Source organism: Pseudomonas sp. Leaf15, assembly GCF_001421425.1.
Taxonomy (GTDB): domain Bacteria; phylum Pseudomonadota; class Gammaproteobacteria; order Pseudomonadales; family Pseudomonadaceae; genus Aquipseudomonas; species Aquipseudomonas salomonii.
Genome location: NZ_LMKI01000001.1, coordinates 390396 through 504170 on the forward strand (window position 1 = coordinate 390396; position 113775 = coordinate 504170).

At 60.9% G+C, this 113775-nt stretch carries 104 protein-coding genes (2 of these 104 running past the window's edge); 55 read left to right on the forward strand and 49 right to left on the reverse strand.

Features of this window, described 5'->3' with window-relative positions; translation table 11 throughout:
* A protein-coding gene (locus tag ASE80_RS01955; protein ID WP_056857425.1) for a TonB-dependent receptor crosses the window boundary here: on the forward strand, window positions 1-118 show its 3' end. The gene continues 2441 nt to the left of window position 1, outside the view; 118 of the gene's 2559 nt are visible here — the last part of the coding sequence; its start codon lies off the left edge, out of view; it ends in the stop codon at window positions 116-118.
* A gap of 286 nt (window positions 119-404) precedes the next feature.
* Complete coding sequence (locus ASE80_RS01960; protein WP_056857426.1) at window positions 405-1304, forward strand: DMT family transporter; 900 nt, start codon at window positions 405-407, stop codon at window positions 1302-1304.
* Window positions 1305-1410: 106 nt separating this feature from the next.
* Here the strand turns inward: ASE80_RS01960 and ASE80_RS01965 are convergent, their stop codons facing one another.
* The 4 genes from ASE80_RS01965 to ASE80_RS01980 form a co-directional block, all read right to left on the reverse strand.
* Window positions 1411-2628 (reverse strand): class I SAM-dependent methyltransferase, encoded by a 1218-nt coding sequence (locus ASE80_RS01965; RefSeq protein ID WP_056857427.1) that lies wholly within the window; start codon window positions 2626-2628, stop codon window positions 1411-1413.
* A 265-nt stretch (window positions 2629-2893) separates the two neighbouring features.
* Window positions 2894-3511, reverse strand: a complete 618-nt coding sequence (locus tag ASE80_RS01970; protein WP_056857428.1) for a TPM domain-containing protein — start codon at window positions 3509-3511, stop codon at window positions 2894-2896.
* Between the two features lie 31 nt (window positions 3512-3542).
* Entirely contained in the window at window positions 3543-4274 is a 732-nt protein-coding gene (locus tag ASE80_RS31600) for a TPM domain-containing protein (protein WP_056857429.1), read from the reverse strand.
* An 18-nt stretch (window positions 4275-4292) separates the two neighbouring features.
* Window positions 4293-4904, reverse strand: a complete 612-nt coding sequence (locus ASE80_RS01980) for a LemA family protein (protein ID WP_056857430.1) — start codon at window positions 4902-4904, stop codon at window positions 4293-4295.
* Between the two features lie 241 nt (window positions 4905-5145).
* Here ASE80_RS01980 and bglX point away from each other — a divergent pair, with 241 nt between their 5' ends.
* Complete coding sequence (gene bglX, locus ASE80_RS01985; RefSeq protein ID WP_056857431.1) at window positions 5146-7437, forward strand: beta-glucosidase BglX; 2292 nt, start codon at window positions 5146-5148, stop codon at window positions 7435-7437.
* 113 nt (window positions 7438-7550) lie between these two features.
* Here the strand turns inward: bglX and ASE80_RS01990 are convergent, their stop codons facing one another.
* From ASE80_RS01990 to ASE80_RS02020, 7 genes are all read right to left on the reverse strand, one after another.
* Window positions 7551-8708, reverse strand: a complete 1158-nt coding sequence (locus ASE80_RS01990) for a phospholipase D-like domain-containing protein (protein ID WP_056857432.1) — start codon at window positions 8706-8708, stop codon at window positions 7551-7553.
* Window position 8709: 1 nt separating this feature from the next.
* A complete protein-coding gene (locus ASE80_RS01995) occupies window positions 8710-9291 on the reverse strand; it encodes a YceI family protein (protein ID WP_056857433.1) in 582 nt (193 codons plus the stop codon).
* Window positions 9292-9477: 186 nt separating this feature from the next.
* Window positions 9478-10236, reverse strand: a complete 759-nt coding sequence (locus tag ASE80_RS02000) for an IclR family transcriptional regulator (RefSeq protein WP_056857434.1) — start codon at window positions 10234-10236, stop codon at window positions 9478-9480.
* Window positions 10237-10300: 64 nt separating this feature from the next.
* The gene (locus ASE80_RS02005) at window positions 10301-11743 is read right to left on the reverse strand and encodes an amidase (RefSeq protein ID WP_056857435.1); all 1443 of its coding nucleotides are present in this window, start codon (window positions 11741-11743) and stop codon (window positions 10301-10303) included.
* Window positions 11740-13050 (reverse strand): citrate-proton symporter, encoded by a 1311-nt coding sequence (locus tag ASE80_RS02010; protein WP_056857436.1) that lies wholly within the window; start codon window positions 13048-13050, stop codon window positions 11740-11742. Before ASE80_RS02010 ends, ASE80_RS02005 begins: the two co-directional genes overlap by 4 nt.
* A gap of 59 nt (window positions 13051-13109) precedes the next feature.
* Window positions 13110-14285, reverse strand: coding sequence for a M20 aminoacylase family protein (locus ASE80_RS02015; protein WP_056857437.1), 1176 nt, complete (start codon window positions 14283-14285; stop codon window positions 13110-13112).
* A 236-nt stretch (window positions 14286-14521) separates the two neighbouring features.
* Window positions 14522-14893 (reverse strand): colicin E1 family microcin immunity protein, encoded by a 372-nt coding sequence (locus ASE80_RS02020; RefSeq protein WP_056857438.1) that lies wholly within the window; start codon window positions 14891-14893, stop codon window positions 14522-14524.
* Between the two features lie 544 nt (window positions 14894-15437).
* Here ASE80_RS02020 and ASE80_RS02025 point away from each other — a divergent pair.
* Window positions 15438-15728: a DUF3077 domain-containing protein gene (locus ASE80_RS02025; protein WP_056857439.1), complete on the forward strand. Its 291-nt coding sequence runs from the start codon at window positions 15438-15440 to the stop codon at window positions 15726-15728.
* A 385-nt stretch (window positions 15729-16113) separates the two neighbouring features.
* Here ASE80_RS02025 and ASE80_RS02030 read toward each other — a convergent pair whose 3' ends face one another.
* Complete coding sequence (locus ASE80_RS02030; RefSeq protein WP_056857440.1) at window positions 16114-16428, reverse strand: hypothetical protein; 315 nt, start codon at window positions 16426-16428, stop codon at window positions 16114-16116.
* On the reverse strand, window positions 16425-17507 hold the full coding sequence (locus ASE80_RS02035) for a serine hydrolase domain-containing protein (protein WP_056857441.1): 1083 nt from the start codon (window positions 17505-17507) through the stop codon (window positions 16425-16427). The genes ASE80_RS02030 and ASE80_RS02035 overlap by 4 nt, the downstream gene beginning before the upstream one ends.
* Window positions 17508-17692: 185 nt before the next feature.
* Here ASE80_RS02035 and olsB point away from each other — a divergent pair, with 185 nt between their 5' ends.
* Together olsB and ASE80_RS02045 are read left to right on the forward strand one after the other, a co-directional pair.
* Window positions 17693-18448, forward strand: a complete 756-nt coding sequence (olsB, locus tag ASE80_RS02040) for an L-ornithine N(alpha)-acyltransferase (protein ID WP_056857442.1) — start codon at window positions 17693-17695, stop codon at window positions 18446-18448.
* Window positions 18448-19239, forward strand: a complete 792-nt coding sequence (locus ASE80_RS02045; protein ID WP_056857443.1) for a lysophospholipid acyltransferase family protein — start codon at window positions 18448-18450, stop codon at window positions 19237-19239. The genes olsB and ASE80_RS02045 overlap by 1 nt, the downstream gene beginning before the upstream one ends.
* Before the next feature lie 114 nt (window positions 19240-19353).
* On the opposite strand, the gene ASE80_RS02050 is transcribed toward ASE80_RS02045, so the two are convergent.
* Window positions 19354-19938 carry an acyl carrier protein phosphodiesterase gene (locus ASE80_RS02050; protein ID WP_056857444.1) on the reverse strand — a complete coding sequence of 195 codons (585 nt, stop codon included), beginning with the start codon at window positions 19936-19938 and terminating at the stop codon, window positions 19354-19356.
* 154 nt (window positions 19939-20092) lie between these two features.
* Between ASE80_RS02050 and ASE80_RS02055 the strand changes: the two genes are divergently transcribed.
* Genes ASE80_RS02055 through ASE80_RS02065 form a run of 3 tightly spaced genes read left to right on the forward strand, consistent with a single transcriptional unit; the run spans window position 20093 to window position 22686 of the window.
* Complete coding sequence (locus ASE80_RS02055) at window positions 20093-20419, forward strand: ArsR/SmtB family transcription factor (protein WP_017137252.1); 327 nt, start codon at window positions 20093-20095, stop codon at window positions 20417-20419.
* 13 nt (window positions 20420-20432) lie between these two features.
* The gene (locus ASE80_RS02060; protein WP_056857445.1) at window positions 20433-21599 is read left to right on the forward strand and encodes an MFS transporter; all 1167 of its coding nucleotides are present in this window, start codon (window positions 20433-20435) and stop codon (window positions 21597-21599) included.
* A 31-nt stretch (window positions 21600-21630) separates the two neighbouring features.
* Window positions 21631-22686: an alkene reductase gene (locus ASE80_RS02065; protein WP_056857446.1), complete on the forward strand. Its 1056-nt coding sequence runs from the start codon at window positions 21631-21633 to the stop codon at window positions 22684-22686.
* Between the two features lie 358 nt (window positions 22687-23044).
* Here the strand turns inward: ASE80_RS02065 and ASE80_RS02070 are convergent, their stop codons facing one another.
* Window positions 23045-23677, reverse strand: a complete 633-nt coding sequence (locus tag ASE80_RS02070) for a TetR family transcriptional regulator (protein ID WP_056857447.1) — start codon at window positions 23675-23677, stop codon at window positions 23045-23047.
* 265 nt (window positions 23678-23942) lie between these two features.
* On the opposite strand from ASE80_RS02070, the gene ASE80_RS02075 reads away from it, so the two are divergent.
* The 7 genes from ASE80_RS02075 to ASE80_RS02105 all read left to right on the forward strand — a co-directional run bounded on the left by ASE80_RS02075 (window position 23943) and on the right by ASE80_RS02105 (window position 35643).
* A complete protein-coding gene (locus ASE80_RS02075; RefSeq protein WP_056857448.1) occupies window positions 23943-25097 on the forward strand; it encodes an efflux RND transporter periplasmic adaptor subunit in 1155 nt (384 codons plus the stop codon).
* 3 nt (window positions 25098-25100) lie between these two features.
* Entirely contained in the window at window positions 25101-28262 is a 3162-nt protein-coding gene (locus ASE80_RS02080) for an efflux RND transporter permease subunit (protein ID WP_056857449.1), read from the forward strand.
* Window positions 28259-29716, forward strand: coding sequence for an AdeC/AdeK/OprM family multidrug efflux complex outer membrane factor (gene adeC / locus ASE80_RS02085; protein ID WP_056857450.1), 1458 nt, complete (start codon window positions 28259-28261; stop codon window positions 29714-29716). Before ASE80_RS02080 ends, adeC begins: the two co-directional genes overlap by 4 nt.
* Before the next feature lie 163 nt (window positions 29717-29879).
* Window positions 29880-31577, forward strand: a complete 1698-nt coding sequence (locus tag ASE80_RS02090; protein ID WP_056857451.1) for a molecular chaperone HscC — start codon at window positions 29880-29882, stop codon at window positions 31575-31577.
* Window positions 31578-31588: 11 nt separating this feature from the next.
* Window positions 31589-33271: a J domain-containing protein gene (locus tag ASE80_RS02095; protein ID WP_056857452.1), complete on the forward strand. Its 1683-nt coding sequence runs from the start codon at window positions 31589-31591 to the stop codon at window positions 33269-33271.
* Window positions 33272-33421: 150 nt separating this feature from the next.
* Entirely contained in the window at window positions 33422-34672 is a 1251-nt protein-coding gene (locus ASE80_RS02100; protein WP_056857453.1) for an OprD family porin, read from the forward strand.
* 83 nt (window positions 34673-34755) lie between these two features.
* The gene (locus ASE80_RS02105) at window positions 34756-35643 is read left to right on the forward strand and encodes a polysaccharide deacetylase family protein (protein ID WP_056857454.1); all 888 of its coding nucleotides are present in this window, start codon (window positions 34756-34758) and stop codon (window positions 35641-35643) included.
* 117 nt (window positions 35644-35760) lie between these two features.
* Here ASE80_RS02105 and pcaC read toward each other — a convergent pair whose 3' ends face one another.
* From pcaC to pcaR, 11 genes are all read right to left on the reverse strand, one after another.
* On the reverse strand, window positions 35761-36159 hold the full coding sequence (pcaC, locus tag ASE80_RS02110) for a 4-carboxymuconolactone decarboxylase (RefSeq protein WP_056857455.1): 399 nt from the start codon (window positions 36157-36159) through the stop codon (window positions 35761-35763).
* 226 nt (window positions 36160-36385) lie between these two features.
* Complete coding sequence (pcaD, locus tag ASE80_RS02115) at window positions 36386-37177, reverse strand: 3-oxoadipate enol-lactonase (RefSeq protein ID WP_056857456.1); 792 nt, start codon at window positions 37175-37177, stop codon at window positions 36386-36388.
* 10 nt (window positions 37178-37187) lie between these two features.
* Complete coding sequence (locus ASE80_RS02120; protein WP_056857457.1) at window positions 37188-38552, reverse strand: 3-carboxy-cis,cis-muconate cycloisomerase; 1365 nt, start codon at window positions 38550-38552, stop codon at window positions 37188-37190.
* A 9-nt stretch (window positions 38553-38561) separates the two neighbouring features.
* Window positions 38562-39857, reverse strand: coding sequence for an MFS family transporter (locus tag ASE80_RS02125; RefSeq protein ID WP_056857458.1), 1296 nt, complete (start codon window positions 39855-39857; stop codon window positions 38562-38564).
* A 189-nt stretch (window positions 39858-40046) separates the two neighbouring features.
* A complete protein-coding gene (gene pcaG / locus ASE80_RS02130) occupies window positions 40047-40613 on the reverse strand; it encodes a protocatechuate 3,4-dioxygenase subunit alpha (RefSeq protein WP_056857459.1) in 567 nt (188 codons plus the stop codon).
* Window position 40614: 1 nt separating this feature from the next.
* Window positions 40615-41319, reverse strand: a complete 705-nt coding sequence (gene pcaH / locus ASE80_RS02135) for a protocatechuate 3,4-dioxygenase subunit beta (RefSeq protein ID WP_019817832.1) — start codon at window positions 41317-41319, stop codon at window positions 40615-40617.
* 17 nt (window positions 41320-41336) lie between these two features.
* Window positions 41337-42539 carry a 3-oxoadipyl-CoA thiolase gene (pcaF, locus tag ASE80_RS02140; protein WP_169985849.1) on the reverse strand — a complete coding sequence of 401 codons (1203 nt, stop codon included), beginning with the start codon at window positions 42537-42539 and terminating at the stop codon, window positions 41337-41339.
* Entirely contained in the window at window positions 42536-43315 is a 780-nt protein-coding gene (locus ASE80_RS02145; protein ID WP_056857461.1) for a CoA-transferase subunit beta, read from the reverse strand. Before ASE80_RS02145 ends, pcaF begins: the two co-directional genes overlap by 4 nt.
* Complete coding sequence (locus tag ASE80_RS02150) at window positions 43315-44172, reverse strand: CoA transferase subunit A (RefSeq protein WP_056857462.1); 858 nt, start codon at window positions 44170-44172, stop codon at window positions 43315-43317. Before ASE80_RS02150 ends, ASE80_RS02145 begins: the two co-directional genes overlap by 1 nt.
* A gap of 311 nt (window positions 44173-44483) precedes the next feature.
* On the reverse strand, window positions 44484-45824 hold the full coding sequence (locus ASE80_RS02155) for an MFS transporter (protein ID WP_056857463.1): 1341 nt from the start codon (window positions 45822-45824) through the stop codon (window positions 44484-44486).
* Between the two features lie 144 nt (window positions 45825-45968).
* The gene (pcaR, locus tag ASE80_RS02160) at window positions 45969-46811 is read right to left on the reverse strand and encodes a pca regulon transcriptional regulator PcaR (protein WP_017137228.1); all 843 of its coding nucleotides are present in this window, start codon (window positions 46809-46811) and stop codon (window positions 45969-45971) included.
* A gap of 503 nt (window positions 46812-47314) precedes the next feature.
* Here pcaR and ASE80_RS02165 point away from each other — a divergent pair.
* Together ASE80_RS02165 and ASE80_RS02170 are read left to right on the forward strand one after the other, a co-directional pair.
* A complete protein-coding gene (locus ASE80_RS02165) occupies window positions 47315-47515 on the forward strand; it encodes a hypothetical protein (RefSeq protein WP_003189295.1) in 201 nt (66 codons plus the stop codon).
* A gap of 334 nt (window positions 47516-47849) precedes the next feature.
* Window positions 47850-49325 carry an inorganic phosphate transporter gene (locus ASE80_RS02170; RefSeq protein WP_056857464.1) on the forward strand — a complete coding sequence of 492 codons (1476 nt, stop codon included), beginning with the start codon at window positions 47850-47852 and terminating at the stop codon, window positions 49323-49325.
* 201 nt (window positions 49326-49526) lie between these two features.
* Here the strand turns inward: ASE80_RS02170 and ccoM are convergent, their stop codons facing one another.
* From ccoM to ASE80_RS02180, 3 genes are all read right to left on the reverse strand, one after another.
* Window positions 49527-49643 (reverse strand): cytochrome c oxidase subunit CcoM, encoded by a 117-nt coding sequence (ccoM, locus tag ASE80_RS31635; protein WP_017137226.1) that lies wholly within the window; start codon window positions 49641-49643, stop codon window positions 49527-49529.
* Window positions 49644-49786: 143 nt separating this feature from the next.
* Window positions 49787-49948: a hypothetical protein gene (locus ASE80_RS31075; protein WP_099485822.1), complete on the reverse strand. Its 162-nt coding sequence runs from the start codon at window positions 49946-49948 to the stop codon at window positions 49787-49789.
* 101 nt (window positions 49949-50049) lie between these two features.
* Complete coding sequence (locus ASE80_RS02180) at window positions 50050-50535, reverse strand: lipocalin-like domain-containing protein (protein ID WP_082463547.1); 486 nt, start codon at window positions 50533-50535, stop codon at window positions 50050-50052.
* A gap of 158 nt (window positions 50536-50693) precedes the next feature.
* Between ASE80_RS02180 and ASE80_RS02185 the strand changes: the two genes are divergently transcribed.
* From ASE80_RS02185 to ASE80_RS02195, 3 genes are all read left to right on the forward strand, one after another.
* Window positions 50694-51566 (forward strand): LysR substrate-binding domain-containing protein, encoded by an 873-nt coding sequence (locus ASE80_RS02185; RefSeq protein WP_056857465.1) that lies wholly within the window; start codon window positions 50694-50696, stop codon window positions 51564-51566.
* Window positions 51567-51656: 90 nt separating this feature from the next.
* The gene (locus ASE80_RS02190) at window positions 51657-52127 is read left to right on the forward strand and encodes a RidA family protein (protein WP_056857466.1); all 471 of its coding nucleotides are present in this window, start codon (window positions 51657-51659) and stop codon (window positions 52125-52127) included.
* Window positions 52124-53305: an aminotransferase class V-fold PLP-dependent enzyme gene (locus ASE80_RS02195; RefSeq protein WP_056857467.1), complete on the forward strand. Its 1182-nt coding sequence runs from the start codon at window positions 52124-52126 to the stop codon at window positions 53303-53305. Before ASE80_RS02190 ends, ASE80_RS02195 begins: the two co-directional genes overlap by 4 nt.
* Here ASE80_RS02195 and ASE80_RS02200 read toward each other — a convergent pair.
* On the reverse strand, window positions 53302-53643 hold the full coding sequence (locus tag ASE80_RS02200; RefSeq protein WP_056857468.1) for a hypothetical protein: 342 nt from the start codon (window positions 53641-53643) through the stop codon (window positions 53302-53304). The two genes, ASE80_RS02195 and ASE80_RS02200, sit on opposite strands and share 4 nt — an antisense overlap.
* A gap of 217 nt (window positions 53644-53860) precedes the next feature.
* Between ASE80_RS02200 and rapA the strand changes: the two genes are divergently transcribed.
* Entirely contained in the window at window positions 53861-56707 is a 2847-nt protein-coding gene (gene rapA / locus ASE80_RS02205; RefSeq protein WP_056857469.1) for an RNA polymerase-associated protein RapA, read from the forward strand.
* 235 nt (window positions 56708-56942) lie between these two features.
* On the opposite strand, the gene ASE80_RS02210 is transcribed toward rapA, so the two are convergent.
* Window positions 56943-58289: a spinster family MFS transporter gene (locus tag ASE80_RS02210; RefSeq protein ID WP_056857470.1), complete on the reverse strand. Its 1347-nt coding sequence runs from the start codon at window positions 58287-58289 to the stop codon at window positions 56943-56945.
* 251 nt (window positions 58290-58540) lie between these two features.
* On the opposite strand from ASE80_RS02210, the gene ASE80_RS02220 reads away from it, so the two are divergent.
* Together ASE80_RS02220 and ASE80_RS02225 are read left to right on the forward strand one after the other, a co-directional pair.
* Window positions 58541-58906, forward strand: a complete 366-nt coding sequence (locus ASE80_RS02220; RefSeq protein ID WP_056857472.1) for a YkgJ family cysteine cluster protein — start codon at window positions 58541-58543, stop codon at window positions 58904-58906.
* Window positions 58907-59044: 138 nt separating this feature from the next.
* Window positions 59045-61309, forward strand: a complete 2265-nt coding sequence (locus ASE80_RS02225) for a putative bifunctional diguanylate cyclase/phosphodiesterase (RefSeq protein ID WP_056857473.1) — start codon at window positions 59045-59047, stop codon at window positions 61307-61309.
* A 224-nt stretch (window positions 61310-61533) separates the two neighbouring features.
* On the opposite strand, the gene ASE80_RS02230 is transcribed toward ASE80_RS02225, so the two are convergent.
* Window positions 61534-61854: a DUF2288 domain-containing protein gene (locus ASE80_RS02230; protein WP_056857474.1), complete on the reverse strand. Its 321-nt coding sequence runs from the start codon at window positions 61852-61854 to the stop codon at window positions 61534-61536.
* A 342-nt stretch (window positions 61855-62196) separates the two neighbouring features.
* Between ASE80_RS02230 and ASE80_RS02235 the strand changes: the two genes are divergently transcribed.
* The 5 genes from ASE80_RS02235 to ASE80_RS02255 all read left to right on the forward strand — a co-directional run bounded on the left by ASE80_RS02235 (window position 62197) and on the right by ASE80_RS02255 (window position 67194).
* Window positions 62197-63324 carry a branched-chain amino acid ABC transporter substrate-binding protein gene (locus ASE80_RS02235; RefSeq protein ID WP_056857475.1) on the forward strand — a complete coding sequence of 376 codons (1128 nt, stop codon included), beginning with the start codon at window positions 62197-62199 and terminating at the stop codon, window positions 63322-63324.
* A gap of 229 nt (window positions 63325-63553) precedes the next feature.
* Window positions 63554-64477 (forward strand): high-affinity branched-chain amino acid ABC transporter permease LivH, encoded by a 924-nt coding sequence (livH, locus tag ASE80_RS02240; protein ID WP_056857476.1) that lies wholly within the window; start codon window positions 63554-63556, stop codon window positions 64475-64477.
* Complete coding sequence (locus tag ASE80_RS02245; RefSeq protein ID WP_056857477.1) at window positions 64474-65727, forward strand: high-affinity branched-chain amino acid ABC transporter permease LivM; 1254 nt, start codon at window positions 64474-64476, stop codon at window positions 65725-65727. Before livH ends, ASE80_RS02245 begins: the two co-directional genes overlap by 4 nt.
* Window positions 65724-66491, forward strand: coding sequence for a high-affinity branched-chain amino acid ABC transporter ATP-binding protein LivG (gene livG, locus ASE80_RS02250; RefSeq protein ID WP_056857478.1), 768 nt, complete (start codon window positions 65724-65726; stop codon window positions 66489-66491). The genes ASE80_RS02245 and livG overlap by 4 nt, the downstream gene beginning before the upstream one ends.
* A 1-nt stretch (window position 66492) precedes the next feature.
* Window positions 66493-67194 (forward strand): ABC transporter ATP-binding protein, encoded by a 702-nt coding sequence (locus tag ASE80_RS02255; RefSeq protein ID WP_017137209.1) that lies wholly within the window; start codon window positions 66493-66495, stop codon window positions 67192-67194.
* A 49-nt stretch (window positions 67195-67243) separates the two neighbouring features.
* Here the strand turns inward: ASE80_RS02255 and ASE80_RS02260 are convergent, their stop codons facing one another.
* Genes ASE80_RS02260 through ASE80_RS02275 form a run of 4 tightly spaced genes read right to left on the reverse strand, consistent with a single transcriptional unit; the run spans window position 67244 to window position 71237 of the window.
* Window positions 67244-68542 carry an MFS transporter gene (locus tag ASE80_RS02260; RefSeq protein ID WP_310886717.1) on the reverse strand — a complete coding sequence of 433 codons (1299 nt, stop codon included), beginning with the start codon at window positions 68540-68542 and terminating at the stop codon, window positions 67244-67246.
* Between the two features lie 6 nt (window positions 68543-68548).
* The gene (locus tag ASE80_RS02265) at window positions 68549-69526 is read right to left on the reverse strand and encodes a hypothetical protein (protein ID WP_056857480.1); all 978 of its coding nucleotides are present in this window, start codon (window positions 69524-69526) and stop codon (window positions 68549-68551) included.
* 23 nt (window positions 69527-69549) lie between these two features.
* Window positions 69550-70245, reverse strand: a complete 696-nt coding sequence (locus ASE80_RS02270; protein WP_056857481.1) for a hypothetical protein — start codon at window positions 70243-70245, stop codon at window positions 69550-69552.
* Window positions 70245-71237, reverse strand: a complete 993-nt coding sequence (locus tag ASE80_RS02275) for a SagB/ThcOx family dehydrogenase (RefSeq protein WP_056857482.1) — start codon at window positions 71235-71237, stop codon at window positions 70245-70247. The genes ASE80_RS02270 and ASE80_RS02275 overlap by 1 nt, the downstream gene beginning before the upstream one ends.
* A gap of 762 nt (window positions 71238-71999) precedes the next feature.
* On the opposite strand from ASE80_RS02275, the gene ASE80_RS02280 reads away from it, so the two are divergent.
* Genes ASE80_RS02280 through ASE80_RS02295 form a run of 4 tightly spaced genes read left to right on the forward strand, consistent with a single transcriptional unit; the run spans window position 72000 to window position 74471 of the window.
* Window positions 72000-72305, forward strand: coding sequence for a BufA1 family periplasmic bufferin-type metallophore (locus ASE80_RS02280; RefSeq protein WP_056857483.1), 306 nt, complete (start codon window positions 72000-72002; stop codon window positions 72303-72305).
* A gap of 23 nt (window positions 72306-72328) precedes the next feature.
* On the forward strand, window positions 72329-73216 hold the full coding sequence (gene bufB / locus ASE80_RS02285; RefSeq protein WP_056857484.1) for an MNIO family bufferin maturase: 888 nt from the start codon (window positions 72329-72331) through the stop codon (window positions 73214-73216).
* Window positions 73213-73989, forward strand: coding sequence for an HvfC/BufC N-terminal domain-containing protein (locus ASE80_RS02290; RefSeq protein WP_056857485.1), 777 nt, complete (start codon window positions 73213-73215; stop codon window positions 73987-73989). Before bufB ends, ASE80_RS02290 begins: the two co-directional genes overlap by 4 nt.
* A complete protein-coding gene (locus ASE80_RS02295; RefSeq protein ID WP_056857486.1) occupies window positions 73986-74471 on the forward strand; it encodes a DoxX family protein in 486 nt (161 codons plus the stop codon). The genes ASE80_RS02290 and ASE80_RS02295 overlap by 4 nt, the downstream gene beginning before the upstream one ends.
* Here the strand turns inward: ASE80_RS02295 and ASE80_RS02300 are convergent.
* Window positions 74462-75376: a LysR family transcriptional regulator gene (locus ASE80_RS02300; protein WP_056857487.1), complete on the reverse strand. Its 915-nt coding sequence runs from the start codon at window positions 75374-75376 to the stop codon at window positions 74462-74464. The two genes, ASE80_RS02295 and ASE80_RS02300, sit on opposite strands and share 10 nt — an antisense overlap.
* Window positions 75377-75480: 104 nt before the next feature.
* Here ASE80_RS02300 and ASE80_RS02305 point away from each other — a divergent pair, with 104 nt between their 5' ends.
* The 3 genes from ASE80_RS02305 to ASE80_RS02315 all read left to right on the forward strand — a co-directional run bounded on the left by ASE80_RS02305 (window position 75481) and on the right by ASE80_RS02315 (window position 78569).
* On the forward strand, window positions 75481-76080 hold the full coding sequence (locus ASE80_RS02305; protein WP_056857488.1) for a short chain dehydrogenase: 600 nt from the start codon (window positions 75481-75483) through the stop codon (window positions 76078-76080).
* Window positions 76081-76177: 97 nt separating this feature from the next.
* Window positions 76178-76849 carry a COG3650 family protein gene (locus ASE80_RS02310; protein ID WP_056857489.1) on the forward strand — a complete coding sequence of 224 codons (672 nt, stop codon included), beginning with the start codon at window positions 76178-76180 and terminating at the stop codon, window positions 76847-76849.
* 106 nt (window positions 76850-76955) lie between these two features.
* Window positions 76956-78569: an NAD(P)/FAD-dependent oxidoreductase gene (locus tag ASE80_RS02315; protein WP_056857490.1), complete on the forward strand. Its 1614-nt coding sequence runs from the start codon at window positions 76956-76958 to the stop codon at window positions 78567-78569.
* A gap of 137 nt (window positions 78570-78706) precedes the next feature.
* On the opposite strand, the gene ASE80_RS02320 is transcribed toward ASE80_RS02315, so the two are convergent.
* Window positions 78707-79801, reverse strand: a complete 1095-nt coding sequence (locus ASE80_RS02320) for a PLP-dependent cysteine synthase family protein (protein ID WP_056857491.1) — start codon at window positions 79799-79801, stop codon at window positions 78707-78709.
* A 215-nt stretch (window positions 79802-80016) separates the two neighbouring features.
* Here ASE80_RS02320 and nhaA point away from each other — a divergent pair, with 215 nt between their 5' ends.
* Complete coding sequence (gene nhaA, locus ASE80_RS02325; protein ID WP_056857492.1) at window positions 80017-81192, forward strand: Na+/H+ antiporter NhaA; 1176 nt, start codon at window positions 80017-80019, stop codon at window positions 81190-81192.
* A gap of 212 nt (window positions 81193-81404) precedes the next feature.
* Window positions 81405-83027, forward strand: coding sequence for a methyl-accepting chemotaxis protein (locus tag ASE80_RS02330; RefSeq protein WP_056857493.1), 1623 nt, complete (start codon window positions 81405-81407; stop codon window positions 83025-83027).
* Window positions 83028-83734: 707 nt separating this feature from the next.
* On the opposite strand, the gene ASE80_RS02335 is transcribed toward ASE80_RS02330, so the two are convergent.
* The 6 genes from ASE80_RS02335 to dinG all read right to left on the reverse strand — a co-directional run bounded on the left by ASE80_RS02335 (window position 83735) and on the right by dinG (window position 92231).
* A complete protein-coding gene (locus tag ASE80_RS02335; protein WP_056857494.1) occupies window positions 83735-84199 on the reverse strand; it encodes a glycine zipper 2TM domain-containing protein in 465 nt (154 codons plus the stop codon).
* Between the two features lie 262 nt (window positions 84200-84461).
* Window positions 84462-85109, reverse strand: a complete 648-nt coding sequence (gene pdxH, locus ASE80_RS02340; RefSeq protein WP_056857495.1) for a pyridoxamine 5'-phosphate oxidase — start codon at window positions 85107-85109, stop codon at window positions 84462-84464.
* Window positions 85110-85136: 27 nt separating this feature from the next.
* On the reverse strand, window positions 85137-86303 hold the full coding sequence (locus ASE80_RS02345) for an OmpA family protein (RefSeq protein WP_056857496.1): 1167 nt from the start codon (window positions 86301-86303) through the stop codon (window positions 85137-85139).
* A gap of 143 nt (window positions 86304-86446) precedes the next feature.
* Window positions 86447-87592: a serine hydrolase domain-containing protein gene (locus tag ASE80_RS02350; RefSeq protein ID WP_056857497.1), complete on the reverse strand. Its 1146-nt coding sequence runs from the start codon at window positions 87590-87592 to the stop codon at window positions 86447-86449.
* Window positions 87593-87674: 82 nt separating this feature from the next.
* Entirely contained in the window at window positions 87675-89972 is a 2298-nt protein-coding gene (locus tag ASE80_RS02355; protein WP_056857498.1) for a beta-galactosidase, read from the reverse strand.
* A 114-nt stretch (window positions 89973-90086) separates the two neighbouring features.
* Window positions 90087-92231, reverse strand: coding sequence for an ATP-dependent DNA helicase DinG (gene dinG, locus ASE80_RS02360; RefSeq protein ID WP_017137192.1), 2145 nt, complete (start codon window positions 92229-92231; stop codon window positions 90087-90089).
* Between the two features lie 99 nt (window positions 92232-92330).
* Between dinG and ASE80_RS02365 the strand changes: the two genes are divergently transcribed.
* Entirely contained in the window at window positions 92331-92795 is a 465-nt protein-coding gene (locus ASE80_RS02365; RefSeq protein ID WP_056857499.1) for a CopD family protein, read from the forward strand.
* A 172-nt stretch (window positions 92796-92967) separates the two neighbouring features.
* Here the strand turns inward: ASE80_RS02365 and ASE80_RS02370 are convergent, their stop codons facing one another.
* From ASE80_RS02370 to ASE80_RS02380, 3 genes are all read right to left on the reverse strand, one after another.
* Window positions 92968-93726 (reverse strand): hypothetical protein, encoded by a 759-nt coding sequence (locus tag ASE80_RS02370; protein ID WP_056857500.1) that lies wholly within the window; start codon window positions 93724-93726, stop codon window positions 92968-92970.
* A complete protein-coding gene (locus tag ASE80_RS02375) occupies window positions 93719-94012 on the reverse strand; it encodes a DUF1145 domain-containing protein (protein WP_056857501.1) in 294 nt (97 codons plus the stop codon). Before ASE80_RS02375 ends, ASE80_RS02370 begins: the two co-directional genes overlap by 8 nt.
* 132 nt (window positions 94013-94144) lie before the next feature.
* Window positions 94145-94840, reverse strand: coding sequence for an OmpA family protein (locus tag ASE80_RS02380; protein ID WP_017137188.1), 696 nt, complete (start codon window positions 94838-94840; stop codon window positions 94145-94147).
* A 190-nt stretch (window positions 94841-95030) separates the two neighbouring features.
* Between ASE80_RS02380 and ASE80_RS02385 the strand changes: the two genes are divergently transcribed.
* From ASE80_RS02385 to ASE80_RS29710, 4 genes are read left to right on the forward strand one after another with little or no spacing between them, the layout of a single operon-like run.
* The gene (locus tag ASE80_RS02385) at window positions 95031-95528 is read left to right on the forward strand and encodes a DUF6231 family protein (RefSeq protein WP_056857502.1); all 498 of its coding nucleotides are present in this window, start codon (window positions 95031-95033) and stop codon (window positions 95526-95528) included.
* A gap of 4 nt (window positions 95529-95532) precedes the next feature.
* Entirely contained in the window at window positions 95533-96003 is a 471-nt protein-coding gene (locus ASE80_RS02390; protein WP_056857503.1) for a YchJ family protein, read from the forward strand.
* 21 nt (window positions 96004-96024) lie between these two features.
* Window positions 96025-96507, forward strand: a complete 483-nt coding sequence (locus tag ASE80_RS02395) for an LEA type 2 family protein (RefSeq protein WP_056857504.1) — start codon at window positions 96025-96027, stop codon at window positions 96505-96507.
* Entirely contained in the window at window positions 96504-96716 is a 213-nt protein-coding gene (locus ASE80_RS29710) for an SEC-C metal-binding domain-containing protein (RefSeq protein WP_082463548.1), read from the forward strand. Before ASE80_RS02395 ends, ASE80_RS29710 begins: the two co-directional genes overlap by 4 nt.
* Before the next feature lie 125 nt (window positions 96717-96841).
* Here ASE80_RS29710 and ASE80_RS02400 read toward each other — a convergent pair whose 3' ends face one another.
* Complete coding sequence (locus tag ASE80_RS02400) at window positions 96842-98227, reverse strand: ATP-binding protein (protein WP_056857505.1); 1386 nt, start codon at window positions 98225-98227, stop codon at window positions 96842-96844.
* Window positions 98224-98934: a response regulator gene (locus tag ASE80_RS02405; protein WP_056857506.1), complete on the reverse strand. Its 711-nt coding sequence runs from the start codon at window positions 98932-98934 to the stop codon at window positions 98224-98226. The genes ASE80_RS02400 and ASE80_RS02405 overlap by 4 nt, the downstream gene beginning before the upstream one ends.
* 197 nt (window positions 98935-99131) lie before the next feature.
* On the opposite strand from ASE80_RS02405, the gene ASE80_RS02410 reads away from it, so the two are divergent.
* From ASE80_RS02410 to ASE80_RS02465, 12 genes are all read left to right on the forward strand, one after another.
* A complete protein-coding gene (locus ASE80_RS02410) occupies window positions 99132-101510 on the forward strand; it encodes a TonB-dependent receptor (RefSeq protein ID WP_056857507.1) in 2379 nt (792 codons plus the stop codon).
* 25 nt (window positions 101511-101535) lie between these two features.
* Entirely contained in the window at window positions 101536-102651 is a 1116-nt protein-coding gene (locus ASE80_RS02415) for an ABC transporter substrate-binding protein (RefSeq protein WP_056857508.1), read from the forward strand.
* Window positions 102652-102806: 155 nt separating this feature from the next.
* The gene (locus ASE80_RS02420) at window positions 102807-103865 is read left to right on the forward strand and encodes a FecCD family ABC transporter permease (protein ID WP_056857509.1); all 1059 of its coding nucleotides are present in this window, start codon (window positions 102807-102809) and stop codon (window positions 103863-103865) included.
* A complete protein-coding gene (locus ASE80_RS02425) occupies window positions 103862-104647 on the forward strand; it encodes an ABC transporter ATP-binding protein (protein WP_056857510.1) in 786 nt (261 codons plus the stop codon). Before ASE80_RS02420 ends, ASE80_RS02425 begins: the two co-directional genes overlap by 4 nt.
* 92 nt (window positions 104648-104739) lie before the next feature.
* Window positions 104740-105384 (forward strand): glutathione binding-like protein, encoded by a 645-nt coding sequence (locus ASE80_RS02430; RefSeq protein WP_056857511.1) that lies wholly within the window; start codon window positions 104740-104742, stop codon window positions 105382-105384.
* A 193-nt stretch (window positions 105385-105577) separates the two neighbouring features.
* Window positions 105578-108019, forward strand: coding sequence for a penicillin acylase family protein (locus ASE80_RS02435; RefSeq protein ID WP_056857512.1), 2442 nt, complete (start codon window positions 105578-105580; stop codon window positions 108017-108019).
* A 154-nt stretch (window positions 108020-108173) separates the two neighbouring features.
* Window positions 108174-109178, forward strand: a complete 1005-nt coding sequence (locus ASE80_RS02440; protein WP_056857513.1) for a ligase-associated DNA damage response exonuclease — start codon at window positions 108174-108176, stop codon at window positions 109176-109178.
* Complete coding sequence (locus ASE80_RS02445; protein ID WP_056857514.1) at window positions 109175-110809, forward strand: ATP-dependent DNA ligase; 1635 nt, start codon at window positions 109175-109177, stop codon at window positions 110807-110809. The genes ASE80_RS02440 and ASE80_RS02445 overlap by 4 nt, the downstream gene beginning before the upstream one ends.
* Before the next feature lie 328 nt (window positions 110810-111137).
* Entirely contained in the window at window positions 111138-111917 is a 780-nt protein-coding gene (locus ASE80_RS02450) for a transporter substrate-binding domain-containing protein (protein WP_017137173.1), read from the forward strand.
* A gap of 60 nt (window positions 111918-111977) precedes the next feature.
* Window positions 111978-112706, forward strand: coding sequence for an ABC transporter permease (locus tag ASE80_RS02455; protein ID WP_017137172.1), 729 nt, complete (start codon window positions 111978-111980; stop codon window positions 112704-112706).
* Window positions 112703-113413 (forward strand): ABC transporter permease, encoded by a 711-nt coding sequence (locus ASE80_RS02460; RefSeq protein ID WP_056857515.1) that lies wholly within the window; start codon window positions 112703-112705, stop codon window positions 113411-113413. Before ASE80_RS02455 ends, ASE80_RS02460 begins: the two co-directional genes overlap by 4 nt.
* A 9-nt stretch (window positions 113414-113422) precedes the next feature.
* Window positions 113423-113775 carry the beginning of a succinylglutamate desuccinylase/aspartoacylase family protein gene (locus tag ASE80_RS02465; RefSeq protein WP_056857516.1) on the forward strand. It continues 766 nt past the right edge of the window, so only the first 353 of its 1119 coding nucleotides appear in the window; it begins with the start codon at window positions 113423-113425; its stop codon lies beyond the right edge, outside the window.

The window sequence follows — 113775 nt, forward strand, 5'->3', positions numbered from 1 at the left end:
CGAGGTGAACTTCACCGTGGACAACCTGTTCAACAACAACTTCCGCCCGGCTTTGAGCGGTGATCGTGCCTACACCAAGGGCCGCGATGCGAAGGTCAGCATTACGCGGTTCTTCTAATAGACCAGGGTGACGCCATCGCAGGCAAGCCAGCTCCCACAGAAGATCTCGGTCAACCAGGCAATAGAGATCAACCCCAGGCAAGCCAGCTCCCACAGGAGATCTCGGTCCGCCAGGCAATAGAGATCCAATGTAGGAGCCGGGCTTGCCCGCGATGGCGGCGGCACTGCCTGCAGAGCGATTGGAACTGTACGGATAAATCTGCGACCAGCTGTAGGCCCTTAATCAGCGGGGGTTGTGGCTAGATGGGCTTCCCTTGAAGCCCTCCAGATTCGGGTCCCCACTCATGAGCTCGCGCGAAAACACCGGCATGGCCCTCGGCCTGCTGGGCGTCGTTATCTTCAGCCTGACATTGCCCTTCACCCGCATCGTGGTGCAGGAGATCCACCCCTTGCTCAACGGCCTTGGCCGGGCGCTATTCGCGGCGATCCCGGCAGCGGCGCTGTTGCTGTGGCGCCGAGAAAGCTGGCCAACCTGGCGCCAGGTGCGCGGGCTGAGCCTGGTCATCCTCGGTGTGATCCTTGGCTTCCCCGTGCTCTCGGCCTGGGCCATGCAAACCTTGCCGGCCTCCCATGGCGCGCTGGTCAACGGCCTGCAACCGCTGTGCGTGGCGTTGTACGCGGCGTGGCTGTCCCATGAGCGGCCGTCAAAAGCCTTCTGGGCCTGCGCGGCGTTGGGCAGTGCGTTGGTGTTGAGTTACGCGTTGATCACTGGCGCCGGCAGTATTCAAGTCGGGGATTTGTTGATGTTCGCAGCCATCGCCTTGGGCGGCCTGGGGTATGCCGAAGGCGGCCGGTTGGCCAAGGAGATGGGCGGCTGGCAAGTGATCTGCTGGGCGCTGGTGCTGTCGACGCCCGTATTGATCGGCCCGGTTTGGTACTTGGCAGCGCAGCACCAAGGCGCGATTTCCATGTGCACCTGGTGGGCGTTTGGGTATGTGTCGCTGTTCTCGCAGTTTTTGGGGTTCTTCGCCTGGTACGCCGGGCTGGCCATGGGCGGTATTGCGCGGGTCAGTCAGATTCAGCTGTTGCAGATCTTCTTCACCATCGCGTTTTCGGCGTTGTTCTTTGGTGAACATATCGAGCCGATTACCTGGGTGTTTGCGTGTGGGGTGATCGTGACGGTGATGCTCGGGCGCAAGACGGCGGTGCAGCCTGCACCGACCTCAAAGATGAATGCGATCTAAATGTGGGAGCGGGCTTGCTCGCGAAGGCGGTGCATCAGTCACCTGATAGGTTGGCTGACACTCCGCTTTCGCGAGCAAGCCCGCTCCCACATTTTGTTCCTGTTTTTCAGCCTAAATAACCATCCGCGCGCAGCAGGGTTTCCAGGCAGTGTTCGCTGATGTGGTAGAACGCCTTCAGCTCCTGGATTTTTTCCAACAGTTGCGCATTATCCACAGGCTCGGTGCGCTTGACCGCCAGAATCATCTTGTTCTTGTTGGTGTGTTCCAACGAGATGAACTCGAACACCTTGGTATCGTAGCCACAGGCCTCCAGGAACAGCGCACGCAAGCTGTCGGTGACCATTTCCGCCTGCTGGCCCAGGTGCAGGCCGTATTGCAGCATCGGCTTGAGCAACGGCGGGCTCTGGATCTGCAGGCGGATCTGTTTGTGGCAGCACGGCGAGCACATGATGATCGACGCACCGGAACGGATGCCGGTGTGGATCGCGTAGTCAGTGGCGATATCGCAGGCATGCAGGGCGATCATCACCTCCAGTTCGCTGGGTGCCACACTGCGCACATCACCGCACTTGAACACCAGCCCCGGATGCTCCAGGCGTGCGGCGGCGGTGTTGCACAGGGTCACCATGTCTTCACGCAATTCCACGCCCGTCACTTCGCCCTCGGCCTTGAGGGTGTTGCGCAGGTAATCGTGAATGGCGAACGTCAGGTAGCCCTTGCCCGAACCGAAATCCGCCACGCGCAGCGGTTGGTCTAGCTTCAACGGCGATGAGGTCAGCGCATGGCTGAACACTTCGATGAACTTGTTGATCTGCTTCCACTTGCGCGACATCGACGGGATCAGCGCCTGTTTGGCGTCGGTAACGCCCAGGTCGGCGAGGAAGGGCCGGCTCAGGTCGAGGAAGCGGTTTTTCTCGCGGTTATGCTCAGCCGAAGGCGCCTCGCGCAGTTGCTGCGACTTGCTTTTGAACAGCGAGCTTTTGTTCTTTTTGCTGTATTCCAGCTGGGCTTCGTCGGTCAGCGACAGCAGGTGCGCGTTCTTGAATGACGCCGGCAGCAACGCAGCAATCGCCGCCACGCCGTCGGCCAGCGGCAAGTTCTTGGTGATGTCGCGGGTCTTGTAGCGATAGACAAAGGACAGGCACGCCTGCTCCTTGACCACGACCTGCTTGATGATCAGCCGCTGCAACTCGGCCTCTTCACCGACGTACTTGGCCAGCACCAGCTTGATAAACGCGTTCTGCGCGAGGCTTGCGCTCAGCAGTTCGATGAACTGGGCGTGATGATCCGGCGCAGGGCTGGCAGGTTGAGCGGTGACGGACATGAACAAAAACGCCTCGGGCAAAGAATGCCGGGCATTTTAGGGGGGATGAAGGTTTAGGGCACGGGGTTATTTGATCAACGGTCCTTCAGCCGCCACAAATCAAATGGGGGAACCACTTTTCTCTGGGAGCTGGCTGGTATGGGAAATGGCTTGTGTGGGAGCTGGCTTGCCTGCGATGGCATCACCTGGGTTTTCTGATGGACCGAGGTGTCTGCATCGCAGGCAAGCCAGCTCCCACACAAGCCCGGCTCCCACAGAAAAGCAGCTATTCCAGCACGATCAAACGGTTAGGCAGCTCATTACGCGTCTGCGTCACCGGCACATGCACCTTCAGCAATTCACCACACGCTTCGATGCAGGCAATAAACCCCGCCAGCGTCTGCCCCTGCTTCACCTGCTGGGTGAACGCCTTGACGATCTCATCCCAACTGCCGTCATCCAGGTGTTTGGAAATACCGTCGTCCACCAGGATCTCCACATACCGCTCCGCCTCGCTGACAAAAATCAGCACGCCGGTGCTGCCCAGCGTGTGGTGCAGGTTTTGCTCCAGGAACTGTCGCCGCGCCAGGTTCGATGCACGCCAGTGGCGTACCGAACGCGGAATCAGGCGGGTGGTGACCTTGGGCAGGCGAAACACCAGGCACAACACAATGAAGGTCGCCCATTGCGCCAACAGCAAGGTGTACATGGTCAGGTAGCCCGACAGGTAGTGCACGATGCCAGGCACCACCAAGGCGATCAGGCTGGCCCACAGCAGCGGGATATAGGCGTAATCATCCGCACGCGCGGCCAGCACGGTGACCAGTTCGGCGTCGGTGGTTTTCTCGACGCGGGCAATCGCTTCGGCGACTTGGCGCTGCTCGTGTTCAGTCAGTAATGCCATGGTTATGCATGCTCTGTTCTAGTTATTGTCATTACCAGCCACCTGAGGCACCACCGCCGCCAAAACCACCGCCGCCGCCTCTAAAGCCACCGCCACAGCCGCCTCCCCCACCGCCGCCGCGTCCACTGCTGCTGAGAATCGCCAGCAGGATCGCCCCCACGGGCAACCCCAGCCGATTGCACAGCCACAACACGCCGATCAGCAGGATGAACAGACCGATGGAAAGCCCCGGATTATCCGTGGCAAAATTCGCATCCGCCACATGGGCCGGCACCGCCAGCGGCTCGCCGCCCACCACCTGAATCATGGCCGCGACACCGTCGCTGATGCCCTGGCTGTAATTGCCGGCCTTGAACTTGGGCGCGATCACCTGGTTGATGATCACCCACGACTGCGCATCGGTCAGCACGCCTTCAAGGCCATAACCGACTTCGATGCGCAATTTGCGCTCATCACGGGCGACGATCAACAGCGCGCCATTGTCCTTGCCCTTCTGGCCGATGCCCCACTGGCGGCCCAATTGATAACCGTAGTCCTCAATGGACACGCCCTGCAGGTCAGGCACGGTGACCACCACGAGCTGGTCGCCCGAGGTTTGCTCCAGCGCCTGCAATTGCTGGGTCAGCTGCGCACGTACCGCCGGGTCGATCATCTGCGCGGTGTCCACCACCCGCCCGGTCAAGGCCGGGAAGGTCAGCGCCGCCTGGGCCACGCCCACGCAGGCCAGCAGCCACAGCGCCAAGCCTATCCGTAATAAACGCATCGACACCTCAGAGAAGCCTTATTTGAACTTCACTTGCGGCGCTTTACCGGCGTCGGCACTGGTGGCCTCAAACGTGGCGCGGATCGGTAAGTCGCTGTACATCACGCTGTGCCACAGGCGACCCGGGAAGGTGCGGATCTCGGTGTTGTAGGCCTGCACCGCCTGGATAAAGTCGCGACGGGCCACGGCGATACGGTTTTCGGTGCCTTCAAGCTGAGACTGCAACGCCAGGAAGTTCTGGTTGGCTTTGAGGTCCGGGTAGCGCTCGGACACCACCATCAAACGGCTAAGCGCGCCGCTCAGGCCATCCTGGGCTTGCTGGAACTGCTTGAGTTTTTCCGGGTTGTCGAGGGTGCTGGCATCCACCTGAATCGAGGTGGCCTTGGCCCGCGCCTCAATCACAGCGGTGAGGGTGTCTTGCTCATGGGCCGCATAGCCCTTGACCACTTCCACCAGGTTGGGAATCAGGTCGGCGCGGCGTTGGTACTGATTCTGCACCTGGCCCCAGGCGGCCTTGGCCTGTTCGTCCAGGGTCGGAATGGTGTTGATGCCGCAACCGCTCAGCACTGTGCTGATCAATAGCAAAGCCGCGGCCTTGAAGCCCCAGCGGTAATGTTGTGCTGCTTGCATAGTGTTTCTCCTGCCCAATCTGAATGGAATGTGACGACTAACCCTATACACCGCGCGCTTGGGGCATAATCCGCCATCACTGGATTGCGTCGAGCCAATCAGCTAAAAAGATGCCCAGCGCGAATAAGAGTTCACAAGTGTGGTGCATTAAGTGCAATAACACTCGAACAACAACATAGGTTCCCCCACATTTTGGCAGACCAGCGCATTTTCGCTGTGCAGTAGCCGAAAAAGGATATTCATGAAAAAGCTGTGTTTGCTCGGCCTTGTTGCCACTCTGGCCAGTCACCCCGTATGGGCAGAAACAAAGCCTGCTGCGCTTAAAGACAAGGACGCCTTCGTCAGCGACCTGCTCAAGCAGATGACCCTGGATGAAAAGATCGGCCAATTGCGCCTGATCAGCATCGGCCCGGAGATGCCCCGCGAGCTGATCCGCAAGGAAATCGCCGCCGGGCGCATTGGCGGCACGTTCAACTCGATCACCCGCCCGGAAAACCGTCCGATGCAGGACGCGGCCATGCGCAGCCGGTTGAAGATACCGATGTTCTTCGCCTACGACGTGATCCACGGCCACCGCACGATTTTCCCGATCAGCCTGGCCCTGGCCTCCAGCTGGGACATGGACGCGATCGGCCGCTCCGGGCGCATCGCCGCCCAGGAAGCCGCCGCCGACAGCCTCGACATCACCTTTGCGCCGATGGTCGACATCTCCCGCGACCCACGCTGGGGCCGCACCTCCGAAGGTTTTGGTGAAGACACCTACCTGGTCTCGCGCATTGCCGAAGTGATGGTCAAGGCGTTCCAGGGCGTAAGCCCGGCAAATGCCGACAGCATCATGGCCAGCGTCAAGCACTTCGCCCTGTATGGCGCGGTGGAAGGCGGTCGCGACTACAACGTGGTCGACATGAGCCCGGTCAAGATGTACCAGGACTACCTGCCGCCGTACCACGCGGCGATCAAGGCCGGTTCCGGCGGCGTGATGGTGGCGCTCAACTCCATCAACGGCGTGCCGGCCACCGCCAACACCTGGCTGATGAACGACCTGCTGCGCAAGGACTGGGGCTTCAAAGGCCTGGCCGTGAGCGACCATGGCGCGATCTTTGAGCTGATCAAGCACGGCGTGGCCAAGGACGGGCGTGAGGCTGCCAAGCTGGCGATCAAGGCCGGCATCGACATGAGCATGAACGACTCGCTGTATGGCAAGGAATTGCCTGGGTTGCTCAAGTCCGGCGAAATCGAGCAAAGCGACATCGACAATGCGGTGCGCGAAGTGCTCGGCGCCAAGTACGACATGGGCCTGTTCAAAGACCCGTACCTGCGCATCGGCAAGGCCGAAGACGACCCGGCCGACACCTATGCCGACAGCCGCCTGCACCGCAGCGATGCGCGCGATATCGCCCGCCGCAGCCAGGTCTTGCTGAAAAACCACAACAACACCCTGCCGCTGAAAAAATCCGCGACCATCGCGCTGGTCGGCCCGCTGGCCAAGGCACCGATCGACATGATGGGCAGTTGGGCGGCTGCCGGTAAACCTGAGCAATCGGTCACGCTGCTGGACGGCATGAACGCTGTCATCGGCGACAAAGGCAAAATCATCTACGCCCGTGGCGCCAACATCACCAATGACAAGGCCGTGGTCGACTATCTCAACTTCCTCAACTTCGATGCGCCGGAAGTGGTCGATGACACCCGCCCAGCCCAGGTGATGATCGACGAAGCGGTCAAGGCCGCCAAGGCAGCCGACGTAGTGGTCGCCGCCGTGGGCGAGTCCCGTGGCATGTCCCACGAGTCTTCCAGCCGCACCGACCTGAACATCCCGCAAAGCCAGCGCGACCTGATCAAGGCGCTCAAAGCCACCGGCAAACCGCTGGTATTGGTGCTGATGAACGGCCGCCCGCTGTCGATTGTGGATGAAAACAAAGAGGCTGACGCGATCCTGGAAACCTGGTTTGCCGGCACTGAAGGCGGCAACGCCATCGCCGACGTGCTGTTCGGTGACTACAACCCATCGGGCAAGCTGCCGATCACCTTCCCGCGGTCGGTGGGGCAGATTCCAACCTACTACAACCACCTGAGCATCGGCCGGCCGTTCACCCCAGGCAAGCCGGGCAACTACACCTCGCAGTACTTCGATGACGTTACCGGGCCGCTGTTCCCGTTCGGCTATGGCCTGAGCTACAGCACGTTCAGCCTGTCGGACATGGCGCTGTCGTCCACCACCCTGAACAAGACCGGCAAGCTCGACGCCAGCGTCACGGTGAAGAACACCGGCAAGGTCGATGGCGAAACCGTGGTGCAGTTGTATATCCAGGACGTGGCCGGCTCGATGATCCGCCCGGTCAAGGAGCTGAAAAACTTCCAGAAGGTCATGCTCAAGGCCGGTGAAGAACGCACCTTGCACTTCACCATCACCGAAGAAGACTTGAAGTTCTACAACACCCAGCTCAAGTTCGCGGCGGAACCGGGCGAGTTCAATGTGCAGATCGGGTTGGATTCCCAGGATGTGCAGCAGCAGACGTTTGAACTGCTCTGATGATCGTTCCCACGCTCCGCGTGGGAATGCAGCTCGGGACGCTCCGCGTCCCACAGCGTGACGCGGAGCGTCACAAGAGGCATTCCCACGCAGAGCGTGGGAATGATCACGTGTCAGCCGCGCCTATCCAGCAGGTTAACCACCAACCGATCAATCCAGCCCCACACCCGCTGCTTCACCCGCCGCCACAACGGCCGCGCCTTCCACGCCGCCAGGCTCACCGCCTGGCTCTGGGCAAAATCACGCTCGAAACTGCCCGCCACCGCTGCCGTCAACTCGGGGTCCAGCGCTTCGAGGTTGGCCTCCAGGTTGAAGCGCAAATTCCAGTGGTCGAAATTGCACGAGCCAACGCTTACCCAGTCGTCCACCAGCACCATTTTCAGGTGCAAAAAGCACGGTTGGTATTCAAAGATCTGCACGCCTGCGCGCAACAGCCGTGGGTAATAACGGTGCCCGGCGTAGCGCACTGAAGGGTGATCGGTGCGCGGGCCGGTCAGCAATAAACGCACATCCACGCCACGCCCGGCTGCGCGGCGCAACGCACGGCGCACGCTCCAGGTCGGTAGAAAATACGGGGTGGCCAGCCAGATGCGCGTCTTGCTGCTGTTCAGCGCGCGGATCAGCGACTGCAAAATATCGCGGTGTTGACGGGCGTCGGCATACGCCACGCGCCCCAGGCCAGGCCCGGTGGCCGGCACCTTGGGCAAGCGCGGCAAACCGAAATGGGTGGCGGGTTTCCACTCGCGGCGCGCCGCGTTGGCGTGCCATTGCCGGTCGAACAACGCCTGCCAGTCCAGCACCAGCGGGCCGCTGATCTGCACCATCACTTCATGCCAGTCGGCGGTGTCTTGCCCGGGCGTCCAGAACTCATCGGTAACGCCCGTGCCGCCGACCACGGCGATGCCCTGATCGATCAGCAACAGTTTGCGATGGTCGCGGTACAGGTTACGCATCCAACGGCGCCAGCTCAGGCGATTGTAGAAGCGCAGTTGCACGCCCGCGTCGGTGAGGCGCTTACGCAGGCCCAGCGTGAAGGCCAGGCTGCCGTAATCATCAAACAGGCAGCGCACCTGCACGCCGCGCTCGGCGGCTTGCACCAACGCTTGCACCATGGCTTCAGCGCAAGCACCCGCCTCCACCAGGTACAACTCCAGATCGACCTGGCGCTCGGCCCGGGCAATGCCCACCAGCATCTGCGGGAAGAAACTCGGGCCGTCGATCAGCAACTCGAATCGGTTGGCGCTGCGCCACGGGAACACTGCGCCACTCATGTCAGCGCGCCGTGAAAATCAGCACCGCACCGACCGGCACCGACAAACTGATCGACGCCAAGCCGGCCGCCTTGCGCAGTGCGGCCACACCCGGCACCAAATCGAAATCCTCGGCATGCAGCACCACAGGTTCCAGGGTTACCACCTGGAAGCGTCGGTCATCCAGGCGTGTGGCGAGCAGTTCGGCGCTGTAGGTTTGGGTCTTGCCGCGCAGGGTCACCGACAACGGCAGGCGCAACTCGATTTGCGCGCCCGGGGCCAGGTCGTTGATGGGTTGCAGGTTGATCTGCGCGCTGATCAGCGCTTCGGGGAAGGCCTTGATCTGGAACAGGTCATTGCGCATGCGCTCATCGCGCAGCGGAATGCCGCTGTTGATCGACTCCATCTCGACCTCAAGCTGCGCCGCGCCTTTGCTGTCGACCTTGCCGTGCAACACCAGGAAGCGATGCACCTCGGCAATCTCGGTGTTCTTGGTGGTGACGAACGACAGGCGCGAGGATTCGTTATCCAGGTACCAGTCGGCATGGGCAGGCAAGGCGGCCGCCGTCAGCAGGGCGAAGGCCAGAGGTTTGACATTGAACATAGAAACTCGAGGGGCAAAAAACCTGCACGAACCTTAAGCGCAATCTCACAAGCGGCGCAAATCCAATGTGGGAGCTGGGTATCTGCACAATTTTTCAAGGCAGCCAAACCCCTGTGGCAACAGTGAAGGTGACTGACCTGCCGCTATCGCAGGCAAGCCAGCTCCCACAGGGTTCGGTGGCTGCCTTCAGATCAACGCCCGCTGCACATCGCGCACCGTCGCTTCCAGGCTGGCCATGTGCAGGTTCAATACGCGTTCCACCGGCGCCTGATGCATCGGCCAGTGCAACGCCATGCTGCCCACCAGTCGCCCATTGGCCTGCACCGGCAAGGCCACCGCGCGAATCAGAAACGGCAGGCGCACCGGGTATTCCCAATAGCCTTCAGTACGCTGGCCAAACCCCTGGTGCTGGGTTTGCTCGCAGGTATGCACCTGCTCGTCCGCGGCGACATGATCGCGGCCCGCCAGACGCTGCACCTCCTCAACCGGTAATTGCGTCAGGCACGCCTTGCCCATCGCCGAGTGAAACAGGCTGGCGTGCAGGCCGACGATCTGGCAGTTATTGGGGTACAACTTGCGCAACACACTGGGGATCGCGCTTTCCATGACCTCCAGGCGCTCGCCATCAAAGCAGGACAGATCCACCACCAGCCCGGTGCGCTCGCTGAGTTCCAGCAGCCAGGGCGCGGCGCTTTCCACCACTTGGCGCTTGAAACGTTGCTGGGTGTCGCCGAACAACCGTTGGGCGCGCAGGCGGTAACGGCGGTCACTGAGGCCGCGATAGACCCAACCCTGTTCCTGCAAGGTCAGCAACATGCGCGACACCGTAGCCTTGGGCAAGCGTGTGAGGTAGTGCAACTCCTCCAACCCCAAGGCCTGGTGTTCGCCGAGCAGTTCGACGATGGCGAGTGCGCGCTCAACCGACCGTACCGTGCCTGTCTCCATGTTCGATCTCCCTGTTGCCGGTGGATGATCATTTTTCACAGCAAGATACAGGCCCGATCGCAGGTCAACTCATCGATTCAAGGCACGCAGGCGGGCGACGCTTTACCCAGTGCGTCAGCTGTTCATGGGCATAGGCCAACTGCAAAACCGCCCGGTCCGCCTGGGCCGGGCCGATAATCTGCAGGCCCATGGGCAAGCCTTGAGGATTGAAGCCCACCGGAATATTCATGCTCGGCAAACCGGCCAATGTAGGGCCGATCACCACCTCCATCCAGCGGTGATAAGTGTCCATTTCGCGCCCACCCACACGGCGCGGCCACGCCTGCTGTGCATCAAAAGGGAACACTTGGGCGGTGGGCAACAGCAGGAAATCGTAACGTTCAAACAGCTTGGCGAGGGCGCGATACCACTCGCTGCGGTCCACCGACGCTTGATACACCTGCTGCGCACTCAAGCCCAGGCCGCCCTCCACTTCCCATTGCGCCTCAGGCTTGAGCAACGCGCGTTTTTGCGGGTTGGCATAGGCCGCGCCGAGGTTGCCGTGCACCAGCCAGTGGCGATGCACCAACCAGCAGCGCCACAGGCGCGCCAGGGAAAATACCGGCTGGCAGCTTTCCACCTCGCAGCCCAATGCGGCGAAATCGCCAAGGGCCGATTCGCACAGGCTCATCACACCCTCGTCCATCGGCAAGTAGCCGTTGTAGTCACCCAACCAGCCCAGGCGGGCGCCTTTGAAGTCGCGCTGCAACGGCTGGCCGAACACCGACGGATCGTCCCTGGATGACAACGGCACCCGCGGGTCGTAACCGGCCTGAATGCTCAATAACTTCGCCACATCCGTGACGCTGCGGCCCATTGGGCCTTCGGTGCCCAGTTGCTGCACAAACAATTCCGGCGCCGGCCCGTGGGGTACACGCCCCTGTGAAGGGCGCAAACCAAACACGTTATTGAACGCCGCCGGGTTGCGCAGCGAGCCCATCATGTCGCTGCCATCGGCCACCGGCAGCATGCGCAACGCCAGCGCCACCGCCGCCCCGCCGCTGCTGCCGCCGGCCACCCGGCTTGGGTCATAGGCATTGCCGGTGGTGCCGAACAGCGTGTTGTAGGTCTGCGAGCCGAGGCCGAACTCCGGCACGTTGGTCTTGCCGATGATGATCGCGCCACTGGCCCGCACCCGCGCCACGCTGATCGCATCTTCAGTGGGCACATGCTCGGCGAACAACGGCGAGCCGAGCGTGGTGCGCAAACCGTTGGTGGCCGCCAAATCCTTGATCGCCTGAGGCATGCCGTGCATCCAGCCACGGGACTTGCCCTGGTCCAGTTCGCGATCACAGGCGCGGGCTTCGGCCAGCACTTCATCGGCATCACGCAACGACACCAGCGCATTCACACGCGGGTTAAAACGCTGGATCTGCGCCAGGTACTCGCCCATCACGTCTTCACACGACACCTGCCGCGCATGGATCGCTTGCGACAGCTGCGTGGCATCCCAATCAATACTGCTCAAGGCTTCACCTCGTTGGAAAAGGGCAGCAGTTTCTTCGCCCGTGGGGCTTCGTGCATGCAGTAAGTGCCCATCAACGTCAGCACGCAAGCGAACAATACATAAAACGATGGCGCCACTGGCGTACCGAGCACTTTGGTCAGCCAGGTCACGATCAACGGTGCGAAGCCGCCGAACACCATGACGGCGACGTTATAGGCCACCGACACACCCGTGGACCTCACCTCAATCGGAAACTGCTCGGCCAGCGCCGTCGGTGCCGGGCCGAAAAAGCCGCCGATGGCCGTGCACAGCAGCACTTGCATCACCAGCAAGCGCTCGATGGACGGCGCCGCGGCCACCCACACATACAGCGGGTAAACCATCACGAAGAATGCCAGGGTGAAAGCCATCAACACTGGCCGCCGCCCCATACGGTCCGAGAGTATGCCGGACAGCGGAATCACCACGGTCATCAGCGCCACCGCAAACATCTGCACCATCAGCACCTGGTCCAGCGGCAAGCCGAGGCTTTTGTGCGCGAAGGTCGGCATATTCACCAGCACCACATAGAACGACACTGTCGCGCCGCAGGCCAAGCCCATGGAGACGAGGATGCTGCGCCGATGCTCACGCAGCACATCCATCAGGCTCGGCGCCGGGCCGGTGGCCTGTTTGCGTGCCTGGATAAATTCTTCCGGGTCTTCCAGGTGCCGGCGAATCCACAACCCCACCGGGCCGATCAGCAAGCCCAGCACAAACGGCACACGCCAGCCCCACAGGTCGAGGGTTTCGGGCGAAAAGAAGTGCGTGACCAGCGCCACCATCGCCGCGCCGCCGAACACCGCCAGGCATTGCCCCACCAACTGCCACGAGCCATACAAGCCCTTGCGATGGGCCGGCGCGCTTTCCACCAGAAACGCCGTGGCGCTCGCGTATTCACCGCCGGTGGCAAAGCCCTGAAGCATGCGCGCCACCACAATCAGCAACGGCGCGCCCATGCCGATGGCGGCGTAATTGGGCGCGAAGGCGATCAACGCGATAGACACGGTCATCAGCCGGATAATCAACTGCATCGCGGCCTTGCGGCCTTTGCGGTCAGCGTAAATGCCCAGCAGGATGCCGCCCACCGGGCGCATGAAAAAGCCCACGCCGAAGGTGGCCAGTGCCATCAGCAGCGAGGCATATTCATCCTGCGACGGAAAGAATTGGCGGGCGATGATGCTGGCCAGAAAGCCGTAAACGATAAAGTCATACCATTCCAGCGCATTGCCGATCACAGCCGCCACCACCTGGCGGGTGCGGGAAACGCCTGCGTGTGCAGTCTGCATGAGGAACACTCCATTCAACCGATAAGGGCAAGGGTCCAGCGGCAGAAAAAAAGAGGTCGTCAGGCAGGCTTGAGCCAGCTCTCGGCCAGCGCGCCCCAATAGGCGGCGCCGGTCAGCAGGATGTCGTCGTTAAAGTCATAGGCGGGGTTGTGCACCATCGGCCGCGACACGCCATTGCCGATAAACAGGTAACTGCCGGGGCAGCGTTGCAGCATCCAGGCAAAGTCTTCACTGCCCATCAAGGTGCGAGTGTTGCCGTCTACCGCGTCGGCACCGAGCAAGGCCACGCCGACCTGGCGAGCGAACTCGGTTTCTTCGGCGTGGTTGACCAGTACCGGGTAGGCCGGGCGATGTTCAACCTGCACCGTGCAGCCGAAGCTGGCGGCCTGGGTGTGGATGATGGCGTTGACCCGTTCGAGCATCTGTTCCCTGACCTTGGGGTTCAGTGCACGCAGGCTCAGACGCAACAGCGCGTGCTGAGGTATCACGTTGGCGGCCTGCCCCGCTTGCAGCGCACCGACCGTGACCACGGCGGCTTCCTGGGTGTCGATATTGCGCGCCACCACCGTCTGCAAGGCCATGACCATACTCGCCGCCGCCACCAGCGGGTCCACCGTCAGATGCGGCATGGAACCGTGGCCACCGACGCCTTCCAGCGTCACGGTAAGCAAGTCCTGAGAGGCCATCATCGGCCCGACCCGCAGGCCCAGATGCCCCGCCGGCAAGCCCGGCATATTGTGCATGCCGAACAAGCCGTCACACGGGAAGCGCTCGAGCAAACCATCGGCCAGCATCGCCTCGGCGCCGCCCTGGCCTTCTTCGGCGGGTTGGAAAATCAGGTTCAAGGTGCCGTCAAATTGCCGCGTCGCCGCCAGGTAACGCGCGGCGCCGAGCAACATGGTGGTGTGGCCGTCATGCCCGCAGGCGTGCATGCAACCGGCGTGCTGGCTGGTGTAGGCCGCGCCAGTGTTTTCGATGATGGGCAAGGCGTCCATGTCGGCGCGAATCCCCAGCGTGCGCGAGCTGCTGCCATTGCGCAGCACGCCGACCACACCGGTTTTGCCGATGCCGGTGTGCACCTCGTAGCCCCATTCTTTCAAGGACTGCGCAACGAGCGCGCTGGTGCGGTTTTCTTCAAAGCCGAGTTCGGGATGGGCGTGGATATCGTGGCGCACAGTGTGCAAGTCGCTGGCGACGTCGCTGAGCCAATCCATAATGTGCTGGTGTGGGCGCATGGTGATTCTCCTCACAGGCGGGTGGTCCCGTTCTTGTTGGCGGCACATCGACAGCTAAGCGCGATGTGGGCGCGAGGACAATCAAAGGTGGTTCCACTGGGTGGAACCTGAGGCCGACACCTGATAACCCTGTGGCGAGCAAGCTTGCTTGCGCTGGGGTGCGAAGCGCGCCCAAAACGCGAGGCCCAACAAATAGAAGCTCCGTTCTCCGCAAGCAAAGGCCGCGCGAAGGAACACTATTTTTTCAGGCACAACCACAGTAAATAGACGGCACCAAGCGGAATGGCAAAAACGAAATAAAACATCCACAGCAGTACGTGCCCCCCATAAGATGCGGCGGCCCGTAGTGGATCTGTCGCCCAAAATTCTTTTCCAGTAAAACGAAAGACAACGTTTTCGACTGCACGCCTGGCCAGCGGAAACAACAGCGCATTAACCCCGCAGATCAAGATAATGATCGCGGCCTTATCGCTGGATTTAAAAACAGAGACGCTCATGCAAAAAATAAACAGCGCAATAACGAAGCTTTTTAAATAGTAGTTTTTCTCCAGGCCCATTCGCGTTCTTATCATCCTGAAGTAGTTTTCGGCCTTGCGCCCCAGCGTCATAAGTCTCCTTTCTATGCCTGTTGACGGCCGACGTGAGTGGGGTCGGCCGCGGGCAAGGGTACTACAGGGGGGCGCGCTGGAAACGCGGCACCCGGCAAATTTCAAGGCAACAACCGACACTTCTGCCGCTGCGCATACCCCTGTGGCGAGCAAGCTTGCTTGCGCTGGGGTGCGAAGCGCCCCCAAAAAGCCGGTGGCCGCTGCGCAGTCAAACGGGACGGTGCTCCCTCGTCACACAACGCAGATTGCGGACAGCTATTGGCCACAGGTTGCGACGGCGCGTGCATAGGGTTAACCTCGCCTCCGTCGCTGCTCATCAGTGACCGGGCCTGGAAACCCGATGCTTAAGGACGCTACAGCGTCGTCAAACAATCAGCAGGCGCTTTTTTTATGCCTGCAGTTTGTGCTTTTTGGCGGCTGTACGTGGGAGACCTTCGGGTCTGCCGGGTTCCTTTTGCCTCGGTTTCCAGCCCGCGTACAGTTGCCACCCTTCGCCTGGAAACGTTAGTGGCAGCTCTTTTTGTTCATGCAAAAGGAATCAGTTATGACTAACGCCACATCAGCCGAAACCATCGGCGCCGCCACCTTCGCAGACTGCGGAGAAAACAAAAGCCACCTGAAACTCTTCCGCGTCAACGCCGGAGTTCCGCTCGTAGAAGCCCTTGAACACGCATCCCACGTGCTCTATTACGCAAAAATGCTCGCCCTTGAAGCGGCCATGGACCCCAAGGCGGAGAAGTTTGCATTCGCCTCGCATTACCTGGGCGAAATGGGTAAGGCCATCATCGATGACCTGTTGTTGGCCTTGCAGCCTGGCAGCCCAACCCCGCAGTAAGTCGTTCGCGCCCGGTGCAGTGCATCGGGCGCCTGTTTGTATCTCTATAAATTCCATTGATCAGCACAAATCCAATGTGGGAGCTGGCTTGCCTGCGATAGCGGCCGGTCAGTCAACATCACTGTCGCCTGTGCCGCCGTCATCGCAGCATAGGTATCTACATAACTGCCGGTTAATACATCGCCTGTTGTGGCGAGCAGGCTTGCCCTGCGTTGGGCTGCGCAGCAGCCCCATAGCCAGGCACTGAGTTCTTTCAGAAGGCATTTTCAGTGCCCTTACTGGGGCCGCTGCGCAGCCCAACGCAGGGCAAGCCTGCTCGCCACAGGAGGGCATGTGGGTGCCTTCAAACATTGTCAGCCAGCTCCCACAGAGAATCTTTGGTGCGTCAGGGGTTGAGGCGGCAGCCCTGGCGATCACCCAACCACCGCGCCGTGTGCGTGCGTCCTAAACCGCTTGCCGTGACTTCACTGCGTTCCGGCGAGTCAGTGAACGCGCTGGTCGGCACATACTGCTTCACATACCCCAGGCAATACTCCGCCGGGTTGTTCTCCACATACCGACACGAGCAGTACTCCTTGGCCGTGTACGCCGCGATGATGTCGGGGAAGGCTTGCAGGTTGACGCGTTCGTGCCACACCCAGCCCAGCAGGGCGAGCAACAGCAGCAAAAACACACTGATAAACGGATGACGACGGATCATGGTTGCACCGCCGCCAGTACGCGTTTGAGCAGTTCGTTGTGGCGGTAAGTGCCGTCGCGGTCATCGCCGTAGCGCACGATCACCAGGTGTTCGTCGGGCAGCACATAGAGCGCCTGGCCCCAGTGGCCGAGGGCGGCGAAGGTGTCGGCAGGCGCATCGGGCCAGGGTCTTGGCGCGCCTTGTACGTCGAGGTTAAGCCACCATTGCCCGCCGGGGACGGCTTCGTCCTGGCCGGCCTGGTATTTATCGAATGGCTGGCGGTTGAAGGCCACCCACTCTTTAGGCAGCAACTGCTGCTCTCCCCAACGACCGTCGCGTGCCATCAGCAGGCCGACCCGCGCCAAATCGCGAGCGGTGAGGTAGGCATAGGACGAGGCGACGAAGGTTTCGTCGGCGTCGGTTTCCCAGGTGGCGTTGTGAATGCCCAGGGGCTTGAACAGCGCGTCCCACGGGTAGCTCATATAGGCCTTGTGACCAAGCATGCCTTTAAGGGCGGCGGACAGAATATTGCTGTCGCCACTGGAGTAACGAAAGGCCTGGCCCGGTGCGGCGGCGGCCTCGGTGGCTGCGGCAAACTCGGCCATGTCGCTGCGGCCTCGGGTGTAAAGCATCGCCACCACGGAGGATTTCAGCGGGGCGTATTCGTAGTCTTCCTGCCAGTCCAGGCCTGAGCCCCAGTGCAGCAGGTCGGCCATGCTCACTTTGGGGTGCTGCTTCATTGGCGGGTAAAAACGCGCGGCCGGGTCAGTGAGTTTGAAGCGGTTTTCGCCGTAGGCCACGCCGAGCACGGTGGCCATCAGGCTTTTGCTGACGGACCAGGTCAAGTGCGGGGTGCTGGCGGTGGTGGGCGCGTCGTAGCGTTCGTAGATGATCACGCCATCGCGGATCACCAGCAGCGCATCGGTGCGGATGCCTTTACGAGTGGCGTCGTCACGTGGGGGAAAAGCGTAGGCATTCAGCGCATCGACCGCCGCGCCTTCGAGGGGCGCGCCCTTGGCCCATTCCTTGTCCGGCCAGGTGTCGGCGTGGGCGGCAGCGGTGACTAACAGCAGGGCAACGCACAACAGGCCTCGGACCATGGACGCAAACTCAAGGGGGCTTTCAAGCCCGCGAGCCTAGCCCAGGCGTATGACAGATTTGCGACAGGAACGCCTGTCATCCAAGCGTCACCATAACTTCATGGAGCTGACACCGAGCCTACATAGCCTGAGTTTGGACAAACAAGTCGACCGGCCGGTACGTGGCCGGCACTCGGAGATTCGCCATGACTCAGATCGCCCGCATCAGCGACACCGGCAATGAACGCCGTCTGCAAGCCGAACGCCTGGTTGGCGCCAAGGCTTTGCAGGAAGCCCAGGCCCTGCGTTTCAACGTGTTCAGCGGCGAGTTCAACGCCAAGCTGAAAGGCGCGGAACAGGGTCTGGACATGGATGACTATGATGTTCACTGCAGCCACATCGGCGTGCGGGATTTGAACAGCGGTCGACTGGTGGCCACCACCCGTTTGCTCGACCACCAGGCCGCCAGCACCTTGGGCCGGTTCTACAGCGAAGAAGAATTCAGCCTGCACGGCTTGCTGCACTTGAAGGGCCCGATCCTGGAGATCGGCCGCACCTGCGTCGACCCCGCCTACCGCAACGGCGGCACCATCGCGGTGTTGTGGGGCGAATTGGCCGAAGTCCTCAACCAGGGCGGTTACAGCTACCTGATGGGTTGCGCGAGCATCCCGATGCACGACGGTGGCATCCAGGCCCACGCAATCATGCAGCGCCTGCGCGAACGCTACCTGTGCAACGAACACCTGCGCGCCGAACCAAAAAAACCACTGCCGGCGCTGGACCTGCCGTCCAACGTCATCGCGGAAATGCCGCCGCTGCTCAAAGCCTATATGCGCCTGGGCGCGAAGATCTGCGGCGAGCCGTGCTGGGATGAAGACTTCCAGGTGGCCGACGTGTTCATCCTGCTCAAGCGCGATGAGTTGTGCCCGCGCTACGCCCGCCACTTCAAGGCGGCCATGTGATGAGCCGCCTGCGCATATACGGGCGCATTGCCCGGGTGCTGCTGGTGGTGGCGCTGGGGTTGAGCATGGCCAGTGTGTTTGGCGTATTCGAGCGTTTGCGCATTGCCAACTCGATGGTGCGGCGCCAGCGTTGGTCGCGGTTTTTTATGGCACGGCTGACCAACGCCCTGCCCTTTCGCGTGACGGTACACGGTGAATTGCCGACGCAGCCGATGCTGTGGGTGAGCAATCACGTGTCCTGGACCGACATTCCGCTGCTCGGCGCGGTGGCGCCGATGTCATTTTTGTCCAAAGCCGAAGTGCGCACATGGCCGGTGGCCGGCTGGTTGGCGGCGAAGGCCGGCAGCCTGTTTATCCGCCGTGGTTCGGGCGACAGCCAGTTGATCCGCAAGCAGATGACCCGGCATCTGGAGCAACAGCATCCGCTGCTGATGTTCCCCGAAGGCACCACCACCGACGGGCGCAGCCTGCGTACGTTCCATGGGCGCTTGCTGGCCAGTGCGATTGATGCGGATGTGTCGCTGCAACCGGTGGCGATTCGTTATTTGCGTGATGGGCAGGTGGATGCGTTGGCGCCGTTTATTGGCGATGACGATTTGCTCTCGCACCTGATGCGTCTGTTCAGTAATGACCAGGGTGATGTGGAGATTCATGTGCTCCAGCCGATTGCCTGTGCCGGGCAGGAACGTGCGGCGCTGGCGTATCAGGCGCAGCAGGCGGTGCAGAAGGCGTTGTTTGGGCCGGTGCCGGAGGTTGAGCAAGTGGCGGCTCGGCCTGCATTTGCGGCCTGAACACACTTTAGAATGTGGGAGCTGGCTTGCCTGCGATAGCAGTCTGTCAGTTGAAAGAGATGTGGCTGACCCACCGCTATCGCAGGCAAGCCAGCTCCCACATTTAGATCTCAGTTAGATTTCAGTCATCAGTTGAGCTTGGGCAAACTTCTGCAACTCGGGATAGAACAACCGAAAATCCTCGCTCAGCGGCTCATACAACACCCGCAACTCCTGCATCGCATGCCCCAGCTCCTGTGGCTGGGTGAGCCGCCGCGAAATCCCGCGCAACACCTGCTCCATCACCGCGAACTCACGGTATGAGCCCAGCCAATCATCCGCCGCCATATACGGCGCAATCTGCGCCAGCCGCCCCGGCAACTGCGGCTCGGCCGCCAGCACGCGGTACACCTGCGCGGTGAAGCGCTCCAGCGGTTGGTCGGCGTACAGCGCCCAATCCCGCGCCAGGCAGTGGTCGAAAAACACATCGAGGACAATCCCGGCGTAGCGCTTGCGGGTCAGGCTGAAGCGTGACAACGCCTCACCCACCAGCGGGTGGCTGTCGGTAAAGCGGTCGATCGAGCGGTGCAGCTGAATCGCCGACTCGATTTGCGGGCTGAACTGGCCTTGCAGGCGGCCTTTTACAAAGTCGCCATACAGGCTGCCGAGCAATTGAGCAGGAAGTTGGCCGCCCAGGTGCAGATGTGCGAGATAATTCATGCCGCGCAGTCTACCACTGCCGATTACGTATCGTTATAACCCGATATACCGAAATAGCCTGATCTCAGATCAAAATCATATTGGTATATCGGGATAGACCGATTTAAAGTTCGCCTCATCGCGATATAACGCTGTACGAAACCGAGCAACCGCCATGTCCATCGACCTCGACGAAATAATAAAAGCCCTGGCACACCCAGTACGACGAGACATCCTCACCTGGCTGAAAGACCCGAAGGTGCAGTTCCCCGAGCAGGTGCACAACCACGAATACGGCATTTGTGCCGGGCAGATCGACCAGCGTTGCGGCTTGTCCCAGTCGACCGTGTCGGCGCACCTGGCCACCTTGCAACGCGCCGGGTTGATCAGCAGCCAAAAGGCCGGGCAGTGGCATTTTTTCAAACGCAACGAGGCAACCATCCAGGCCTTCCTCGCGGCGCTCATCACCGAACTCAGTGCTGACGAAAACGCAGCGCTGTAACAAGGAAACGCCAATGCCCCTCTCGCTACTCATACTGGCCCTCAGCGCCTTCGCCATCGGCACCACCGAGTTCGTCATCATGGGCTTGCTGCCCGATGTGGCGGCGGACCTGGGCGTGTCGATCCCCGGCGCCGGCTGGCTGGTCACCGGCTACGCCCTGGGCGTGGCGATTGGCGCGCCGTTCATGGCACTGGCCACCGCCAAGCTGCCACGCAAGGCCGCCCTGGTAGCGTTGATGGGCATCTTTATTGTCGGCAACCTGCTCTGCGCCCTGGCCAGTGACTACAACGTGCTGATGTTTGCCCGTGTGGTCACCGCGCTGTGCCACGGTGCGTTCTTCGGGATCGGTTCGGTGGTAGCGGCCAACCTGGTGCCGGCCAACAAACGGGCTTCGGCCGTGGCCTTGATGTTCACCGGTTTGACCCTGGCCAACGTGCTCGGCGTGCCGCTGGGTACCGCACTGGGACAGGAAGCCGGCTGGCGCTCGACCTTTTGGGCGGTGACGGTGATTGGCGTAGTCGCCTTGATCGGTCTGATCCGCTTCCTGCCGGCCAAGCGTGACGAAGAAAAACTCGACATGCGCGCCGAACTGGCCGCGCTCAAGGGCGCCGGCATCTGGCTGTCGCTGACCATGACTGCGTTGTTCGCCGCGTCCATGTTCACCCTCTTTACTTACGTCGCACCGCTGCTCGGCGATGTCACCGGCGTGTCGCCCAAAGGCGTGACCTGGACCCTGCTGCTGATCGGCCTGGGGCTTACCGTCGGCAACATCATCGGCGGCAAGCTGGCGGACAAACGCCTGGCCGCCACCCTGATCGGCGTGTTCATCAGCATGGCAGTGGTCTCCACGGTGTTGACCTGGACCAGCGTCGCGGTGATCCCGACGGAAATCACCCTGTTCCTGTGGGCCACCGCTTCGTTCGCCGCCGTACCGGCGCTGCAAATCAACGTGGTGACCTTCGGCAAGGCCGCTCCAAACCTGGTGTCCACCTTGAATATCGGCGCCTTCAACATCGGCAACGCGCTCGGCGCCTGGGTCGGCGGCAGCGTGATTGCCCACGGTTTCGGCCTGACCAGCGTGCCTTTGGCCGCGGCGGCCCTGGCGATTCTGGCCCTGCTGGTGACCCTGATTACTTTTCGTCAGAGCGGCGATGCCGACCTGGCCCCTGCGACCCACTGATCAATCCACTTAAAGAGAAGGGTGTTTTCCCATGACGACTATTTTCGATCCGATCAAACTGGGCGACCTGCAATTGTCCAACCGCATCATCATGGCGCCGCTGACCCGCTGCCGCGCCGATGAAGGCCGCGTACCCAACGCGCTGATGGCCGAGTACTACGTGCAACGCGCTTCCGCCGGGCTGATCTTAAGCGAAGCCACCTCCGTGACGCCGCTGGGCGTTGGCTACCCGGACACACCGGGTATCTGGTCCAACGACCAGGTTCGCGGCTGGGCCAATGTAACCAAGGCTATACACGGCGCGGGCGGCAAGATTTTCCTGCAATTGTGGCACGTGGGCCGTATCTCCCATGAGTCGTACCTCAACGGCGAAACCCCGGTGGCACCGAGCGCCATCCAGCCTAAAGGCCACGTCAGCCTGGTTCGCCCGCTGGCCGACTACCCGACGCCACGCGCCCTGGAAACCGCTGAAATCGCCGACATCGTTGACGCTTACCGCGTCGGCGCTGAAAACGCCAAGGCCGCAGGCTTTGACGGCGTGGAAATCCATGGCGCCAACGGCTACCTGCTCGACCAGTTCCTGCAAAGCAGCACCAACCATCGCACCGACAACTACGGTGGCTCCCTGGAAAACCGTGCTCGCCTGCTGCTGGAAGTGACCGACGCCGCCATTGAAGTCTGGGGCGCCGGCCGTGTGGGTGTGCATTTGGCACCACGCGCCGACTCCCACGACATGGGCGACGACAATTTGGCGGAAACCTTCACCTACGTCGCCAGCGAGCTGGGCAAGCGTGGCATCGCCTTCATCTGCTCCCGTGAAAAAGAAGCCGGCGACAGCCTCGGTCCACAACTGAAAAAAGCCTTCGGTGGCCCGTACATCGCCAACGAGCGCTTCACCAAAGACAGCGCCAACGCCTGGCTGGCGGCCGGCAAGGCCGATGCAGTAGCCTTCGGCGTGCCATTCATTGCCAACCCGGACCTGCCGGCGCGGTTGAAGGCCGATGCGCCGTTGAACGAACCGCACCCGGAAACCTTCTACGGCAAAGGCCCAGTGGGTTACATCGACTACCCCACGCTGGCGCTGTAATGTAATTCGCTGAAACGAAAAAGCCCCGGCTCGCAAGAACCGGGGCTTTTTTTCGGCTGATTGATCATTCCCACGCTCTGCGTGGGAATGCCGCCCTGGACGCTCTGCGTCTGCCCCTAAAGCGTGACGCGGAGCGTCACAGGATGCATTCCCACGCGGAGCGTGGGAACGATCGCACAGTAGCTGGGAAACACTCCTTCACAGCCTTGCAACAAAATCGCTACAAAATACTTAGGCGGCTACCTATCAACCGCCCGCCAGCCCGTATATAAAGTCACCCCGCAAATCCTGCGAAGGGACGATTGACTGTCTCTGGACTTTACTGTTGACACAACTGGATGCAATTACGCATTTTGTCTTAATTGCGCAGGCTGGGGCTCAAGCGCAGCATGTCCAGCCCTGCGTCCACCCAGCGTTCAGCGTCCTGATGCAGTTGGAAGCTGTCGGGTACCAACAGCCACTGGCCAATCAAGCCGTGGATGTAAGCATGAATGCACACCGCGCCCCGCGTGGTGTCGAGGTTTTCCGGAAGTTGCCCGCGATGGACCGCGTTGCGCAGTGTCAGGCCGATGCGCAGGTTGCATTCCAGGCTGTGGGTCTGGCGTTGGCGCCGCATGTCGCACATTTCATCGGTGAACTCGCACTTATGAAACAGGATTTCGTTGATGCGCCGGGTTTTCGGGTCCAGGGCCACTTGATGATAAAGATGGATCAACAGCTTGCGCATACAGCCCAGCGGGTCGACTTCATCCTCGCTTTCACTGGCCCGGGCCAGTTCGTCCAGGGGTTCGTGCAGCGTGTCGAGCAGTGCCTGGAGCAAATCGGACTTGTTACTGAAATGCCAATAAATAGCCCCGCGCGTCACTCCGGCCAATGCGGCGATGTCCGCCAGCGTGGTGCGGGCCACTCCGCGTTGATAAAAGGCTTGCTCGGCGGCGTCGAGAATCTGGCTGCGCGTTTCCTGAGCTTCCTCTTTGGTGCGACGAACCATGGCAGTAAAACCTCAATCAGGACACTGTGGATGGTGCTTGAGCATCATCTGAATAATTGTGGGACGACGTCGTCTTGGGCGCCGAACGTACTAAAATCGAGGCTTTGGCGGATGCTTTGTCAACAATCCGCGAAACCTGTCAAGAGTTTACAAACAACCGTGAACGTAAGTATATTGCGTAGCAAGCTACTTATCCACTCACGGCTTGTTTTTTACCCTTCCACACTTCTTGTGCGCACTCTGCGCGCCTGACCCGAGGATCTTCATGCAACTTAAGCCAGCTGTTACCGCTCTGGTCACTGCCGTCGCCCTGGCATCGCTGCTCAGCGGATGTAAAAAGGAAGAAGCGGCTCCGCCCGCTCAAACCCCTCAGGTCGGCGTGGTCACCATTCAACCGCAAGCCTTCACCCTGACGTCCGAATTGCCAGGCCGCACCACCGCCTACCGCATCGCGGAAGTTCGTCCCCAGGTGAACGGCATCATTCTCAAGCGCCTGTTCAAGGAAGGCGCCGACGTGAAGGAAGGGCAACAGCTCTACCAGATCGACCCGTCGGTGTATGACGCCACCCTCAAAAGCGCACAAGCGAAACTGACCCAGACCAAGTCCATCACCGACCGCTACAAGCAATTGGTCGATGAGCAAGCCGTCAGCCGTCAGGAATACGACACCGCCGTGGCCAACCGCATGACGTCTGAAGCCGACGTGCAAACCGCCCAGATCAACGTGCGCTACACCAAAGTGTTCGCGCCGATCTCCGGGCGTATTGGTCGTTCTTCGGTCACCGAAGGCGCGCTGGTCAGCAATGGCCAGGCCGATGCCATGGCCGTGATTCAGCAACTGGACCCGATCTACGTCGACGTCACCCAGTCTTCGGCGGAAATGCTGAAACTGCGCCGCGACCTGGAAAGCGGCCAGCTGGAGAAAGCCGGCGAAAACGCGGCCAAGGTCAAGCTGACCCTGGAAGACGGCAGTGACTATGGCCAGGTCGGCAAGCTGGAGTTCTCCGAAGTGTCGGTTGACCAGACTACCGGCTCCGTGACCCTGCGCGCCGTATTCCCCAACCCTGACCACACCCTGCTGCCGGGCATGTTCGTGCACGCCCAACTGCAAGCCGGTGTGAACAGCAAGGCCATCCTGGCACCGCAGCAAGGCGTGACCCGTGACCTCAAGGGCACACCAACGGCGCTTATCGTCAACGCCGACAACAAGGTCGAGCAGCGCGAACTGGTAGCCAACCGTACGTACGGCGCCTACTGGCTGGTGGAAAAAGGCCTGAACGCCGGCGACCGTGTGATCACCGAAGGCTTGCAGTACGTCAAGCCGGGCGTCGAGGTCAAGGTCAAGCCGGCCGACAACGCCAAGCCTGCTGACGCTGGCAGTGCTGCTGCTCCTGCTGCCGCTGCTGGCAAAGGGGAGTAATCCATGTCGAAATTTTTTATCGACCGTCCCATTTTCGCCTGGGTTATCGCCCTGGTGATCATGCTGGTCGGGGCACTTTCGATCATGAAGTTGCCCATCAACCAATACCCGGCCATCGCGCCAACCGCCATCGACATCCAGGTGACCTACCCAGGCGCGTCCGCACAAACCGTGCAGGACACCGTGGTGCAGGTTATCGAGCAACAGCTCAACGGTATCGACAACCTGCGTTATGTTTCCTCGGACAGTAACTCCGACGGCAGCATGACCATCACCGTGACGTTCAACCAGGGTACCAACCCGGATATTGCCCAGGTTCAGGTGCAAAACAAGCTGAACCTGGCGACCCCACTGCTGCCGCAAGAAGTGCAGCAGCAGGGTATCCGCGTGACCAAGTCGGTGAAGAACTTCCTGATGGTGATCGGTCTGGTGTCCGAAGACGGCAGCATGACCAAGGACGACCTGTCCAACTACATCGTGTCCAATATCCAGGACCCGATTTCCCGTACGGCGGGTGTCGGTGACTTTCAGGTGTTCGGTTCGCAGTACGCCATGCGTATCTGGCTGGACCCGGCCAAGCTGAACAACTACCAGCTCACGCCGGTGGATGTCAGCACCGCGATCTCCGCGCAGAACGTACAGGTCGCTACCGGCCAACTGGGCGGCCTGCCTGCCCTGCCCGGCACGCAGCTGAACGCCACCATCATTGGCAAGACCCGCCTGCAGACAGCTGAGCAGTTCGGCAACATTCTGATGAAGGTCAATACCGACGGCTCACAGGTGCGCCTGAAAGATGTCGCCCGTATTGAGCTTGGTGGTCAGAACTACAGCATCGCTGCGCAGTTCAACGGCAAGCCGGCTTCCGGTATGGCGATCAAGCTGGCTTCGGGCGCCAACGCCCTGGACACCGGCAAGGCCATCCGCGCCACCGTGGCGTCGCTGGAACCGTTCTTCCCGCCTGGCATGAAGGCGGTGGTGCCGTATGACACCACCCCAGTTGTTACCGAATCGATCTCCGGGGTAGTCGACACCCTGGTCGAAGCGATCGTGCTGGTGTTCCTGGTGATGTTCCTGTTCCTGCAGAACTTCCGCGCCACCATCATCACCACCATGACCGTACCGGTCGTACTGTTGGGTACCTTCGGGATCCTGGCGGCGTTCGGTTTCACCATCAACACCCTGACCATGTTCGGCATGATCCTGGCCATCGGCCTGCTGGTGGACGATGCCATCGTGGTGGTGGAAAACGTCGAACGGGTAATGGCTGAGGAACACTTGTCGCCCAAAGAGGCGACGGTCAAGTCCATGGGCCAGATCCAGGGCGCCCTGGTGGGTATTGCCCTGGTACTGTCGGCGGTTCTGTTGCCGATGGCGTTCTTCGGTGGCTCCACCGGTGTGATTTACAAACAGTTCTCCATCACCATCGTTTCGGCCATGGCGTTGTCGGTACTGGTTGCGCTGATCTTCACCCCGGCATTGTGCGCCACCATGCTCAAGCCGATCGATCCGGAAAAGCACGGCCAACCCAAGCGTGGTTTCTTCGGCTGGTTCAACCGCACCTTCGACCGTGGCGTACTGAGCTACGAGCGCGGCGTGGGCAACATGATCAGGCACAAGATTCCTGCGTTCCTGGTGTACGCGCTGATCTTCGCCGGCATGATCTGGCTGTTTATGCGCATTCCTGCGGCGTTCCTGCCCGATGAAGACCAGGGCGTGATCTTTGCTCAGGTGCAGACGCCGGTCGGTTCCACGGCTGAGCGTACGCAAAAAGTCATCGACGACATGCGTGCGTACCTGCTCAACGACAAGGAAGGCGAACCAGGCGAAGGCAAAGGCGTGAAATCGGTGTTTACCGTAAACGGCTTCAACTTCGCCGGTCGTGGCCAAAGCTCGGGCCTGGCATTTGTGATGCTCAAGCCGTGGGACGAACGTGACGCCTCCAACTCGGTGTTCGAGATCGCCAAGCGCGCCCAGGGCTACTTCATGCAGACCTTCAAGGACGCCATGGTATTTGCCATCGTGCCGCCGTCTGTACTGGAACTGGGTAACGCCACCGGCTTCGACGTGTTCCTGCAAGACCAGGGCGGTGTCGGCCACGATAAATTGATGGCGGCGCGTAACCAGTTCCTCGGTATGGCAGCACAGAGCAAGATTCTGGCAGGCGTGCGCCCCAACGGCGTGAACGATGAGCCGCAGTACGAACTCACCGTCGACGACGAGAAGGCCAGCGCCCAGGGCATCACCCTGTCGAACATCAACCAGACCCTGGCGATTGCCTTGGGTGGCAGCTACGTCAACGACTTCATCGACCGCGGTCGGGTGAAGAAGGTGTATGTGCAAGGTGACGCCGCCAGCCGTATGTCGCCTGAAGACCTGGACAAATGGTACGTGCGCAGCGACTCCGGGAAGATGGTGCCGTTGTCCTCCATCGCATCGGGCAAGTGGATTTACGGTTCGCCGAAACTGTCGCGCTACAACGGTGTAGCGGCGATGGAAATCCTCGGCACCCCGGCGCCGGGCTACAGTACCGGTGACGCCATGACCGAAGTCGAGCGTATTGCCAAGCAACTGCCGGCAGGTATCGGCTATGCATGGACCGGCCTGTCGTATGAAGAACGTCTGTCCGGCTCCCAGGCGCCAGCGCTGTACGCCTTGTCGCTGCTGGTGGTGTTCCTCTGCCTCGCGGCACTGTACGAAAGCTGGTCGATCCCGATCGCGGTCATCCTGGTAGTGCCCCTGGGGGTTGTGGGCGCATTGATGGCGACCAGCTTGCGCGGGTTGTCCAACGACGTGTTCTTCCAGGTGGGCCTGTTGGTGACGGTGGGCCTGGCGGCGAAAAACGCCATCCTGATCGTGGAGTTTGCCAAAGAGCTCCACGAACAAGGCAAAGGCATCGTCGAGGCGGCCATCGAAGCGTCCCGCATGCGTCTGCGGCCGATCATCATGACCTCCATGGCGTTCGTCCTCGGCGTATTGCCACTGGCAATCTCCACCGGCGCGGGCTCTGGCAGCCAGCACGCAATCGGTACCGGCGTAATTGGCGGTATGATCACCGCGACCGTCCTGGCGATTTTCTGGGTACCCTTGTTCTTCGCGACCGTGTCGGCTGCGGGCGAACGCAAAAAGAAAGACACTACTGAAACTCCTAAAGAGGCTGGCCAATGAGCAAGTCGCTACTTTCCTTAGCCGTCACTGCATTCGTGCTCAGTGGCTGCTCGCTGATCCCTGACTACCAGCGCCCTGAAGCGCCGGTAGCAGCCCAGTTCCCGCAGGGGCCGGCGTACTCGTCGGCCCAGGCGCCGGGCCAGGCCGCTGCCGAGCAAGGCTGGAAGCAGTTTTTCCATGACCCTGCCCTGCAACAGTTGATCCAGACCGCGTTGCTGAACAACCGTGACCTGCGTGTCGCGGCGCTGAACATCGACGCCTATGCGGCGCAGTACCAGATCCAGCGTGCCGACCTGTTCCCGGCGGTTTCGGCCACCGGCAGCGGCAGCCGCCAGCGCACCCCGGCCAAGCTGTCGCAGTCTGGCGAAGCCGGCATCACCAGCCAATATTCGGCTGGCCTGGGCATCAGCTCGTATGAGCTGGACCTGTTCGGTCGCGTGCGCAGCCTCAGTGAAGAAGCCTTGCAAAAGTACTTCGCCACTGAAGAAGCGCGGCGCAGCACCCAGATCAGCCTGGTGGCCAGTGTGGCGAATGCCTACCTGACCTGGCAGGCCGACAAGGAACTGCTCAAGCTGACCCAGGACACCCTCGGCGCGTTCGAGCAGAGCTTCAAGCTGACCTCGCGCAGCAACGAAGTCGGCGTGGCCTCGGCCCTCGACTTGAGCCAGGCACGCACCTCGGTGGAAAACGCCCGTGTTCAATTGGCGCGCTACACGCGCCAGGTGGCCCAGGACGAAAACAACCTGACCCTGTTGCTGGGCACCGGCCTGCCGGCCAATATCGCCAGCAAGCCGCTGTCGGATGACCTGCTCAGCGAAGTGCCGGCCGGGTTGCCATCCGACCTGCTGCAACGTCGCCCTGACATTGTGCAGGCCGAGTACAACCTCAAGGCCGCCAACGCCAACATCGGCGCGGCCCGTGCTGCGTTCTTCCCGAGCATCAGCCTGACCGCCAGCGCCGGTACCGCCAGCCCTACCCTGGGTGGCCTGTTCAAAGGCGGTTCGGGCACCTGGTCGTTTGCTCCGCAGATCAACATCCCGATCTTCAACGCCGGTAGCCTGCGCGCAAGCCTGGACTACTCGAAGATCCAGAAAGAGATCAACGTGGCCAACTACGAGAAGGCCATCCAGACCGGCTTCCAGGAAGTCTCCGACGGCCTTGCCGCCCGTGAGACCTACAAGCAGCAGCTGGATGCCCAACGTGGCTTTGTCGCGGCCAACCAGGATTACTACCGCCTGGCCGAGCGTCGCTACCGCATTGGTGTCGACAGCAACCTGACCTTCCTCGACGCCCAGCGCCAACTGTTCAGTGCCCAGCAATCGCTGATCACCGACCGCCTGGCGCAGCTCAACAGCGAGGTCAACCTGTACAAGGCCCTCGGCGGTGGCTGGAACGAGCAGACGGCCAAGAATGAGCCGTTGAAAGAAGAAGCACCGGCGCTGAAGTTGTTCTGATCGCGCTGATGTAGATGAAACCGCTTCCCTTACCGGAAGCGGTTTTTTTTGCCATGTCACTGACCCGTGCGAATCAAAGGTGGGCGCTGGCTTGCCTTCCCTTCAACCTTTCAGGGTAAGATTGGTAACAGATTCTTACAGACCACAGAGGGAGCTTGTCGTAATGATCGTAGGCATCGACCTGGGGACGACCAATAGCCTGGCCGCCGTGTGGCGCGGCGATGCCGCCGAAATGGTGCCCAATGCCCTTGGCCAATTGCTGACCCCAAGCGTGGTCGGCCTGGATGATCAAGGCCGTATCCTGGTGGGCCAAGCCGCCAAGGAACGCCTGCATACTCACCCGCACCTGACCACGTCGCTGTTCAAGCGCTACATGGGCAGTGCCACCGAAGTGCGCCTGGGCGACCGCTCGTTCCGCCCCGAAGAGCTGTCGGCGCTGGTCCTCAAAAGCCTCAAAGAAGACATCGAGCGCACCTATGGCCAAACCGTCACCGAAGCGGTGATCAGCGTGCCCGCCTACTTCAGCGACGGCCAGCGCAAAGCCACGCGCATTGCCGGTGAACTGGCCGGGCTCAATGTTGAAAAACTGATCAACGAACCCACCGCCGCCGCCTTGGCTTATGGCTTGCACCAGCGTGACAAGGAAACCTCGTTCCTGGTTTTCGACCTCGGCGGCGGCACCTTTGACGTGTCGATCATCGAGCTGTTCGACGGTGTGATGGAAGTACGCGCCAGCGCCGGCGACAACTTCCTGGGCGGCGAAGACTTCGACACGTTGTTGCTGGAACACTTCGTCGACAGCCAGCGCAATGCCCAGGGTTTCCCGCCCACCCGCAGTGTGTTGCAAGCCCTGCGCCGCGAAGCCGAGCGCGTGCGCAAAGCCTTGGGCCAGGACGACAGTGCCGAGTTCGCCCTGCGTGTCGATGGCCAACAGTGGGTCACAACCATCACCCAGGCCGAACTCGCCAAGCTCTACACGCCCCTGTTGGAACGCCTGCGCGCACCGATTGAACGCGCCCTGCGCGACGCACGCATTCGGGTCGGTGACCTCGATGAAATCCTGCTGGTCGGCGGCACCACGCGCATGCCGCTGGTGCGCAAACTGGCCGCAGGTTTGTTCGGGCGTTTCCCGTCCATCAGCCTCGACCCGGACCAGGTGGTCGCCCACGGCGCGGCGATCCAGGCCGCGCTCAAGGCCCGCTCGGCGGCGCTGGAGGAAGTCGTGCTGACCGACGTCTGCCCCTACACCCTGGGTATCGAAACCTCTAACCAGTACGGCGGCCATATCGAAAGCGGGCATTACCTGCCGCTGATCGAACGCAACAGCAGCGTGCCGGTGAGCCGGGTCAAAAGCGTGGTCACGCTCTACGACGACCAGCCCCGCGTACTGCTGAAAATCTACCAGGGCGAAAGCCGCCTGGTGAAAGACAACATCGAACTGGGCCAGCTGGAAATCCCCGTGCCCAAGCGCAAGGCTGGCGAAGTCTCGCTGGACGTGCGCTTCACCTACGACAACAACGGTTTGCTCGAAGCCCAGGTGAACATTCCGCTGACCGGCGAACAGCACTCGCTGGTGATCGAAAACAATCCTGGCGTGCTCAGCCCGCAAGAGATCCAGCAACGCCTGCAAGCGTTGGCATTGTTGAAAATTCACCCGCGCGACCAGCAGGTCAACACCGTGCTGACCGCCCGCCTCGAGCGGCTCTACCAGGAAAGCCTGGGCGAGCTGCGCGAGCAGCTCGGACACTGGGCCGCGCAGTTCCAGCAAGTGCTCGAGACCCAGGACGAGCGCCGCATCCGTGAGGCCCGCAGCGAACTGACCCGACAACTTGAGCAACTCGATAACGGGTTCTGGCGCTGAAGGAAATCCACATGGACTGTTGGACAGTGTTGCAATTGGCGGACGATGCCGACGAACGGACCATCAAGCGCACCTACGCGCGACTGCTGAAAAGCTGCCGCCCGGACGATGATCCAGAAGGGTTCCAGCGTCTGCGTGAAGCCTATGAGGCTGCATTGGGCTACGCACGCTGGCGTGCAGACAACGAAGAGGAAGAGCACGCAACGGCCGTCGTCGAACAGACCGACAGCAACCTCAAGGATTTGGCCGAGCTGATGGATGTCCGCCCATTGAGCCCTGCTGTGTTCGAGGCACCTGCGCCCAAAAGCGCCTACGACCTGGCCGAGTTGATGGACGTCAGCACGCTCAGCCCCGCGCCCTTTGAAGCGCCAAAACCTGACCCGGTCCACGCGTTGCTCACCGGCCTCAACGCCGACAACCTCGATGAGCGCTGGGCCCAGGCCCGGCAACAGGACTGCAGCGACGCCTTCCAGGCGGGCCTGCTGCGCCACTGCTTTGAAGCCCCCGGCGAGCGCAGTGCAATTACCCGTTGGGCGATGCAACATCTGGAATGGCTGACACCCTGGCAACGGGTGGCCATGACGCCATGGCAGCACGACGCACTGACCAGTGAGCTGTTGCAGGAATATCGCCTCAACTTGCAGGAACTGCTGGAGCAGAAGGCCGAGCGCGAGTTCATCACCCAACTGACACACTACAACGAGCAAGCCTGGCTGCGGGTGTTCGATCAGCAGCAACAGTGGCAACACATTATTCTGCAACTGCTGCACGACACCCAATGGAGCGTGCCGCTGTTTGATCGTGTGTGCCAGGCCTTTGGCTGGGACGATCAGAAAGGCGTGTTTGCGGAACCCGCGTGGATGTGGCGCAGCCTGGTGTCGCGTTGCGAGCAGGAAAGCTTTTATATCAGCCTCCAGGACAAAGCCCAGGACACCCGGCGCACCTCCACCGACGCCCTGGCCGCGCGCTTGTTGCTCACGCCCATGACCGCCACCCAACAGATGCGCATCATCGGCAGGTTTGGCCAAAACGAATGGAACGCTTGCCAGCATCTGGGCGAAACCCTGACCTGGCGTTATCCGCAGTTGATCGAACGCCTGCCCCAAAGCGACCTGTTCTTCTGGCGCAAATTCGTCCCACGACCGATTTACGTCCATGTGCTTATCCGGCTCTGGGCGATCTTTGCCTTGGGCGCTGTCCTGAACCTCGTTCAGGTTCAAACCGAAAAGCTGGACTTCGGGGTCGTACTTATCTTAGTGGCGTTGGCGATCTTGCCGGCCGCGGTCTTCTTTCGGATCACGCAGATGTGGGTCGGGATGAGTTCGTCCTTTATCGTTGCGGACGTGTGGCTGAGCCAGTATTTGATCCCTAAGCGCGTCAACCCCAACCAGTATTGGCTGGTGTTACGCCACGGCATCCCGCAATTGGCCATGCTCGTGGTGTGCGGGCTGATACTGGGCATTCTGGGGGCGATTACTTATACCGGGATGCTGCTGATCAACCTGCTGCACAGCAAACGTATCGGCCACATGGGTGAGAAAAGCCTGAAATTTCCGTGGCTCAATGGCCTGCATTGGGCCTTCTGGAGCCCGCTGCAAGTGGTATTCCTGGTGGTGATGGTGGCGGTGATCATCGTCGCGCAGCATTACCTGCCAGTGGTGCCCTGGACCCATATCGAGCTGCCCAAACGGTAACGAGACGCTCGGGCCTGAGCGTATTGCGCAGGCCCGCAACTTGCGTTCGATCATCGCCCACAACCCGCTCTCCCCCACTTTCATCGCCCCCGCACCGCCCCGCACCATGGCCCGCACCTGCATAACCCCAATAACAACAGGTCCAACACCATGAGCACGTTCCGCCCGCGCCAGCTATTGCTGGCAACCGCTGTCGCCAGCCTTGCCCTGCCCGTCGTCGCCGAAGAACACGGTTTTCTCGAAGACGCCAGCGCCAACCTCAACCTGCGCAATTTCTTCTTCAACCGCAATTACACCAACCCGACCAAAAGCCAGGGCGGCGCGCAGGAGTGGACGCAAAGTTTCATCCTCGACGCCAAGTCCGGCTTCACCCAGGGCACGGTGGGTTTCGGGGTGGATGTGCTGGGCATGTACTCACAAAAGCTCGATGGCGGGCGCGGCACCGGTGGCACACAGCTGTTGCCGCTGGACCGCGACGGCCGCCCGGCGGACAACTTCGGGCGTCTTGGGGTCGCGTTCAAGGCGCGGATCTCCAAGACCGAAGTGAAGGTGGGCGAATGGATGCCGGTGCTGCCGATATTGCGCTCGGACGACGGCCGCTCCCTGCCGCAAACCCTGCGTGGCGGGCAGATCACTTCCAGGGAAATCGACGGCCTGACCCTCTACGGCGGCCAGTTCCGCGCCAACAGCCCGCGCGACGACAGCAGCATGACCGACATGTCGATGGTCGGTAAAACCGCCTTCACCTCCGACCGCTTCAACTTCCAGGGCGGTGAATACGCCTTCAACGACAAACACACTCAGATCGGTGTGTGGAACGCCCAACTCAAGGACATTTACAGCCAGCAATACATCAACCTGACCCACAGCCAAGCTGTGGGCAGCTGGACCCTGGGCGCCAACCTCGGGTTCTTCTACGGCAAGGACGACGGCAGCGCCCGCGCAGGCGAGCTGGACAACAAGACCTGGTCCGGCCTGTTCTCCGCCCGTTACGGCGGCAACACCTTCTATGTCGGCCTGCAAAAACTCACCGGCAACAGTGCCTGGATGCGCGTCAACGGCACCAGCGGCGGCACCCTGGCCAACGACAGCTATAACTCCAGCTACGACAACGCCCAGGAAAAGTCCTGGCAAGTGCGCCACGACTACAACTTCGCCGCGCTCGGCATACCGGGCCTGACCTTGATGAACCGTTATATCAGCGGTAGCAACGTGCATACCGGCACCCTCACCGACGGCAAGGAATGGGGGCGCGAGAGTGAAGTGGGCTACACGGTGCAAAGCGGCACCTTCAGGGACCTGAACGTGCGGTGGCGCAATTCCACGATGCGCAGGGACTACAGCAACAATGAATTTGATGAAAACCGGTTGATCGTCAGCTACCCAATAAGTCTGCTGTAAACCAGCGTCGGACTTACTGTATGGTGCGCGCCTGCCGCTGCTGATCCGCCCAGCAGCGGCCTCTATTCGAGCGCATGCACACCATGAAATCCTTCGTCATGCTGGTCCTGGCCCTGAGCCTTTGCGGCTGCATCGGCGCACCTGTCGTCCTGACGCCGCAGACCGAACAGCGCCTGCAGGCTCAGGCGCCGATCCGCTTCCTGCTGACCTTCGACGACGGTCCCAGCGCCTCGGGTTACAACAACCCCAGCCGCTCCGTACTTGCCGACCTTGCGCACAACCCGGTGCTGCCAGGCATCAAGGCGGTGTTTTTCCTGCAGACCGAAGCGTCCCGCTCCGGTGGCAGCCCGCGGGGTCGCAAGACCATGGAGCGCGAATACGCCGCCGGGCATGTGCTGGCGTTCCACACGGCCACGGCGTTTCACACCAACCATCGCTGGCTCAGTGATGCCGAGCTGGAAAGCACCCTCACCGAGGGCGCAGCCGACATTGCCTCAATCACCGGCACCGCACCGACGCTGGTACGCCCGCCGTTCTGGAACTATGACAAGCGCACCTTTGCCGCTTACCAGCGCCATGGCATGCAGGTGTTGCTTACGGACCTGAGTGCCAATGACGGCAAGATCTGGGGGTTCAATGCCAGCCCACGCCGGCGGGCGAATTTGTATCGGCAACTGTCAGTGGTGCGCGAGCGCATTGCCTTGGGCGAACTGCCGACGGTGGACGGTGTGATACCGGTGGTGGTGACCTTCCACGATATCAACCGCTACACCGCCCGGCATTTGCAGGAGTACCTGCAGATCCTGATGGACAGCGCGCGGGTCAACGGCATGAAGGTCGCTGCCGAGCCGTTCTACACCGAGCATGCCGGGCTGGAGCGCGCAGCATTGGCGCGCACGGTGAAGGATGTGAATGAAGCCGTGCATTTGCCGGGGGTGTGGAATTGGGTGTGGGATGCGGATTCACACTAAGCTTGCACACACAGAAGGTTTACTGTGGGAGCTGGCTTGCCTGCGATGGCATCACCTCGGTTTAACTGACAAACCGAGTTGCCTGTATCGCAGGCAAGCCAGCTCCCACATTCAGGCTCAATCCTGCTGGCGCGACTCCACGCCCAGCTCATCCCACACTGACTCGGCCAGGTGGAACGTCGCATTCGCCGCCGGTATCCCGCAGTAGATCGCGCTCTGCATCAGCACTTCCTTGATCTCGGCGCGGGTCACACCGTTGCTGGCGGCGGCGCGCAGGTGCAGCTTCAACTCTTCACTGCGGTTCATGCCGATCAACATGGCGATGGTGATCAGGCTGCGGGTATGCCGCGGCAGGCCGGGGCGGGTCCAGATATCACCCCAGGCGTGGCGGGTGATCATTTCCTGGAACTCGCTGTTGAACTCGGTCAGGGCATTGAGGCTGCGGTCGACATGGGCGTCGCCCAGCACTTCGCGGCGCACTTGCAGGCCATCGGCATAACGTTGTTTCTCGTCCACAAAAACTCCTTAAACAGTTGATAGAAGCCCGATCACTTGTGGCGAGCAGGCTTGTTGTGGCGAGCAGGCTTGCCCTGCGTTGGGCTGCGAAGCGGCCCCACAACCTGGCGATGAGGTTCATCTGGAAGAACGGGGTGACTGTATCAGGGCCGCTTCGCGCCCCAACGCAGGGCAAGCCTGCTCGCCACAACAATCCATCTGCAGAACAAGCAGGCTTGCCACAGGTTTAATCAGCCAACAGGAACGCCAGCACGCGGTCGCTGAACGCCGCGCCGGCTTGTACGTTAGAAAGATGCGCCGCATAGAACTCGGCGTACTCGGCGCCCTTGACCTGGTTCTGGATAAAGCGGCTGCCGGCCGGCGGCGTGACGGCATCTTCGGTGCCGGCAATCGCCAGGGTCGGCACTTTGATCCTGGACAGTTGCTCGCGCAAATCCGCATCTCGTACGGCTGCGCAGTTGGCGGCATAACCTTGAGGCGATGTGGCGGCGAGCATGTCGGTGATCTGCTGGGCCTGGTGCGGGTTGGCGGCGGCGAAATCGGCGGTAAACCAGCGCGCAATCGACGCATCGCGCAATGCAACCATGGCCGCCGCGCCGTCGCGCAGCACCATCTCGATACGTGGGTTCCAGATTTCCGGCGTGCCGATCCTGGCGGCGGTGTTACACACCACCAGACGCAGCAGACGATCACCTGCGTGAATACCCAGCCACTGGCCGATCAGGCCACCCATCGACAGCCCGCAAAAATGCGCGCGTTGGATACCCAGCGCATCCAGCAGCGCAATCACGTCACGACCCAGTTGCTCAATGCTGTACGGGCCCTCGGTGACCAGGGATTTGCCATGCCCACGGGTGTCGAAACGCAGCACGCGAAAGTGCTGGATGAAGGCCGGGATCTGGATGTCCCACATATGCAGGTCGGTGCCCAACGAGTTGGACAGCACCAGCACCGGCGCGCCCTCAGGCCCGTCCAGTTGGTAATGCAATGGGCCATCGGCCAGTTGTACAAAAGCCACAGCGGTCTCCTTACGCGGTCAATGCAAAGTGTTCGGTTACGGCGCGGGTGACCCAGGTGTGGGCCTGGCCCAGGTAATGGGCCGGATCGAGCAAGCGGTCCAGCTCCGCCGTCGACAACTCGGCGGTGACCTGCGCTTCATCCGCCAGCACTGCGCGCAGATGGCGTCGTTCGGCGACGGCGCGTTTACAGCACTGCTCCAAAAGATGGTGAGCGGTCTCGCGGCCCAGGCGCTGGGCAAGCACGATACTCACGGCTTCGGCCAGCACCAGGCCTTGGGTGAGGTCGAGGTTGTGCGCCATGCGCTCGGGGTCGACCTCCAAGCCTTGGCTCACCAGCAGCGCCTGTTTCAAGGCACCCGACACCAGCCGGCAAATCTCTGGCAGGGTTTCCCACTCGGCGTGCCACAGGCCCAGGCTGCGCTCATGCTCCTGGGGCATGGCGCTGAACATCGTCGCCACCAGCCCCGGCACGCGGGTGGCCGCGCTGATCAACACGGCGGCGCCGACGGGGTTGCGCTTGTGCGGCATGGTCGATGAGCCACCCTTGCCTGGCGCCGACGGCTCGAACACCTCCGCCGCTTCGGTCTGCATCAACAGGCTGAGGTCGCGCCCCAGCTTGCCGAGGCTGCCGGCGATCAGGCCGAGCACGCCGGCAAACTCCACCAGTCGATCACGTTGGGTGTGCCAGGGTTGCTCGGGCAGGCCCAGTTGCAACTCCGTCGCCAAGGCCTGCGCCACCGGCATGGCGTGCTCACCGAGTGCCGCCAGGGTGCCGGACGCGCCACCAAACTGCAGCACCAGCAAACGCGGCTTCAGCTCGGCCAGGCGCTGGCGACTGCGTGTGACCGCGCCCAGCCAACCGGCGATTTTCATTCCGAGGGTGACCGGCGTCGCATGCTGCAGCCAGGTCCGCCCGGCCAAGGGCACGTCGGCATAACGCTGGGCCTGGGCAGCAAGCACCTCGCCCAATTGCGTCAGGTCCGCTTCAATCAGCGCCAACGCCTGGCGCAGTTGCAACACCAGCCCGGTGTCCATCACATCCTGGCTGGTCGCGCCCAGGTGCACGTAACGTTCGGCGCCGGCATCTTCAGCGCCAATCAATTTGCCCAAGGCCTTCACCAGCGGAATCGCCGAATTCCCCGCCGAGGCAATCGCCTCACCGAGGGCGTCCACATCGTAAAGCGACGCCAGGCACGCCTGGGCAATCGGCGCGACGGCGGCTTGGGGAATCAACCCGACCCGGGCCTCGGCCCGGGCCAGCGCCGCTTCGAAATCCAGCATGCCCTGCAAACGTCCCTGGTCGCAGAACACTTCGGCCATGCTGTCAGCGGTGAAGTAAGCGTCGAACAGTTGATTGCTCGTGCGCAGTGTCATAACTCATCCCTAGAGGTCGTGGTGTAGATAAGCCGCCTGTTTGGGCAGACGCAGGCTGAACAGGAAGGCGACCGCCATCATCGCGGTGACGTACCAGTAAAAGGTATTTTCCATGCCGATGGATTTCAGGCTCAGCGCGACAACTTCAGCCGAACCACCGAAAATCGCATTCGCCACCGCATAGGCCAGGCCCACGCCCAGTGCGCGCACCTGCGGCGGGAACATCTCGGCTTTGACCAGGCCGCTGATCGAGGTGTAGAAGCTGACGATCGCCAACGCCAGGGTGATCAACACAAAAGCCAGGAACGGGCTGGTGACGGTTTTCAGGGTCAACAGGATCGGCACGGTGAACAGCGTGCCCAGGCCTGCGAACCACAGCATCGAATTACGTCGACCGATCTTGTCCGCCAGCATGCCGAACAGCGGCTGCATGCACATGTACAGGAACAGCGCGCCGGTCATGATGTAGCTCGACGTCTTGGCGTGCATGCCCACGGTGTTCACCAGGTATTTCTGCATGTACGTGGTGAAGGTGTAGAAAATCAGCGAGCCACCGGCGGTGTAGCCCAACACGGTGATGAACGCTTTGCCGTGGTCGCGGAACAACGCGACGATGCTGCCGGCGTCTTTGTCTTCACGCATTTCCTTGCTGGTGGTTTCTTTCAAGGTGCGACGCAGCAGCAGGGAGATCACCGCAGCAATGGCGCCGATCACGAACGGAATCCGCCAGCCCCAGGCACGCAGTTCTTCTTCAGTCAGGATCTGTTGCAGGATCACCACCACCAGCACCGCCAGCAATTGGCCGCCGATCAGGGTCACGTATTGGAATGAGGCAAAAAAGCCGCGCTGGCCCTTGAGTGCCACTTCGCTCATGTAGGTCGCCGTGGTGCCATATTCGCCCCCCACCGACAGGCCCTGGAACAGGCGCGCCACCAGCAGCAAGGCCGGCGCCCAGGCGCCGATATCTTTGTAGGTGGGCAAAAAGGCGATGACCAGAGACCCGGCGCACATCATCAGCACCGAGATCATCATCGAGTTTTTACGCCCGTGCTTGTCGGCCACTCGGCCAAACAGCCAGCCGCCGATGGGGCGCATCAGGAAGCCGGCAGCAAATACACCGGCGGTGTTGAGCAGTTGGACCGTGGGGTCGTCCGAGGGGAAAAACGCCGGGGCAAAATAGATCGCGCAGAAGGCATACACATAGAAGTCGAACCATTCGACCAGGTTGCCGGAGGAGGCCCCGACAATCGCAAAAATCCGTTTGCTGCGTTCTTCTCCGGTGTAGTGACTCGTTGTTGTTGTCATGTTTTTTTACTCAGTGGGAACGGTTATAGCCTAGACATACTTTGCAACAACCATGTTCCGCAAGCAGACTTTTGCATAGGTGCGGCCTTGAGGGCGCCATCGCAGGCAAGCCAGCTCCCACCTTTGAACCTGTTCACAGTTCAAAATGTGGGAGCCGGGCTTGCCCGCGATGGCGCCCGCCGGCTCAACTCAGTAATCGAAGAACACCGTTTCCTTGTCTGTGCCCTGCAAAATCACATTCCACTGATGCACACCTTGCGCATCCGGCTTGGCAATCAACGTAGCGCGACGCTCCGCAGGCACACAGGCCAGCAACGGGTCATCGCTATTCAACGCTTCACCGTCGAAATAGATCCGCGTCAGCAGGTGTTTCACCAAGCCACGGGCAAACACCAGCACCACCAGATGCGGCGCCTGGGTCGTGCCTTGCAGGCCCGGCACACTGCCCGGCTTGATGGTGGTAAACCGAAAACGCCCTTCAGCGTCCACCGGCACGCGGCCAAACCCTTCGAAGTTGGGGTCGACGGCCTTGGCCTGCTCGTCTTCGGGGTGGTCGTACTTGCCGGCGGCATTGGCCTGCCAGACTTCCAGCATGGCGTCGTTGACGACATCACCGTTGCCGTCCACCACTTGCCCGCTGATTGCCACGCGCTCGCCCAAGGTGGCCGGCACGGTCAGGTCTTCGCGGTTCAGCCAGGTCAGGCCGATGTGGTAATACGGCCCGACGGTGTGGGACGTGGTCGCATTGAGGGTCATCTCATTTCTCCATCGGCGTGGCGTCGCGGCCGCGCAAAACGATGTCCCAGCGATAGCCGAGGGCATAGGACGGAATGGTTTTTTCCAGATCAAAACTGGCGATCAGCCGCTGCTTGGCGCTGGTGTCCGGCACGCAGTTGTAGATCGGGTCGTATTCCAGCAGCGGGTCACCGGGGAAATACATCTGCGTGACCAGCCGCGTCAGCACGCTGGGGCCAAACAGCGAGAAGTGGATATGCGCCGGGCGCCACGCGTTGTGGTGGTTGCCCCACGGGTAGGCGCCGGGCTTGATGGTCTGGAACTGATACCAGCCGTCGGCGTCGGTGACGGTGCGGCCGGTACCGGTAAAGTTCGGGTCCAGCGGCGCGTCGTGCAGGTCGCGTTTGTGGTTGTAGCGACCGGCGGCGTTGGCCTGCCAGATCTCCACCAGAATGCCCGGCACCGGCAGGCCGTTTTCATCCAGCACACGGCCGTGGATGATGATGCGCTCGCCCTGGGGCTCGCCTTCGTGCTGGGCGGTGAGGTCGTTGTCCTTCTCGTTGATCCGCTCGGCGCCGATGGTCGGGCCGGTGATTTCCGACAGGGAATGGGGCAGAAACACCAATGGCTGGGACGGCGAACGCAGGTTCGTCGACTGGTAGGCCGGGTGCAGGTAATCAGGTTGGGTGCCCGCTTGCGGGCGCCGGTAACCGGGCTTGTCACTCATGGAGCAATCCTCTCTTATCAGATGCGTTCAATCGCCAGGGCCAGGCCTTGGCCGACGCCCACACACATGGTCGCCAGGCCTTTGCGGCCGCCGGTTTTCTCCAACTGATGCAGTGCCGTCAGCACCAACCGCGCGCCGCTCATGCCCAACGGATGGCCAAGGGCGATGGCGCCGCCGTTCGGGTTGACCTGCGCGGCATCGTCGGCAATCCCCAGTTCACGCAGCACCGCCAGGCCTTGGCTGGCGAAGGCTTCGTTGAGTTCGATCACGTCAAAGTCGGTGACCGCCAAACCAAGGCGCTCCACCAGTTTGCGCACCGCCGGCACCGGGCCGATGCCCATTACACGCGGCGCAACGCCGGCGCTGGCCATGCCCAACACGCGAGCGCGGGCGGTGAGGCCGTGCTTTTTGACCGCTTCGGCAGACGCCAGAATCAGCGCCGCCGCACCGTCATTCACGCCCGACGCATTGCCGGCGGTGACGGTTTTATCCGGGCCATTGACCGGCTTGAGTTTGGCCAGGGCCTCCAGGGTGGTGTCGCGTGGATGCTCGTCGTGCTCCACCACGGTCTCGCCTTTTTTATGGGCGACGCGCACCGGCACGATTTCTTCAGCAAAGAACCCGGCGGCTTGCGCGGCGGCGGTGCGTTGCTGGCTGCGCAGGGCGAAGGCGTCCTGATCGGCGCGGGACACGTTGTAGTCGTCGGCGACGTTATCGGCCGTTTGCGGCATCGCATCCACGCCGTATTGGGCCTTCATCAACGGGTTGATAAAACGCCAGCCGATGGTGGTGTCTTCCAGTTTCATGTTGCGCGAAAACGCCGCGTCAGCCTTGCCCATCACGAACGGCGCACGGGACATCGACTCGACGCCACCGGCAATCGCCAGCTCCATTTCGCCGCTGGCGATGGCGCGGAAGGCCGTGCCGATCGCGTCCATGCCCGAGGCGCACAGGCGGTTGAGGGTCACGCCCGGAATGCTTTGCGGCAAGCCCGCCAACAGCAACGCCATACGCGCGACGTTGCGGTTGTCTTCACCGGCCTGGTTGGCGCAACCAAGGAACACTTCGTCGACCGCGCTCCAGTCCACCGACGGGTTGCGCTCGATCAGTGCCTTGATTGGCAACGCTGCCAAGTCATCGGCGCGCACCGTGGACAAGCCACCGCCGAAACGGCCGATGGGCGTGCGGATGGCATCACAAATAAAGACGTCGCGCATCAGGCTTCTCCCGGTGCTTGGCCGTGGGCGGCGGCAGTGCGCGCTTCGAGATCACGCAGCGCGGTCAGCTCCACCTCGGTCGGCTCGGCGGTGGTGCTTACGTGGTCGGCAAAACGAATCGCCCAACCGGTGGCCGCCACCACTTGCTCACGGGTGACGCCAGGGTGCAGCGCGGTGACCACGAACTCATGGCTGCCCTCCTCCGGCTCCATGGTGCACAGGTCGGTAATAATCCCAACAGGGCCGGCGCCAGGCAGGCCCAGGCGTTTGCGTGAGTCACCGCCTTCGCCGTGGCCAACCGAGGTGATGAAGTCCAGCTTGTCGACAAACGAGCGCGCCGACTGCTTGAGGATGATCAACACGCTCTTGGCGGAGCCGGCAATCTCCGGCGCGCCACCGGCACCCGGCAGGCGCACCTTGGGTTGGTGATAGTCGCCCACCACGGTGGTGTTGATATTGCCGAAGCGGTCGACCTGGGCGGCGCCTAGAAAGCCGACGTCGATGCGCCCGCCTTGCAGCCAGTAGCGAAAAATCTCACCGGTCGGTACGACCGTGTCGGCGGTTTCCGCCAGTTCGCCGTCACCGATCGACAGCGGCAATACGCTTGGCTTGGCGCCAATCGGGCCGGATTCGTAAATCAGCACCACGTCCGGCGACGAGGTCAGGCGTGCCAGGTTGGCGGCCTTGGAAGGCAAGCCGATGCCGACAAAGCATACCGAGCCGTTCTTGAGGCGGCGCGCGGCGGCGACGGTCATCATTTCATTGGTCGAGTAAGCCATTACTTGGCCTCCTGCGCGTGGGCCAGCTTGGCCTGGAATTCACTGAAGTCAGCGGTGCCGTGGATGTATTCATCGATCCACGCGGTAAAAGTCCCACGGTCACGGGCGATGGGGTCCCACGCCTGATAGAAGCGGTTGTCGCGCTCGTTGTAGCCATGGGCGTAGGACGGGTGTGCGCCACCGGGTACGTGGCACACCGCAGTTAAGGCCCAGGTCGGCAGTACGCAGCTGTTCATCGGCGCATTCAGGTCATCGACGATTTCTTCGACGGTGACGATGCAACGCTTGGCCGCCAGGGCCGCTTCCTTCTGCACGCCGAGAATGCCCCAGAGCAGCACATTGCCCTTGCGGTCGGCCTTTTGTGCGTGGATCACGGTGATGTCCGGACGCACCGACGGCACGGCCGCCAGCACTTCGCCGGTGAATGGGCAAGTCACGGTCTTGATCAGCGGGTTGACCTTGGGCAGGTCGGAACCGGCGTAGGCGCGCAGCACCGCAAACGGCAGGCCGGAGGCACCGGCGACGTAGGCATTGGCCAGGTCGGCGTGGCTGTGTTCTTCGATCTCCAGCGGATGCGGCCATTGCTTTTCAACGGCATCACGCAGGCGATGCAGGGAGCCCACACCCGGGTTGCCGCCCCAGGAGAAAATCAACTTGCGCGCGCAGCCGGCACCGATCAACTGGTCGTAGATCAGGTCAGGCGTCATGCGCACCAGCGTCAGGTCTTTCTTGCCCTGACGAATGATTTCATGACCTGCCGCCGTAGGGATCAGGTGGGTGAAGCCTTCGAGGGCGACGGTATCGCCGTCGTTCACGAAGCGCTTGACCGCATCACGCAGGGTGAGAATTTCAGCCATGGGGTTGGGCTCCCGGTGTTGATCGAAAAAGGCGCTGAGGTGGCGCCGAAGTGCTTGAAGATTAAGCCGGGCAAATGGGTCAAACAATCCGATAATCGACTCAGCGTTCGATTATCGAACGGATTGTTGTCTAGCTAATCGTTTGCGAAAGGTCGCTCAGTCTGAGGGTCTGGCTTATGTGGGAGCTGGGGTGCCTGCGATGCAGACACCTCGGTCTGTCAGGTAAACCGTGGTGATGCAATCGCAGGCAAGCCAGCTCCCACAGAAGCCAGCTCCCACACAATTTAGCGCCCACTTGAATCGCGCGGGTATCAGGTAGCATCCGCATGGCTGACCATGCCCTTGATCACCACGGCAGCCGTGGCCAACGCCGCCGGAATCACCAGCGCCGTCAGCACTTGTTCGAAGTTCCAGCCCAGGCCCAGCAAGGTGGCGCCCATCCACGCGCCAAGGATCGCGCCGAAGCGGCCGATGCCGAGCATCCACGACACACCGGTGGCGCGGCCCTGGGTCGGGTAGAAGCGTGCAGCCAGGGACGGCATGGCCGATTGCGCGCCGTTGACGCACATCCCGGCGATCAACACCAAGGTCGCCAACAGGGTGATATTGCCCAGGCTCTGCCCCACGGCGTAGGCAAACACCCCGGCCAGCAGGTAGAACGTGCCGATAACCTTGTGTGGGTTGAAGCGGTCCATCGCCCAGCCCACGCCGACCGCACTGAGCACGCCGCCAAACTGGAACAACGCACCGATAAAGGCGGCCTGTTCCATGCTGGCGCCGCTGTCGCGCATCAGGGTCGGCAGCCAACTGGTCAGCAGGTAAACAATCACCAGGCCCATAAAGTAGGTGAGCCACAGCAGCAAGGTGCCGGCGCTGTAGGTGCCGGAGAAGATCACCGCGAACACGTTGCGGGCCTTGACGGTTTTTTGCTCGGGCACGCTGAAGCTGCTCGCCTGGGCAACGATCGTGGGTTCGATGGGTGACAAGGTCTTGCGCACCTTGTCGGTGCCACGGTTGCGCACCACCAGGTAACGCGCCGATTCCGGCAGCCAGACCAGCAGCACCACCGCCAAAATCAACGGCAGGATGCCACCGATCAGCAACAGGCTATGCCAGCCAAACGCCGGGATCAGCTTGGCCGAGATAAACCCGCCGCCGGCCATGCCCAGGTTGAAACCGCAGAACATGCTGGTCACCAGCAACGATTTGTGGCGCTCGGGGGTGTATTCGGACAGCAGCGTCGTGGCGTTCGGCATTCCCGCGCCCAGGCCCAGCCCGGTCAGGAAGCGCAGCACCAGCAACTGGTCGACGTTGGTGCTGTAGGCCGAGGCCAGGCTGAATGCACCAAACACCAGCACCGCACTCACCAGCACTACTTTGCGCCCGAAACGGTCCGCCAGCGGGCCGGAACCGAGTGCGCCGAAGACCATGCCGATCAGCGCGGCGCTCATCACCGGGCCGAGGCTGGCGCGGTCGATGCCCCAGTCCTGGGACAGCGCAGGCGCAATAAAGCCCATGGCGGCGGTGTCGAGGCCGTCGAGGAAGACAATCAGGAAACACAGAATCACCACGCGCCACTGGTAGCGCGACAGTGGCTGGGCGTTGATAAAGGACTGCACGTCCAGGGTGGTACCGACAGAAGGCTGATTCATTATTTTTATTCCACACCGATGGCGGGCCAACGACCTGCGGTCGTCATTATTATTGGGCGGCTCTTCAGAGCGCTGCCGCACAGTAATAAGTCGGGGGAAACAGCGTCAATTGATCAAGCCGGGATCTGTGCGGTCACCGAACACTTAGGCAAACAGTTGCGCACTCAGCTCGCGGCTGGCGCTGAGCATGCTCGGCAGGAAACGCTGCTCCAGCTCGCTGCGGCTGACGCGCCCGGCGTGGGTGCTGACATTGAGCGCAGCCAACACCTGGCCGGACGCGTCGTACACCGGCACGGCGATGGAGCGCAGGCCCTGTTCCAGCTCCTGATCGACGATGCACCAGCCTTGTTGACGCACTTGTTGCAGGCATTCAAACAAGGCTTCGGGCGTGGTCAGGGTACGGCTGGTCTTGGTTTGCAGGTCGGCGTGGTCGAGATAGTCCTTGAGCGAAGCATCGTCCAGCGCCGCCAGGAGGATGCGCCCCATCGATGTGCAATACGCCGGCAAACGCCCGCCCACCGACAGGTCCACCGAGATCAGGCGCTGGGTGGTGGCCGAGCGGGCGATATAAAGGATGTCGTCGCCTTCCAGGGTCGCCATGTTGCAGGCTTCGTGCAATTGCTCGCTCATGCGGTCCAGGTACGGCTGGGCCGACACGGCCAATGGCGTGGAGGACAAATAGGCATGCCCCAGGGTCAGGACCTTGGGCAGCAGTGAGTAGGTGCGCCCATCGGTGGTGGCATAACCGAGTTTGATCAAGGTGTGCAGGCAACGGCGCACGGCGGCGCGCGGGATTTCGGTGCGATGGCTGATCTGGGCGATGGTCAGGTGACGCTTGCGCTCCTGAAACGCCTGCACCACCGCCAGGCCTCGGGCCAGGGAGGTCATGAAGTCCGGATCACCGGTAAATGCCTGGATACGTTTGGCCGGTGAGGCCACGATCGGCGGCGCCACTGACGCGAAGGAGTTGCGCAATTGATCGTTCATTTCAAGGGTCCTTTCTCTTGTTCTCAACCGCTGGGAGGGTTGGCCGCCATTACAAGCCGCGCCGGTCGGGATGTACAAGGCGGTGCCCGCAACATTGGGCGATTATCGGACGATCATGCGATTATCGCAATTCTCCTGGTGGAACCCGACAGCCGAGATGACCACTACAGTAATGTGCCCAACGCCCAGGACTCACACCGCCATGTAACAAAAGCCTCACACGAAGTTGACGCTTTTTAACTTAATGCTGATAGTTTTATTCAAACGCGCCGCTATAATGCAGCTTGTGCAGAGGTCAGCCCGGTTTCATTATCATCGGGAGTGGAGCTCACCAGGCGATGCGCATTGCAGGCATCACCGGTCACACATACCTGTTTATAAGATCTGCCCTTTGGTCCTTTTCAAACTTGAATGGTTTTACTGTTCAATTTCAAACAACCCGAGGACGACTTTCAGGCATGACGCTGCACCGTCAATACATTCAACTTAAATTAGGTAACACTGTGACGAAAGACGAACTGCGCGCGGAACTTGAGCGCCAGGAACAACGTTACAAGGACGTTTACGGCGGGGAAGTCACCACCTACGCCGCGCAACCTGAACCCGAGCGCAAACCCTGGCGCAAACGGGCCAGTTTGCTGGATCAGGCATTTGCCCAGGAAATTCAAAAGATTGAACAGGAACTCAAAACCGAAGAGCCCTAAGCCCTTCGCTCAGAGTTTCCAGGGTTTTGCTGTCTCTGCTGGCTCACCGCCGGCGGAGGGCACCGCGCATTGACACACCATTGGTCAGCGTCCTGCTGCTGCCAACGAAATTTCATACAAATGTTTCAGACATGACGTTTGCATGACCAATCCGTGTCTTTTCGGCCCCGCACTTTATAAATCAAAGACTTGCCAAAGCCCCGAAAACCCTGGGATGCGCCGCGTTGCCCGGTATTTTTTCAGTGAAGATTGTTACCGATGAGCAGCTAATGCATCGATTACTGAGGTTTTCTGGCATAATCGCGCCCCCTTACGACCGGGTCAGAAAACCTTCATGATCGATTTATTCAGCGGACTGGATGCTTGGGTTCTAGTGAGCCTGTTGCTCGCCCTGGCCTTTGTCCTCGCCTTCGAGTTCATCAATGGCTTTCATGACACCGCTAACGCGGTGGCCACAGTCATCTACACCAAAGCCATGCCGCCGCACCTGGCCGTGTTCTTCTCCGGGGTGTTCAACTTCCTCGGCGTGTTGCTCGGTGGTGTGGGTGTCGCCTACGCCATCGTGCACTTGCTGCCGGTGGAGTTGCTGATCAATGTGAACACCGGCCATGGCCTGGCAATGGTCTTCTCTTTATTGGCGGCAGCGATCACCTGGAACCTGGGCACCTGGTACTTCGGTATCCCGGCCTCCAGCTCCCATACCTTGATCGGCTCGATCCTCGGTGTCGGCCTGGCAAATGCCCTGATCAACGACATCCCCCTGGCTGACGGTGTGAACTGGCAGAAAGCTATCGATATCGGCGCTTCCCTGGTGTTTTCGCCGATGGCCGGTTTCCTGGTCGCAGCCCTGGTGCTGATCGGCCTGAAATGGTGGCGCCCACTGTCGAAAATGCACAAGACCCCGGACCAGCGCCGCAAGCTTGACGACAAGAAGCACCCGCCGTTCTGGAACCGTCTGGTATTGGTGATCTCGGCCATGGCCGTGAGCTTCGTGCACGGCTCCAACGATGGCCAGAAGGGCATCGGCCTGATCATGCTGGTGCTCATCGGTATCGTACCGGCGCAGTTCGTACTCGACCTGGGCAGCACCACTTACCAGATTGAACGTACTCGCGACGCTACTGTGCACTTGAGCCAGTTCTACGAGCGCAATAACGCCACCCTCGGTGAGTTCCTGGCACTGGGCAAAAGCGTCAAGGACGACCTGCCGGGCAAGTTCCAGTGCAACCCGCAGCAGACCGAACCGACCATCAATGCGTTGATGGACACCTTGAAAGGCGTTTCCGACTACCACTCGCTGACTGCCGAGCACCGCATTGAAGTGCGCCGCTACCTGCTGTGCCTGGACGATACCGCGAAGAAAGTCGGCAAGCTGCCGGGCCTGGATGCGCGTGAGAAGTCCGACCTGGACAAGCTGCGCAAAGACTTGACCGCCACCACCGAATACGCCCCGTTCTGGGTGATCCTCGCCGTCGCACTGGCCCTGGGCCTGGGCACCATGGTGGGCTGGAAGCGTGTGGTACTGACCATCGGTGAGAAGATCGGCAAGCAAGGCATGACCTATGCCCAAGGCATGTCGGCGCAAATCACCACGGCGAGCATGATTGGCCTGGCCAACATCTTCAGCCTGCCGGTGTCGACTACCCACGTGTTGTCGTCCGGCGTGGCAGGCACCATGGTCGCCAACAAAAGCGGGCTGCAAGGTGGCACGGTGAAGACCATCCTGATGGCCTGGGTGTTGACCTTGCCGGCAACCGTGGGCCTGTCGGCCGGGTTGTTCTGGCTGGCGTCCAAGGCATTGGGCAGCTGATAGGCTGCGGCTGAAAAAGAAGGCGCGATCCTGATGGGGATCGCGCCTTTTTTTATCCCACAACTACAGGTACGGGACGCAGAGCGTCCTCGGCGGCATTCCCACGCGGAGCGTGGGAACGATCACATTAAATAACGGGCAAAAAAAAGGGCGACCGAAGTCGCCCAAAATGCCTTGCGTGCTCATGTAACCCAGAAGAACTTACGGTTCTTTACGCTTATTAGCGTCCTTCCAGATAAAAATCCCGAACCCTACAAAAAACAGCACCATGAGGCTGACAGTCAGCACCCCGGCAAATACCACATTATCGAAAAACATGACCGGCCTCCTGCTCATGCCCTGTTGCGATAGGGCTAAGTTAATGGAGAAGGCGGATTGGAAAATTGACGGGGATCAATGTCGCCCGCAACGGGGCGTAAAGAAGGGCAATAACTGACCTGCATCAACAGATGCAGGTTGTTTCAACGCTTTTTCGGTTTGTTCTTCGACTTCTTCCTGGTTTTGCCTAAAGGCATCGCCTGCTCAAACGCCTGGCGCACTTCGTTCAGGCGTTTGTCATTCAGGTCATGCACACGCTTGGCGCGTTCGGCATTCAGGTCAATCAGCTTGTCGTCATCACTCATGGCTGGGCATACGTCGTGGCGGGAATGGCTCAATAATGCGGCCTCTCCCGCTCGACGGCAAATACCAGGGTGAAAATCCTCGTACTTCCCTCTCCTGGCGCTTATTTATCCCGCTCAAAGGTAATGATGGAACGGGTAGTCCCCGGCCAATTCGGCATTTGGCGCCAGGGCGTCAGCACTTCCAGCGTGTCGCCCCTGACCTGAAAATCACGGCATTGCACCGTCCCCACCCACGCCGGATTCCAGGCAGAATCAACCTCTGTGCACCATTGATTGCCTTCGACCCGCTCAATACCGGTATAAGCCACCAGCGTATTCAACAGCGCTGATTTTTCAGCGTCGGAAGCGCCGGGCTTTCTTCCCTCACCGGTCAACACGAAAGCCACTCGATGATCCGCGGTAAAAATAACGCGCCCGGAAGGACGGCTGCCCATTGCCGGGATTTTCTCACGCGTATCCTGGGATTCAACCTGATAGCCGACCAGCTTCCAGGCCCCGACCAGCGGTGACTCATTCGCTGCTGCGCCCGCGCAAAGGCCCATTGAAACAGCCAACCCGATCACATTGGCCTTTATAAGGTTTTTCATCGCTCTACCGTCTCAAAAAAGACACAGAGCTTTGCGTACAGCTGCCCGAGGAGATGTAGGGCATATCCCCAAACTACGACAGGAGAATCTGCGGGCGACAAAAGGAAGCACATCGCCCAAAATCGACACTTTCCCACTTACCCTGTAGGCGCATTCAGTTGGCACTGCACAATGACCTTCCGCCGCTGCTGGCCCTGCGCGCTTTTGAGGCGGTGGCGCGGCACTTGAGTTTTATCAAGGCCGCCAATGAGTTGTCGGTTACCCAGAGCGCACTCAGCCACCAAGTGCAAAAGCTCGAACAGTATCTGGGCAAACCACTGTTTATCCGACGCACCCGCGCGATTGATCTGACCGCCGACGGCCAACACTACTACGACGAAATTCGCCCGGCGCTCGACATGATTGCCGCCGCCACCCGCGCGCAGAAAGTCGCCCCCACAACCACAGTCCTGCGCGTAGGCCTGCTCGCCTCGTTTGCCACTCTGTGGCTGGCCCCACGCCTGGCCGGGTTTCTCAATCGCTACCCGCATATCCAGGTGGAACTGCTGCCAGCCATTCAATTAGCCAATGTCGCCGCCGCCGAGGTCGACCTGGCCATTCGTTATGGCAAGGGCGATTGGCCCGATGTGCAGGCCACGCGCTTGATGGCGGAAGTCATTTCACCGGTGTGCAGCCCGGCCTTCAAGGCCAGCCAACTGCACAACGCGCCCTTGTTGATGGCCACCTCGCACCGCCCTTTCGAGTGGACGGATTGGTCGGCGCACTATCAGGTCAACCTCGACCACCACCCCCGCGTGCTGCTGCACGATTACAACATCGTGGTCGAGGCCGCCGTGGCTGGCCAAGGCATCGCCATGGGCCGTCATCGCCTGATAGCGCGCAGGCTCCAGGACGGCAGCCTGGTGGAAGCATTCGACTGGCCGCCCTATCACAGTGAAATCGGCTACTGGCTGATCGCTCCCCAAGGCCCGGCCAGCGAAGCCGTCGAATGTTTCAGCGCCTGGCTAAAGGAAGCTTGCTGCGACACTTGAGTTATTTCGATACGTCCCGTGAGATCTATCCGTTTGTCGCCCCTCACTGCGTCCAACATGCTCACCCCTCTTCACCCAAGAGGATTCAACATGAGCGACTCCATCCGCCAACGCGTACAAGCCCTTGGCCTGACGCTGCCAACTCCCAGCCAACCCGCAGCCAATTACATCAACCACGTCACCAGCCAGAACCAGCTGTTTATCTCCGGGCAAATTCCCATGCTCGACGGTAAACCTGCCTGCATCGGCCGGCTGGGCGAATCCCTCAGCGATGAAGAAGGTGCCCAGGCAGCAGAGCTGGCGGCGTTGGGCTTGCTCGGCCAGTTAAGCGCTGCCGTCGGCGATGACCTGTCGCGTGTGGTGCGCATTCTCCGTTTGGGTGTGTTCATCGCCAGCAGCGGCGATTTCACGCGCCAAAGCGGGGTTGCCAATGGCGCATCCAATCTGGTGGTCAATGCCCTGGGCGACAAAGGCCGGCATGTGCGCACCGCCGTCGGCGTGTCGAGCCTGCCCGCCGGCGTCGCCGTGGAGGTGGACGCCATTTTCGAGTTGCAGCCGTGAGCCCGCTGGAAATTCAACACCTGCGCGACGCCACACCCGGCTGCCAATCGGGCATCGTGCACTTTAACCATGCGGGTGCCTCGCTGCCGAGCCAAGCCACCCTCGACGCGATCATCGACCAGTTGCAGCGCGAAGCCCGCGATGGCCCGATGGAAGCCGGCGAGCATGGCGCGATCCTGGTGGAAAAAGCCCGGCGCACAGCTGGGCAATTGCTCAATGCGCCCGCCGCCTCGATGGCCTTTGCCAGCAGCGGCTCAACCGCCTGGAGCATGGCGTTCCAGGCCTTGGGGCCGTGGCAGCCGGGCGACCGCATCCTGGTGGGCCGCCATGAATGGGGTGGCAACCTGGCGAGTATGCAGTTGGCCGTGCAAGCGGGTGCACGCGTGGAGGTCATTCCCTGCGATGCGACCGGCGCAGTCTGCCCGCTGGCGCTGGAAGCGATGATTGATACCAACGTCAAGCTGATCGACCTGACCTGGCTGCCGGCCAATGGCGGCCTGATCAACCCGGCCCAGGCCATCGGCGAAGTGGCCAGGCGCCACGCAATCCCCTACTTCATCGACGCCGGCCAAGCGGTCGGCCAATTGCCGGTGGATGTGCAGGCGTTGCACTGCGATGTGCTCAAGTCCGCCGGGCGTAAACACCTGCGCGGGCCGCGTGGCACGGCGCTGTTGTATGTGCGGCCGGACTTTCTGCAACGCCTGAACCCCGCCCAGCGCGACGTGTTCTCGGCGCCCTGGACCGCTGAAGGGTTCGACCTGCGTAACGATGCCCGCCGCTTTGAAACCAGCGAAGTGTCCTACGCCTTATTGGCGGGGTTGGGCAATGCGTTGCAGGAAGTTAACCGACTGGGCGTGGAGCGGACATGGGATAGAGTTTTGCAGCTCAGCGGAAGAATCCGCGACGCGCTGCGTCAGATTCCGGGCGTTTCCCTGCACGATCTGGGCACGGTTCACTCAGGATTGATCGCCTTCAACCTCGCCGGCTGGGAGGCGTTTGAACTCAAACGTCGGCTGGGGTTGCAGCGCATCAACATCGGCGCCAACGGCGTGGCCTACACGCCGCTGGATATGCAGGCGCGGGGGCTTACAAGCATCGCGCGGGTTTCCGTCAGCCCACTCAACACCGAGCATGACATCGAGTTGCTGATCGCCGCGCTGCGCGATTTGCGCGATTAAACCTCGACGTCCACCCATAGTCCCTGGCGCGGCGCATCTTCGATCAGCGGCACCACCGGCACGGTGTTGTCGGCATTGAGTTCATCACCGGGGACCGCCAGATGCGCCTCGGGGTCTGCATCCGCTTCGCGCCGGCGTTTCTGTTGCTCCTGCTGACGGCGTTGTTCTTCGCGCAACAGCAGGGTCGACTGCTCGGCATCGCCCTTTTTCAGGTCGATGGTGCTTTCGTTGGAGCCGGCCTGCACGGGCACCACGGGCGGGATGTCCGGCTTCTGGCGCACCGGATCAAGTTGCGACGTGACCGGCACAACGCTCAAGGGCAGTATGGGTGGCAGCATGGTTTTTAGTCTCCTATTGCGCAGACTGTCGGCTGCGGGAGGGGCGACTTGAGTGCCAAGCCCCCAACTTGTGAACCAATCGTCATCTATCCGACGAACCTGTCGCCCTTTTTCTTGCCGCTTGTAGCTTAAAGCTTGAAGCTGTAGCTATTCCTTTTGGTCTGGAAGCCGTGTTCCGTTAGAATAGTCGGCTTTTTCACGGCGGGAGTCAGGCAGCATGGCGCAGCAGTATCAACCGGGGCAACGCTGGATTAGTGACAGCGAAGCAGAGCTGGGGTTAGGCACCGTTCTGGCACAGGACGGGCGCTTGTTGACCGTGCTCTATCCGGCCACTGGCGACACTCGTCAGTATGCGCTACGGAATGCGCCCCTCACTCGTGTGAGGTTTTCGCCGGGTGACAGCATCACCCATTTCGAAGGCTGGAAAATGACCGTACAGGAAGTCGACGACGTCGATGGCCTGCTGGTCTATCACGGCCTTAACGGGCAGAACGAGCAGGTCACCCTGCCGGAAACCCAACTGTCGAACTTCATCCAGTTCCGCCTGGCCAGCGACCGTCTGTTCGCCGGGCAGATCGACCCGCTGGCCTGGTTTTCGCTGCGCTACCACACGCTGGAACACACCAGCCGTCAGTTGCAGTCCTCGCTGTGGGGCCTGGGCGGCGTGCGTGCGCAACCTATTGCTCACCAACTGCACATTGCCCGTGAAGTCGCTGACCGTATCGCGCCACGGGTATTGCTGGCCGACGAAGTGGGCCTGGGCAAGACCATCGAAGCGGGCCTTGTGATCCATCGCCAGCTGCTGTCGGGCCGCGCCAACCGCGTACTGATCCTGGTACCGGAAAACCTCCAGCACCAGTGGCTGGTAGAAATGCGCCGTCGCTTCAACCTGCAGGTTGCGCTGTTCGACGAAGAACGTTTTATCGAAAGCGATGCCACCAACCCGTTCGAAGACACCCAGCTGGCGCTGGTGGCTCTGGAATGGCTGGTGGACGACGAAAAGGCCCAGGACGCGCTGTTCGCCGCCGGCTGGGACCTGCTGGTGGTCGACGAAGCCCACCACCTGGTCTGGCATGAAGAAAAAGCCAGCCCGGAATACGCGCTGGTCGAGCAACTCGCCGAAGTGATCCCAGGCGTGCTGCTGCTGACCGCCACCCCGGAACAACTGGGCCAGGACAGCCACTTCGCGCGCCTGCGCCTGTTGGACCCGAACCGCTTCCACGACCTGCACGCCTTCCGCGCCGAAAGCGAGAACTACCGCCCGGTGGCCGAAGCCGTGCAGGAGCTGCTGGACAAGGGCCGCCTGTCGCCAAAAGCGCACAAGACCATCCAGGGTTTCCTCGGTGACGAAGGTGAAGCACTGCTCACCGCCGTCAACGATGGCGACACCGAAGCCAGCGCGCGCCTGGTGCGTGAGCTGCTCGACCGCCACGGCACCGGCCGCGTACTGTTCCGTAACACCCGCGCCGCCGTGCAGGGTTTCCCGGAGCGCAAGCTGCACGCCTACCCGCTGCCGAACCCGGACGAGTACCTCGAACTGCCGCTGGGCGAACACGCCGAGCTGTACCCGGAAGTCAGCTTCCAGTCGCAGCCGGATGTTGAAGAAGAAAACCGCTGGTGGCGCTTCGACCCGCGCGTCGAGTGGCTGATCGACCAGCTGAAAATGCTCAAGCGCACCAAAGTGCTGGTGATCTGCGCCCACGCCGAAACCGCCATGGACCTGGAAGACGCCCTGCGCGTGCGCTCCGGCATTCCGGCCACGGTGTTCCACGAGGGCATGAACATCCTCGAGCGTGACCGCGCCGCTGCCTACTTCGCCGATGAAGAATTCGGCGCCCAGGTGCTGATCTGCTCGGAAATCGGCAGTGAAGGCCGCAACTTCCAGTTCTCCCACCACCTGGTGCTGTTCGACCTGCCGTCGCACCCCGACCTGCTGGAACAGCGGATCGGCCGCCTGGACCGGATCGGCCAGAAGCATGTGATCGAACTGCACGTGCCGTACCTGGAAACCAGCCCGCAGGAGCGCCTGTTCCAGTGGTACCACGAAGCGCTGAACGCGTTCCTCAACACCTGCCCGACCGGCAACGCCTTGCAACATCAGTTCGGCCCGCGCCTGCTGCCGCTGCTGGAAAACGCCGACGACGGCGAGTGGCAAGCCCTGATCGACGAAGCGCGTGCCGAGCGCGAGCGCCTGGAGCAGGAACTGCACACCGGTCGCGACCGCTTGCTGGAGCTCAACTCCGGCGGCGCGGGTGAAGGCGATGCGCTGGTGGAAGACATTCTTGAGCAAGACGACCAGTTCGCCCTGCCGATCTATATGGAAACCCTGTTCGACGCCTTCGGCATCGACAGCGAAGACCATTCGGAAAACGCACTGATCCTCAAGCCCAGCGAAAAAATGCTCGACGCCAGCTTCCCCCTGGGCGACGACGAAGGTGTGACCATCACCTACGACCGCAACCAGGCGCTGTCGCGTGAAGACATGCAGTTCATCACCTGGGAACACCCGATGGTGCAAGGCGGCATGGACCTGGTGCTGTCCGGCTCGATGGGCAACACCGCCGTGGCGCTGATCAAGAACAAGGCGCTCAAGCCAGGCACCGTGTTGCTCGAACTGCTCTACGTCAGTGAAGTGGTTGCGCCGCGCTCGCTGCAACTGGGCCGCTACCTGCCACCGGCCGCCTTGCGCTGCCTGCTGGATGCCAACGGCAATGACCTGTCCGGCCGTGTGTCGTTTGAAACTTTGAACGACCAGCTGGAAAGTGTGCCACGCGCCAGCGCCAACAAGTTTGTGCAGGCCCAGCGCGATCAGCTCACGCCACGCATCAATGCTGGCGAAGAGAAGATCACCCCGCGCCACGCCGAGCGTGTGGCCGAGGCCAAACGCCGTCTGGCAGCCGACACCGACGAAGAACTGGCGCGCCTGACCGCGTTGCAAGCGGTCAACCCGACCGTGCGCGACAGCGAGCTGGTGGCGCTGCGCAACCAGCGCGAGCAAGGCCTGGCCATGCTCGACAAGGCGGCGCTGCGGTTGGAGGCGATTCGGGTGCTGGTGGCGGGTTGATCAACATGCGGGCCTTTGATCGTTCCCACGCTCTGCGTGGGAATGCCGCCCTGGACGCTCTGCGTCCGCTCCTAGAAGCATGACGCAGAGCGTCACAGGATGCATTCCCACGCGGAGCGTGGGAACGATCAATTGGCCTGGAGGGCCTCATCGCAGGCAAGCCAGCTCCCACATTTGAAGGTATTCACAATCAACATGTGGGAGCTGGCTTGCCTGCGATGGCGTCACCTCGGTCTCATGCTGTCGCTGCCCCAGCCGGCACCTCAACCGCCCCCAGCCCATCCTTCATCTTCTTGGCATCGCGCACAAAACTGCGCGAGGCCTGGAACAGAAACAGCATGGTCAAAAACAGCGCCACCGGAATCAGGTACATGGCGTCGTGCAACCCCACCGCTTTATACGCCTCGGTCATCTGCGAGGCGCCATCGGCATACATTGCCGAATGGGCAAAATGATCTGACAGGCCGCCCACCACCACCGGCCCCATACCACCGCCAAGCAAGTACAAGCCGGCAAAAAACAGTGCCATCGCCGTGGCGCGCAGGCGCGGCTCAACCACGTCCTGGATCGCCGTGTACACGCAGGTGTAGAAGTTATAGGCAAACAACCAGCCCACACTGAACAGCGCCACAAACACGCCAATCTCAATGCGCCCGACATGCAAGGCCCAGGCAGTGGTAATGGTCGAGATAATCAGGCTGCACGCGGCAAACAGCAGCCGGCCGTTGGCGACCCGCTGATGGATCTTGTCGGCAATCCAACCGCCCAGGGTCAGGCCCACCAGCCCGGTGATGCCGACAATGACGCCAGTGGCCACCGCGGCGTCCTGCAACGGCATCAGGAAATAGCGCTGCAGCATCGGCACCAGGAACGAGTTGCACGCATAGGTGGCGAAGTTAAAGCACAACCCGGCCAGCACCAGCCACAGGAAGGTCGGTACTGCCAGGACACGACGAATCGGGCGGTCGACGCGCTCCTGGGAGACTTGCACGGTTTCCGCCGCGCCGCGCTTGGGTTCCTTGATATAGAACATGAAGATCGCGAGGATCAGCCCCGGCACAGCGGCGATAAAGAACGGTGCGCGCCAGCTGTCGAACGCCTTGACCATCGCGCCAATGGTGAAGAACGCCAGCAGCAGGCCCAACGGCAAGCCCAGCATGAAAATGCCCATGGCGCGGGCGCGGCGGTGAGCGGGAAACAGGTCGCCGATCAGCGAATTAGCCGCCGGCGCATAGCTGGCTTCACCGATGCCGATGCCCATGCGCACCAGCAAAAAGGTCCAGAAACTGCCGACCATGCCGTTGACCGCCGTCAGCCCGCTCCAGGCAAACAGACCCCAACCCATCAGTTTGCTGCGTGAACCGGTATCGGCCAGGCGCCCGAGTGGCAGGCCGGCGATGGCGTAGACGATGGTGAAGGCGGTGCCGATGATACCGAGCTGGAAGTCGCTCAAATGCCATTCCATGCGGATTGGCTCGATGATGATGGCGGGAATGGTGCGGTCGAAGAAATTGAACAGGTTGGCGAGAAACAGCAGGAACAGAATGCGCCAGGCATTCGCCGCTTGGGTCGAGTTCTGCATGGGTCCGTCTCTTTTATTGTTATGAGAGCTGCGATGCCCGATGCATCCTGCCCGGTACCTGCAACATAATCAGGCCGGACACGCTTGTCTGTAATGATTCGTAAAGCTGATAGGGCATGATTTCACCCGCAACCGCGGGACTTTCCCTACGAAAATATAAGTTCGCGCCCCCCTTCCCAACCGCCATGGCACGGATAGAATGGCGAGCCTTCCGTAACACCCCAATCCTACTTTTCTTATCGATGACGCCCATGTCCGAAGCCAGTCCGTGTCTGAGTTGCGGTGCCTGCTGTTCACACTTTCGTGTGTCTTTCTTCTGGGGTGAGTGCGCCTCATCGGGTGGCACAGTGCCCGATGACCTGGTGGTGCAGATCAACCCCACGCGCGTGGCGATGATCGGTACCGACCAGAAACCCGCCCGGTGTTGCAGCCTTGAGGGTGAAGTCGGCAAGGGCACCCGTTGCACCATCTATGAACAACGTTCGAGCCCCTGCCGAGAGTTCGACGCGTCATGGAGCCAGGGCGAACACAACGTCGATTGCGATACCGCCCGCGCCGCCTTTGGCCTGCCGCCGTTAGAGGCACCTTTTGAACTGGACCTGCCGATCAGCGCTTAGCATCAAACGCTATGGCGGGCATGCCAAATTGGTTGAGAGCAAAGTGCCATTATCCCTGGCAAATCCCGCGAGGCTTCTATACTCGACTTCATAGGTCATCGCCGTAGGCTGTGACGTGACGCTATGACGGGGCTTGCTATGGAATGGCTGGGTCTGCATTTTTTTACCGACCTGCCAGAGAACGGGCATTTATTACTCAATTGCAGTCATAACCCGTTCCTGGTGCTACTGGCATATCTGGTTGCTTGCGCGGCCGGTTTCGGCACGCTGGACATGGCTGAACGTGTCGGCCATGTCGACGACCCTACCGCCCGCCGTCATTGGCGCTGGCTGGGAGCGGGTTGCCTGGCGGGTGGCATCTGGTCGACGCACTTCATCAGCATGCTGGCCTTCCAGGCACCTATCGCCATTCATTATGAATTGCTCATGACGTTCGCCTCGCTGGTGATCGCCTTGATCGCTTCGCTGTTCGCCATGCAAACCCTGAGTCACACGCGCCTGCGATTCCATCAATATGTGCTGGCGTCGATTTGGATGGGCCTGGGTATCGCGCTGATGCATTACGTCGGCATGTCGGCCATGCGTACCCAGGCTGATGTGTACTTCGCAACCGACCTGTTCATGGCCTCAGTGGCCATTGCCATCGGCGCCAGCCTGGCCGCGCTGTTGCTGTCTAGCTACCTGCGCACCGGCGCCGGCGTGTTCCATCAACTGCTCAAATACGCCGCCAGCCTGGTGCTGGGCGCCGGCATCCTGAGCATGCACTTTACCGGCATGGCAGCCATGCAAATGCTGGTGCCGGCCGGCGCTGACCTGTCGTTGCCACTGGATAACAACCCGATTCAACTGGGCCTGTCGGTGGCCGTGATCACCCTGTTGGTGATCGGCAGCAGCGTCAGCGCCGCCCTCGCCGACAAAAAACTGCAGCACAAGGAGCGTGACCTGCGCCGGGTCAACGCCCTGCTCAGTGAGTTGGACCAAGCCCGCGCTTCGCTGCAACAAGTGGCGCACTTCGATGCGCTGACCAGCCTGCTCAACCGTCGCGGCTTTAACCAGATCTTTGCCGAGAAGGTTGCGGAAAAAACCGCCAGCAACGGCATGATGGCGGTGATCTTCCTCGATATCGACCACTTCAAGCGCATCAATGACAGCCTCGGCCACGATGCCGGCGACCAATTGCTCACCGTACTGGCCGGGCATATCAAGGGGTCGGTACGCAGTCATGACGATGTGGTCGCGCGGTTTGGCGGCGACGAGTTCTGCATCCTGATCAACATTCACCATCGCGACGAAGCGCGGCACCTGGCCCAGCGCATCATGCTGAAGATGAAAGAACCGATCGAACTGGCTGGTCGGCGCATGGTGATGACCACCAGCATTGGCATCAGCCTGTTCCCCGATGACGGGCTGACCTGCGAAGAGTTGCTTAAGACCGCTGACTTGGCGCTGTACCAGTCCAAGGACGCCGGGCGCAACAGCCTGAACTTCTTCAGCTCCAACCTTAAAACCCGCGCCTTCCTTGAACTGCAACTGGAGGAGGAGCTGCGCGCCGCGCTACGCGGCCGCAATGAACTGGTGCTGTTTTACCAGCCGATCTTTGACATGAAGCTGGGCAAGGTCACCCGCCTGGAAGCACTGGTGCGCTGGCAACATCCGCAACATGGGTTGCTGGCCCCGGACCGGTTTATCGGCATCGCCGAAAACAACGGGTTGATTGCCGAACTCGACCACTGGGTATTGCGTCAGGCCTGTCACGATTTGAGCCTGCTGTCTGACCGCGGTTACCCCGAGCTGACCATGGCCGTGAACTGCTCGGCCTTGAACCTGGCCCGTGACGAGCTGGCCGATGAGATCGAAGCCGCCCTGCGTTTTGCCGGGATCGCCGCCAGCCGCCTGGAACTGGAGGTCACCGAAAACGCGCTGATGGGCAATATCAGCAGCACCCTGGCGCTGTTGCGCCAGATCCGTGCCCTGGGCGTTTCGCTGGCCATTGATGATTTCGGCACCGGTTATTCCTCTCTGGCCTACCTCAAGCGCCTGCCGCTCAATACCTTGAAGATCGACCGGTCATTTATCCAGGACATCCCCAAGTCCACCGCGGATGTCGAGATCGTCCAGGCAATCATCGGCATGGCCCACACCCTGCACTTGCAGGTGGTCACCGAAGGCGTGGAAACCCAGGCGCAATTTGAACTGCTGCTCAAGCACGGCTGCGACTTTATCCAGGGTTACCTGCTCAGCCCGGCGGTGCCATTGAGCGATGTGGTGGGTGTGATCCAGGGCATCCAGATGCGTAACCCGCTTTACCCGTTCAGCGTCGAGGGCAATAAGGACGCGATCACGCCTAAGGACCCTGGCGCAGGCCGCATCGGCCCGCCATCCATTGTCAGGCCCATTCGCTGACGTCGTTTTTTGGGGATTTAGCCATCATCTACTTGGAGAACGCCCACGAACGATCTGCGGCTTTGCCACACCCGGAAACAATTCCCCCGATGTTTCGCCCGCTTTAAAACTGTTCCCGTGACGCTTACGTCACCGTCACCTGTGACCTTTCTCTACGGCAAGATGCCATCACGGCGTCAGCGGTTACTCCGCTACACACTTGAGCGGCGAAAAAACACGCACCTTTATAGTGCAGGACTTTCTTGCCCCGCCCTTTCCTGGATCAGAATCCAGGGCGAAACCACCACCGCCCACAGGCTCGGGTCACGCTCAACCAAGTCCAGCGCCCGCGTCGCAGACACCTCGCCAAGGCTGCCCGCAGCCAGCCAGCCAGCGACTTTGTCGCGGTTATCTTCGGCCATTCCTTCGGCTGCTTCGATCAAATCCAGGCCGGCGTCGACCCACAATAGGGCACCCTTGGCAAAGAACGGTTCAAGCTCCTTCCAGGAAATTTCGGCGGTTTCACCGAGCAGCTTGGCATAGAGGGTGCTAGGTTCTTGCGTCATGGGAATTCACCTGAATAAAAAATCGGCGCAATCATAGCGTCAGGCGTCAGGCAGAAAAACCCAGTTGCAAATGAGGCACCGAACGAAAGTGTCAGGAAAGCCAAGGATTGCCCGAAACTCTGGCATCACCCCGCCGCAATTCTGTCTTTTTCTTTCATTAAAGCGACACACCCAGGGTTTGCCCCCAGCAGCCAGCTTTTCAAGCGATCAACCGGCGCTCTACACTGTACCGGTACAGTTGCCAGGGCAATGCCGGGGGGGATATCCGCGATATCTGATCCGGTTCTGCAGCTCACAAGGCCGCTAGAACTATAAAAAATACAACAGTAAGAGTGGAGCACTATGAATAAGGCTACTAAGCAGATTTCCAAACTGTTTGCCGCTATGGTCCTGGCTGGGGTTGCCGGCCATTCGTTCGCAGCCGACACCATCAAGATCGGTATCGCCGGGCCTAAGACAGGTCCAGTGACGCAATACGGCGACATGCAATTCATGGGTGCCAAGCAGGCAATCGCCGACATCAACGCCAAAGGCGGTGTCGACGGCAAAATGCTTGAAGCGAAAGAATACGACGATGCGTGCGATCCAAAACAAGCCGTTGCCGTAGCGAACAAAGTGGTCAACGACGGCGTCAAGTTCGTAGTCGGTCACCTCTGCTCCAGCTCCACTCAGCCAGCGTCCGACATCTACGAAGACGAAGGCGTGATCATGATCACCCCGGCGGCCACCAGCCCGGAAATCACTTCCCGTGGCTACAAGCTGGTGTTCCGCACCATCGGTCTGGATAGCGCCCAAGGCCCAGCCGCCGGCAACTACATCGCCGACCACGTGAAGCCGAAAGTCGTTGCTGTTATCCACGACAAACAGCAGTACGGTGAAGGCATCGCCACCGCCGTTAAACAGACCCTCGAGAAAAAAGGCGTGAAAGTCGCCCTGTTCGAAGGCGTCAACGCTGGCGACAAAGACTTCGGCTCGCTGATCCAGAAGCTCAAGCAAGCCAACGTCGACTTCGTCTACTACGGCGGCTACCACCCTGAGCTGGGCCTGATCCTGCGCCAGGCCCAGGAAAAAGGCGTGAAAGCCAAGTTCATGGGCCCGGAAGGCGTCGGCAACGAATCCATCTCGCAAATCGCCCAGGGCGCTTCCGAAGGCCTGCTGGTCACCCTGCCGAAATCCTTCGACACCGACCCGGCCAACAAGGCCATCGTTGAAGAGTTCACCAAGAACAAGCAGGACCCAACCGGTCCGTTCGTGTTCCCGGCCTACTCGGCTGTTGAAGTGATCGCCGGCGGTATCGCTGCCGCGAAAAGCGAAGACACCGCCAAAGTGGCGGCTGCCATCCACGCCGGCACCTTCAAGACCCCAACCGGCGACCTGAGCTTCGACGCCAAGGGCGACCTGAAGGACTTCAAGTTCGTGGTCTACGAATGGCACTTCGGTAAACCAAAAACCGAAGTTTCCCCTCAGTAAGCCAGGCGTTACTGGTCCAACAAGCCCACTGTGAGAGCAGTGGGCTTTGTTTTACGAGGTTTATGGGCCTGTCACCCGCGATCCGGGCGCTGGCTCACCTGAAAATCTTAAAACCGTCACCAGCGGTTCGCTGGCAAACGCTTTGTGCAAATGTGCTCACAGAACACAGTGCAGGGCCGGAACATGACTCCACCAGTGAAATGCGTATCGGGTTTTTAGGAGCGCTGTAATGCCTGAGATCTATCATTTTTTCCAAACGCTGGTTAACGGCATGACCGTTGGCAGCACCTATGCCTTGATAGCAATTGGCTACACAATGGTTTACGGCATCATTGGAATGATCAACTTCGCCCATGGCGAGGTGTACATGATTGGTTCCTACGTGGCCTTCATCGCCCTTGCCGGGCTGGCCATGATGGGTATCCACTCCCTGCCGCTGTTGATGACCGCCGCGTTCCTGGCGTCGATCGTCGTGACCAGTGCCTATGGCTACAGTATCGAACGCGTCGCCTACCGCCCCTTGCGTGGCAGCAACCGTTTGATCCCGCTGATTTCCGCCATCGGCATGTCGATTTTCCTGCAGAACACCGTACTGCTGTCCCAGGACTCCAAGGACAAGTCCATTCCCAACCTGATCCCGGGGAGCTTCTCCTTCGGCCCAGGTGGCGCACAAGAAGTGCTGATTTCGTACATGCAGGTGCTGGTTTTCGTCGTCACCCTGGTGGCGATGCTCGGCCTGACCCTGTTCATTTCCCGCTCCCGTCTGGGGCGCGCCTGCCGGGCCTGCGCCGAAGACATCAAGATGGCCAACCTGTTGGGCATCAACACCAACAACATCATTGCCCTGACCTTCGTGATCGGTGCCGCATTGGCCGCCATTGCGGCGGTGCTGCTGAGCATGCAGTACGGCGTGATCAACCCCAACGCCGGTTTCCTGGTAGGCCTCAAGGCCTTTACCGCAGCGGTCTTGGGCGGCATCGGCAGTATTCCGGGCGCGATGCTCGGCGGGCTGGTGCTGGGTGTGGCTGAAGCCTTTGGCGCCGATGTGTTCGGCGACCAGTACAAGGACGTCGTGGCATTCGGCCTGTTGGTTCTGGTGCTGTTGTTCCGTCCGACCGGCATTCTGGGCCGTCCGGAGGTTGAGAAAGTATGAGCAGATATCTTAAATCGGCGTTTTTCAGCGCCTTGCTGGTATGGGCCGTGGCCTTTCCGGTACTCGGCCTCAAGCTGAGCATTGTCGGCATCAACCTGGAAGTGCATGGCACCGGTCCCGTGACCCTGACCATCATCGCCCTGTGCTCGGTGCTGATGTTCCTGCGCGTGTTGTTCACCCAGCAGGTCGGTGCGTTTTTCAAGGGCAACCGTGGCCCGTTGGTGTCGCCCAAGGTCAGCCAGTTCCTGACACTGCCGCGTACTCAGCGCTATATCATCATCGGCCTGATCGTGGCCGCGTTGATCTGGCCGTTCTTCGGCTCGCGCGGCGCCGTCGACATTGCCACCCTGATCCTGATCTACGTGTTGCTGGGCCTGGGCCTGAACATCGTGGTGGGCCTGGCCGGGCTGCTCGACCTCGGTTATGTGGGTTTTTATGCCGTGGGTGCCTACACCTACGCCCTGCTCTCGCATTACCTGGGCTGGGGCTTCTGGATCTGCCTGCCACTGGCGGGCATGGCCGCCGCTACATTCGGCTTCCTGCTGGGCTTCCCGGTGCTGCGCCTGCGCGGTGACTATCTGGCGATCGTGACCCTGGGCTTCGGTGAAATCATCCGTCTGTTCCTGCGTAACCTTACCGATATCACCGGTGGCCCCAACGGCATCAGCAGCATTCCCAAGCCAACGTTCTTCGGGCTGACATTCGACCGCACCGCCGCCGAAGGCATGCAGACCTTCCACGAATACTTCGGGATCGACTACAACCCGGTCAGCAAAGTGGTGTTCCTGTACCTGGTGGCGTTGTTGCTGGCACTGGCGGCGCTGTTCGTGATCAACCGCCTGCTGCGCATGCCGATCGGCCGCGCGTGGGAAGCGTTGCGCGAAGATGAAATCGCCTGCCGTGCGCTGGGCATGAACCCCACCGTCATCAAACTCTCGGCCTTCACCCTCGGGGCAACCTTCGCCGGTTTCGCCGGCAGCTTCTTCGCCGCGCGCCAAGGCCTGGTGACCCCGGAGTCGTTCACCTTCATCGAGTCGGCGATCATTCTCGCCATCGTGGTATTGGGTGGCATGGGCTCGCAGCTGGGCGTGATCCTGGCGGCGATCGTGATGATCCTGCTGCCGGAAATGATGCGTGAGTTCAGCGAATACCGCATGTTGATGTTCGGCGCCATGATGGTGCTGATGATGATCTGGCGTCCTCAAGGTCTGCTGCCGATGCAACGCCCACACATGGAGCTGCGCAAATGAGCCGCGAGATCCTGAAAGTCGAAAACTTGAGCATGCGCTTCGGTGGTTTGCTCGCGGTCAACGGCGTGGCCCTGACCGTCAAAGAGAAACAGGTTGTGGCGCTGATCGGCCCGAACGGCGCCGGCAAGACCACGGTGTTCAACTGCCTCACCGGCTTCTACAAACCGAGCGGTGGCAGCATCCTGCTGGATGGCCAACCCATCCAGGGCCTGGCCGGTCACGAGATCGCCCGCAAGGGCGTGGTGCGTACCTTCCAGAACGTGCGCTTGTTCAAGGACATGACGGCGGTCGAAAACCTGCTGATCGCCCAGCACCGGCACTTGAACACCAACTTCTTTGCTGGCTTGTTCAAGACCCCGGCGTTCCGCAAGAGCGAGCGCGAGGCCATGGAATACGCGGCGTACTGGCTGGACAAGGTCAACCTGACCGAGTTTGCCAACCGCCCCGCCGGCACCCTGGCTTACGGCCAGCAACGTCGCCTGGAAATCGCTCGCTGCATGATGACCCGCCCGCGGATCCTGATGCTCGACGAACCGGCCGCCGGCCTGAACCCCAAGGAAACCGAAGACCTCAAGGCGCTGATCACGGTGCTGCGTGAGGAAAACAACGCCACGGTGCTGTTGATCGAACACGACATGAAACTGGTCATGAGCATTTCCGACCACATCGTGGTGATCAATCAGGGCACACCTTTGGCCGACGGTACGCCGGAGCAGATCCGCGACAACCCGGAAGTGATCAAAGCCTATTTGGGGGAAGCGTAAAATGCTGCAATTCGAAAACGTTTCCACTTTCTACGGCAAGATCCAGGCGCTGCACAGCGTCAACGTGGAAGTGCGCCAAGGTGAAATCGTCACGCTGATCGGCGCCAACGGTGCCGGCAAGTCGACGTTGCTGATGACCCTGTGCGGTTCACCCCAGGCCCACAGCGGCAGCATCCGCTACATGGGTGAAGAACTGGTGGGCCAGGCCTCCTCCGAGATCATGCGCAAGAGCATTGCCGTGGTGCCCGAAGGCCGCCGTGTGTTCTCGCGCCTGACCGTGGAAGAGAACCTGGCCATGGGCGGGTTCTTCACCGACAAGGGCGACTACCAGGAGCAGATGGACAAGGTGCTGCACCTGTTCCCACGGCTCAAGGAACGCTTCAGCCAGCGCGGCGGCACCATGTCCGGCGGCGAGCAGCAAATGCTCGCCATCGGCCGGGCGCTGATGAGCAAGCCCAAGCTGTTGCTGCTCGACGAGCCTTCGCTTGGCCTGGCACCGATCATCATCCAGCAGATCTTCGACATCATCGAACAGCTGCGCAAGGACGGTGTGACGGTGTTCCTGGTGGAGCAGAACGCCAACCAGGCGTTGAAAATCGCCGACCGCGCCTACGTGCTGGAAAACGGCCGGGTGGTGATGCAGGGCACCGGGGAGCAGTTGCTCACGGATCCGAAAGTGCGTGAAGCCTATCTCGGTGGCTGAGCCATTGAGGTAAACAAAAACGGCCCTCGGGCCGTTTTTTTATCGCCGCTTAAAGCGTCGCAACCAATTGCCCCTTGCTCGCCCGCTGGCCTGCCAGCATCAATGCCCCGCCCAATAGCAACAGGCCCGCCGCCAGGAAGATATACGCGCCGTAAACGTCAAGCGGCGCGTCGAAATAGCCGATGACGCGATCAGCCAGATTCAATGTCTGAGAACACACCAGCGTGCCGGTCAACGAGGCGATGGCCAGTACCGGCGTGACCGTTGCGGACACACGCCCCATGTAGCCTTCAGGCACGGCTTCCTGGAGCATCGGCCCTTGCACAATCGCAAACACCGAGAAGAACAACCCACAGCTGAACATCAGCGCCCAAGCCAGGTAAAACGGCGGATGCAGCGAATACGCCAGGTAACTGAACCCCATGCACAGCAGCGCAAAGGTAAAGGCCTGACGCGTGCTCAGTGACTTCAACAGCGGCCGGACCAGCACGGCAGCAATCAACCCGCCGACAGGGAACGCTGCGAGAATCAGGCCGTATTCATAAGGGCTCAAGCCCAGGGTTTTGAAGGCGTACAAGGACAGTGCGACGTTATTGACCCCCAGGGAAAACCCGTACAACGCCACACCGATCAACAACGTCCTGATCGAGGCGTGCCCCCAGGAAAACCGCAGCCCTGCGAGCACTCCATGCCAAAAGGGCAGCCGTTGTTGCTCGGCCAGCAAGGTCCGGCGCAGGCCCTGGGTAGACGCGATGCACAGGGCCGAACAGGCAAAGGCCAGCACATTGATCAGCAGTGCCAGGGCGGGGCCCACCCAGACAAACAAGGCCGGCCCCAGGGACGCCGACAACACTGAAATGCCCGTCAGGGAAAACATTGCCTTGGCCGATGCTTCAACGCGTCGTGCCGAAGGGATGACCACTTGCATGATCGCCTGGCGTGACGGGTTGAAAAACTGTGCGGCCGTGCTGTTAACCAACAACAACAGCAGCACGCCGACAAGCACTTGCATCGGGTCCAGGCCGGCCAGCGAATAGATCACAAAAAAGATCAGGAAGTTGAGCACCCGAATCCCGTCCGCCGCGATCATCACGTACAGCGGCGTCATCCTGTCCACCCAAGCCCCGGCCAGTGGCGCTACCAATACACGCGGTATAGCCGAAGCCGCCACTGCCAGGCCTACGGCCGTCGGCAAGAACGCACTGTCGTGAAACAGGTCAGTCACCAGCCACACAATGACGGTGCTCTCGAAAACGAACTCGCCAAACGATGAGAGGGCTTGCCCCAGCCACAGGAATGAGAAATTTCTGCTGATGAAAAAATCTGCAAAGCGGTTCTTCACAGCCACATTACCTTATTGGTCGTAACTACATTCAAAGGACTCAAGCAACCCCTGGGCACAGGACTTGATGGGTTCGGACATACCGAATCTGGCAGCGATTTCGAGGGCCGCCACCGCATTCCTGTTACCTTTGACCGCTTCTCCGATAGCGGTCAGATCCCGCCAGTGCTCCCAGGATGGATCAAAGGGAATGAGCGGCGGATGCCTGTCCCGCCAGTAGAACCCCCAGGTCCGCCACCCTTCGTAGAACGTTTGCCAATCCTGCATCAACAGCGGCTTGGCAAAGTTACTGAGTGCCAACGGTTCAGCCAGCGGCTGGAATCGCGCTTCGATACTGCAACGCCAACCTTCGCCGGTATTGGTCGCACCGCCATGCGGGGTAAACGTATTGAACAGCAACACATCACCCGGACCTAATGCGAAGACGTTTTTTGCGCCCAGCACGTCGGGGCAGACTTGCCATCCTGAGGGGTTGAGTGCCAGTTCGAGCGGCAACAGGGTTTCGCCTGGTTTTTTGGTGTAAACCGGCAGCGATCCCGACCGCTCATCGACATTAAAAAGGGGCGCCCACAAGGTGATCTGCTGGCCACTGCCCTGCAATTCCGGAAAGTCCTGGTGAACGCCCGGTGAGGAGTGCATGGAAGAATCCAAGGGTGCCAAACCGCGCACCCATTTGATCGGATGAACGAACACCTCATCGGTGTCGAGGAGCAGCTTCATCACCTCAATCACCTTGGGCGCTTGAAAGAGTGCCTCGGTCAACTCGCTGCGCATCACGTCGACAAACTTCAGAAAATCCGGATCGGGCTGCTCTGGCGCCTTGAAACGCGGCTGGCCAATCTCGGTAAAACCATCGGTTATTCGATGCTTGCGCAATTGCTCGATGACCTTTTCAGCGAGCAGTGCCACTGTCCGGCTATCGAGCAACTCGCGAACAACGACATAACCCTCTCGCGCGTAGGCGTCCTTCAGCGGCGAAAGTCTGTTCATTTTTGCAACTCCTTGCGACGCACTCAGCCTGGAAAAACCAGCCGGATGGCATAAAGAACATCCCTTTCTTGCGTCAGGCGCAGCATATTCGACGCTGTTTCTTCGTGTACAGCCGGCGTCATTCTGGCCGCCAGCCCTTGATGCTGCCCCTCCAACAACAAGGCATGCCCTACACGTCCCACATCCAGCAACGCTTTGGCGTAGGCAATATCGGGATCGCCGAATGCTGCAACAGCAAATTGCCAATTGATCCCAAGCAACACCGTGATGCCTTTGCCCCCGGCCCATCCTTGGCCCTGAATGATCTTGGCGACCACCTCACTGTCACTGGCGCGGTCCGTACGCTTGAGCGCTCTGGGCGTATGGTCGAGTAACCAAGCTGCATCCGCCCAGCCCTGTACGCCCTGGGTAACGATCCCGGCAAACAGATGTGTTTCCTGGGCCAATGCCTGGTAGAGGCACCTGAGCAGCGACTCCAGCACCGAAGAAGGAACGTCGCTCTCGGCAACGGACGTAAAGCTGCGTCTTGAAATAGCGCGCTTGACGTCATAGCCGGTCACCAGTTTATCCAGCAGGTAACGATGGCTTTGTAGGGCCTGCGGCCGGGCGGCCTGATCAGCCTGCAATTGCTTGAGGAACACATAAGGGCGCTCCCAGTTATGGGTCTCCCACGTATCGGGTATCGACACTTCACTGCCGTGTTGGCTGACATATCTCATTAGTTCCACCCTTCCAGCAAACCGATGGAAAACGCAGGTAGGCCGTCCTCCAAAGACTCGTCGGTGAAGTTTTTTGCATATTCGAAGTCCACGACGAAGCGTGAGGTGTAGTGCCAGTTGCAATAACTGGCCAACGCCGACAATTGCGCCTCTGCGTGACCGGCATCGACGAGCAAGGCGCGAAAACTTCGGGGGTCACGGTAGCGAAACATTGAGCGTCTTACGGCCGCACACAGTACCAGCCTCACCACCCAATCGGCATCCGAACTTGAAATCCGTTCAGCCTCGATTGAATCGGGCAACTGCGGGGTGATTAATTTAAGCGAACCATGGGTCGGGGAGAAATAATAAACACCCGGCTCAATTATCGAAGAACGATGTATCTCGACAAAACATTCAGTGGGGTGCCGGGCACCGCCGGAAGGAATGGACTTCTTGAGTAATTCAACCTGGTGATAATCACGCTCGCCGTCGTAATACGCCGGTTGGTGCAAACGCACGCCAAAGGTTCCGGACATAATCATACTGAACTGATAGAAAACAGAGTTTCTTAACTCATCGATGTCCAGATTAATGGCGTCAATGAGCGCAACCTCATTGCCTGACTCGATATTCAACTCGACAGCCGGATACGCATGTTCCTTGACGTAGGCTGCCATGATCCGGGCATCTGCCTCCAACGCCGAAAGGCCTTGGGACATGTCCAGGAAAGGGTGGTTCTGGGTCGCGTGATGATAGCCGGACTTGGGCTGCGCCGGCGCGGGCAGGCAAACGTGGGCCAGCAACGTATCAATGCCGGCCTCACTGAGGGTGCTATCACCTGCAATGGCTTGCTTTACCAGATCGGCATTGACCGCCTGGCCGCAGTGCTCGGCAATGACCTTGCCCAAGCCCTTGGAAATCTTGACGCCATTATGGCCTGACGAGTAGTCAACCCAACATTCTTCTTTACCGTCATCAAACACTAATGCTGCGGGGTTTATATGATACATGACCTGCTCCTTGAAAGACCTGGAGAGCGAACTCTCCAGGCCCGCTGCTTCTTACTTAGCCACTTTCACTGGCTTAGGCTGGGAAGGCAGTTTTACGTGCATCAAGTTGCAGGTGGCACTTTGCAGGAGAGCGACTTTTACTGCTTTCATCGTTAAATTCCTTCTTTTAGTTTAACTGGACATTATCCAGTAGAGGGGTTCCTGAATTGCGCATTTCATTTGTTGCCGGCCAAAACAAGTTAAACAGCCCACTAATAAAAGTCAAACCGAAAAACCCTTAAATTTATAACTCGCTGTTCCGCATCTACAAAATTATTGTAAACCCCCGATAACGGGGACAAGGCCATTTGTACAGAAAAAAAACCGGATTAAAGACATCCCATAAACGCGCAACCTCCGCCCCGCCTATTCAAAGCGCGCCCTCAATGGAAATACCCCGACTAAAACCGGTACTTATATTTAAAAAATAGGATGTATTAAATTACGCCATCTGTACTAAAACCAGATCAGATAAAAGTGAACACTTATTCCGCGAACAGCGCTGACCGAACTTCGTCCCTACGCTGTACGTTTAGCCGCATGAATGGCCAGGCAAGGAAATATCTCAAGGCCCGAGCCCGAGCATTCAGGTGCGCGTGCTCACGGCGACTGGCGAACTGAGATTTTTTTATCAGCCGCTGTAACGCATTGGGGTGCCCCAACTCTAGAGGGGTAAGCAAGCAAAAACGCTTCCTTACCCACCCTCACTACTGGAGTTACACCATGACCACTAAATCCCGTTCGCTGTCCGCCGCCACCCTCGTTCTGGCCCTGGGTTCGGCCCTGAGCCTGTCCGCCCTGACCAGCACCGCGCACGCCGCCGATGACATGCAGAAATGCTTTGGTGTCGCCGAAGCCGGCAAGAACGATTGCGCTGCAGGCGCCGGCACTTCCTGCGCGGGCACCTCGAACGTCAAAGACCAGGCCAACGCCTGGAAACTGGTCCCGGCCGGCACTTGCGCCAAGACCCCAAGCTCCACCTCGCCGACCGGTTTCGGCCAGGAAGCAGCCTTCACCGCCAAGTCCTGAAACCCTGCAAACCCTGAGTACTGATGATGACGCTTTTACCCCAGCACACGGTCTCACCGGCTCAGGTGCCCGGCCTCCCTTATCGGGCCGGGCTGGGGCTGAAGAACGAGCACTTGATTGAAGTGCTCGAGACCTCGCCCGATATCGGTTTTTTTGAAGTGCACGCCGAAAACTACATGGTCGCCGGCGGCCCGTTTCATCACTACCTGGGCTTGATACGCGAACAGTACCCACTGTCATTGCATGGCGTGGGTCTGTCCATTGGCGGCGAAGGCCCGCTCAACCGTGAGCACCTGGCACGGCTGGCCATGCTGATCGAACGCTATCAACCCCACTCTTTTTCCGAACACCTAGCCTGGTCCAGCCACGGCCCGGTGTTTCTCAATGACTTGCTGCCGCTGGCCTACGACGCCGCAACTCTGCAGCGGGTATGCGAACACATCGACCAGGTACAAAGCACCCTCAAGCGGCCAATGCTGCTGGAAAACCCTTCGACGTACCTGCAGTTCCAGCGCTCGACCCTGGACGAGACGGACTTCATCAGCGAGATCATCCGGCGCACCGGTTGCGGGCTGTTGCTGGACGTCAACAACGTCTATGTGTCGTGCATCAATCATCAGCGCGACCCACTGGCCTACCTCCATGCGCTGCCGTTGAAGGCCGTCGGTGAGATTCATCTGGCCGGTTTTGCCGAAGACACCGACAGCCTGGGCGACCGCCTGCTGATCGATGACCATGGCGCGCCCATCGATAACGCGGTGTGGCAACTCTACGAACAGGTACTCAAACACACCGGCCCCGTCGCCACGCTGATCGAGCGGGATAACCAGGTGCCTGCCTTCAGCGTGTTGCACGCCGAAGCCCAACACGCCGACTGGCATCTGTCACAGGCGAAGGTATTAAAGCTATGAGCGATCAAGCTGCATTTGCCGGCGCCTTGCTCGATTCCGACCAGGCCTGCCCCGATGGGTTGTTCAGCAGCAACGGCGCCGACCCGGCCAGCCGTTTTGCGGTGTATCGAAACAATGTCCACAGCTCGCTGATCAATGCGCTCGCCGCCGCTTACCCGGTCACGCGGCAATTGGTCGGGGATGATTTTTTTCGCGCAGTGGCCGGCCTTTACGTGCAAGCCAGCCCGCCCGACAGCCCGTTGATCAGCGAATACGGCAGCACGTTTGCCGCGTTCATCCAGGTGTTCGAACCGGCGGCGAGCGTGCCTTACCTGGCGGACGTCGCGCGCCTGGAATGCCTGCGGGTGCGTGCTTATCACGCCGCCGACAGCCAGCCCCTGAATCAGCAGGCCATCCTTGAACAACTGCAAGGGCCGACCGACCTGGGGCAGCTACGCCTGCACCTGCATCCGTCCCTGGCCACCTTGAATTCACCCTACGCCGTGGTTGCGGTATGGGCCGCGCACCAGACCGAAGGCGCTATCGCCACCTTGAACCCTTGGTACGCCCAAAGTGCACTGGTGTTACGCCAGGGCCTGGCGGTCAAGGTCTTCGCCATCGACAGCGGTTCGGTGGCGTTTATCAACAGCCTTGACCAAGGGTCAGGCCTGGAAATGGCGGTGGAGCACGCGCTCGAAACATCCGCCGAATTCGACCTCAACCACTGCCTGACGCTGCTGATCAGCCACGACGCCATCACTCACTTGCACACAGAACAAAAGGAATCGCCATGAACACTCACCCTACTTGCCTGGTAAAACGGACCATCGCTCTGTTCGAAAAAATCCCCTACAGCCTGATCGCCTTTCTCGCACGGTTTTCCATTGCGGCGGTGTTCTGGAAGTCCGGCCAGACCAAGGTTGAAGGTTTTGCCATTGATATCATCAACGGCACCTTCCAATTGGGCGAACCCAAGCTTGCTGCCTCGACCCTGCCGCTGTTTCGCAGCGAATACCACGTGCCCTTGCTGTCGCCGGAAGTGGCCGCACACATGGCGGCATTTGCCGAGCACTTTTTCCCGGTCCTGATCCTGGTGGGTTTTGCCACGCGCTTCTCGGCCCTGGCGCTGATCGGCATGACCTTGACCATTCAACTGTTCGTTTACCCGCAAGCGTATCCAACCCACGGCACCTGGATCGCGTTGCTGCTGCTGTTGGTGGCCATAGGCCCAGGCCGTCTGTCGATCGACCACCTGATCGCGCGCCGCTACCGCTGAAGACGATCCAGGGCTTCGCCGCTGCGTCTGAACCAGTCCACCAAGTAGTCGGCCAACACTTGGGTTCGGCGCGGCAGGCCACCTTGATAAGGATGCACCAGGTACATCGGCATGCTGCGCGTTTGATAATCACGCAGCAGCCAGCGCAGACGCCCATCGGCCAGTTCCGCCGGTAACACGTAGGACGGCAGACGGGCGATACCGGCGCCCACCAAGGCGGCTTTTTTCAACAGGTTGTAGTGGTTGGACGCGAAGGTACCGCTGACCCGAACCCGCAGCAGTTCATGTTGCTGGTGATACAGCCATTCTTCACGCCCGCTGTAGTGGCTATTGAGCAGGCAGGTGTGCGCGGCCAGATCCGCAGGCGTCAGCGGTTCGCCATGCTGCTCCAGGTAGGCCGGGCTGGCGCAGGTCATCTCATGCCAGGCCAGCAGCGGCTTGGCCACCAGCCGCTCGTTGTCCATCGCCCCCATGCGCACGCCCAAATCAAAGCCATCGCGCGCCAGGTCACGGTAGCTGTTGTTCAGTTCCAGCTCGATCTGCACCTGCGGGTATTGCTGGGTGAACTCCAGCAACAAGCCATCAAAGAAGGTTTCTCCCAGCGACACCGGCACCGTCATACGCACCGGCCCCGCCAAATCGTCCTTGAGCCGCGCCAATGCCTGACGGGCGCGCTCCACCTGGGCCACCAGCGCCTGGGCCTGGGGCAGCAACGCCGCACCGGCGGCGGTCAGGCTGAGTTTGCGCGTGGTACGGTGCAATAACACCACAGAAAACTGCGCTTCCAATTGGCTGATGCGCTTGGACAATTGGCCCTTGCTGCAGCCCAATTGCTCCGCCGCCAGGGTAAAACTGCCCGCCTCGATCAGTACGGCAAAGGCCGCCAGGTCATCCATTTCGCTCATGGATTGTTTCCAATTGAAAACCAAAGGTTGCCTATTAGCGCGTTTATCCACGTAAAAAGCCATCCTAGACTGAAACCTCACTTAATCCCCGGAGGAACAGCACGATGAAAATCCTATTGATTGGTGCCAGCGGCACGGTCGGCTCAGCGGTCAAGGCGGAACTGGCGCAGCGTCACGAGGTGATCAGCATTGGCCGCAGCGGCGGCGACTTCCAGGTGGATATCAGCGACAGCACGTCGATCCGCAACCTGTTCGAACAGACCGGCAAGTTCGACGCGTTGGTCTGCGCGGCAGGCAGTGTGAATTTCGTGGCATTGGGTGAGATGAGCGAAGCCGACTTTGAACTGGGCCTGCGTGACAAGCTGATGGGCCAAGTCAACCTGCTGCTGATCGGCCGCGACTATGCCAACGACGGTGCTTCGTTCACCTTTACCAGCGGCATTCTCAACCGCGACCCGATCCGCACCGGCGCGTCTGCCGCATTGGTCAACGGCGCACTGGATGCCTTCGTCAAGGCGGCGGCAATCGAACTGCCACGCGGCTTGCGCATCAACTCGGTCAGCCCGACCGTCCTGCTCGAGGCCATGGGCAGCTACGCGCCGTACTTCCGCGGCTACAAACCGGCTTCGGGTGCCGATGTAGCGCTGGCCTACGCGAAAAGTGTCGAGGGCTTGCAGACCGGCCAGACCTTCATCGTTGGCTGAAATCCGACGTCTGTCAGAATCGCCTGAACCCGGCGAACGGGCTTGTGGTGCGGTGCGAGCCTGCGTAACGTGGCGGCACTTGTTTGGAGACCCGATAATGCGCGCCGCCCGTACCCTTGCTCTGTTTGCCCTGCTGCCCCTGTTCACCGCTTGCCAGATGTTCGAGAGCGAGCCGGCCAAACCGTCTACCGTCGGGCTGACCCGTATGCAGGGTGAACTCACGGCAGTGGGCGGCAAACTGTTGTTCCAGCCGTGCGGCGATAAACGCAACTACGTGGTCAACGACACCGGCGGCACCAGCGTGCTGCAGGAAGCCGCGTCCCTGGCCGGCCAGCAAGGCGTGCTGTTTGCCGATTTGCGCGGCAAGTTTTCCGGGGTGGCCAGCGGCACCCAGGGTTCGGTCGACCTGCAACAACTGTATCGCGTAGAGCGCTCGACCTCGGCCTGCGACGACCCGGACTTCAAACGCATGATTCTGCGGGCCAACGGCCATAAACCGGCCTGGGCGATGAACGTCACCGGCAAAGGCATGGTGCTGGAGCGCGAAGGCCAGCCGCCACTGGCGGTGCCGTTTGTCGAAGAGCAACTGGGTGACGGCCGTTTCAATCTGATGACCGAAGCCAACAACCAGCACATCGAACTGTGGGTAGCCCCGCAGCGCTGCATCGATGCCGTCAGCGGCAGCTTGCAGCACATGACCGCCGAGTTGCGGGTCAATGGCCAGGTCCAGCGTGGTTGTGCGTCATTCGGCGGCTCGCGGGACGACTGATTCGGCCTTGGGCTGTTTTAACATGACGGGAATCAGCCTTTGGGGCTTATAATCGCCGGTTTGCAAAACCGCCGGCATCGAAGCCCGCCGCCCACCGGATCCTGTCATGTTACGAATCACCGAACTCAAGCTGCCCATCGACCATCCCGAAGAAGACCTGCGGCCTGCCATTGTGCAGCGCCTGGGCATCGCCAGTGATGACCTGCTCGACTTCACCCTGTTCAAACGCAGCTACGACGCACGCAAGAAATCGTCGGAGCTGTGCTTCATCTACACCATCGATCTGAACGTAAAGGGCGAAGCCGCCCTGCTGCTCAAGTTCGCCGATGACCGCAACATCAACCCGGCACCGGACGTCAGCTACAAAGTGGTAGGCCAGGCGCCGCAAGGCCTGGTTGAACGGCCGATCGTGGTGGGTTTTGGCCCCTGCGGCATTTTCGCCGGGCTGTTGCTTGCGCAGATGGGCTTCAAGCCGATCATCCTCGAGCGCGGCAAGGAAGTGCGCCAGCGCACCAAGGACACCTGGGGCCTGTGGCGCAAAAGCGTGCTCAACCCAGAGTCCAACGTGCAATTTGGCGAAGGCGGTGCCGGGACCTTTTCCGACGGCAAACTCTACAGCCAGATCAAGGACCCGAAATTCCACGGTCGCAAAGTACTGCACGAGTTCGTCAAGGCCGGCGCGCCGGAAGAAATCCTCTACGTCAGCAAGCCGCACATCGGCACCTTCCGCCTGACCGGCGTGGTGGAAAACATGCGCGAGCAGATCATCGCCCTCGGCGGTGAAGTGCGTTTTGAGCAGCGCGTCACGGATGTACTGATCGAAGACGGCCAGTTGAATGGGGTGGTCGTCGACGGCGGCGAGCAGATCCTCTCCAGGCACGTGATCCTCGCCCTGGGCCACAGTGCCCGCGACACCTTCCGCATGCTGCACGGCCGCGGTGTGTACATGGAAGCCAAGCCATTCTCGGTGGGTTTCCGTATCGAACACCCGCAGTCGCTGATCGACGCGGCGCGCCTGGGCAAATACGCCGGGCACCCGAAACTTGGGGCCGCCGACTACAAACTGGTGCACCACGCCAAAAACGGCCGTTCGGTCTACAGCTTCTGCATGTGCCCAGGCGGCACCGTGGTGGCGGCGACTTCCGAGCCGAACCGCGTGGTTACCAACGGCATGAGCCAATACTCGCGCAACGAGCGCAACGCCAACTCCGGCATCGTGGTCGGCATCACGCCGGAGGTGGATTACCCGGGTGGCCCGCTGGCCGGTATCGAGTTGCAGGAGCGCCTGGAGTCCCACGCCTACATCCTCGGCGGCAGCAACTACGAGGCGCCGGCGCAGCTGGTGGGCGACTTTATCGCCGGCAAGCCGTCCACCGTCATCGGCAGTGTGGAACCGTCCTACAAACCGGGTGTGGCCCTGGGTGACCTGGCCCTGGCTCTGCCGGATTTCGCCATCGAGGCGATTCGTGAAGCGCTGCCGGCGTTCGAGAAGCAGATCAAAGGCTACTCGCTGCACGATGCGGTGTTGACCGGTATCGAAACCCGCACTTCGTCGCCGCTGCGCATTACCCGTAACGAGTCGATGCAGAGCCTTAACGTGAAGGGTCTGTTCCCGGCCGGTGAAGGTGCCGGTTACGCCGGTGGCATCCTGTCGGCGGGCGTTGACGGAATTCGGATTGCCGAGGCGCTGGCGCGGGATATGCTGGGTATCGAGGCTTAAGCACCTCTATTACAGCCAACCCGGATCAAATGTGGGAGCTGGCTTGCCTGCGATAACGGAGTGTCAGTCGTCGAATTTATCGACTGAACCACCGCCATCGCAGGCAAGCCAGCTCCCACATTAGTTGATGGGGCGTGTCAGATATTGGCGCGCAGGACGCTGTCAGGCAAAGGCTCGCCCTTCTCTACACTGGCCGCCACGGCTGCAATCAAGCCGCCCAGCTCATACCCCTGCTGCGCCAACCACGCCTGATCGTAATAAGTGCTCGCATACCGCTCGCCCCCATCACACAAGATCGCCACGATCGACCCCGACTCCCCCGCCGCTTTCATCTGCAGCGCCGCGACCAAAGCACCCACCAGGTTCGTCCCGCTGGAGCCGCCAACCCGCCGCCCCAAACGCTCGGCCAGGTAATGCATGGCCGCCAATGACAGTGCATCCGGTACCTTGACCATCGCATCGATCACCTTGGGCAAAAACGACGCCTCGACCCGTGGCCGTCCAATCCCTTCGATGCGCGAGCCGCTGTCCAGTCGCAAGCTGGCGTCGCCCGTCTGGTAGTAGTCAAAAAACACCGAACGCTCGGCATCGGCACACAGCACGCGGGTGCAATGCTGGCGATAACGCACATAGCGTCCCAGGGTCGCCGTGGTGCCGCCGGTGCCCGGGCTGGAAATCAACCAGCTCGGCTCCGGGTAATGCTCAAAGCGCATCTGCTGGAAAATCGACTCGGCGATGTTGTTGTTCGCTCGCCAGTCCGTCGCCCGCTCGGCGTAGGTGAACTGGTCCATGAAGTGACCGCCACTTTCCTTCGCCAAGCGTTCGGACTCGGCGTAGATCTGCGTCGGATCCTTTACCAGATGGCTCTTGCCACCATAGAAGGCAATCTGCTCGATCTTCGCCTGGGAGGTGGTGGCCGGCATCACTGCAATAAACGGCAGGCCGAGCAAGCGCGCAAAGTACGCCTCCGACACCGCCGTAGACCCGCTGGACGCCTCGATCACCGGCGCGCCGGGCTTGAGCCAGCCATTGCACAGCGCATACAGAAACAGCGAACGCGCCAGCCGATGCTTGAGGCTGCCGGTGGGGTGGCTGGACTCATCCTTGAAGTACAACTCGATACCCGGCAGCCCCGGCAACGGCAGAGGGATGAGGTGCGTGTCGGCGCTGCGCTGGAAGTCCGCTTCGATGATGCGGATGGCTTCGCGAGCCCAGGTACGGTGGTCGTTCATAAGGTGGGTCTCTAAGGGTTTCAGTCCCGATTTTAGGGGGTTTCCTACAGCGCACACAGATACAGTGATGACGCAAATAGACACACAATTGCTAGGCTTCGAAGCAAGCCCCGTCCTGACCGTCGCTTATAACAAATAAGAATATAACTTTTGTTTTAACAACTAACAGTACGGGTTAGGGTACCCACCTATTGAACCTTATTGGAGAGCATCCCTTGCCTCTGCGTAGCACTTTCACCCGTTTCTTCCAGCTGGAAGCCGCCAGCGGTCTGTTACTGATCGCCGCTGCCGCTTTGGCGCTGATCATCAATAACTCACCGTTGTCGCATCTTTACGGCGCCTTCCTTGATACGCCGGTCGTGGCGCAGGTTGGCGCGCTGCAAATCGCCAAGCCGGCTCTGCTGTGGATCAATGATGGCCTGATGGCGCTGTTCTTCCTCTTGATCGGCCTGGAGGTCAAGCGCGAGTTGCTCGACGGCCACCTGTCCAAGCCATCGCAAGTGGTATTGCCGGGGGCGGCCGCGATTGGCGGCATGGTGGTGCCCGCGCTGATCTACTGGGCGCTGAACAAGGACAACCCCGCCGCACTCGCCGGCTGGGCAATCCCGATGGCCACCGATATCGCTTTTGCACTCGGCGTACTGGCCCTGCTGGGCAAGCGGGTGCCGGTGTCACTCAAGTTGTTCCTGATGACCCTGGCGATTATTGATGACCTGGGCGCCATCATCGTCATTGCGGTGTTCTACTCCGCCGAGTTGTCGAACGCGGCCCTGGCTGGCGCGGCCACGTGCCTGGTCGCCTTGATCGCGATGAACCGCCTGGGCGTGGTCAAACTAGGCCCGTACATGATCATCGGCTTGATCCTGTGGGTCTGCGTGCTCAAGAGTGGCGTGCACGCCACCCTGGCCGGGGTGACCTTGGCGTTCTGCATTCCACTGCGCACCAAAAATGCCGAACCCTCGCCACTGCTGACCCTGGAGCACGCCCTGCACCCATGGGTGGCCTACGCCATCCTGCCGTTGTTCGCCTTCGCCAACGCTGGCGTGTCGCTGACCGGCGTCACCCTGGACAGCTTCACTCACCACGTGCCCATGGGCATCGCCGCCGGCCTGCTGATCGGCAAGACCATCGGCGTGTTCGGCCTGACCTGGCTGGCGATCAAGACCGGTATCGCCGCCCTGCCCAGCGGCGCCAACTGGGGCCAGGTGCTGGGGGTGGCGATCCTGTGCGGTATCGGCTTCACCATGAGCCTGTTTGTCGGCTCCCTGGCGTTTGTGCCGGGCGCCAGTGAGTTCGCGGGTGAGGATCGGATGGGCATCCTGACCGGGTCTATCCTGGCGGCCTGTATTGGTTATGCGGTCACAGCCCTGGCCAGCCGCAAGAAAGCCTGAGCGCTTTGAAAGCCCCACAAAATGAAAGCCCCACAAAAAACCCCAACCGGTTACCCGGTTGGGGTTTTTCTTTTGGCGAAGATGACACTTTCGCACAACGCCTAAAGACTTTGCCCTGGCCGCCGACTAAGGATTGTGGCGATCCGCCTGCCCCGCCTGGGGCATCCGCCCGACACAGCTCTTCAACGCGTTCCCTGCCCGAGCGATAACCCATGTTCCTGAGAAATATAAGAATTGCAGCCAGAGCCTTCATCGGCTTCGCTGCCATTGCGTCGCTGAGTGTGTTTCTCGGCCTGTTCGCGCTCAAGCAGATCGGCGAAGTGCAGTCCCAGGCTGCCGATATCCAAAACAACTGGATGCAGCGCGTGAGGATCCTGGCCCTGGCCAATGCCTCGCTGGATCGCTTTCGCTTGGGGGAAATGGCGCACATCCTGTCCGCAAGCGACGCCGACATGCAGACCTACGAGGACAAATCCGCCGGGCGCCTGAAAAGCGTCAAGGAGCAACTGGCTCAATATGCCGCGCTGTTGCGCACGCCGGAGGAGAAATCGCGCCTGGAGGTGTTCAACCAAAGCCTGGAAGGCTACGCCAAGAACCACACCGAGATGCTCAAACGCTCGCGTTCAGGCGACAAGGCGGGCGCCCGTGACTTTCTCAACAGCATTCGAGAAAGCTATGAGCAGATGACCAAGAACTTCGATCAGTTGATCGACCTCGCCAACAAGGGCGCAGAACTTGCCGGCCAGACTTCCGTGGCCGCGTACCAGCATGCCGTGAGCGGTATCGCCATTGTTATCGTGCTGGTGAGTGGCGGCACGGTGTTGGTAGCCTGGCTGCTGACCGGCAGCATTACCGGCCCCATCATTGAAGCGGTACGGGTGGCTGAAACCATCGCCAAGGGCGATCTCACCCAGCCCATCAACCCGACCGGCAACGACGAAGCCACACGCCTGTTGCGGGCACAAGAGACCATGCGCAATAACCTGGTGCAGACACTGCGGCAAATAACCGGCTCATCGAGCCAACTGGCAGCGGCGGCCGAGGAGCTGAATGCCGTCACCGCCGAGGGCAGCCGCGACCTGCAGCAGCAACATGGCGAGATCGAGCAGGCCGCCACCGCCGTCACCGAGATGACCATGGCCATTGAAGAGGTCGCCCGGAATGCCGCCACCACCTCCGACCTGTCCCAGGCGTCGCGCAGCATCGCCTTGAAAGGCCAGCAACGCATGCTTGAGGCGCTTACCTCCATCCAGGCCCTGACCCGTGGTGTAGCGCTAAGCTCCAGCCAAGTGGGCGGCCTGGCCGAGCAGGCCAAAGGCATCGGCAAGGTGCTTGACGTTATCCGCACCATTGCCGAGCAAACCAATTTGCTGGCACTGAACGCGGCCATCGAGGCGGCTCGCGCCGGGGATGCCGGCCGTGGTTTTGCCGTGGTCGCCGACGAAGTGCGCGCCCTCGCCCATCGCACCGCGCAGTCGACCCAGGAAATCGAGCAGATGATTGGCAGCATCCAGACCAACACCGCCAGCACCGTCAACACCATGCTCGACAGCAGCACCATGACCGAGCAAACCATTGGCCTGGCCGAACTGGCGCAGCAAGCGCTGGCGGATATTCTTGCCGCCAATGACGAGATCAATAACCGCAACCTGGTGATTACCACGGCGGCGGCGGAGCAAGCTGACGTTGCCCGGGCGGTGGATCGCAACTTGCTGAATATTCAGCAGCTGTCGATTCAGTCCGCTGAAGGCTCGACTCAGACCACCGCCGCTTCGCAATCGCTTGCCAGCCTGGCGCATGAGTTGAATACGATGGTGAAGCACTTTCAGGTGTGAGGTGATGGGGTGAAAACCAAAAGGCCGCCTCGGTTTAAGCCGAGGCGGCCCCACTTCTCAGACCTTACAGGTCATCGAAGCTGTCCCGCAGAAATACCCATACGTGATAAACACGCACGGCATTCACTACGAGGTTCCACGTACGTCGTGCAAACTTGGACATACTCGGCCCTCCCTTAAGTTGGGCCTTACCTCCAGCTCACTTACCGGAACACGTGGGCCTTTGGATGCACGTCAGTGCTCCTGTGAGGCGGCTGGGTTTATGGTCCTCGTGCATGACTCCGGCACGGATTACTAGCCCGTGGCAGTCGGTCCAAAATTCGCGCGCTAACCCAGCCAACCTGCTTCACGACGAGTGCAGAACGAGAGCGATACTAGCTCAGCCGCCCATGCAAAGGTGTGACAATCAACGACTAATCGCCCAGCAAGTTGTTGCTGTTTTTTACTGTTCTAAATTTACAGAATGGGCGAGTAAATCTTTGAAATTCCCTGTCGGTTGGCCTTGCATAAAGTCCTAAAGCGGCAGTAGTATCGCCAACACGTCAGTGCTCCTCGTGAGAACGCAAACCCAGTCGTAAACCGGGTTTGCAATAAAAACCGCCCTACTAAGGCGGTTTTTTATTGCCTGCGACTTTTCAGAAAACCGCAGGCAATAAAAAACCCCAACCCGTCACCGGGTTGGGGTTTTGTGTTTCTACAACCAGCGCTTAGCGCGTTACACGGCTGGTACCGTTAACCGTCATGATGCGCACGCGGTCGCCAATGCGGAAGATTTCATTTTCCTCCACGGCCTGAACGTAGGCGCGCATGCTGCCATCGTCTTCGCGAACGGTGATTTCCACGCCCTGGGTGCGAGTCAGGCCTTCTTCGGTGGCCGAGCCCAGTAAGCCGCCAGCTACCGCGCCGATCACCGCGGTGACGATACTGCCACGGCCGCCGCCGATGGCGCTGCCACCAACACCGCCGATAACCGCACCGGCAGCACCGCCGATTGGGGTCTTGGTGCCTTCGATTTTCACCGGACGCAGGGATTCAATGGTGCCCATGCGCACGGTCTGTACACGACGCGCTTCGTCACGGGAGTACGAGTCGCCGGTCAGACTCGAGGCGCAGCCACCCAACAGCAACGACAGGGTGGTAAAGCAGGCAACTAGTAAAACAGACTTACGCATAGCATCAACTCCAAAGGACAGGTATTCATTAGACGCCGCTGCTTGGCGCCTGTCACGGCAAGCACGCCACAAAATTGCTTTCATTCAGCCTGAGTACAGACTGCCAGCACCAGAAAACTCGACGAACGGTAGCTCCCGCCCTGATCCAAAAAACACCTGGAAGCGCTTTTCATTGTAGTCACGCAAGCAAAAACGCCGAGGCCTCTGTGTAGAGACTTCGGCGTGATGATCAACATTCAGCTGGAATGACGAAAGGTGAAGCTCAGGGCGCCAGGCGCTCGCGCGTCCACTCGCCCGCTTGCAGGCGATAGTTCAGGCGGTCATGCAGGCGACTGGCGCGGCCTTGCCAGAATTCGATGCGCTCGGGCAACAAACGATAGCCACCCCAGTGCTCCGGGCAGTCGGGCTGGGTATCGCTGAAGCGCTGTTCGGTGGCCTTGAGCAAATCCTGCAACTCCTGGCGGTCCCGAATAACCTGGCTTTGCGGCGAAGCCCAGGCCCCAAGACGGCTACCCAGCGGCCGGACCTGATAATAAGCATCCGACTCCTCAGGCGTGACCTTGACCACCCGCCCTTCGATGCGCACCTGGCGCTCCAGGGTCGGCCAGAAGAAGGTCATGGCCGCGAAAGGCCGTGCCGCAAGGTGTTCACCCTTGGCACTCTGATAGTTGGTGAAGAAGGTAAAACCCTGTGCATCCAGGCCCTTGAGCAGCAGGATGCGACAGTGCGGGCGACCGTCCCGGTCGACCGTCGCCAAGGTCATGGCATTAGCCTCCACCGGCGGCTGCTCGGTTTTCACCGCATCGCCAAACCATTGGTGGAACAACGCAAACGGCTCGTCCGGGGCCTGGGCCTCGCTCAAACCGTCCCGTGTGTAGTCACGGCGCATATCGGCCAGTGCCTGGGTCATGCGGTTTTATCCTTTTGTTTCAACGGATCAGTTTTTCGCCTGGTCGTTTGCTGCCGGCGCGTCGGCCTTGGGTGCAGCTTTCTTCGCGGCCGGCTTGGCAGCGGCTTTTTTCGCAGCGGGCTTGGCGGCGGCTTTCTTGGCCGGAGCCTTTTTCGCCGGGGCGGCTTTTTTCGCGGCCGGGGCCGGTACTGGGGCCGGCGCAGTTTGCACCGCGACCATGTCGGCGACCGGTGGTTTGCCCGAGTTGTACTTGCTCAGCAGCGCCAACATAGTTGTACGCTGAGTGAACATGATTTCCATGCGACGGTTCAGCGCACGCCCCTGATTGCTGTCGTTGGCGGCACGCGGCATAAGGTCGCCCATGCCGCGCAGCATCAAGCGATCCTGCTTCAAGCCGCTGAGGCTGAAGATAGACGCGATGGATTGCGCACGCTCTTTGGTCAACGCCTGGCTGGCCGGGGCAGTACCTGTGGCATCAACGTGACCCAGGACCAGGACCGCGGTCTTGGGGTCAGCTTCAACAGCCTTGGCAACACGTGTGAACGGGCCGAGTGTGACCGGCAGCAGCATTGCCGGGCGTTTCGGGTTGTAAGAGCCGTCAACCGGGGCAATCACCACCAGGACGTTGTCACGACGCTCCAGTTGCAGGTTGCTGTCCTTGATGGCGGCGCGCAGGCGCGGCTCATAGTCGTCCAGCCAGGCTTGGGTGATTTTCGGATCGGGCATCTGCACGTTGGTCACATCGACCTTGGCCAGTGGCTTTGGCTTGCTTTCGAACGGCCACCACCATTTGGTTTCGGTGTCGGTCTTGGCGACGGCTGGCGCAGCATCCGGCGCGGAAGCCGGGGTTGCGGCCTTGAGGTCGGCTTTCAGGTCGGCCTTGGCATCTGCCGCCTTTTCGTCGGCGCGCTTGGCTGCGAATGGCCACCAGTTGAAGCCGGTGTCAGCCTTGGCTACCGGTGCAGGTGCAGACGCTGGAGCTGGAGCAGTAGCGGCTACAGGCTCGACAGGCTTGGCGCCGGCGGCAGGTTTGGCATCCGGCTTGGTGTCGGTTTGGCTCACTGCGTCCTTGGTAGCAGCCTTGTCAGATCCAAATGACCACCAGTGCCCACCTTCGGCATCACTTTGTGGAGTTTGTGCGCAGCCAGTAATAGTGAGGCACAGCGCCAGTGCCAAGGACTTGTTCGATAACATGAGGTATCCACAAAATGAGAAAAAAACGGGGGGCCTGGTTGACCCGTTAAACAGACGCTTAGAGAACAGTAAAGTTACACAATTTCGTTCAGCGCCTTCTTATACTTGCCTTTGTAACAAAAAAACGTGAAACAGCAAGCTCTTTACAGACAACCGGCCAATATTCCGACCAACTTCTGCGCACGCGGGTCCATAAGTACATAAGGGCCCAGTGTATTAGTCACGAAACCAAATGCCACATCGCGCTCAGGGTCGGCAAACCCCACCGAACCACCGGCGCCAGGGTGGCCAAACGCACGCGGGCCAAGGCCAAAGGTGGCATTGGGCAGTTGCGGTTGATCCAACATGCACCCCAAACCGAAACGGGTTTGAGTCAATAATGTTTTGTCTGGCCCAATACTGTGTTCGCGGGTCAATTGTTCGAGCATGTCGCTCTCAAGCAAACTACCGTCCAACAATCCGCTATAAAAACCCGCCAGGCTGCGCGCATTACCGTGACCATTTGCCGCTGGCTGCTGCATCCGCCGCCATTCGGGCTTATTAGTGCTGGTCAGAATAGACGGTGGGTTGGCAAATGCGCGGGTGGTCATGGCATTAGGTTCGCGCATCATTACTTGAAGTAACCGCTGCGCCGCTTCATCGCCCATATTGCCTTTGCTGCGCGCTATATGTGCCACCCGATAAAACTCTTCGTCCGCCAAACCGACATGGAAGTCCAGGCCCAATGGCCGCGCAACCCGCGCCACAATCGACTCGCCCGGCCCGCGCCCATCGGCACGGCGCAGCAACTCGCCAACCAGCCAGCCGTAGGTGATGGCCTCGTAGCCGTGCCCTTCGCCCGGTGTCCACCACGGGGCTTCGGCCGCCAGGGTGTCGACCATCAATGGCCAGTCATACAGGGCTTCGGTCGGCAACATCTGGCGAATCGCCGGCAGCCCGGCCTGGTGGCAAAGCAACTGGCGCAGCGTGATGGTTTCTTTACCCGCCGCTGCAAACTCGGGCCAGTAGTCGGCAACCGGCGCATCCAGTTTCAGCTTGCCTTCGGCAACCAACTGCAGGGCCGTAACGGCGGTGAAGGTCTTGGTGCAAGAGAACAGGTTGACGATGGTGTCGCTGTGCCAGGCCTGGGCACCGTCCTTATCGGCGGTACCGGCCCACAGGTCGACGACGGTTTCGCCGCCGATCTGGATACACAGCCCGGCACCACGCTCCTGCGGATCATCGAACAACGCGGCAAACGCTTCACGTACCGCTTCGAACTGGAGCTCGTAATGACCCTGAATCTGCACCTAAGCCGCCTTGGAAAACACCGTAAGAAGTGGCCGACATTGTTCCAGTCATTACAGGTTTTGTGAACCCGTCAATGATCAATCAATGGCCATTTCCAGAGTGCCCACCCGCATGCCCGGCGCCCTGCCCTGCGCCTTTGCCTTCATGCCCGGACTTGCCGCCTTCGTTCTCGCGAACCTTGCTGGCCGCCTTGGCTTTTTCGGCCTCCTTGCCCAGTTGGTCAACCGCCGCCAGGTTGCTTTTACGCACGCTGTCGACAAAGCCCTGGAACGGCACATCGGTGATGCCCACCAGCCCGAAGTGGCCGTTCTCGCCATCCAGCAAGCGCCCGGTGACCGGCTGGTCCAGGTACTGGAACCAATGCACCCCGACAATCGACGGCTCGGCCATGGCCTGCTTGAGGAAGTTGCTGTACGCCACGCCACGGTCTTCTTCACGGGCCAACTGCGTCACGCCGCCCCAGAACGGGCCACGGTCGGCCGAGCCGAAGTTGAACTCGGTGATCAGCACCGGCTTGTCCAGCGCGCGCAAGGCGGCAAAGTCATAACCATCCTGTGGCTTCAAGGTGTACATGTTGAAGCTCAGCACGTCGCAATACTGGGCGCAGGACGCCACGGCCTCGGGCGTGCTGACGGCATACCGACCGCCCAGCAGCAGTTGGTTGGGCGCGTGCCATTTCAACGAATCGGAGATGGTCTTGAAGTAGGCATCAGCGAAGGTCTTCTGGAAATATTTGAAGTCGGCTTCGATTTCCGGGTGCTCAGGGCTCGGCATCGGTGGCTCGAAGCCTGGGTCTTCCATCAACTCCCAACCCGCCAGGTGGATGCCCCAGGCTTTCGACAGGCCTTCTTCGTTACGGTACTTGTCGCGCAATTGCTTGAGGAACGCGCGCTTGGCCGGTACATCGGTGGTCATGCGCAGCGTGCCGTAAGCCAAGGCGTAACGGGATTTTGGATCATCGCCGGGGCCGGCCCAGGCCAGCTCGTTGTCGGCAAAATAGCCGATCAGCCACGGATCATCACGGTGGTCGCGGGCGGCAATGGCCACGGCGCGTTCGGTGGCCATGGCAAAGCGCGGGTCGAACGGGTCGGGCATGCCGCCCCACCAGTCGGTGCCGGTGCTGATGCTGGCGTAATCACCGACAATCGACAGCGGCAAGGTGTATGGCACGCGGTCGGCGCGGGCCAGGTCCTCATCGCTCCAGTTGCCCACGGTGTTGAAGCCCCAGGCTTGCAGGCGGTCTAGGGTGTGGCTGACCCAGCGTTTCTGGTCGAAACCTTCGCCGCCGTAGGTACGTTGCAAGTTGGCGCCGTAAAAATCGTACCAACGCCCTACACTGAAGCCCCGGCCCTGATCGGCACCGTTGCCGCCCCGGTTATCGCCACTGCCGTAATACTTGTCGAACGGTTCACCGGCCTTGGGCAACGCGGCGAACATCCACTCACGACCGGCCACGTAGGTCTGGTTGTTGTCCGGCGCCACGGTGTTAACACCCAACGAATAGAACGGATGGCCTTGCGGCGTCACCAGGTACCAGCGGCCGTCGCGCTTCTCGGTGCGGAAAAAGCCACTGGCGTCGAACGCCGGGCCTTTGTTCCAGCCGCCGTATGGGTCCAGAGCGGATTTGTCGCGCTCGGCCAGCCAGCCCTTGAGCTGCTGCTGTTCCTTGGCCGCTGCGGCTTTGAGTTGCTCGTCACTGCTGACCTTTTCCGGCCAGCGCGCACGGGTGGATTGGCCATACGCGTCCACCAGTTCGCTGTAGGCCGCCTTCAGTACCGGCTCGCTGTCCTGCACGCCAAAACGCTCAAGCAAAATGCTTTGGGCGGCGTTGGGCTTGAGCATCGACAGGGTGACCGAGACCACCTGGCTGCGGTCGATCTCGCCGGCACTGGCGGCCAGCAATACACGCTGGCCGTCCACGGTAATCGGCATCGGCGGGCCGGCCTTCATGCCCTGGCTCAGTGGCGAGTTGGCCTGCAACGGGATCAACAGGGTCTGGGCCGGGCCGGCCGGCAGGTCGATGCGGCTGACCAGGGTCTTGCCGTCAGTGCTCTGTACTTTGACATACAAGGTCAACGCCCAATCCATGGCGCTTTGGATACGCAGGCTCATGGCGCCGGACTGCGACCAGTCCCACACGCCAGTCTGGGGGCTGAGCACCAGGCTCGGCTCGGCCGCCGGGTTGAAGGTAATGCGGCGCAGCACCTCGCCTTCGGGGGTTTGTTCGGCGTTGTATTGCGGCAGGCTGGCGTCCTGGGTCGCCACCTTGACCACATCGGCAGGCCGTACGAAGTTGAACAGCGTTTGTTGCCCGGCAGGCGCGGCCATCAAGGGCGCAGCGAACAACAAGGCAAAAAGAGCGGGCAGCGTGCGAATCATACGAACAAGGTTCTCCCAATCGGCCGATGACTGGCCTGATGACATAAAGCGTTGGCAGTGAGATAGACCACGAAGTGGGCGACTTCGCCCACAGCAGCTTAATAAATGAGTGGCTTAAGAAATTTCGCGCCTGAACGGCGGCAAGGCATTAAGGATAGCTTTGCCATAGCGCTGCGTGACCAAACGGCGGTCGAGCAAGGTGATGGTGCCGCGATCTTCCTCGGTACGCAGCAAGCGACCGCAGGCCTGGACCAGCTTCAAGGACGCATCCGGCACCGAGATTTCCATGAACGGGTTACCGCCCCGCGCCTCGATCCACTCGGCCAAGGCTGCCTCGACCGGGTCATCCGGTACCGAGAACGGGATCTTGGCAATCACCACGTGCTCGCAATAGGCGCCGGGCAAGTCCACGCCTTCGGCAAAACTGGCGAGGCCGAAGAGCACGCTGGAATCGCCGCCATCAACCCGCGCCTTGTGTTTGTTGAGGGTTTCCTGCTTGGACAGGTTGCCCTGAATAAACACTTGTTTGCGCCAGTCACGGTCGAGGCCGTCAAACACGTCCTGCATCTGTTTACGTGACGAAAACAGTACCAGTGTGCCGCGCGAACCTTCGACCAATTCGGGCAGGTCGCGGATGATCGCCGCCGTGTGCGCGGCCGCATCCCGTGGGTCGGCCTTGAGGTCCGGCACGCGCAGCACGCCGGCATCGGCATGGTGGAACGGGCTCGGCACCACGGCCGTGACCGCTTTTTTCGGCAACCCGGCGCGCATGCGGAAACGGTCGAAAGTGCCCAGGGCTGTCAGCGTGGCCGAGGTCACCAGGCAGCCATAGGCCACGTTCCACAAGTTGCGGCGCAGCATTTCGGCCGCGAGGATGGGGCTGGCGTTGACCTCGATATCAAACAGCGCACCGCTTTCCGACAGTGTCAGCCAACGCGCCATCGGCGGGTTGTCTTCCGGATCTTCGACGGTGAAGGCGGTCCACAGCTCCCAGTTGCCCTGGGAGCGCGACAACAGGCTGCCGAACAGTGGGTACCATTCCTCGGCCTGGTTGCTGGCGATGCCGATATTGACCTCGCCGTCCATGCCTTCCTTGAGCAAGTCGGTAAGGCGTGTGAACAGGTCGGTGAGGCGTGAAAAGCCCTTCTTCAGTTCGATGCCCATTTCGCGCATATGCTCGGGGATCAACCCGCCGACAAAGCGATGGCGCGGCCGCTCACGGCCCTCCACGTCTTCACCGGGCTTGAAGTCGGCGACTTGCTCGCAGGCGCTGAACATGAATTGCTGCTGGGTCTTGATCTCCCGCGCCAGCTCCGGCACTTGCTCGATCAATTTGCCCAAATCGCCGGGCAGCGGATGCTGGGCCAGCAGTTTGGTGAGGTTCTTGGCGGTGGTTTCCAGCCAGTCGGCCGTGGAACGCAGCCGCGTGTAATGGGCGAAGTGGCCGATGGCCTTGTCCGGCAGGTGGTGGCCTTCGTCAAATACGTAGAGGGTGTCGCGTGGGTCGGGCAATACCGCGCCGCCGCCCAGGGCCAGGTCGGCCAGTACCATGTCGTGGTTGGTGACGATCACGTCAACCTTGCCCATGCCTTCGCGGGCCTTGTAAAAGGCGCACTGGCCGAAGTTGGGGCAATGGCGGTTGGTGCACTGGCTGTGGTCGGTGGTCAGGCGTGCCCAGTCCGAATCTTCCAGGGCAGTGGGCCAGCTGTCGCGGTCGCCGTCCCATTTATTGCCGGCCAGCTTCTCGATCATGCTGGTAAACAGCTTCTGGCTGACTTCATCCACCTCGATCTTGAAGCCTTCTTCTTCGAACAAGGAGGCAGTGGCGGTTTGCGCGTGGCCTTCCTGCAACAATACGTCGAGCTTGGACAGGCACATGTAGCGCCCACGCCCCTTGGCCAGGGCGAAGGTGAAGTTCAGGCCGCTGTTGCGCATCAGGTCGGGCAGGTCTTTGTAGACAATCTGTTCCTGCAGGGCGACGGTGGCGGTGGCGATCACCAGGCGCTTGCCGGCGGCCTTGGCGGTCGGGATCGCGGCCAGGCTGTAGGCCACGGTCTTGCCGGTGCCGGTGCCGGCCTCTACGGCCACGATCGCAGGGTCGCCACTGCGCCGACCTTCGTCGTCGGTGTCGATATCCCCGAGGACCTTGGCCACTTCGGCGATCATCAGGCGTTGGCCGTAGCGCGGTTTCAAGCTCTTGGCTTCGAGAAAACGCGAATAGGCGCCCTGGATCGTGGTTTTGAGTTCAGTGCTGATCATGGATAGTCGGGCGCAAAAAACGCTGGATAAATTTTCAGTGGTTCGGATCGGCCGCTATCATACCCCGCTAATTAATCCCGCGCAGAACGGAGTACCACAATGACCGCGTTTAGCCTCGCTTACACCCTGCATGTATTGGCCGCCCTGATTTGGGTCGGCGGTATGTTTTTCGCCTGGATGATCCTGCGCCCCGCCGCCATGGCGGCACTTGAGGGCCCTGCCCGGCTCAAGCTGTGGGCAAATGTGTTTCAACGTTTTTTTGTGTGGGTCTGGGTCGCGGTGCTGATTTTGCCGATCAGCGGCATCGGCCTGTTGCACCTGCGCTTCAGTGGTTTTGAGACCGCGCCGCGCTATGTGCAGGTGATGATGGGTTTGTACCTGGTGATGACGGCGCTGTTTATCCGCATCCAGGCACTGAAGTTCCCGGAACTGCGCACGGCGGTGGCGGCTGAGGATTGGCCGGCGGGCGCGGCTGCGCTGGGGCAGATCCGCAAACTGGTGGGGATTAATTTGATCGTGGGGTTGGTGGTGGTGGCGATTGCTTCGGCGCGGCCGATGTTCTGACCCCCGCGTCTGTGACGAGCTGGCTTACTGTGGCGAGCGGGCTTGCCCCGCGTTGGGCTGCGCAGCAGCCCCAATAAAGTCACTGCGGTTTTTCAGACAAATTGTGGCGTCTGGTTTTGGGGCTGCTGCGCAGCCCAACGCAGGGCAAGCCTGCTCGCCACAAAAGCCAGGATTAGAGCCGCTGAATAGTCACAGCACCCGCAGGCCCGGCCGGCCCCGGCTGGCCTTCCAGCCCTGGCCGGCCTTTATCGCCGCCATCGGCGCGGTACACCAGGCAGCCCTTGGACTGCCCGCCTTTGCCCGGCTTGCCCGCCGTACCGGCCAAGCCACCCGGCCCGCCGTCGACCCAGACCTTGATCTGCTCAGCCGGAAAGCTCTGTGGCAGCTCGACCCGCACAGTCGCCCCCGACGCGCCCGGCAGGCCGTCGCCGCCATTATCGCCATTGGCACCACGCCCGGCGGAACCCCAGGTGCAACCCGGGTCCACGCCGTTGGCGCCATCCAGGCCGGCATAACCTTGGGCACCGGCGCCGCCACGGGCGTCCACCGAGAGCTCATCGGCGGTCAGCGCGTTAATGCGCAGCACCAAGTCACGCCCGGCCTTGGCCGGCCTTTCGTGGGTACCGGGAGCACCGCGCGACGTGATCTGGCTGCCATGCTCCAGCTGCGCATTACGCACCTGCAATTGCAGCGCGGTATTGCCGGGGGCGATGGTGATGCGCGCCTCGCGGCCCAGGTGCAGCTCATCCACGGTCACTTGGCTGATGGTCGCCGGCACCAGCAATGTGCCGTAGTCCGCCACATCCAGGCGCTCCAGTTGCAACACGCTGGTGCTGCTGGGCAGGCGCATCAGCGAGTTGGTTTCGACACTGACGCTCTGCGCCAGAGCAATGGGGCTGACCAACAGGGCCAACAGAAAAACCTTATGCATGATTGGCCTCCTTGTTCGTTTCATTAACCGTTGCAGGCGCCGACAGGCCCCGCACATGGAACATCCCCACCAGCAGAATCTGCAAGCGGTCACGCCAAGGGTGTGCACGGTGTTTCAGGCTGCTGTTGAACAACAGCAATTCAAGCAGGTGGGTAAGCAACAACAGACTGCCGGCCAGGCTGACCAACAGGTGAAACGGATTGGTCAGCGGCCGGAACAGGTTGACCAGCACCACCACCCAGAACAGCAACGTCAGAAACTTCCCCAGCCCCCAAAACACCTTCATCCCGCATGCCCCTGCCTATTATTCTTTGGGCGCACAGTACCGACTTCCGCAGGCGATATGCCAGTGAAGGATGAAAAAACTTGCCAGGGCTCGCCGGCAATGCCCCTGCGGCGCCCGCAGGGGCCAGGGCTGTCAGCGGTTGATCTGGATTTCTACACGACGGTTCAACGCACGCCCTTCAGCGGTTTTGTTGTCGGCCACTGGGTGGCTTTCGCCGGCACCGGTCACCGAAACAAAGTTGCTGCGAGGCACACCGGAGCTCACCAGGTAATCCGTGACCGAGTGGGCGCGTTTTTCCGAGAGCTTCTGGTTGTAGGCATCTTTACCGACGCTGTCGGTATGCCCACTGACCCGCAGTTGCGCGCCTGGGGCTTCTTTTTTCAGGCGAGTAGCAATGATGTCGAGCTTGGTTTTGTCCGCGGCCGTCAACTTGGCCGAATCGAACTGGAAGTGCACATCGCGAATCACGATGGTTTCTTCCTTGACCACCACCACTTCCTCAACCACTGCGGCCGGCGGTGCGGGTGGGCAACCGTTGGCATCGACCTGCACGCCTTTTGGCGTGCCAGGGCACTTGTCACGGCTGTCCGGCACACCGTCACCATCTTCGTCGCCATCACCATGCACCCAGCAATAGGCGCCGGCCATGCCGCCGATCAACAACGCGCCTGCGCCGGCGTAGGCTGAACTTTCAGTAGCGCCAATCGCGGCGCCCGTCACACCACCGACTGCAGCACAGGTGGGCCAATCGGTTTTTTGCAACCCTGCGCAACCTGTCAATACTCCGGTTAGCAGAACCAAGGGTAGAGCTGTCCGCATGATGCTCATGTGATTTCTCCTGAGGGTATCGGCGGGAGCCGACAGGTGGAGTAAAGACCGCTCTTTTCATCTGCGCCAGTACGCCGCACCCCCGGTTTCATTGAGGATCGCCGCATTTTCAGGACTTTTCGCCGCCGCCCGCTCTAGGCCCGCACGCTCAGCCGCGCTAGTCTCTAGGGTTCTGATGTGAGGATCTGTGATGACCGCTGGTATTTCTTCCCGTACACCCCAGCAAGCCCTGGCGGCTTTGCTCGATTTGCACCGGCCCAAACGCCTGTTGCTGTTGGGCGCCAGCCAGTTCCCGGCGCTGGAGGCGTTTCAAGCCGAGCATCCTGACACCGTCGTCGCCGTCGCCCGGCCCGGGCCGTTGCCGCCGGAACTGGCGGCGCAGCGTTTTGACCTGGCGCTGGTGGTCGACTGCCTGGAGCACCTGTCAAAACCGCAAGGCCTGACCCTGCTCGGCGGTATTCGCAACCTTAATAGCAGCCGCATTGCGGTGCTGGCGGACCTGAACGCCTGCGACTGGAAGGACACCGACTTCTTCTCCCTCGCGCTGCAAGCCGGCGAGCGTTTCCAGCGTGATGAGCAGGTGCTGACGCTGTTTACCTATGATCTGCTTGACTACAAACAGGTGCCCGACTGGCTCAACGCCCGTTTCTGGGCCAACCCGGAAAATTTTGGAAAGTATTGGTGGTAACCCGATGAGTACATCCATTTGCCCCTGCGGCAGCGGCAACCTGCTGGATGCCTGCTGCGGCCACTATCACGCCGGCCACCCCGCGCCCTGCGCCACCGCGCTGATGCGCTCGCGCTACAGCGCCTATGTGCTGGGCCTGGTGGACTATCTGGTGGCCACCACCTTGCCGGCGCAGCAAGCCGGCCTGGACCGCAACGCGATCAGCGCCTGGAGCGCGCAGAGCACTTGGCTGGGCCTGGAGGTGGAAAGTTCGGAAGTGTTCGGCGGCCAGCCGGAACATGCATTCGTAACCTTTACCGCACGCTGGCATGACAGCACCGGCGAACACAGCCACCGTGAGCAGTCTTCTTTCGTACAGAATGACGGGCGCTGGTACTTCATCGACCCGACGGTTGAGGTGAAGGCCGGGCGCAATGATGTATGTTTGTGCGGCAGCGGCCAAAAATTCAAGAAGTGCTGTTCCAGCTACCTCTAATCACCTCACAGGGAAAACGCCATGCTTCGGATGTACAGCTTGATGCTGGCGTTAACCCTGAGCCTCAGCGGCTGCGCGTCGTGGTTTGAAGACGATGCGCCTACGCCCCACATCGCCCTGGTGAAAGTCGAGGTGGTACGGGCCAAGCTGCTGGAGCAGAAATTCAAACTGTGGTTTCGCGTGGATAACCGCGACGACGCCGACCTCACGGTGCGCGGCCTGATCTACAAGGTCAGCCTGGGCGGTTTTGTGCTCACCGAAGGCGAGTCCAATGAATGGCTGACCATACCGCCGCGCAGCCATGGTTTTTTTCGGGTGAAGGTGCGCACCAACCTCTGGCCGAAGATCCGTGATGTGGTGCAAATGCTCAAAAACCCGACCAAACCCGTGCCCTATCGCCTGGAAGGCGAGCTGAAAACCGGATTATTCATCGGTAATGACGTGCAGGTCGCCCACAATGGCGAGATAATCCCCGGCGATTTTATTCCGGAGCGACATCGATGACTCAGCAACCCCATGTCCATGGTCCTGACTGCAACCACGATCACGATCACCATGATCACGGCCATGATCACGACCACGGCCATGTCCACGGCCCGAACTGCGGCCACGCTCACCAGGAGCCGGTGCGCAACGCGTTGAAGGACGTGGGTCGCAACGATCCTTGCCCGTGCGGCAGTGAGAAGAAATTCAAGAAGTGCCACGGGGCCTGATGCCCTGAATGCAGTCAGTGTGGGAGCTGGCTTGCCTGCGATGGCGGTGGGTCAGCTGACACAGGTATAACTGTCAGACCGCTATCGCAGGCAAGCCAGCTCCCACATTTGCTCAGCATTTCAGGTCAGAGCTTTCTCTGAAACTGCAACACCACTTCCAACCCCCCGCCTTCCCGATTACTCAAACTCAACCGACCGTCATGCGCCCGCGCAATGGTGTGCGCAATGCTCAGCCCCAACCCATACCCGCCCGTGTCGGCGTTGCGTGAGCCTTCGACCCGGTAAAACGGTTCCATTACCTGCTCCAGTTGTTCCTGGGGAATCCCCGGGCCACGGTCACTGATGACGACTTTCAAACTGTCCGCCTGATCCTCAACCCGCACCACCACGTCTCGGCCATAACGCACCGCGTTTTCCAGCAGGTTCTGCACACACCGTTTGAGGCTGCGCGCGTACCCCGGCAATGGTTGCCTGGCGCGACCGACAATGGTCACGCTTTCGCCCACGTCTTCCAGGTCGGCCTGCAGGCTTTGCAGCAAGGCGTTGATGTCGATGTTCTGCCGCGTCTCGTTGATTTCGCCGCTGCTGACAAAATCCAGGGTGCTGGAGACCATGTGTTCCATTTCTTCCAGGTCGCTGCGAAAACGCTCCTTGGTGCGCGTGTCTTCGAGCATCTCGGTGCGCAGGCGCAGGCGTGTGATCGGCGAGCGCAGATCGTGGGAAATCGCCGCCAGAAAGCGCGTGCGCTCGGCAATATTGGCAATCAGCCGTTGCTGCATCGCATTAAACGCCTGGGCCGCGCGGCGCACTTCGGTGGGGCCGTCCAACGCTAACGGCGGGCGCTGGATATCCCGGCCCAGGGCTTCGGCGGCCCTGGCCAAGGCGTTGAGCGGGCGAATGGCCAGGCGCACCGCCACCAGCGCGATGATCACCAGCACCAGCACGCGCAGCAAATAGATGCGCATCACGTAGTCGAACAGCAAGTCCAGCGGCGACGTGCTGGTCCAGCCCTGCTCTTCACTGGCGTCCACCTGCAACCAGCGCCCGTCGGGCAGGCGCAGGTCGATCAGGAACTGCCCGACTACCGGCTTGGAACTGAGCAGGGTCGAGAGCCCAGCGCTTTGCCCTTCGCCATCAACCAGAGACAGGCGCAGCAACCTCAGGGTCTGGGCATAACCGGTTTTCTCCGTCAGCACCTGCTTGATCAGCCGCTCCGTGGGCCGGTCACTGTCGGTCAGCGTGCTGGGCGTATTGCTGGCCTGATCGCTCAAGGTCAATTGAAAGTGCGGCGTATTGAGTAGTTTGATCAACTGGTCGGCCTGCTGCGGGTCGTTGTGCACCAGGCGCACCACATCTGCCAGGCGCGTAGCGATCAGCCGTGCAGGAATTTCCAGCACCTGGCCATGCCGACGGTCGTACCAGATACTGCTGGTCAGCGCCTGGGCCGCGAGCATGCCGCTGACCAGAATCAGCACCAGCCGCCCGAACAGCGAACGTGGCAGCAGTCTCACGACTCCAGCACCACGTCATCGGCAGTCAGCATGTAACCCTCGTTGCGCACGGTTTTGATCAGCCCTGCCGGCAGCTGCGAGCGCAGGCGGCTGACGCACACGTCGATGGAGCGGTCGAACGGCGTGCTGTCCTTGTCGAACACATGGTTGAGCAAAAAGTCGCGACTCAAGGGCCTGTTGGGGTGTTGCAACAGCAGGCGCAGCACGCGGTAATCCGAGTTGCCCAGGCTCACCACCACGCCCTCGGGCGTGAGCAATTGCCGCGCCCGTGTGTCGAGTTGCCAGCCGGCAAACCGGATACTCGGCGCCTCGTCCAGCCGTGCGCGGTCCGGAAAGCTCTGCACCCGGCGCAACACCACCTTGATTCGCACCAGCAACTCACGCGGGTCGAACGGCTTGGGCAGGTAGTCGTCGGCGCCGATTTCCAGGCCGACGATGCGGTCGATCAACGAGCCTTTGGCGGTGAGCATCACTACCGGCGTGTTGGAGCTCACGCGCAGCTCGCGGCACAGGCTCAAGCCGTCTTCGCCGGGCAGCATCAGGTCAAGCACGATCAGGTCGATCACATTCAGCGCCAGGCGGCGGCGCATTTCCTTGCCGTCGGCGGCGGTGGACACCTGAAAACCCGCGTCGCTCAAGTAGTCGCAGAGCAACTGACGGATTTGCGGGTCATCATCAACGATCAGCAGGTGGTCAAGCTTGGCCATGGGCAGTCAATCCGAAAACGCAAAACGCAGGAGATAGCCGAACGTTCATCCAGCGATACACGCAAATGTAATGGAATGTTGTGGTGAACCATAATCACGCATCAGCGATACAAAGCCAGAGCATGGCGGGCGGAATCGCTCTTTAGACTACCGAACCTGAATGAGAGTAATTGTAATTTAGACTCGGATCATCACCTATGTCACTGCCCACGCCCCAACGTCACACGCTGCACACCACCCTGGCACCGATGTTTGGTTTCCTCGCCGCCGGCAGTGTTGCGCCGACCGCCTGGGCCGATGCGCCGGCCGCCGCGCCGAATGATTCGGTGGTGAGCCTGCCGCAGATCACGGTCGACGGCCAGGAAGCCAGCTCCACCTTCAAAGTCGACCGTGTGACCTCGGCCAAAATCAGCCAGCCGCTGCTCGACGCCCCGCAAAGCGTGACTATCGTGCCGCAGCAGGTGCTCAAGGAACAGAACGCGCAGACCTTGCAGGAAGTGTTGCGCAACGTGCCGGGCATCACCTTCATGTCCGGCGAAGGCAACCTGGGCTGGGGCGATCTGTTTTCGATTCGCGGGTTTTCCTCCGAGCAGAGCCTGACCGTCGACGGCGTGCGCGATGCGGGCATGTCCACGCGCACCGACACCTTCAACCTGCAACAGGCCGAAGTGTTCAAGGGCACCGGCTCGATCGAGTCCGGCGTTTCCGCCGTGGGCGGCAGCGTCAACCTGGTGAGCAAAGAAGCGCACCTGGGCGATGCCAACAAGGTGTCGGCCGGAATCGGCACCGACAGCTACCGTCGCTTCACCGCCGACCTCAATAAACAGCTGACCGACACCACCGCCGTGCGCATCAACCTGATGAAGCACTACAACCAAGTGGCCGACCGCGATGACGTGGACTACGACCGCTGGGGCATCGCCACCTCGTTCGGCTTCGGCCTGGGCACCGACACGCGTTTCTTCGTCGACACCTTCTACCAGAAAGACACCAACACCCCGGACGGCGGCGTGCCGATCCAACGCGGCACCGACGGCCACCGCATGCCCGGCGTCAAACGCTCCGACTGGTACGGCGACTCCAGCCTTTATACGCAGGAGAACGAAACTACCTCGCTGACCGCCCGCTTCGAGCATGACTTTGACTGGAACGACGCCCACCTGCGCAACCAGACCCGCTGGGAACGCAGCGACAACTTCGCAGTGCTGTCGCCGGCACGCTTCTTCGCCGCCGACGCCAGCGGCAAAAAAACCTGCAGCGGCACCCGCTGTGCGACCTTGGGCTACACCGGTGTAGGCCCGATCAGCCAAGTGCCCGGCAGCACGGTGAATGCCTACACCGACTACGTAAATAACAGCAACACCGGCTACGGCATCCTGCGGGGTAGCGACTTTGGCTTGTCCAAGCGCTACACCATCGTGGATAACCAGACCGATTTCAGCTTCACGTTCAACACCGGCAGCCTGCAGCACGCCGTGGTCAGCGGCCTGGAGTTCTATCACGAGACGTATGGCGGCCTGAAACGCAACGCCGAAGTGCCGGCCGGCGACCTGTTCTTCAACATGAACGACCCCAGCCACAGCTTCGCCAGCACCTACGTGACCAAAGGCGAAGGCGACCCGCGCTCGGTGATCGACAACGCCGGTCTCTACGCGGGCGACACCGTCACCCTTAACGAACAATGGCAAGTGCTCGGCTCGCTGCGCTACGACAACTGGCGCGCGCAAACCCGCCAGCGCGGCCAGGCCGACATCAGCAGCACCGACGGTGCGGTGAGCGGTCGCGTCGGCGCGGTGTACAAGCCATTGCCGAACGGCAGCGTCTACGTGTCCTACAGCGAGGCGGCGCAACCGTCGGCGCTGGGCGCGTCCACCAACAACCAGATCTACGGCGCGTCCACCACCCGCAACTACAGCCCGGCCAAGTCGAAAACCTACGAGATCGGCACCAAGTGGGACATTGCCCACGACAGGCTCAATGTCACGGCGGCGATCTTCCGCACCGAACTGGACAACGCCTGGGAATACCAGGACGGCGAATCCGCGCCGGTGCGCGCCCTGCCCGCCAAGCGTGTGGACGGCATCGAACTCGGCCTGCAAGGCAACATCACCCCGCGCTGGACCGTCTACACCGGCTTCTCGGCGCTCAAAAGCACGCAGATCAAAGGTATCAATAAAGGCGCGGAAGCCAAGAACGTCCCCGACCTGACCGCCAACCTGTGGACCACCTACGCCGTCACCGACGCCCTGAGCCTCAGCTACGGCGAGCAATACGTGGGCCGTCGCCGCTACAGCGACAACAAGGATGTCGGCGGTTTGAACAACAACAGCAGCTACGCCAACGGCCCGTCCGGCGTGTATGCGATCTACACCCGCGACCACGAAAAAGCCCCGGGTTACTGGCTGAGCAACCTGGCGGCGCAATACAAGGTGAACAAGGACACCACGGTCAACCTCAACAACGTGTTCAACACGTTCTACTACAGCCAGGTTGGCGCGTCCCTTGACGGCTTCCAGCTCTACGGCATCCCAGGTGCCGGTCGCACGCTCACCGCCAGTGTCGATTATGAATTCTGATTGCCCCTCACCCGGAGTCCTTTCCATGTTCAAACCTCGTAACGTGCTTAAGCTCGGCGTGCTGTGCGCCGCGCTGGTCCTCGGCCACGCCGAAACTGCCGCTGCCCATGAAGTCACCGACGTGTTGGGCCGCAAGGTCGAGGTCAAAGACCACGTCAAGCGTGTGGTGCTGGGCGAAGGCCGCTTGATTTCGGCGTTTGCCTTGCTCGACAAGGACGCGCCGTTCCAGCGCATCGTCGGCTGGCAGAACGATTTGAAGCTGCTGGACCAGCACACTTACAACGCCTATGTGGCGAAGTTTCCGACGGTCAAAGACATCCCGTTGATCGGGCAGGCGTCGGAGCAGAGTGTCAGTGCCGAGGAAATTCTCTCGCTGAAACCGGATCTGGCGGTGTTCAGCATTTCGGGCCACGGCCCGACCGAACACAGCGCGGTGGCAGACGTGCTGGCCAAGGCCGGCATCCCGGTGTTGTTCGTCGACTTTCGGATCAACCCGGTGCAAGGCACCCACACCAGCATGAACGCGCTGGGCCAGGCCTTGGGCCGTGAAGCCCAGGCCAAGGCGTTTCTGGGTTTCTATGACCAGCACATCAAGGCCATCACCGACGCCGTTGCCACCTTGCCTGCCGGCGCGCGCCCGAGTGTGTTCCTCGAATTGCTGGCCGGTGCCTGGCAGGCGCCGGGGCACACCACCGGCAAAAGCGGTATGGGTGAAGTGATCAAGCTGGTCGGCGGGCGCAATATCGCCGCCGACGTGGTGCCGGGTGCTCTGGGGGATATCAGCGTTGAATACGCGCTCAAGGCCGACCCGGATGTGTACGTGGCCACCGGCAATCACACACCGGGGCTGATTCTCGGCGCTGGCGTGAGCACAGATGAAGCCCGCAAGGCGTTAGATCGTGTGCTGGCGCGGCCGGAGTTCGCCAACCTGCGTGCCATCCGCGCAGGCGATGCCCACGGCCTGTGGCATGACTTTTACAACTCGCCATACAACTTGCTGGCGATAGAAGTATTGGCCAAATGGGTGCACCCGGAACTGTTCGCCAAGCTCGACCCGCAAGCGACTATGGAACAGATCAACCAGCAGTTTCTGGGGATGCCGTTGCAGGGTGCTTACTGGATTGACGCCAAAACCAAGTAACCCCTAGCGCCATGCAGGAATGCAGTCAGTGTGGGAGCTGGCTTGCCTGCGATAGCGGTGTGTCAGTCAATAAAAGGGTGACTGATATTCCGCTATCGCAGGCAAGCCAGCTCCCACATTTGGATTTTCGTTGTTTTCAACATTGTGTGAGCCCCATGACCACTCAAACCCTCGACCTTGCCAGCGCCACTCACGGCTATCGCCGCTTGCTGGCCCGGCGTGCCTGGCTGCTGGCGCTGCTCGGCATCGCATTGGTCTGCGCCATTTTAGTCGACCTGGCCAGCGGCCCGTCGGGCATGGGCCTGTTAGCGTTGCTCGACGGCGTCCTGCATCCGTCACACCTGAGCGCCACCGACCACGTGATCATCTGGAACGTGCGCCTGCCCTACGCGCTGATGGCGGTGCTGGTGGGTTGTGCGCTGTCGCTGGCGGGGGCCGAGATGCAGGCGATCCTCAATAACCCGCTGGCCAGCCCGTTTACGCTGGGCGTGTCGTCGGCGGCTGCGCTGGGCGCTTCGTTGGTCATCGTGTTTCCGGTGACCACGCTGTGGGTGTCGGCCAACACCGCGATTTCCATCTCGGCGTTTATCTTTGCCGCCGCCTCGGTGTTTTTGCTGCAAGCCATGTCACGCCTGCGCGGTGCCGGGGTGGAAAGTTTGGTGTTGTTCGGCATCGCGCTGGTGTTCAGTTGCAACGCCGTGGTGGCCTTGCTGCAACTGGTGGCCACCGAAGACGTGTTGCAACAGTTGGTGTTCTGGACCCTGGGCAGCGTGACCCGCGCCAACTGGGACAAGCTCGGCATCCTCGCCTTTGTTGTCGCCGTGGTGCTGCCGTTTTCCTTCGCCGCCGCGCCACGCCTGACCCTGCTGCGTATGGGCGAAGACCGCGCACAAAGCTTTGGCGTGGACGTGAAGCGCCTGCGATTTTTCTCGTTGCTGCGTATCAGCCTGCTTTCAGCCACCGCCGTGGCGTTTGTAGGCACCATCGGTTTTATCGGCCTGGTGGGGCCGCATATCGCGCGGATTCTGGTGGGTGAAGACCAACGTTTCCTCCTGCCCGCCAGTGCGTTGACCGGCGCCTTGCTGCTGGCGCTGTCGTCGATTGCCAGCAAACTGATCATGCCCGGCGTGATTGTGCCGGTGGGCATCGTCACCGCCTTGGTGGGCGTACCGATTTTTGTGGTGTTGGTGTTCAAGCGCGGGAGGCAGTTATGAGTGCGGGGTTATCGGTACACAACGCCACGGTCAGCTACGGGCGTCGGCAGATTGTGCATGAGCTGAGCTTGCCGACCCTGCCCCACGGCAGCCTCACCGCCTTGATCGGCCCTAATGGCGCGGGTAAATCCACGCTGCTGCGGGCCATTGCCGGGCTGGAAAAGATGCAAGGTGTGGTCAGGCTGGGTGACCTCGACCTGTCGGCCATGTCGGTGGCCGAGCGTGCGCGCCGCGTGACGTACATGCCGCAAAACCTGCCGCCGGGCCTGAGCCTCAGCGTGATGGAAAGCGTGATCGCCGCACTGCGCGTGGCCAATGTGGAGGGCATTCCATTGTCCAGCGAGGCCTGCCTGCGCGAAGCCTTCGAAGCGTTGCAGCGTATCGGCATCGCGCATTTGGCCGATCAACTGCTGAGCACGTTGTCCGGCGGCCAGCGCCAATTGGTCAGCCTCGCGCAGCTGATTGCGCGGCGCCCGCAAGTGATGCTGCTCGACGAACCCACCAGCGCGCTTGACCTCAACTACCAACTGAAAGTCATGGACTGCGTGCGCGCGCTGGTGCGCGAACACAACTTGATCGCCGTGGTGGTGCTGCACGACATCAACCTGGCTGCACGCTTCGCCGACCATATTGCCGTGCTGCGCCAGGGACGGTTGTACGCCAGCGGCGTGGCGGATGAGGTGCTCGACCCGGCGTTGTTTGCCGAGGTCTATGGCGTACAGGTGCGCATTGAGCGGTGCTCGCAGCAGTCATTGCAGGTGCTGGTCGATGGGGCGGTGTGATGGCGTCTAAGGTTAGAAGCAAATGTTTGATTGAATTATTGCCCTGCGATCATCACCTATAGAGACAGGCATTCGCTCATTTGGAGAGCTTCATGATCGACCTGTACTACTGGACCACCCCCAACGGTCACAAAGTGTCGCTGTTCCTGGAAGAAGCCGGTCTGCCCTATACGGTGCACCCGATCAACATCGGCCAGGGCGAGCAGTTCAAGCCGGACTTCCTGAAGATCGCTCCCAACAACCGCATCCCGGCGATCGTCGATCACAACCCGACCGACGGCGGCGCGCCGATTTCGCTGTTTGAATCCGGCGCGATCTTGCTGTACCTCGCGGAAAAAACCGGCCAATTCATTCCAAAAGACCTGCGCGGCCGCCAGGAAGCGCTGCAATGGCTGTTCTGGCAAATGGGCGGGCTGGGGCCTATGGCGGGTCAGAATCATCACTTCAGCCAGTTCGCACCGGAGAAAATCCCCTACGCCATTAAACGTTATGTGGATGAAACCGCGCGCCTGTACGGCGTGCTGGACCGACGCCTGGCAGATCGCGCGTTCGTGGCGGGCGAGGACTACAGCATCGCCGATATGGCGATCTACCCCTGGATTGTTTCCCACAAGTGGCAAAGCCAGCGTCTGGAGGATTTCCCGCACGTGCAGCGCTGGTTCAACCGCATCAAGGAACGGCCAGCGACGGATCGGGCGTATGAACTGGTGCAGAAAGTGAATCCGCCAAAATCCTGATTAGCCGAGGATCGTTCCCACGCTCCGCGTGGGAATGCCGCCCCGGACGCTCCGCGTCCCCCCCCAAAAGCGTGACGCCGAGCGTCACAAAATGCATTCCCACGCAAAGCGTGGGAACGATCCTGCTTGCGTCGTTTCGCCGCGCTCACTAACGTAGCGCCTTTAATGACGCTACCCCCGCAGGAGCTTTGCCATGGCCTCGCCAGCCCTCTCACACTTTATCCCCCGGTTCGGCGTTGCCGCGGCAGTGGCCAGTGCTTTAAGCCTGGCCGGTTGCCAGCTCCAGAGCACCCAGGACACCCTGCCGCCGGTGGCCGGTGTGCAACCGATCAAGGGCCTGGCACAGAATGTGTCAGTGCGCCGCAATGCCCAGGGCATGCCGTTGATCGAAAGCAACACCTTCCATGACGCGCTGTTCAGCCTCGGTTATGTACACGCCAGCGACCGCATCACGCAAATGGTCACTTTGCGCCTGCTGGCTCAAGGCCGCCTGGCGGAGATGTCCGGGCCGCAGGTGCTGGATGTCGACCGTTTCATGCGCGCGGTCAACCTGAAAAAAAGCGCCGGTGAGCTGTATAACGCTTCGTCGCCGCGCCTCAAGCGCTTCTTTGAAGTGTATGCCCGTGGTGTCAATGCCTACCTGTTCCGCTACCGCGACAAGCTGCCGACGGATTTGGCCCAGACCGGCTACAAGCCCGAGTACTGGAAGCCGGAAGATTCGGCACTGTTGTTCTGCCTGCTGAATTTCAGCGAGTCGAGCAACCTGCAGGAAGAACTCTCGTCGCTGGTGCTGGCGCAGAAAGTCGGGGCCGACAAGCTCGCCTGGCTGACGCCGAGTGCGCCGGACGAGCCAATCCCGATGGACGAAGCCGACAAGCTCAAGGGCGTGAACCTCAGCCAGGTCACCGGCCTTGCCGGGCTTGAAAGCGTCGGCCAGCAGTTGAACAGCCTTAACGCACTGGCCGTCACCACCTCCAACAACTGGGCCATCGGCCCGCAACGCAGCCGCAGTGGCAAAAGCCTGCTGGCCAGCGACCTGGCAGCCCAGCCACAAGCGCCGTCGCCGTGGAACTACGTGCAGATCCGTGCCCCGAAATACCAGGCGGTCGGCGTCTCGATTGCCGGTTTGCCGACCCTGCTGTCCGGCTTCAACGGCAAAGTGGCGTGGAGCATGAGCGCGGTAAAAGGCGACACCCAGGACCTGTTCCTGGAGAAGGTCAAACGCCAAGGCAGCGCGTTGTACTACGAGAACAACGGCAAATGGCTACCGGCCGTCGTGCGCAACGAAACCTACTTCGCCAAGGGCCAGCGGCCGATTCGCGAAGTGGTGTACGAAACCCGCCACGGCGCCCTGCTCAACAGCAGCCAGGCACTCACCACCGGGTTCGGCCTGGCCCTGCAAACCGCCGACCTCAAGGACGACAAGAGCCTGGACGCGTTCTTCGACCTGTCCCGCGCCCAAAGCGCCGGCAAGGCCTCGGACGCGACCCGGGAAATCCGCGCCATCGCCCTCAACATGATGTTTGCCGACGCGAGCAGCATTGGCTGGCAAGTCACTGGCCGCTTCCCCAACCGCCGCGAAGGCCAGGGCCTGCTGCCCTCGCCGGGCTGGGACGCGCGCTTTGACTGGGACGGCTACGCCGACGCGATGCTGCACCCTTACGATCAAGACCCGGCCCAAGGCTGGATCGGCACGGCCAACCAGCGCACCGCGCCACGCGGCTACGGCATGCAATTGTCCAACTCCTGGGATGCCCCGGAGCGCAGCGAGCGCCTGGCGCAACTGGCCAACGCCGGCAAGCATGACAGCCGCAGCATGATCGCCATGCAGTACGACCAGACCACCACGTTTGCCGCCAAGCTCAAGACCATGTTCCAGGCGCCGGGCATGGCCCAGCCGCTGAAACAGGCAATCGATGCGCTGCCGGCAGCCGACGCCGTGAAGGCCCGCGAGGCGCTCAGTCGCTTGATGACCTTTGACGGTCGCCTGGCACCGACCTCCGCCGATGCGACGATCTATGAGCTGTTCCTGCAGGAAAGCACCAGGCAGATCTTCCTCGACGAACTCGGCCCGGAAACCAGCGCCAGTTGGAAAGCCTTTGTCAGCAACGCCAACCTGTCCTATTCCGCCAACGCCGACCACCTGCTGGGCCGTGAAGACAGCCCCTTCTGGGACGACGTACGCACCGCGCAAAAAGAAGACAAACCGGCGATCCTCGCCCGCAGCCTTGCCGCCGCCATCACCGCTGGCGACAGCCAATTGGGTGGCGATCACAAGGCCTGGCAGTGGGGCAAACTGCACACCACCACCTGGAAAAACAGCAATGGCCAGGTGATCCGCGGCCCGTTTGCCAGTGGCGGCGACCACAACACTCTGAACCCGGCGCCGTACAGCTGGGGGCAGGATTTTGTGACCACCCAAGTGCCGGCGCTGCGCATGATCGTCGACTTCAGCCAAATCGAACCGATGATGGGCCAAGGTGGCATCGGCCAATCCGGCAACCCGGCCAGCCCGAACTATGCGAACGGCATCGATGCGTCGCTCAAGGCGCAATACCTGAGCTTCCCGATGCAGCCGCAGAACTTTGACAAGGTGTATGGGAAAACCCGCTTGACCCTCACACCCGGCAAGTAACCCGGTGATCGTTCCCACGCTCTGCGTGGGAATGCATCCTGTGACGCTCCGCGTCACGCCATCAAAATGTGGGAGCTGGCTTGCCTGCATTTAGATAGAACTTCTCAAGTCTCGCTCCCCTCATACCTGATAAGCCCACTGCCCCGGCACGCCCATGGACCTTGTCATCGCCCGCCCCGAAGGCCTCTATTGTACTGCGGGAGATTTCTACATCGACCCCTGGCGCCCGGTGGACCGCGCCATCATCACCCACGCTCACGGCGACCACGCCCGCACCGGCAACCAGCATTACCTGGCCGCCGCTCCAGGCGAAGGTATCCTGCGCTCGCGACTGGGCCAGGACATCAACCTGCAAACCCTGGCCTACAGCGAAAAACTCAACCACCACGGCGTCACCCTGAGTTTTCACCCCGCCGGGCATGTGCTCGGCTCCGCCCAGGTGCGCCTGGAATACCAGGGCGAAGTCTGGGTAGCCTCCGGCGACTACAAAGTCGAGCCCGACGGCACCTGTGCGCCCTTTGAGCCGGTGCGTTGCCACACCTTTATTACTGAATCCACTTTTGGCCTGCCGATTTACCGCTGGCAGCCCCAGGCGCAGATTTTTGCCGGGATCAATGACTGGTGGCAGGCCAATATCGCGGTCGGCAAGGCCAGCGTGTTGTTCTGTTACTCCTTCGGCAAAGCCCAGCGCATCCTGCATGGCATCGACGCCAGCATCGGCCCGATCCTCAGCCATGGCGCGGTCGAACCGCTGAACCGTGTGTACCGCGAGGCCGGCATTTATATCCCTGAAACCCTGTATGCCGGTGACTTCAAAAAGACTGACCCATTACTGCGCCAGGCACTGATCATCGCCCCGCCGTCTGCCGGTGGCAGCAGTTGGATCAAGCGCTTCGGCGACTACAGCGACGCTTTCGCCAGCGGCTGGATGCGCCTGCGTGGCACGCGACGGCGGCGCGGTGTGGACCGAGGCTTTGTGCTCTCGGACCACGCCGATTGGCCCGGATTGCTGTGGGCCATCGAACAGACCGGCGCCGAACGGGTGATGGTCACCCATGGCTCTGTCGGCGTATTGGTGCGCCACTTGCGGGAAAAAGGCCTGGATGCCCAGGGTTTCACCACCGAATACGGCGATGACGAAGAAGAGGCTACGGCATGAAAGCCTTCGCCGAGCTGTACGCCAACCTCGACGCCACCACCTCCAGCAACGCCAAGCTGGCCGCGCTGCAAGCCTACTTCCGCCAGGCACCACCCGAAGATGCGGCCTGGGCCGTATATTTCCTCTCCGGCGGGCGACCCCGGCAATTGGTGCCAACCCGTCTGCTGCGTGACATGGCCACCGCAGCGTCGGGCATAGAACCTTGGTTATTCGAAGAAAGTTACCAATCAGTGGGCGACCTGGCCGAGACCATTTCGCTGTTGTTGCCCGAATCCTCCTACACCTCGGAAGACGGGCTGGCGGTATGGCTGGAAGAAAAGTTGCTGCCCTTGCGGGGTCTGCCGCCGCTGGAATTGGCTGAACGCCTGCCCGCGTTATGGGCACAACTCGATCAACCGAGCCTGATGGTGTGCATCAAATTGATCACCGGCAGTTTTCGCGTCGGCGTGTCGAAACTGCTGGTCACCCGCGCCCTCGCCGCCATGGCCGACCTGGACAGCAAACGTGTGGCCCAGCGCTTGGTGGGCTACACCGACCTGTCCAACCGGCCTACGGCCGAAGGCTACCTCAAGCTGATCGCCGCCGAATCGTCCGATGAACATGCGCAACGCGGCGGGCAGCCGTATCCTTTTTTTCTGGCCCATGGGCTGGCGCAACCGGTGGAGCAATTCGACGCCCTGCTCGGCGCAACCGCCGACTGGCAGGTGGAATGGAAGTGGGATGGCATTCGCGCGCAACTGGTCAAGCGCGAAGGTCGCCTGTGGGTTTGGTCGCGCGGTGAAGAGTTGGTCACCGAGCGTTTCCCCGAACTGCACAGCCTGGTCAGCGGCCTGCCGGATGGCACGGTGATCGATGGCGAAATTGTGGTGTGGAAGGACGCGGTGCAACCCTTTGCCCTGCTGCAACAGCGCATCGGCCGTAAAACCCTGAGCAAAAAAGTCCTGGAGGATGCGCCGGTGGCTGTCCTCGCCTACGACTTGCTGGAATATCAGGGCGACGACTGGCGCAACCACACCCAGGCCGAGCGACGCGCCCAGCTTGAGCAAGTGATTGCGCAGTGCAACCAGCCCGTACTGTTGCCATCGCCCTTGCTGACGGGCGCGAGCTGGAAGGACCTGGCTGAGCAACGCGAAGACTCTCGCCGCCTCGGCGTGGAAGGCATGATGCTAAAAGCCCGCGACGGCCTGTACGGCGTGGGCCGCACCAAGGACATGGGCGTGTGGTGGAAATGGAAAGTCGACCCGTTCAGTGTCGACGCCGTATTGATTTACGCCCAGCGCGGCCATGGCCGGCGCGCCAGTTTGTATAGCGATTACACCTTCGCGGTGTGGGACGGCCCACCCGGCACTGAACGCACGCTGGTGCCATTCGCCAAGGCGTATTCAGGGCTGACGGACGAAGAAATGCGCAAGGTCGACGCCATTGTGCGCAAGACCACGGTGGAGAAATTCGGCCCGGTCAGCAGCGTAACGCCCAGCATGGTGTTTGAGCTGGGGTTTGAGGGGATTGCCTTGTCCAAACGCCACAAGAGCGGGATTGCCGTACGGTTTCCCAGAATGTTGCGGTGGCGGCAGGATAAGACAGTGGAAGAAGCCGACAACCTCGGCACGTTGCAGGATTTGTTGACCTGACCCCTTCCCCCCAAACACTGCAGAACCCTGTGGGAGCCGGGCTTGCCCGCGATGGCGGTGGGTCAGCTTAGAGAGATTGGGCAGACACACCGCTATCGCGGGCAAGCCCGCTCCCACATATTGAATTTCATTTACTCCAAAATGGTGCACTGAATTTTCCATGCCCATTTTCGGGCATCTCCTACACTCACATCTCCCTTATCCCACCTTTTAAAACACTCATTCGGAACTATGGTGCAGAAATTGCTACTTGTGATCCGTCTGACACCGTTCAGTAACAGTCCTAACCGCGCCACAAGCGCTTATCTTGGTTTCCAGGGATTACATAATGAAAAAAGCATTGCTGACCCTTTCTGCACTGGCTCTGTGCATGGCTGCTGGTACCGCGCTGGCCAAGGAATACAAGGAATTGCGTTTTGGTGTCGATCCTTCCTACGCGCCATTCGAGTCCAAGGCCGCCGACGGCAGCCTGGTAGGCTTCGATATCGACCTGGGCAATGCGATCTGTGCCGAGCTGAAAGTGAAGTGCAAGTGGGTTGAAAGCGACTTCGACGGCATGATTCCAGGCCTCAACGCCAACAAGTTCGACGGCGTGATTTCCTCGATGACCGTGACTGAAGCCCGTGAAAAGGCGATCGATTTCTCCAGCGAGCTGTTCTCCGGCCCGACGTCCCTGGTGTTCAAAAAGGGCGCGAACTTCTCCACGCCTGAGTCCCTCAAGGGCAAATCCGTGGGCTACGAGCAAGGCACCATCCAGGAAGCCTACGCCAAGGCCGTGCTGGACAAAGCCGGTGTGACCACCAAGGCCTACGCCAACCAGGATCAGGTTTACGCCGACCTGACCTCGGGCCGCCTGGACGCTTCCGTGCAGGACATGCTGCAAGCCGAACTGGGCTTTTTGAAGTCGCCGGCCGGCGCTGACTACGAAGTCAGCAAGGCCATCGACGACCCACTGCTGCCATCGAAAACTGCGGTCGGTATCAAAAAAGGTAACAAAGACCTCAAGGCTCTGCTCGATAAAGGTATCAAAGCGTTACACGATGATGGCACCTACGCCACCATCCAGAAGAAACACTTCGGCGACCTGAACCTCTACAGCGGTAAATAACACCCCGGCGCCCACCGGTTTGCGGTGGGCGCTTTTTTATCGCCATTAGGTCCTGAATTCATGTTTGAAGATCTTTTGCAAACCCTGGGGCTGGGTGCCTTCAGCTTGAAGGGGTTCGGCCCGCTATTGCTGCAAGGTACGTGGATGACCGTGAAACTGTCGGTCGCCTCCCTGGCCGTCAGCGTCCTGCTCGGCCTGCTCGGCGCCAGCGCCAAACTGTCCAGCGTCAGCCTGATCCGCATCCCTGCCCAGCTCTACACCACCTTGATTCGCGGCGTGCCCGACCTGGTGCTGATGCTGCTGATTTTTTACAGCCTGCAAATCTGGCTGACCGGCTTTACCGACTTTATGGAATGGGACTACATCGAAATCGACCCATTCAGCGCCGGGGTCATCACCCTGGGCTTCATCTATGGCGCCTATTTCACCGAGACCTTTCGCGGCGCGATCCTCGCCGTGCCCCGCGGCCAGCTGGAAGCGGCGACCGCCTACGGGCTCACACGCGGGCAGCGGTTTCGCTTCGTGACCTTCCCGCAGATGATGCGCTTTGCCTTGCCGGGCATCGGCAACAACTGGATGGTGATGCTCAAGGCCACCGCGCTGGTGTCGATCATCGGTCTGGCGGACCTGGTCAAGGCTGCGCAGGATGCGGGCAAGAGTACTTATCAGCTGTTCTATTTTCTGGTCATCGCGGCGCTGATCTACCTGCTGATCACCAGTGCATCCAACGTCGTCCTGCGCTGGCTTGAGCGCCGCTACTCCGCTGGGTCCCGGGAGGCCGTGCGATGATCGAACTTCTTCAACAATACTGGCGGCCCTTCCTGTACAGCGACGGCCAACACATCACCGGGCTGGCGATGACCCTGTGGCTGCTCAGCGCGGCGCTGGTAATCGGCTTTCTGGTCTCGATCCCGTTGTCCATCGCCCGCGTCTCGCGCAAACGCTCCATACGCTGGCCGGTGCAGTTCTACACCTACCTGTTTCGTGGCACGCCGCTGTATATCCAGCTGCTGATTTGCTACACCGGCATCTACAGCATCGCCGCCGTGCGCGCGCAGCCGGTGCTGGATGCGTTCTTTCGCGATGCGATGAACTGCACCATTCTGGCCTTCGCCCTTAACACCTGCGCGTACACCACGGAGATTTTCGCCGGTGCGATCCGCAGCATGGCCCACGGCGAAGTCGAAGCGGCCAAGGCGTACGGCCTGAGCGGCTGGAAGCTCTATGCCTACGTGATCATGCCCTCGGCCCTGCGTCGCTCGCTGCCCTACTACAGCAACGAAGTGATCCTGATGCTGCACTCGACCACGGTGGCATTTACTGCGACGGTGCCGGACATTCTCAAGGTGGCGCGGGACGCCAACTCGGCCACTTACATGACCTTTCAATCGTTCGGCATCGCTGCGCTGATCTACCTGACCGTGACCTTTGCGCTGGTCGGGCTGTTTCGTCTGGCGGAGCGCCGCTGGCTGGCCTTTCTCGGGCCCAGCCACTAAGGAGTCGTCATGCGTCATCAGGTACATGAACTGATCGCGCCGGTGCCCGGCACGGCGCGGCAGGTTCACAGTTTCCACTTCGGCCCGGAACAGGCTGAGGGCAAGGTTTACATCCAGTCATCACTGCATGCCGATGAGCTGCCAGGCATGCTGGTGGCCTGGCACCTGAAGCTGCGCCTGGCGGAGCTGGCAGCGGCCGGGCGCCTGCGCAGCGAGATCGTGCTGGTGCCCATCGCCAATCCGGTGGGGCTTGAGCAGGTCTTGATGGACATTCCATTGGGCCGCTACGAGCTGGAAAGCGGGCAGAACTTCAATCGCCTGTTTGTCGATCTCAGTGAGGCAGTCGGCGATCAGGTCGAAGA

Excerpts from the sequence above, each read along its gene's own strand:
- ASE80_RS02295 (WP_056857486.1), top strand. The coding sequence starts at position 73,986 with ATGAACACTCACCCTACTTGCCTGGTAAAACGGACCATCGCTCTGTTC.
- ASE80_RS02225 (WP_056857473.1), top strand. The coding sequence starts at position 59,045 with ATGGAATGGCTGGGTCTGCATTTTTTTACCGACCTGCCAGAGAACGGG.
- ASE80_RS02320 (WP_056857491.1), bottom strand. The coding sequence starts at position 79,801 with ATGAACGACCACCGTACCTGGGCTCGCGAAGCCATCCGCATCATCGAA.
- pcaH (WP_019817832.1), bottom strand. The coding sequence starts at position 41,319 with ATGAGTGACAAGCCCGGTTACCGGCGCCCGCAAGCGGGCACCCAACCT.
- ASE80_RS02380 (WP_017137188.1), bottom strand. The coding sequence starts at position 94,840 with ATGAGCATCATGCGGACAGCTCTACCCTTGGTTCTGCTAACCGGAGTA.
- rapA (WP_056857469.1), top strand. The coding sequence starts at position 53,861 with ATGGCGCAGCAGTATCAACCGGGGCAACGCTGGATTAGTGACAGCGAA.
- ASE80_RS02000 (WP_056857434.1), bottom strand. The coding sequence starts at position 10,236 with ATGGAGACAGGCACGGTACGGTCGGTTGAGCGCGCACTCGCCATCGTC.
- ASE80_RS02050 (WP_056857444.1), bottom strand. The coding sequence starts at position 19,938 with ATGAATTATCTCGCACATCTGCACCTGGGCGGCCAACTTCCTGCTCAA.
- ASE80_RS01970 (WP_056857428.1), bottom strand. The coding sequence starts at position 3,511 with ATGGCATTACTGACTGAACACGAGCAGCGCCAAGTCGCCGAAGCGATT.
- ASE80_RS02180 (WP_082463547.1), bottom strand. The coding sequence starts at position 50,535 with ATGAAAAACCTTATAAAGGCCAATGTGATCGGGTTGGCTGTTTCAATG.
- ASE80_RS02420 (WP_056857509.1), top strand. The coding sequence starts at position 102,807 with ATGACCACTCAAACCCTCGACCTTGCCAGCGCCACTCACGGCTATCGC.
- ASE80_RS01960 (WP_056857426.1), top strand. The coding sequence starts at position 405 with ATGAGCTCGCGCGAAAACACCGGCATGGCCCTCGGCCTGCTGGGCGTC.
- ASE80_RS02025 (WP_056857439.1), top strand. The coding sequence starts at position 15,438 with ATGACTAACGCCACATCAGCCGAAACCATCGGCGCCGCCACCTTCGCA.
- ASE80_RS02375 (WP_056857501.1), bottom strand. The coding sequence starts at position 94,012 with ATGAAGGTGTTTTGGGGGCTGGGGAAGTTTCTGACGTTGCTGTTCTGG.
- ASE80_RS02035 (WP_056857441.1), bottom strand. The coding sequence starts at position 17,507 with ATGGTCCGAGGCCTGTTGTGCGTTGCCCTGCTGTTAGTCACCGCTGCC.
- ASE80_RS02370 (WP_056857500.1), bottom strand. The coding sequence starts at position 93,726 with ATGCATAAGGTTTTTCTGTTGGCCCTGTTGGTCAGCCCCATTGCTCTG.
- ASE80_RS02200 (WP_056857468.1), bottom strand. The coding sequence starts at position 53,643 with ATGCTGCCACCCATACTGCCCTTGAGCGTTGTGCCGGTCACGTCGCAA.
- ASE80_RS02230 (WP_056857474.1), bottom strand. The coding sequence starts at position 61,854 with ATGACGCAAGAACCTAGCACCCTCTATGCCAAGCTGCTCGGTGAAACC.
- ASE80_RS02275 (WP_056857482.1), bottom strand. The coding sequence starts at position 71,237 with ATGTATCATATAAACCCCGCAGCATTAGTGTTTGATGACGGTAAAGAA.
- ASE80_RS02245 (WP_056857477.1), top strand. The coding sequence starts at position 64,474 with ATGAGCAGATATCTTAAATCGGCGTTTTTCAGCGCCTTGCTGGTATGG.
- ASE80_RS02010 (WP_056857436.1), bottom strand. The coding sequence starts at position 13,050 with ATGCAGACTGCACACGCAGGCGTTTCCCGCACCCGCCAGGTGGTGGCG.
- ASE80_RS02070 (WP_056857447.1), bottom strand. The coding sequence starts at position 23,677 with ATGGTTCGTCGCACCAAAGAGGAAGCTCAGGAAACGCGCAGCCAGATT.
- ASE80_RS02410 (WP_056857507.1), top strand. The coding sequence starts at position 99,132 with ATGTCACTGCCCACGCCCCAACGTCACACGCTGCACACCACCCTGGCA.
- ASE80_RS31075 (WP_099485822.1), bottom strand. The coding sequence starts at position 49,948 with ATGAGTGATGACGACAAGCTGATTGACCTGAATGCCGAACGCGCCAAG.
- ASE80_RS02310 (WP_056857489.1), top strand. The coding sequence starts at position 76,178 with ATGCGCGCCGCCCGTACCCTTGCTCTGTTTGCCCTGCTGCCCCTGTTC.
- ASE80_RS02080 (WP_056857449.1), top strand. The coding sequence starts at position 25,101 with ATGTCGAAATTTTTTATCGACCGTCCCATTTTCGCCTGGGTTATCGCC.
- ASE80_RS02355 (WP_056857498.1), bottom strand. The coding sequence starts at position 89,972 with ATGATTCGCACGCTGCCCGCTCTTTTTGCCTTGTTGTTCGCTGCGCCC.
- ASE80_RS02155 (WP_056857463.1), bottom strand. The coding sequence starts at position 45,824 with ATGAATCAGCCTTCTGTCGGTACCACCCTGGACGTGCAGTCCTTTATC.
- ASE80_RS02150 (WP_056857462.1), bottom strand. The coding sequence starts at position 44,172 with ATGGCTGAAATTCTCACCCTGCGTGATGCGGTCAAGCGCTTCGTGAAC.
- ASE80_RS02390 (WP_056857503.1), top strand. The coding sequence starts at position 95,533 with ATGAGTACATCCATTTGCCCCTGCGGCAGCGGCAACCTGCTGGATGCC.
- pcaR (WP_017137228.1), bottom strand. The coding sequence starts at position 46,811 with ATGAACGATCAATTGCGCAACTCCTTCGCGTCAGTGGCGCCGCCGATC.
- ASE80_RS02415 (WP_056857508.1), top strand. The coding sequence starts at position 101,536 with ATGTTCAAACCTCGTAACGTGCTTAAGCTCGGCGTGCTGTGCGCCGCG.
- ASE80_RS02120 (WP_056857457.1), bottom strand. The coding sequence starts at position 38,552 with ATGACACTGCGCACGAGCAATCAACTGTTCGACGCTTACTTCACCGCT.
- ASE80_RS02095 (WP_056857452.1), top strand. The coding sequence starts at position 31,589 with ATGGACTGTTGGACAGTGTTGCAATTGGCGGACGATGCCGACGAACGG.
- ASE80_RS02335 (WP_056857494.1), bottom strand. The coding sequence starts at position 84,199 with ATGCGTAAGTCTGTTTTACTAGTTGCCTGCTTTACCACCCTGTCGTTG.
- ASE80_RS02430 (WP_056857511.1), top strand. The coding sequence starts at position 104,740 with ATGATCGACCTGTACTACTGGACCACCCCCAACGGTCACAAAGTGTCG.
- ASE80_RS02345 (WP_056857496.1), bottom strand. The coding sequence starts at position 86,303 with ATGTTATCGAACAAGTCCTTGGCACTGGCGCTGTGCCTCACTATTACT.
- ASE80_RS02065 (WP_056857446.1), top strand. The coding sequence starts at position 21,631 with ATGACGACTATTTTCGATCCGATCAAACTGGGCGACCTGCAATTGTCC.
- ASE80_RS02405 (WP_056857506.1), bottom strand. The coding sequence starts at position 98,934 with ATGGCCAAGCTTGACCACCTGCTGATCGTTGATGATGACCCGCAAATC.
- ASE80_RS02125 (WP_056857458.1), bottom strand. The coding sequence starts at position 39,857 with ATGACAACAACAACGAGTCACTACACCGGAGAAGAACGCAGCAAACGG.
- bufB (WP_056857484.1), top strand. The coding sequence starts at position 72,329 with ATGATGACGCTTTTACCCCAGCACACGGTCTCACCGGCTCAGGTGCCC.
- livG (WP_056857478.1), top strand. The coding sequence starts at position 65,724 with ATGAGCCGCGAGATCCTGAAAGTCGAAAACTTGAGCATGCGCTTCGGT.
- ASE80_RS02255 (WP_017137209.1), top strand. The coding sequence starts at position 66,493 with ATGCTGCAATTCGAAAACGTTTCCACTTTCTACGGCAAGATCCAGGCG.
- ASE80_RS01995 (WP_056857433.1), bottom strand. The coding sequence starts at position 9,291 with ATGTTCAATGTCAAACCTCTGGCCTTCGCCCTGCTGACGGCGGCCGCC.
- ASE80_RS01965 (WP_056857427.1), bottom strand. The coding sequence starts at position 2,628 with ATGTCCGTCACCGCTCAACCTGCCAGCCCTGCGCCGGATCATCACGCC.
- ASE80_RS29710 (WP_082463548.1), top strand. The coding sequence starts at position 96,504 with ATGACTCAGCAACCCCATGTCCATGGTCCTGACTGCAACCACGATCAC.
- ASE80_RS02265 (WP_056857480.1), bottom strand. The coding sequence starts at position 69,526 with ATGAACAGACTTTCGCCGCTGAAGGACGCCTACGCGCGAGAGGGTTAT.
- ASE80_RS02395 (WP_056857504.1), top strand. The coding sequence starts at position 96,025 with ATGCTTCGGATGTACAGCTTGATGCTGGCGTTAACCCTGAGCCTCAGC.
- ASE80_RS02455 (WP_017137172.1), top strand. The coding sequence starts at position 111,978 with ATGTTTGAAGATCTTTTGCAAACCCTGGGGCTGGGTGCCTTCAGCTTG.
- ASE80_RS02330 (WP_056857493.1), top strand. The coding sequence starts at position 81,405 with ATGTTCCTGAGAAATATAAGAATTGCAGCCAGAGCCTTCATCGGCTTC.
- ASE80_RS02270 (WP_056857481.1), bottom strand. The coding sequence starts at position 70,245 with ATGAGATATGTCAGCCAACACGGCAGTGAAGTGTCGATACCCGATACG.
- adeC (WP_056857450.1), top strand. The coding sequence starts at position 28,259 with ATGAGCAAGTCGCTACTTTCCTTAGCCGTCACTGCATTCGTGCTCAGT.
- bglX (WP_056857431.1), top strand. The coding sequence starts at position 5,146 with ATGAAAAAGCTGTGTTTGCTCGGCCTTGTTGCCACTCTGGCCAGTCAC.
- pdxH (WP_056857495.1), bottom strand. The coding sequence starts at position 85,109 with ATGACCCAGGCACTGGCCGATATGCGCCGTGACTACACACGGGACGGT.
- ASE80_RS02015 (WP_056857437.1), bottom strand. The coding sequence starts at position 14,285 with ATGCGCCCACACCAGCACATTATGGATTGGCTCAGCGACGTCGCCAGC.
- ASE80_RS02220 (WP_056857472.1), top strand. The coding sequence starts at position 58,541 with ATGTCCGAAGCCAGTCCGTGTCTGAGTTGCGGTGCCTGCTGTTCACAC.
- olsB (WP_056857442.1), top strand. The coding sequence starts at position 17,693 with ATGACTCAGATCGCCCGCATCAGCGACACCGGCAATGAACGCCGTCTG.
- ASE80_RS02190 (WP_056857466.1), top strand. The coding sequence starts at position 51,657 with ATGAGCGACTCCATCCGCCAACGCGTACAAGCCCTTGGCCTGACGCTG.
- ASE80_RS02060 (WP_056857445.1), top strand. The coding sequence starts at position 20,433 with ATGCCCCTCTCGCTACTCATACTGGCCCTCAGCGCCTTCGCCATCGGC.
- ASE80_RS02075 (WP_056857448.1), top strand. The coding sequence starts at position 23,943 with ATGCAACTTAAGCCAGCTGTTACCGCTCTGGTCACTGCCGTCGCCCTG.
- ASE80_RS02305 (WP_056857488.1), top strand. The coding sequence starts at position 75,481 with ATGAAAATCCTATTGATTGGTGCCAGCGGCACGGTCGGCTCAGCGGTC.
- ASE80_RS02440 (WP_056857513.1), top strand. The coding sequence starts at position 108,174 with ATGGACCTTGTCATCGCCCGCCCCGAAGGCCTCTATTGTACTGCGGGA.
- ASE80_RS02315 (WP_056857490.1), top strand. The coding sequence starts at position 76,956 with ATGTTACGAATCACCGAACTCAAGCTGCCCATCGACCATCCCGAAGAA.
- ASE80_RS31600 (WP_056857429.1), bottom strand. The coding sequence starts at position 4,274 with ATGCGTTTATTACGGATAGGCTTGGCGCTGTGGCTGCTGGCCTGCGTG.
- ASE80_RS02450 (WP_017137173.1), top strand. The coding sequence starts at position 111,138 with ATGAAAAAAGCATTGCTGACCCTTTCTGCACTGGCTCTGTGCATGGCT.
- ASE80_RS02145 (WP_056857461.1), bottom strand. The coding sequence starts at position 43,315 with ATGGCTTACTCGACCAATGAAATGATGACCGTCGCCGCCGCGCGCCGC.
- ASE80_RS02365 (WP_056857499.1), top strand. The coding sequence starts at position 92,331 with ATGACCGCGTTTAGCCTCGCTTACACCCTGCATGTATTGGCCGCCCTG.
- ASE80_RS02170 (WP_056857464.1), top strand. The coding sequence starts at position 47,850 with ATGATCGATTTATTCAGCGGACTGGATGCTTGGGTTCTAGTGAGCCTG.
- ASE80_RS02445 (WP_056857514.1), top strand. The coding sequence starts at position 109,175 with ATGAAAGCCTTCGCCGAGCTGTACGCCAACCTCGACGCCACCACCTCC.
- ASE80_RS02435 (WP_056857512.1), top strand. The coding sequence starts at position 105,578 with ATGGCCTCGCCAGCCCTCTCACACTTTATCCCCCGGTTCGGCGTTGCC.
- ASE80_RS02290 (WP_056857485.1), top strand. The coding sequence starts at position 73,213 with ATGAGCGATCAAGCTGCATTTGCCGGCGCCTTGCTCGATTCCGACCAG.
- ASE80_RS02090 (WP_056857451.1), top strand. The coding sequence starts at position 29,880 with ATGATCGTAGGCATCGACCTGGGGACGACCAATAGCCTGGCCGCCGTG.
- pcaG (WP_056857459.1), bottom strand. The coding sequence starts at position 40,613 with ATGACCCTCAATGCGACCACGTCCCACACCGTCGGGCCGTATTACCAC.
- dinG (WP_017137192.1), bottom strand. The coding sequence starts at position 92,231 with ATGATCAGCACTGAACTCAAAACCACGATCCAGGGCGCCTATTCGCGT.
- ASE80_RS02385 (WP_056857502.1), top strand. The coding sequence starts at position 95,031 with ATGACCGCTGGTATTTCTTCCCGTACACCCCAGCAAGCCCTGGCGGCT.
- ASE80_RS02055 (WP_017137252.1), top strand. The coding sequence starts at position 20,093 with ATGTCCATCGACCTCGACGAAATAATAAAAGCCCTGGCACACCCAGTA.
- ASE80_RS02210 (WP_056857470.1), bottom strand. The coding sequence starts at position 58,289 with ATGCAGAACTCGACCCAAGCGGCGAATGCCTGGCGCATTCTGTTCCTG.
- ASE80_RS02300 (WP_056857487.1), bottom strand. The coding sequence starts at position 75,376 with ATGAGCGAAATGGATGACCTGGCGGCCTTTGCCGTACTGATCGAGGCG.
- ASE80_RS01980 (WP_056857430.1), bottom strand. The coding sequence starts at position 4,904 with ATGCAAGCAGCACAACATTACCGCTGGGGCTTCAAGGCCGCGGCTTTG.
- ASE80_RS02030 (WP_056857440.1), bottom strand. The coding sequence starts at position 16,428 with ATGATCCGTCGTCATCCGTTTATCAGTGTGTTTTTGCTGCTGTTGCTC.
- ASE80_RS02100 (WP_056857453.1), top strand. The coding sequence starts at position 33,422 with ATGAGCACGTTCCGCCCGCGCCAGCTATTGCTGGCAACCGCTGTCGCC.
- ASE80_RS02235 (WP_056857475.1), top strand. The coding sequence starts at position 62,197 with ATGAATAAGGCTACTAAGCAGATTTCCAAACTGTTTGCCGCTATGGTC.
- ASE80_RS02020 (WP_056857438.1), bottom strand. The coding sequence starts at position 14,893 with ATGACGCTGGGGCGCAAGGCCGAAAACTACTTCAGGATGATAAGAACG.
- ASE80_RS02105 (WP_056857454.1), top strand. The coding sequence starts at position 34,756 with ATGAAATCCTTCGTCATGCTGGTCCTGGCCCTGAGCCTTTGCGGCTGC.
- ASE80_RS02045 (WP_056857443.1), top strand. The coding sequence starts at position 18,448 with ATGAGCCGCCTGCGCATATACGGGCGCATTGCCCGGGTGCTGCTGGTG.
- ASE80_RS01990 (WP_056857432.1), bottom strand. The coding sequence starts at position 8,708 with ATGAGTGGCGCAGTGTTCCCGTGGCGCAGCGCCAACCGATTCGAGTTG.
- ASE80_RS02425 (WP_056857510.1), top strand. The coding sequence starts at position 103,862 with ATGAGTGCGGGGTTATCGGTACACAACGCCACGGTCAGCTACGGGCGT.
- livH (WP_056857476.1), top strand. The coding sequence starts at position 63,554 with ATGCCTGAGATCTATCATTTTTTCCAAACGCTGGTTAACGGCATGACC.
- ASE80_RS02280 (WP_056857483.1), top strand. The coding sequence starts at position 72,000 with ATGACCACTAAATCCCGTTCGCTGTCCGCCGCCACCCTCGTTCTGGCC.
- ccoM (WP_017137226.1), bottom strand. The coding sequence starts at position 49,643 with ATGTTTTTCGATAATGTGGTATTTGCCGGGGTGCTGACTGTCAGCCTC.
- ASE80_RS02460 (WP_056857515.1), top strand. The coding sequence starts at position 112,703 with ATGATCGAACTTCTTCAACAATACTGGCGGCCCTTCCTGTACAGCGAC.